The sequence below is a fragment of the Streptomyces sp. NPDC001204 genome, from assembly GCF_053598035.1.
The window spans coordinates 56,955-169,313 of sequence record NZ_JBSFJL010000016.1; the positions used below are offsets into that span (position 1 = coordinate 56,955).

Consider the following 112,359-nt stretch of genomic DNA (forward strand, 5'->3'; position numbering starts at 1 on the left):
GCAGCCATCAGGCGGCCTGGGTTGATCGGCTTGCTTGCCGGGTTGACGGTGCCGGTCGGTGCTGCGGTGCAGATGGTCGTGATGCCGCCCCGGCCTCACCTCACCTTGACCCCGGCAATCGTTCTCGCCGAGGTCATCGTATGGACAGCTGCCGTGCTCGGTGCTGGCTGGGCTGTCTACCGTTTCCGGGCCGCGAGGCGTGTGTCGGGATCCCGGCTCAGTCGCTGCCGAACCTCTTGAAGAATTCGATGCCGCGTCAGGGGCCAGGTGACTTCCGAGCCGCTTTTGCGATGGTCGAGGGTGGTGTGGGCGGTGCGCGTGACCCCGGAGTGCTCCGTGCAAGGACGAACATCACGAGGGTGACCCAGCGGGTCCAGGAGGGGTAGCGGCGGACCTGGGACTCGTCCAGCCCGGCCAGCCCCTTCCCGCTCTGGAAGGTCTCCTCCACCCGCCATCTGGAACCTGCCACCTTGACCAGAGTGCCCTGCCTGCCGGGGACGCGGGGAGCACCGAAAAGTCGCGGGCCGGGCGGGGGCTCGCCGCCGCTCCCCGACCGCGTCACCGTCGGTGCCGTGCATCCTTAGCCGGGACCAGGAGGCACACACGGCTTCGTCGAAGTCGCCGGTGCCCTGGTCCCAATAGCACCAGGTCCGCTCCGGCGGTCGACGGGGCCCCTCCGGTGCCTCCACCACGGTCACGGTGCATGAGCCCGTCGCCGTCAGGTGGTGAGCGAGGCTGAGCCCCGACGCGCCGCCGCCGACGATCACCACGTCGCACGTCTCATCCGGCAGGTCGCGTCGACTCACCTGGCACGCCGTTCGACGACCGGAGTGCCGTCCGGAGTCGTCCGCAGCAGCTCCGCGTCCACTTCCACAGCGTCGGCCCCGGTGGCGACGGGCCGGTCGGCGAAGCCGGTGCCCAGGTGGCTCGGCCGGGGGGCCAGGACCCGGATGCCGGCGGTCCGCGACCCGCGGCGCACCGGTGCCGAGCCAGGCGGCGAGCGCGGCCTTGGAGGCGCTGTAGTCAGCCGTCCCCGCCTTTGGAGACTGAGCGACAGCGCCAGTGAACGCCGCGACGACCGAGCCCGGTGCGATGACGTGGAGTGCCGCGCGGAAGTAGGCGGCGGGCTCGAGGACGTTACCCGTCAGCAGGTGCTCCGCGACCTCGTCACCGAACTCCGCCACCCGGCCGACGGCGACCGCCCCGAAGACCATCACGGCCGCGTCGAGCCCGCCCAGGCCGGGCGCCGCGGCATGCACGGCGCGGGCGCACGACGCGGGGTCGACCGCATCGAAGTGGAGGGTAGGAGCGCCCGGGTACGCCTCGGCGGCCGGGGCAGGGCGCAACGGATCACCTCCGGCGAGCGCCGGGCGCGTCCCCCGCCTGGCCGGTTCGGCAGTGAGCGCACCATCGAGGACACCGGTGGCGTCGGCCCCCAGCATGCGAGCGCCGTTGAGGTCCACGTCCACTCCCGGTCGCAGGGAACGGCCGCCTGTCTTCACCACACTGTCCGTTCCTTGATCCGGCCGCCGGCGTATGCAGCGGACACCGTTGCCGTCACGTCAACAGCGCGTCAGGTCGCTCAGCACCTCGCGCGCCGCCCGCGTACCCGAGGCCAGAGCGCCCTGGACGGAGCCCGTCGCCCGGTGGTCCCCGCAGACGTACCGGCCCCGGGCGAATCGCGTCGTGCGGCTCAGCGGCCAGGGCGGCTCCATCGCGGGCAGGGCTCCCTCGACGGTGTACACGGCGACCTGCTGCCAGCCGCTCGTGTCCGTGCCGTACAGCTCGGCGAGCCGCCGGAGCACCGCTGCGTCCCCTCCGGACCGGTAGGGGCCCAGCACGGAGGTCGAGACCAGCGCAGTGCCGGGCGGCGCATACGTGGAGGCGACCTCGGTCAGAACGCACGTGTTGAGGACGGCTCCGGTGCTGTCCACCAGGAGAGTCGGCTCGGCCAGGGGCGTGCGGGCGGCGGCATGGTAGTACGTGGTGACCGTACGCGTACAGGGCACGCCCAGGCCCGGCAGCAGGCGGGCCGCGCGAGCCGCGTCCGTCGCCACCACGACGGACGCGGCCGGCAGCTCGCGGCCGTCCGTCAGGAGGACCCCCGCATCGGTGACCGCCTCGACGGGTGTCTGCAGGCGCAGCACGCCGTCGGGCAGCCCACGTGCCAGCTGGACAGGTACAGCGCCGATGCCGTCGGCGGGAAGGCAGACCGTGCCTCTGACCATGCTCCGCCACACCAGGTGGAAGAAGCGGGCCGAGGTCTCCAGCCGGTCCTCCAGGAACACGCCCGACAGGAACGGCCGCAGGATCTCGGCGACCGTTTCGGGCGACACCCCCGCGCGGGACAGAGCGTCGGCGGTGGAGCGGTCCGGGGCTCGTTTGAAGGTGCCGGCGGGCAGGAGGGCGTCCCGCGCGGTGAGCACCACCATCGCGGCCAGGTCACGGGCAGGCAGTACCCGCCCGGGCAGCAGCGCCCCCGCTTGTCTCGGCAGCCGGGTCGGGTCGGATAGACGGACGGGACCCGTCGAGGTGTGCGCGACGACGCCCGGGGTGAACGGCCTCAGCCGCAGTATCCGCAGGTCCAGGCGCCGCTTCACCTGCGGGTAGGAGGTGTTGAACACCTGGAAGCCGCGGTCCAGTCGAAACCCGTCCACCTGGTCCGTACGCACGCGGCCACCCACACCATCGGACGCCTCCAGCAACGCCACCCGCCGTCCGGCACGGCACAGGTCCAGGGAACAGGCCAGGCCGGCGAGCCCCGCGCCAACGACGACGATGTCCGGACCCCCACTGTGCCGAGCGGTCATGGTCCTCTTCCTCCGACGTATCGCTTACGCATCCCTCTACACCAAAACCCGGAGCGTCGGCTTCCGGCGCGCTCGTCGCTCCGTGCGGCAAGGGCGGGTGTCACCGTTGTGGATGCTGGTCAAGGCCGAGTGCCTCCGCGGTCGCGTCTTCACGACCAGGGCCCAGGCGAGCCTCGCACTTTTCGAGTACATCAAGGGCTTCCACAACCCCCGTCGCATCCAGAAGTGCCTCCTGGGATGGCGAGCTCCCGTACCCGGGCGGGTGCTCGGTGTCGCTCCGCAGCGCCGCGCCGACTTCCTGGACCGCGCCCCGACGGCTGGGGCAAGCAGCATCAAGGGCGAAACGACCAGCAGCCCGCCCTCGGCGACAGAAGCGCCCGGGCCATGTCGTCCGCCCCGTCCGCCACAGCCGCCGCGCGGTTGCGTCACCCCAACCGCCGGGCGGATCCTGAGGCCATTGGAGGATGAGCGGCCGTGACGAGTCCGAAACCTGAGACCCCTGCCGATGAATTCCTTGGTCCGCTCCACGTGACAAGAGCGGCCGCAGTGGTCCTGGACGCATGCGGCATCGTCATCGGCTGGAGCCCTGCCGCAGAGAGACTCCTCGGCTACACGCCCCAAGAGATACTCAGGCGCCCTGCCACCGCGCTGGTGGCACGCAAGGCCGGTACGCAGCCCGCACCATGGATGAACACGGTCGGCGACCCCGGATCCATCCGCAGTGCGGCACTCAACCTCCGCCATCGGGACGGTCACACCTTGCGCATGGCCACGACCATGTGCACGGTGGCCCACGGCCCTGATGGTCCGGCCCTTGTGCTGCTCGCGGCGGACCTGGAGGAGCTGCGCAGCTGGGAGTCGCATCAGGCGATGCTGCGCGGCCTGGTCACCCAGTCGCCCGTCTGGCTCACCATCTACGACACCGAGCTGCGAATAGTGTGGGCGAACGCCGCTGTCGACCGGGAACTGGGAGGGCCGCTCACACCGTACGCGGGCCGCACTGTGGACGAGCTCTTTCCGCAGGGGCAGGGCCGGATGCTGTCCGAGCATCACCCCCCGACATTGGCGGAGACGATGCGGAAGGTACTCGCCGACGGCATTCCCGTCATCGACCTGCACTACCTCGGGCAGGTACCCGCCGCCCCGGAGTACGAGCGAGTCTGGTCCTGTTCCTACTACCGGCTGCTCGACGCGCGCGGTGAGCCGCTCGGAGTGTGCGAGGAGGCCGTCGACATCACCGAGCGCCACCGGGCGGAGCAGCGGCTGGCGCTGCTCGTGCGGGCCGGGTCCTGTATCGGCACGTCCCTGGATGTGGTCCGTACGACAGCGGAACTCGTCGAGGTGGCTGTACCGCAGTTCGCCGACGCCGTCACCGTCGACCTGCTGCCGGAAGTCCTGGAAGGGACGGAACCCCCCGACGAGATCGCCCCCGGACAACGGTTGGTGCGGGTGTGCGGATCACGGGACCCACAGGACACGGCCGTCGCACCGGGTGACGCAGCCGCGGAAGCCGGGCAGCCGATCGAGTACGCCTTCGCCTCCCCCCAAGCCCGCAGCATGGCCTCGGGGCGGTCGATCACGGAGAACACACCAGGCATGCCGGCTCCGCGGAGCGGAACCGGTGTCCACGCACGCCTGTTCGTGCCGTTGCGGGCCCGCGGCGCGGTGATGGGGCTGGTCACCTTTCTGCGAAGCCGCACGGCGATGCCCTTCGACACGGACGAGCAGGAGCTGGGCGACGAGTTGGTCGCGCGAAGCGCTGTGTGCGTCGACAACGCCCGCCGCTACGCCCGCGAGTACGCGGCGGCCGTGACACTGCAGCGCAGTCTGCTGCCGCGGCGCCTGCCGCCGCAGAGCGCGCTCGAAGCGGCGTACCGCTACTTGCCGGCCGACCGCCACGTCGGCGTGGGCGGCGACTGGTTCGACGTCATCCCTCTGTCGGGTACGCGCGTCGCACTGGTTGTCGGCGACGTGGTGGGCCATGGATTGCCGGCCGCGGCCACCATGGGGCGGCTGCGCACGACCGTACGGGCCCTGGCCCAACTGGACCTCGACCCCGACGAACTGCTGACGCGGCTGGCAGACGTCGCCGGTCAGAACGACTGGCGCCTCCAGGACGACGACACCTCTGAGGATGTTGAGGACAAGGGCATCATCGGCGCTACCTGTCTGTATGCCGTCTACGACCCGATCTCTCGGCGGTGCAACTGGTGCTGCGCGGGGCATCCGCCGCCAGCGGTGGTCGACCCTGACAGCGGCCGCGTCGGCTTCGCCGAGCTGCCTTCGGGCCCGCCGCTGGGACTGGGCGGTCCGACCTACGAGAGTGCGGAGGTCGAGCTCACCCCGGGCAGCGTGCTGGCCTTGTTCACCAACGGCCTCGTGGATTCCCGTACCGGAGGTGTCGACGTCGGGTTGGGTCGGTTGGTTCAGGTTCTCGCACAGCACCGGCTCCCTCTGGAGAAGCTGTGCGACCAGGCGATGGCGGTGCTCCCCATCGGGCCGGTGAACGATGACGCAGCGTTGCTGCTGGTGCGCACCCGCGTGCTGGACGCCCATCAGGTGGCCTGCTGGAACCTGCCGGCCGACCCCAGCGTGGTGTCGCACGCCCGCGCAGTGGCCGCCGCGCAACTGAATGAGTGGGGACTGCCGGAACTGGGGTTCACCACAGAACTGGTCGTGAGCGAGCTGGTCACCAACGCCATCCGGTATGCCTCGGGTCCGATCCGCCTGAGGCTCATCCGGGACCGGGCTCTGCTGTGCGAGGTCTCAGACAGCAGGCACACCTCACCGCACCTGCGGCACGCCGCCAATGACGAGGAGGGCGGCCGCGGCCTGTTCCTGGTGGCACAGACGACTCAGCGGTGGGGCACCCGCTACACCTCCGCCGGCAAGACCATCTGGACCGAGCAGGACCTGACCTGCACCGAGCCACCGCAGCGCGATGCCGCCTGACCGACCTTCTGTCGAAGGAGGAGGCCGCCGCCGGTCGTTGCACTGACCGGTCGAAGCCGGAGGCAGGCTGAGGACCGGGCAGTTCGACGTCTCACCGTCTACCGTGCACCGGCAACGGACGCCAGGTCAGCGCCGTCGACACGGTCCCCTTCACCCTCTGGTGCGCCGCCCGGAATCTGACCGATTACGCGACTGCCCTGTGGGCCACTGCCTCGGCCGGTGGAGACGTCGACACCACGTGCGCGATCGTCGGCGGCATCGTCGCCTCCCGCGTCGGCACCGAAGGCATCCCCGTCCCCTGGCGCAACCGCACCGAGACCCTGCCCGCTTGGCTGCACGGACGCCAGTCCTGGAACACCGCCCACACCACCGCGGTGGCCGACCGCCACCCCTGCCCCTGCTGCGGCCACCTCGTCCACGACGACCCGCGCGGCTCGAACGACATCTGCCCGGTGTGCTTCTGGGAGGACGACCTCTCACAACTGCGTTGGCCGGCCACGACCGGCGCCAACCGCGTCTCACTGATCGAAGCGCAGCGCAACGTGCAGCGCTTCGGAGCCTGCGACCAGCGCGGCCTGCGCTTCACCCGCCGCCCACTCCCCGACGAACCAATCGACTCCCTTTGGCGGCCGATCGACCCGCAGCAGGACTCATTCGAGGACCCCGACGACCCCGCGCCCTGGCCCGACTACCAGCCGGACCTCTACTGGTGGCGGCCGACGTTCTGGCGGCGCGAACCCAGATGACCGGCAGGCCGGCCGGCCCGAAAGCCACTGCTCACTTTGCCCGCCGGCGCAGCAGGTGCTGTTCGGCTGCTTGGCCAGGCTGTCCGCGTCGCCCTTGACGACGTAGATCTCCCAGGGTTCTTGGCCGGGGCCGTGGACCCAGACCTTGTCCTGGAGGGCGTAGCAGCAGGTGGTGTCGTCTTCCACGTCGGTGGCCAGGCCGGCCTGGCTCAGGCGGGTGGTGGCGGCGTGGACGGCCTCGGTGCTCTCGACCTCGACGCCCAGGTGGTCCATGCGCGTTGCCTCACCTGCCGCGCCCTCGACGAGGACGAGCTTGAGAGGGGGCTCTGCGATGGCGAAGTTGGCGTAGCCGTCGCGGAGCTTCGTGGGCTCGGTGCCGAACAGTTTGCTGTAGAAGGCGACGGAGGCGTCCAGATCGGGTACCTGGAGGGCGAGTTGTACGCGGGACATGACGGACCTCCTTGTGTGGGGTTCAGCAGCCGCCGAAGGCAGCCGGGACGCCGATGCCGTTCTGGAGGGTGGCTGGGGCGCCGCAGCAGCAGCCGTCCTCGCTGCTTTGCGCGGCGTCGGGGGCGTCGAACAGGCCCGCGCCTCCGCACACGCCGGTCTCGGGCAGGGTGAGTTCGACGCGGTCGGCGGAGTCGAGGTCGCCCGCGATCGCGGCGGTGACGGAGCGGACCTGCTCGTAGCCGGTCATGGCCAAGAACGTCGGGGCGCGGCCGTAGGACTTCATGCCGACCAGGTAAATGCCCTGTTCGGGGTGGGACAGCTCGCGGTGGCCATGCGGGTAGACAGTGCCGCAGGAGTGCTGGTTGGGGTCGATCAGCGGGGCGAGTTCGACCGGGGCCTGGAGGCGCTCGTCCAGGTTCAGGCGGACCTCGGACAGGAAGGACAGATCGGGCCGGAACCCGGTCAGCACGATCACCTCGTCCACCGGCTGAAGCCGTCGGCCGTCCTCCCCCACCAGCACCAGACGCCCGTCGCTGTCGCGTTCGATCGCCTCGGTGCGAAAGCCCGTGACCGCTTCGGCATAGCCGTCGCCGACGGCGGCCTTCGTCGCCAGGCCCAGGGCTCCGCGGGCGGGCAGTTGGTCGGCTTCTCCGCCGCCGAAGGTGGAGCCGGAGATGCCCCGGCGCAGGATCCACACCGCCTTCGTCCCGGTGCCGTCGTCGGACTTGGCGAGATCGGCGAGGTCGGCGAGCGCGGTGAAGGCGGAGGCTCCAGAGCCGATGACGGCGGTGCGCTTGCCCGCGTACCGGGCGCGGACAGCCGGGTCCTTCAGGTCGGGGACGCGGTAGCTGATGCGGTCGGCGGCGGCCTTCTCGCCGAGCGCGGGCAGTCCGCTGCCGCCCGCCGGGGACGGGGTGGTCCAGGTGCCGGAGGCGTCGATGACCGCGCGGGCGAACAGCCGCTCCTCGCGGCCGTCGGCGTGGGCGACGTGCACGACGAAGGGCTGGGTCTCGCGGTCGGCATCCACGATCCGGTCGCGGCCGGCCCGGGAAACGCCGGTCGCCGTCGCGCCGAAGCGGACCTTGTCGCCGAGGACGTCGGCGAGCGGCTGAAGGTACTGCTCCGCCCAGTCCCCGCCCGAGGGGTAGGTCGCCGGGTCCGGCCTGGTCCAGCCGGTCGGCGCGAGCAGCTTCTCCGCCGCGGGATCGGTGAGCTCCCCCCAGGTGGAGAACAGGCGCACGTGCGACCAGTCGCGCACTGCGGCGCCGGCGGCGGGACCGGCCTCCAGGACCAGGGGCTCGATGCCTCGGTCGACCAGGTGGGCGGCGGCAGCCAGACCGGCGGGTCCGGCCCCGATCACGACGACGGGCAGCTCGGTGGTGGCGGGCTTCACGGCGACTCCTTGCTTGTTTCGACATCTGTCGATGGCTTGCGGGGCAAGCATGGCACCTGTTTCGATAAGCGTCAACATAGACATACGTCGAAATCGGGGCTCTCCCATGGATCGCGCCGACGTGGTGGTCAGTCATCGGAGCAGGGCAGTCGGGGTCGGCTGCCGCCCACGCCTTGCTGCGGGAGGGGCTACAGCCGGTCGTGCGTGTGCGCCAGCCGTCACAGCGAGGCGACGTCCAGGCCGGTGCGCTCCAGCCAGAAGTGCGGGGCGCGGCTGAGTGTGTGCTGCGCTGCGAGCCTCACCGTGTTGCGGGCTGGCGAGCATGCCTGTTGCGGTGCGGGCGAGCACCGCCACAGACGTGCCGGGTATGGGTGTTCGCCCGGCTGGAGTGGCAGCGCAGCCCGTCGTCGAACTCGCTGCGCCGAGTGGCCCGGGACACTGACCGCGTCGCCCGCCGCCTGGCGCCTGCCTCGCGCGCTCGTGACAGCCCTCGCCCACCTGGTTCGATGTATGTCAACATAGATGCATGTCGAATGCCAAGGTGCTGCCGCTGCTCGAGCCCGCCGACGGCCAGGGCGTGGTTCCGTGCTGCCCGCCGCTGACCGAGCGCCCCATGACCGCCGACGAGGCCGAGAGGGCCGCGCGGATGTTCAAGGCGCTCGGCGACCCGGTGCGCCTGCGGTTGTTCTCCGCCGTGGCCTCTCACGAGGACGGCGAGGCGTGCGTGTGCGACATCTCCGACGTCGGCGTCTCCCAGCCGACCGTCTCCCACCACCTGAAGAAGCTCAAGGAGGCCGGGCTGCTCACCTCCGAGCGGCGCGGCACCTGGGTCTACTACCGCGTGGAGCCGTCCGTACTGGCCGCCATGGGCAAGCTGCTGACCAGCGCCGCCACAGCGGCCTGACCGCCGCACGGCGACGGGAGGACTGCACCATGTCCGTGGGCGCCGGTTCGTCCAGCGCGGCAATCGTGCCGCTGACCATTGAGCACGCCGAGCAGGTCTTGGCGATCTACGAGGCCGGTATCGACGAGGGCAACGCCACCTTCGAGACGACCGTCCCCAGCTGGGAGGCGTTCGACGCGGGGAAACTGCCCGAGCACCGCTTCGTCGCGCGGGGCGAAGACGGAGGCGTGCTCGGCTGGGTCGCCGCGACCAAGGTCTCCGACCGCTGTGCCTACGCCGGCGTCGTCGAGCACTCCGTCTATGTCCACCCCGCCGCCCGGGGCCGCGGTGTCGCCTTGGCCCTGCTCAAGGCACTGATCGACTCCACCGAGCAGGCCGGGATCTGGACCATCCAGTCCGGGATCTTCCCGGAGAACACCGCGAGCCTCGCCGTTCACCGGCGAGCCGGGTTCCGAGTCATCGGCACGCGGGAGCGGATCGGACGCCACCACGGCCTGTGGCGCGACGTCGTCCTCGTCGAGCGCCGCAGCCCCGCCATCGACTGACCTGTCTCTGCTCGGGCCGGCCAGCAGATTCAGGTCCGGGCCCCGGCTCCCATTCAGCCCTTCTCGTCGGGGGTCAGCTGGTGGTGAGTGTTGGGTGGGGTAGCGGTAGACGTCCTCGGGGTGGATGATTCCCGCCGCGGCCGGGGGCTGAACCGGCCCCTGGCTGCGGGTCAGTCACGGGCGAGGAGCGGGCCGAAGGTCTGCTCGGCCGACCCGGCCGATCGGACCCAGGACATGATGGTCGCTCCCGCAGCACGCTTCGACGGACGCGGACGCCTCGGTGCCGGCGCACGCCTGCCGCAGGGCTTCGACGCGCAGCGCGCCGCCGGGCCGGCCTTCCTCATCGCGGTACAAGCGGCAGGACGGGCTGGCTCGCAGGAGTTCCGGGCATGGCGAAGGGGGCGATACGCCATCCACGAGGATGGTCGACGAGCCGGTCATCCCCCACCGGCCGGCCTCGGCCTCCTCGCGCACCTCGACCAGCTCGGTCTTGGGTGAGCTGGCCCGCTGGGCCGCCGTGACCGATCCGGACACCTGCGCGGCCGGGACTTCTGCACGTTCCTCGCGCGGCCCTGACGCCCGGTGGGCGGCGTCAGGTGCTCAGCAGCTGCGCAATGTCCCGGGCGGCGTCACGTGCGGGGCGGCCCACGCCGATCAGGGTGGCGGAGGCCGGGCCGGTCCAGTCGCCGTACCCGAGAAGGTGCAGGCGCGGCTCCGCGACGGCCCGTGTGCCGGCCGTCGGGATGTGGCCGCGCGGCCCGCGCAGACCCAGTGGGGCAAGGTGGGCGAGGGCAGGTCGGAAGCCGGTGCACCAGATGATCACATCTGCCTCGGCGCGGCTGCCGTCGGCCCACTGGACGCCGGTGGTGGTGAACCGGGTGAACATCGGCTTCGCGTCGAGGAGTCCGGCGTCGCGGGCGGCACGGACCGGGGGGACGGCGACGATGTCGCCGAGCGCAGCGACACCGCCGGTGTCGCCGCGGCCTGCGTCGAGAGCCCGGCGGCGGGCGGTGGCGGCGTCGAACAGGACGCGGCCGTCGATGGTGTCGGCCAGAAACCGGGGCGGCCGCTGGGTCGCCCACGTCACGTCGACGCGCCCGTCCAGGGCGAGGTCGGCGGCGATCTGAGCGCCCGAGTTCCCGCCGCCGACCACGATGACGTTCTGTCCGGTGAAGTCGGCCGGGGAGCGGTAGTTCACCGTGTGCAGCTGCCGTCCGGTGAAGACCCTGCGGCCGGGGACGGCGGGGAGGAAGGGCCGCGACCAGGTGCCGGTCGCGCTGATGACCGCCTTCGTCCGCCAGGTGCCGGAGTCCGCTTCGACCAGGAGCCGGTCGCCGCCACGGCGTACGGCCTCCACACGGGTGCCGTGCAGCGCGGGCAGGGCGTAGCGCTTCTCGTAGTCGGTGAGGTACTCCACCACGTGCCGGCGTCCGGGTAGGTTTCGCCTGCCTGGGCGGGCATGAGCCGGCCGGGCAGCGAGGAGTGCTCCGCCGGGGAGAACAGGTGCAGCGAGTCCCACATGTGCTGCCAGGCCCCGCCCGGCGCCGCTTCGGCGTCCAGGATGACGAAGTCCGTTTTCTGGCGGCGTAGGTGGTAGCCGGCGGCGAGCCCTGCCTGGCCGCCGCCGACCACCACCACGTCCGCGTGCTGCGTCATGAACCCATCTGCGCCGAGGCGAACTTCCGACGCCAGGCCAGGGAGACGTACACCAGGGCCACGAGGACGGGCACCTCGATGAGTGGGCCGACGACGCCGGACAGAGCCTGGCCGGAGGTGACGCCGAAGGTGGCGATGGCGACCGCGATGGCCAGCTCGAAGTTGTTGCCTGCAGCGGTGAACGCCAGGGTGGCTGTGCGGTCGTAGGCCAGGCCGATCGCCTTGCCCAGGGCGAAGACGCCGAACCACATGACCGCGAAATACACCAGCAGCGGCAGCGCGATACGGGCCACGTCCAGCGGCTGCGAGGTGATCGTCTTTCCTTGCAGGGCGAACAGGATGACGATCGTGAACAGCAGGCCGTACAGCGCCCATGGGCCGATCTTCGGCAGGAAGCCCGTCTCGTACTTCTCGCGGCCGAGCTTCTGTTCGCCGATGCGGCGGGTCAGGAAGCCGGCGAGCAGCGGGATGCCGAGGAAGATGATCACGTTCAGGGCGATCTTCCACATCGAGATGTCCAAGTGCTCGCCGTTCCCCAGACCGAGCCAGCCGGGCAGCAGGTCGAGGTAGAACCAGCCGAGCAGGCCGAACGCGAGGACCTGGAAGACGGAGTTCAGGGCGACGAGGACGGCGGCTGCTTCGCGGTCGCCGCAGGCGAGGTCGTTCCAGATGATGACCATGGCGATGCAGCGGGCCAGGCCGACGATGATCAGGCCGGTGCGGTACTCGGGCAGGTCCGGCAGGAAGATCCACGCCAGCGCGAACATCACCGCTGGGCCGACGATCCAGTTGACGACCAGCGAGGAGACCATCAGCTTCCGGTCGCCGGTGACCGCGTCGAGCTTGTCGTAGCGGACCTTCGCCAGGACCGGATACATCATGACCAGCAGGCCGATCGCGATCGGCAGCGAGATACCGCCGATCTCGACCTTCGCCAGGGCGTCGTTCAGGCCGGGGATCAGGCGCCCGAGCCCGAGGCCGACGGCCATCGCGGCGAGGATCCAGACGGCCAGGTAGCGGTCGAGCGCAGAGAGCTTGGCGACGATCGAGGGCTGCTCGGCCGTCGCGGCGGTCGTGGCGGACTCGGTGGAGGTCACGGGCAGGCCCTCTTGGTCTCGGCGTTGGCGCGGGCGGTTGCGGCGAGGCCGGTGAACTGGCCGGCGAGCGACTCGAGTACCTCGGGCTTGAGCCGGTAGTAGGTGAACCGGCCGCACGGCTCGGTCTCCACCACCCCGGCTTTGCGCAGCACTTTCAGGTGGTTGGACAGGTTCGTCTGGCGGGCGCCGGTCTCTTCCACCAGGTGCGTGGTGCACAGCGTCTCGCGGGCCAGCAGGGTCACGATCTGGAGCCTGAGAGGGTCGGCCAGCACCCGGATCAGGTCAGTGTCGACTGACGTCAGCATGGACTGATACTGTCACATCACCCGAGACTGATACCAGTCGGGGCTGACCTATAGGCCCGTCGAAAGGGTCTTCCATGTCCGCCGTTCCCACCCCTGCCCTGCCGGATGAACGCCTGGCCGCCGGCGCAGCCCGGCTCGCGACCCGGCATGCCGGCCGCTTCGGCGTCGAGACCGTGCGGAGCCTGCTCACCGACTCCTACCGGCGCCTCGCCGAGACCGCCTCGGTCACCACGCACCTGGTGGTGCTGGCCGAGCGGCTCACCACCGAACGCCTTGACGCCCTCGCCCACGCCCACGCCCACGGCGCGCCGGGCTCGAGGCTCCCGGGTGTTGTTCGTGTGCAGCCACAACGCCGGCCGTTCCCAGCTCGCCGCCGCGCTGTTGCAGCACCGGGGCAGGTCGCGGTCTCTTCAGCGGGCACTCACCCGGCGCCGGAGATCGAGCCGCACATCGAGCAGGTCCTGAGCGAGGCCGGCGCCGATCCCACTGCCGCGTTCCCCAAGCCGCTGACCGACGAGGTCGTGAGTGGCGCCGACATCGTGATCACCATGGGCTGCGGCGACGCCTGCCCGATCGTGCCCGGCCGCCGGTACCTGGACTGGCCCGTGCCGGATCCCGACGGCGCCCCGATCAACGTGGTCCGCGAGATCCGCGACGTCATCAATGCCCGTATCACCGAGCTGCTCGCCAGCCTGCCGAGCACCTGAACCCCCACCGCACCACCTGCCACCGCATCTTGTGAAGGAAGAACCGATGTCCGCTCCGCTCGCCTCCGTGCTGTTCGTCTGCGTCCACAACGCCGGCCGTTCGCAGATGGCCGCCGGATTCCTCAACCACCTCGCGGGCGACCGGATCGAGGTCCGCTCCGCCGGTTCCATCCCGGGCGACCAGGTCAACCCGGCCGCCGTCGAGGCCATGAAGGAAGTCGGCGTCGACATCTCCGCGGCCAAGCCGAAGATCCTCACCACCGAGGCCGTTCAGGCCTCCGACTACGTCATCACCATGGGCTGCGGCGACGCCTGCCCCATCTTCCCCGGCAAGAAGTACCTCGACTGGGCCCTGGAAGACCCCGCGGGCAAGGGCGTCGAGGCCGTCCGCCCCATCCGCGACGAGATCAAGACCCGCATCGAGGCCCTCATCGCCGAGATCGACGCCACGCAGGAGGCGTGACAGCCGTGACGCACCCCGACGACGTGCGCGAGGTCATCGTCATCGGCTCCGGCCCCGCCGGGTACACCGCCGCCCTCTACACCGCCCGCGCTCAGCTGCAGCCGCTCCTGTTCGCCAGTTCGAACCGCAGCGTGCATCTGTGCAGTAGCGCCTCCTCGGTGCGGACCTCCAGGGGCACGGTGTCGGTGGTCTGCGGGCGGCCCAGGGTGAGGGTGCCGGTCTTGCCGATCAGCAGGACGTCAGCCTTGGCGAGGGCTTCCAAGTAGCGGCCGCGATGCTCGGCATCGTCCGGCTGCACAACCCCGCCCTTACGAGATGATTCCCGCCCCCTTCGAGACCAGAGAGGCCCAAGGGAGGCGGCTTCCCACCTCGCCGGCTCGGAGGATGTTCAGTCGAGGCAGAACTCGTTGCCCTCGATGTCCTGCATCACGATGCACGAATCGTTGCCGTCATACAGGAGTCGCATGCGTACCGCGCCGAGCGGGACCAGTCGTGTGCATTCGGCCTCGAGCGCGGCCAGGCGCTCTTCCCCCACGAGTCCGGTGCCGACTCTGACGTCGAGATGCAGCCGATTCTTGGCGACCTTGCCTTCGGGGACCCGCTGAAAGTACAGTCGCGGGCCTACACCTGAGGGATCACTGCAGGCGAACCATGAACCCTGATCCTCGGGAGCCTGGGAGCGGTTGAAATCGTCCCACGTGGCGAACCCCGCCGGTGGCGGCGGTACGACGTACCCCAACACCTCGCACCAAAAGCGAGCGAGACGCTCAGGTTCCGCGCAGTCGAAGGTGACTTGGAACTGCTTGATCGATGACACAGGCGCACCATAACAGGGAGGCCCTGTTCCTCATCTCCCTATTAAAAATCTGCACGTTGACAGGAGGACAGCCCTTGCGAGCTGCTGCTGCGTCTTGCAGTCGCAGGGGTTGACCCGATGTCGATGCCTCCAAAGGATCGCCCGTCGTTCCGGACCAGGCCGTCGGCCACGGCCCTCGCCGCGTTTCCCGAGAGCAGCCTGCCGGCCCGGGGCCGCGCCTACGGAGTACTCAAGCGCCCACGGAGCCGGCCCTCGTCGCGTGGCCTGCGCCTCACAGCGCCCCTTCCTCGGCCGGCTGGCCGACGAGTCGTTGCTGCCTCCTGTGGAGCAGTTGTGGCCAGGCGAGTCGGTCCGGCACGCGGCTCGGGACGAACCGGCGAATGCCCAGCTCAGGGGACGCATGGGTGGGGACAACCCCCTGAGATGGAGGGGGCTCGGCCCCCCACGAGCCCTACGGCTGACAGGCTGGTGGCGGTGGGACGGCCGTAGCCAGACTCGCCTGCATGACGATTTCCTCCGACGCCACGGTCACGACCACCCCGGCCGCCGTGCGGCCCCCAAGACTCCGCCCCGATGCCGGCAGCGACTTCGCCCGGCTGTCGCAGCGCATCACCCAGGCGGGTCTCCTGCGGCGGCGCCCCGGTTACTACACGGTGCGGCTCGGTCTCGTGATCGGGCTGCTGGCGGCGGGCTGGGCGGCCTTCGACGCGCTGGGCGACACGTGGTGGCAGTTGGTGGTCGCCGCCTTCATGGCGCTGATGTTCGGTCAGGTCGCCTTGGTGGCACATGACTTGGCGCACCGGCAGGTGTTCCGGAAGCGCCGCGCGAGCGCGATCTGGGGCCGGCTCTTCGGCAACCTCGGCATCGGCATGAGTTACGGCTGGTGGATGAACAAGCACACCCGCCACCACGCCAACCCCAACCACGAGGAACTCGACCCCGATGTCGCCCCGGCCATCCTGGTGTGGTCCACCGAGCAGGCCCGCAACAGCAATGGTCTGGCCCGGTTCATCGGCGGCCACCAGGCGTTCTTGTTCTTCCCCCTGCTGACGCTGGAGGGCTTCAACCTGCATGTGGCGAGCGTGCGGGCGCTGCGCTCGCCGTCGATGAAGGGCCGCCTGCTGGAGGGCACACTGCTTTTCCTGCACATGGCGGCCTACTTGTCCGCGCTGTTCCTGGTGCTCTCCCCCGGCAAGGCCGTGGCGTTCCTCGTCGTGCACCAGTGCCTGTTCGGTGTGTATCTCGGCTGCACGTTCGCCCCGAACCACAAGGGCATGCCCACCTTCACCGGCGACGACCGCCCCGACTTCCTGCGCCGCCAGGTACTCACCTCCCGCAACGTGCGGGGCGGCCGGCTCACCGACGTGATGCTCGGCGGGCTCAACTACCAGATCGAGCACCACCTGTTCCCGAGCATGCCCACGCCTCATCTACGGCGGGCCCAGGTCGTCGTACGCGCGTACTGCGCGGAAAACGACGTGCCGTACCACGAAACCGGCCTGATCCAGTCCTACCGCGAGGCACTCACCCACCTGCACCGAGTGGGCGAGCCCATTCGACGGCAACGCAAAGCGTCATAACGGCAGGACGACACGCGGCGCCGCGGACACGGACACCCGTGTGTCGACCCGGACTGAACCCGCCTACCCGTCGTCAGCACTGCCGCGCCTGCGCCGCCGCAGCGGTGCTGTCACCCACATCGTCAGCCCGACAAGGGACACGATCACCGCCCCTCCGACCACCGTGGGAATAGCCGCCATGAGCAAAAGGGTGAGCAGCACCTCGGCCCACGTCGGATCCTCACCCATCGTGCTCCCACCTTGCGCCATGATCGTCATGACGCCGACGGGCAGCGATCAGTTCCCGAGACCTCCAGCCGTCCGCCGTACGCGGGAGGCCGGAGGCCCTTCATGGGCACGATGCTCTCGGTCAGACGGTTGCCCCCTGGATGGTCCACTCGACGCGAGAGTTCCAGACGACCAGTGGAAGCAACTCACCCACGGCTCCGCAGTAATCGACGTCGTGGTCGCCTGCGATCCGACGGGCAAGGAGGCTGCGCTCGGGGAGGAACGTGGTGGCTGCGGGGTCGTCGCCGAGCACGAGTGCGTGTGCGGGCCGACTTCGATGATGCCGTTGAGCTCCTCGACCAAGCAGGCGCGGCCGTACGCCGCCCTTTCAGCCCCTCTCGCGGCGAGCCAGGAAACGGCGCCGCACCCGGTCACCGACTCGGGCGGACACGGCACTGCCGGCCTCACTCCCATGGGCGGAGCAGGGCACGGGTGATACTCCGTCAGGCACCGGAAAGGTCCACGACGAAGATGAGAGGGTTTATGTCGCCCGCCTGGGTTCGGGGCGTCCGCGGACCCGGCCGGGCCGGGTCCGCGCCGACACAGCGTATGCGTCCCGAGAGAACCGCGCCTACCTGCGACAAGCTCGCGGTCCGCTAGGAGGCCACTGTCCTCGTAGCGGCCATCAACGAGTTGCTGTGACCAGCACCGTCAGGAAAGGCGGGGCGGGGGGGCAGTGGAGTTCAGGTGGTTCAGGGGTTGATGGTGTGTTCGGTGAACTGGCCACAGGAGCGGAACCCCAGGCGGCGGTAGACGGGCTCGCCGTCGGCTGACGCCTGCAAGACCGCGATGCGGTGATCTCGTTCGCGGGCCGTGCGGAGTGCCGCGAGCGTGATAGCACCGCCGTAGCCACGTCGGCGGTGGGCGGCCAGGGTGGAGATGTTGTAGATACCGGCAACCCCCGCGTGATGAAACACCTCAGCCGAACAGACCGGACGGCTCTCCACGTAGCCGACCAGGTACCGGGCCGGGCAATGCGCGGTCAGTGCCTGCGGGGCGGCCTGGGCGAAGAAGCGGCGGACGGTGTCAGCGGGCGGGTCCCAGTTCGCGGCGAGAACCGTGGCGTAGTCGGCGAGCTGTTCGGGCGTGGCCACCGTCTGGATGTCCAGTCCTTGGGCGGCGGACAGTGGCAGGGTGTCGTCCAGCTCGGCCCACATGGCCGTCTCGCGTTCGGACGCCGACAGGCCGGCCGCCGTCAGGCGGGCGGTGAGGTCCAGTGGTGTCGAGGCAGGCCCCACCCACCAGGAGAAACGGCGGCCCGTGCGAGCCAGCGTCCGAGCGGTCTCGGTGATACGTGCCGGGGCGGTGACAGCGGTGAAGCGGGCCGCGGCAACGATGTTGAAAGTGTCGTCGTCCAGGCCACTGTCGGCGACCAGGAGGTCACCAGCCTCTGTGACGGCCGCACCAGTCATGCTCCGATGCAGGTGACAAGCATGTTCCGCCAGATTCCGTTCCATCCTGTCCATCAAGTCGGCTTCATTGAGGGAATGATCATCCATAGCGATTGATCCCAGCATGACCGGGCGAAGACCGCACGCGCCCAGGGCAGCAAGCTGGTGGCGTTGCCCTCGCCCTTCGGGGCCGCCCGCACAATCGCGATTTGCGCATTGATGCCCCTGCGTAGTTGGACGCCCGGACCGACGACGGCGCGGCCATTCTTTGTTCACGCAGAACGATGGAAGTGCCCGCGGAATCGCTGTACGCTCGCCTCCCTGCCGAGCGCCGATGACCGCGCGGCAGTCCGGGGGGCCACACCGCAGGGGGGAAGATGGCGAAGCGCCAGGCCGACGAGCCGGCCGACACACGCATGATGGGAATCATTCACGACGCACTCCGCAGGGACCTGGGACGTACCCGCGCCGCACTCCTCGAGCAGCCGTATCCGGACGGCATCCGGCGGGTCGCGCTCGCCGACCACCTCCGGTGGATGATGGGCTTCCTGCACGACCACCACAGCGGCGAGGACCGCGGCCTGTGGCCGCTGCTGCGGGAGAAGGCCCCAGATGCCGCGGAGTTGCTCGACACCATGGAACAGGACCACGCAGGCATCTCGGATGCCATGACCGCTGTCGTCTCTGCGGCCCAGAGGTATGCCGGGGGCGGAGCCGATGAGACCAGAGTCGACCTGCTGGCGTCACTGACCGCGCTGGAGGATGCGCTCCTCCCCCATCTGCAACGGGAGGAACAGGAGACGATGCCAGTCGCCGCGTCCGCGCTGACGGTGGGCGAGTGGCGGGCGTGGGAGCAGGAATTCCACATCAAGCAGAGGTCGTTCACCGAGCTGGGCGACGAGGGGCACTGGCTGCTCGACGGCCTCGACAGCGCCCGCTACCAGGTCGTCGTCCGCCAGGTGCCGGCGGTGCCGCGGTTCATCCTGCTGCACGGCTTCGCCCGACGCTACCGGCGCCGGGCCGCGCTGCGCTGGGAGCCGGGCTCCCAGCGCTGACGCCTCGTCATCCCAGCTCGTTCATGACAGCGGCGCACGCCGGCGACGAAGATCGGACCCGCTTCTGTGACTGAGCGCTCTGGCCGCCCGACTGGTCAACTGGAGCGCCCGAAGGATGTGCTGACCGGCGCGGTCGACGGAGGAGGGGCCCACCTCGGCGTCCGGTCGATGGAGGAGTGGCCCACCCCGGCGTCCGGCCAGCGGAGGCGGAGCCCACCCTGGCGTCCGGTCAGCGGGCGGCGAGGAACTCGAGGGTGTCGATCACGCGGTTCGAGAAGCCCCACTCGTTGTCGTACCAGGCGACCACCTTGACGTGGCGGCCGTCGACGCGGGTGAGGGCCGAGTCGAAGATGGAAGAGGCGGGGTTTCCCGTGATGTCGGACGACACGAGCGGGTCGTCCGAGTACTCGAGGATGCCGGCGAGCGGCCCCTCCGCCGCGGTGCGGTACGCCGCCAGCACGTCCTCGCGCGTCACGTCGCGGGCGACGGTCGTGTTGAGTTCGACAATCGAGCCCACCGGCACCGGCACGCGGATCGAGTCGCCCGACAGCTTGCCGTCGAGGTTCGGCAGCACCAGGCCGATCGCCTTGGCGGCACCGGTCGTGGTCGGCACGATGTTGACGCCGGCGGCCCGGGCGCGACGGGCGTCGCGGTGCGGACCGTCCTGCAGGTTCTGCTCCTGCGTGTAGGCGTGCACCGTCGTCATGAACCCGTGCTCGATGCCGGCGAGTTCGTCGAGGACCGCGGCCAGCGGCGCGAGCGCGTTGGTGGTGCAGGAGGCGTTCGAGACGATCGTGTGCACGGCCGGGTCGTAGGCGTCGGTGTTGACCCCGAACGCGAGCGTGACGTCGGCACCGTCCGACGGCGCGCTGACGAGCACCTTCTTCGCGCCCGCGTCGAGGTGGGCGCGGGCGGCCTTGGCCGAGGTGAAGCGGCCGGTGGCTTCCAGGACCACGTCGACGCCGAGTTCGGCCCACGGCAGCTGCTCGGGCTCGCGCTCGGCCAGCACCGTGATCCGACGGCCGTCGACGACGAGGGTGTCCCCGTCGACGGTCACGGGACGCCCGAGACGGCCGGCCGTGCTGTCGTAGGCGAGCAGCCGGGCGAGAGTGGCGGGCTCGGTGAGGTCGTTGACGGCGACGATCTCGAGGGCGCTGTCGCGTTCGAGCAGTGCGCGCAGCACATTGCGTCCGATGCGGCCGAATCCGTTGATGGCGATGCGAGTCATGAGTGATGTCCCTTTCCTTCGCCACCAGGCTCGCCCGCGGCTCGCGCCGCCGACAGTGGCGGGATCGCCACGGTTCAAAAGGATCCCGCCACGGTGCCGGGCGGGTTACTCACCCCGGGTGAAGGTGCGCCGGTACTCGCTCGGTGTGGTGCCGAGGATGCGCTGGAAGTGCAGGCGCAGGTTCGCGCCGGTGCCGAGCCCGACGTCGGCGGCGATCTGCTCGACGCTGCGCTGCGAGCGCTCGAGCAGTTCGCGGGCCAGGTCGATGCGGGCGCGCATCACCCACTGCATCGGCGTGTAGCCGGTCTCCTCGACGAAGCGCCGGGAGAACGTGCGTGGCGAGACCCCGGCCTGCCGCGCCAGTATGTCGAGGGTGAGGGGCTCGCCGAGCCGGTGCAGTGCCCACTCACGGGTGGCGCCGAAGCGCTCGCCGAGCGGCTCGGGGACGCTGCGCGGCACGTACTGGGCCTGGCCGCCGCTGCGGTAGGGGGCCGCGACCAGGCGGCGGGCCGCGTGGTTGGACGCGGCCACCCCGAGGTCGCCGCGCAGGATGTGCAGGCAGAGGTCGATGCCGGAGGCGGCGCCGGCCGAGGTGAGCACACTGCCCTCATCGACGAACAGCACGTCCTCGTCGACCTGGACGAGCGGATGCCTGGCCACGAGTGCCCGCGTGTAGTGCCAGTGCGTCGTGGCGCGCCTGCCGTCGAGCAGGCCCGTGGCGGCGAGCGCGAAGGCGCCCGTCGAGATGGCGGCGAGCCGCGCGCCCCGAGCATGGGCGGCGATCAGTGCGTCGACGACGGCCTGCGGCGGGTCGTCGCGGTCCGGAAACCGGTAGCCGGGAACGAAGACGATGTCGGCCCACGCAAGGGCGTCGAGGCCGTGGGCGACGTAGTACGCGAGGCCATCGCCGCCGGTCACGAGACCGGGGGTCGCCCCGCACACCCGCACCTCGTACGGCATGCTCGCGCGGGTCGTGAAAACCTGCGCGGGAATTCCGACATCGAGCGGCTTCGCGCCCTCGAGCACGAGGACGGCGACACGACGCAGGCGGGAGGCTGGCACAGGAAGAGGTTACGCGGGGCGTGACTTCGATGCGCTCACTGCGCGGACCGGACAGACCACACCCCGAACCGGGCACGGTGCGCGGCCGGCGCTTTCACGAACGGTCCCGGCGCCGCATTCGCGGCACTGGTCCAGCCGCTCGCCGGGGTGCGAGGCAGCTTCCTCGCCGGCGGGCTGCCGGCACGGTGACCAACCCGAACTGGATCATCCCGGACCACACCGCCTTCATGCACCCGGACTCGTACGCCACGGATGGTGTGCATCCCCGTCACGGGCCGCCCCTACAGCGACGGGGCGTTCGGCTCACTGCCCTTGGAATGCAAGGCCAACTGCGGCCACGCATGGCCGGCTCCGAGCATCTTTGTCCCCAACGAGGTCCGCGCCGCCGCCGAAGGGCGCTCAAAAATTGGCGAGTACACGCCCATTGTCCTGGGCGCGGCAAAAGGGTTACATGGTCCCAGCACGCGGACGAAAGCGCTTTCTGCCGGTCGGGAGAACCCGGCCGAACGCCCCTTCAGTGCCGCTGGGAGGCTGTATGACACCGCCCCACACCAGACGCTACTCACTCGCCGTCGCCGCGCTCGCCGCGACCGCCTCGCTCGCCGCCGCCACGTTTCCGGCCCAGGCGGCCCACCCCTCAACCGTCCACACTCCGCTGCGCGCCCAGGCTGTGGCGGCGTACGACTTCGGACACCCGGACCCCGCCGACCCCGGTCGCGAGCTGGACATCGGACGCTCCGGCACCACGCTCAGCCTGATCAACGGCGGCTCCGCGATGCGCGTGGCCGACGAAGCGTACCCGGGTGCTTCGCCCGCCCTGCAGGTGCGCCAGCAGAACCCGGCCACCGCGGGCAACGACGACTGGAAGGCCGGGGCCTGGGACGCCGAGGGCATGTCGTCCCTCAGGGCCTTCCGCAGTGCCCGCGGCGCCACCGTCATGGGCTGGTTCAAGATGACGGGCGACAACCCCGCCCTCAACTCCAACACGGCCAACCCGAGCGACCGTTACAACGCGGTCGGACTGGCCGGCGTACTGTCCGGAACCTCTGACGGCCACGCGGTGCGTGCGCTGCTCGAACTCATCCAGGTGAACGGCGAGTTGAAGCTGGTCGCGCTGGGGAGACGCCTGGACGGCGGCGCCTCCCAGACTTTCGCCGCCGAGGCCCCCTGGGAGGAACTGCTGCCCCGCGGTGAATGGGTCCACCTGGCCGCGACATTCGACTTCCGCGACGGCACCCTCGCGCTCTACCGCGACGGCAAGCCCCTGGACGGCTTCTACGTCACGCCGGGCGACCCCTGGGAACTCTCCACCACGCCGGCGCCGCACCGCGCCTCGCCCACAGATCCCCGCGGCATCAAGATCGGCGGCAGCTTCCCCCAGAACACCCAGGAGAACAACGCCTGCGACTGCCGCATGGACGACCTCCTGTTCCTGGACCGCCCGGTGCCGGCCGGAGCGGTGGCGGCGGAGTACCAGCGCATGACGCGGAGCCGCTGACCGTTCCCGTCCCGGATCGTTCTTCCCTACTTCTCGCGCCAGCCCGAAGGGACCCGCATGGCGTCACGACGTACGTATCGAAGGACCTGGGCGGCCGTGGCCGTCAGCGCAGCCCTCGCCCTGGGCGGTCTCGCCGCCCCTGCCCACGCAGACGAGCCCGCCGCGGCGGCAGCCGCCCTGACCGACCCCATTCCGCAGAAGCCCGCACAGTCCACGACGGGCCTCGTCCTGGAGGAGTTCGCGCAATTCCCCAAGTCGGAACCCGTTCCGGCACCAACGGATCCGCGCCTGATGCGCCACGCCCGGATCAACACCATCAATGAACTCCCCGACGGCTCCGGCCGGATGGCGACTCCCGACCTCAACGGCACCCTGTACCTCACCGACCCCGGCGCCGCGACCAGTACCTCCGGCGGCACCCCGCACCCCTACCTGGACGTCAAGGCCGCATTCCCGCACTTCTTCTCGGGCCGCGGCCTCGGCCAGGGCTTCGGGTACGCCGCGTTCCACCCGGAGTTCGGCACGAACGGGCGCTTCTACACGATCCACACCGAGCTCGCGTCGCAGACCACCGAGACCCCCGACTTCCGGCAGGCCGGCACGCTCACCTATCACGGCGTCATCACCGAGTGGACCGCCGACGATCCCTCCGCGGCCGTCTTCCACGGCACCCATCGCGAGGTGCTGCGTATCGCTTTCACCGGCCAGGTCCACGGCGTTCAGCAGATCGACTTCAACCCGACGGCCAAGCCCCACGACGAGGACTACGGCCTCCTCTACCTCGCGGTGGGCGACGGAGGGCAGGGCGTCGGCAACAGCGAACCGCAGAACCTGGCGCTCCCGCACGGCAAACTTCTGCGGATCGATCCCGCCGGCCGCGACAGCGCCAACGGCCGGTACGGCATCCCCGCGTCCAACCCGTTCGTCGGTGAGCCCGGTGCCCTTGGGGAGATCTACGCCATAGGCATGCGGGACCCGCACCGCTTCAGCTGGGACGCGGGCGGCAGCCACCGTATGTATCTCGGCCACATAGGCGAGCACGCCATCGAGTCGGTGTACGAGGTCAAGGCCGGGGACAACTTCGGCTGGAGCGAGCGCGAGGGCCCCTTCGCATTCGACAAGAAGACCACCGACCCGTGCGCCCGCATCCTCCCTCTTCCCGCCGACGACGCCCAGTACGGCTACACCTACCCGGTCGCCGCCTACGACCACGACCCGGAACCCGGCTGGGACTGCCGGTCCGACGTGGGCCGCGCCATCGCCGGAGGCTTCGTCTACCGCGGCAAGGACGCGCCGGCGCTGCGCGGGAAGTACATCTTCGGCGACCTCGTGGACGGCCGGATCCTGGCCGCGGACACCCGCGACATGCGCCGCGGCGCCGACCTCGCGCCGCTCGAGCAGTTGATGCTCTTCGACAAGTCGTCCGGGAAGGCGGTCACCATGCGCGACCTCGCCGGCGACCAACGTGTCGACCTGCGCTTCGGCTCCGACCGCGACGGCGGCCTGTACATCGTCTCGAAGGCCAATGGCAAGGTCTGGAAGGTGACCGGGACCCGCACCTTTGCCGACTGCAAGATCGGCAACACCCCCACCACCCACACCACCGGCCCCGGCAACTGGGCACCGGTCACCCCGGCCAAGTGGGCGTACACCGAACGCGAGACGATCATGACCGAGCCGGGCGTCGCCCGCCCGGGACCGCGGCGCCCCTTCGAGTACGCCGTCCTGACCGCGGGCCCGCGCTACTCCTCCGTCACCGTCGAGGCGGAGGTTCGGATCGACACCCCCGTCGAGATCACCAACCGTGACGTCATTCTCATCTGGGACTATCAGTCGGACACTCGATTCCAGTACGCGCACCTGTCGAGCGACAACACCATCTACCCGCACAACGGTATGTTCACGGTCAACGATGCCGACCGGCTGCGCATCGACGACCAGTGGAACGGAACCGTCGGCGCGCCTCCGGCGATCAAGGACGAGGGGTGGCACAAGGTGCGTCTCACCCATTGCGCCGACACCGGTGAGACCGCCGTCTACCTGGACGGCAGTCCCAATCCGCTGATCACGGCCACCGACCCGGTCTTCGCCTCGGGCCGGGTGGGCTTCGGATCCTTCGACAACGTGGGTCGCGTCCGCCACCTGAAGGTGACGGGCACTCCGGCCGGCGACTGACCTCGCGGGGGCGGGCCGAGACCTCGGCCCGCCCCGCGATTGGGTGCCAGCCGGTCCCCGGCCGCGGTTCTTCCGGGCCGTGAAGCCCTGACGGTCACATCCGGGGCTGTCGCACGACCCGCGCCACCGGTCCGCGCCCACTGTGGCTGCCGGGCCTCGCCTTCGCCGCAGGAGGCGCGGTCGCCGCGGTGGTGGTGGCCGCGGCGGCGGACGCCGCCGGCCTGTCGCTTGAGATTGACGCCGCCACCGCCTCGCCCATCAGTTTCCGACCTGGCTAGGAGTCATCCTCCACCACGGAAGCGAGGTGAGTGAGGAGCCGGTCGAGCTCCGCGGTACTGGTGAACTCGTGATCCTTCTCGGCGTCAGCGAGTTTGTGCCGGACGTCGCGGACCCGTTTGCGTACGTCCTTGGTCTTGTCCTTCCCTTTCTCCCTGCCCTCGGCCAGCTTGTCCCTGGCCTCGGAGAGCTTGCGCTCCAGATCGTGGGCAAGGTGCGGGTCGAGGCGGCCCTGGTTCGCGGCGTCGCTCAGCGCCTGGGACAGCTGGCTGAGCAGCACCCCGGGATCGTCCGACAATGCGGCGAGCGCGTCGACGGTCACGGCGGGGGCGGTGGCTGACCCGTGCTCCGGCGGAGGCGGCACTGAAGCATCAGTGGCGGACGGGAGGACGGGCGAACCGGAGGCGACGTCCGTGGGGTCGGGCTGGAACAGGAAGAAACCCAGGGCCACCAGGGCCGCCGCTGCGATCCCCGAAATCGCGACCGTGCGTGGCCGGCGGTTACGGCTGCGAGATCGTCGTGTCGTGGGCGCCGGCAGCGCGGCTGTGCGGTCCATCGCGGCGACCCGCCCCGGGGCAGGCGGTGGTGTGAGCCCCGCCGACGGGGTCGCACTCCACCTCTCGGGGGCGGACAGCCAGTCGGCAACCCCCTCGGCGTCCGGCCGGTTCTCCGGCTCCTTGGCGAGCAGCGACAAGACGAGTTGTTCGAGCTCCACCGGAAGCTCCACCCCCACGCTGTGCGGAGGCAACGGCGACTCCTGGACATGCTGGTAGAGCAGCGCCGTCGGAGTATCCGCGCGGAACGGGGGGTGCCCGACGAGAAGCTCGTACAGTACGCAGCCGAGCGCGTACATGTCGGAGGCAGGACCGGCGTCCTTTCCGAGGACGCGTTCGGGGGCGAGGCAGGAAACCGTTCCCACGATCATGCCCGCGCTGGTGAGCGCGGCCGCCGTGTCATCGGCGAGACGGGCGATACCGAAGTCGACCACCTTGACCGTGCCGTCCGGAACCAGAAGGAGGTTGGCAGGCTTGATGTCGCGGTGGATGATGCCCTGCCGGTGCGCGGCGGCCAGGCCTGAGGCGGTCTGGCTGCCGATGGCAGCCACCTCGCGGGGCGTGAGAGGTCCCCCCGATGCCAGCTGCTCGGCGAGACTGTGTCCCTGGACCATCTCCATGACCAGGTAGAGGCGGCCGTCGGCCTGGCCGAAGTCGTACACGGCGACGACGTTGGGGTGGCTCAAGCGAGCGGTCGTCTGCGCCTCCTGATGGAAGCGCGCCGCAGCCGTCGGGTCAACGCCACCGGCCAGGAGCAGCTTGACCGCGACCGGGCGGCCGAGGACCTCGTCGCGTGCGCGCCAGACCTCTCCCATTCCACCTCGGCCGAGAAGCTCCTCGAACTGGTACCGACCCGCCAACAACACGCCGAACGCCCTCTCCATGACTGTCGGGAACGAACTCACAGGTACGCACCATGCCGGATCGCAGCTGCCGGCTCACCACGGTATCGGGAGGACATTTCCTGCGCGAGGTGAGACACCGCCTGGGGGCAGGGTCGCTGATAGTGCGGTAGCCGGGTTGCGAGCCGATGCTGATGAGACCCCCTCGCCAAGACCTCGGCAGGCTATCAGGCCTTGATCCACTCGGGTGAAGAGCTGTCAACGCGCCTGGGTGCCCGCCGGGTGGTACGTGCGCCGGCTGCAACGCGCCTTCGGATGGCGGCTTTGCGGGCACCACATCCGACCGGCCGGCAGTGGTACCGGCAGCCGCGGCGGGCGGCCACCACGCTTTGGCCGGAGGCCCGCTGATCAGTCGATCACGGCGGCCCGCCAGGTCTCCTCGTCGGCGTCCAGGAGCGCCGTGACGAGGGCGGGGTCCGGCAACGGGCCGTGGTCGGCGGCGATCCTCAGGGCCGAGGCCGCGGTCAGATGGCCCAACCGCAGGGCGCGGTCCACGGGCAACTGCCGCAAGAGCCCGCTGAGGAATCCGGCGGCGAAGGCATCGCCGGCGCCGACCGGTTCGGCAACGCGCACGGTCAGGGCGGGCACGCTGTGGGCGGTGGTGCCGACGAAGGCCGTGGCGGCGCGGTCCCCGTCCTTCACGACGAGGACGCGCGGGCCGGGCAGGAGGTCGCGGACCCGTACGGCGTCAGTGATCCCGTCCCCCCACAGGGCCTGGGCCTCGTCAAGGCCTACGAGGACTATGTCGGCCCGGTCCGCGAGCGGCCGCAGCACGTCGGCCGCCGAGCGGCCGGCCCATAGGGCGGGCCGGTGGTTGACGTCGAAGCTGACGGGCCACGGACGGTCGGGGCGCAGCGCGCGTTCGACGAGGGCGCGGCAATCGGGCGACAGGGCGGGGGTGATGCCGCTGAGGTGGACGAGCGCGGCGCCCTCCACCGCCGGATCGTCGAGTACGTCGGGGGTGAGGGCCGAGGCGGCGGATCCGGCGCGGTGGTAGTGGACGCGGGTGCCATGCGTGCCCGGGTCCTTGAGCAGTAGTCCGGTGGGCCGCTCCGGGTCGGTGCGGACGCCGCTGACGTCGACGCCGCCCGCGGCGATCCGGGCGCGGACGCGGCGGCCGAAGGGGTCGTCGCCGACGGCGGAGACCCAGCGGGCGGGGATGCCGTGGTCGGCGAGATAGAGGGCGACGTTCGACTCGGCGCCCGCGATGTCGACGCGCAACAGGTCGGCGCCGTCCAACGGTCCGAGGGGGTCGGGGGCGAGGGCGGCCATGGTCTCGCCGACGCAGACCACGGGGCCGGGGCGCAGTGGCCGGTGGGTGCTCATGGTGGGCTTCCTAGAGTGTGTCGGCGCGGGCCGCCGGGTCCGGGGCGGAGGGGATCGCCGGGCGGTACGGGGCGGTCGGGGCGCCGGGCACGTCGACCCGGACAGCGAAGACGGCGCCGTCGAACGCTCCCGGGGCGGGCAGGCCGATGTGCGCGCTGGTGACGAGGAGCGTGCGGCCGTCGGGGCCGCCGAGGCAGAGTCCGGCGGGCTGTTCGGCGGGCAGGTCGACGATCCGGTCGAGACTGCCGTCGGGATGGTAGCGGTGGACCTGCCCGATGCCCCAGACGGCGGTCCACAGCCCGCCATCGATGTCGGTGGTCATCCCGTCGGGGTTGCCGGAGGTGAGCGTGACGAAGGGTTCGGGCGTGCCCGGGTCGCCGCTCGCGGGGTCGACCGGACAGCGCAGGATGACGCCCCGGGCGCTGTCGGCGAGGTACATGACGGTGCCGTCGGCGCTGAAGACCGGACCGTTGGGGATGGTGATGTCCCGCAGGACGCGGGTGACGCGGCCGTCGCGGTCCAGGCGGTAGAGGGAGCCGGCGTCCTCGGTCGTGTCGTAGGCCATGCTGCCGGCCCAGAAGCGGCCGTGGGGGTCGGCGACGCCGTCGTTCATCCGCATCGGCGCCGGGGCGTCGTCCTCGGGTCGCGCGATCCATGCGACCCGGCCCGCGGGGTCGATGCGGCAGATGCCGGTGCCCGCGGCCGCGATCCAGTGGCCGGGGTGGCCCTCGACCGGTGCCACCGCACCCAGCGGGCAGGGCAGTTGAGCGATCAGGGCCAGAGGCGCGGCAGGGTCGTGGGGGGCGGCGAGGAGTCGGCCGCTGAGGATGTCGGTGAGCACGGCGCGGTCGTCCGTCCAGCGGATGCCCTCGCCGAGTTCGAGGCGGTCGGTCCCGAGGACGGCCGGGGGCACGGTCGCGGTCACGGGCGGGCCTCCGCGCGGACGACGTCCAGGAAGATGCGGGCCCGTTGGCGTAGCGCTGTGATGTTGCCGCCCTCGGCGGCGTCGCCGATCAGGGGCGATCCGACGCCGACGGCCGTGGCGCCGCCCCTCAGGTAAGCGGCGGCGGCCTCCGCGTCGACTCCCCCGACAGGCACGAAGGGCAGGTCGGGGAAGGGGCCGCGCAGGTCGCGCAGGTAGCCGGGGCCGCCGGCGCTGCCGGCCGGGAAGAGCTTGAGGGCGTCGGCGCCGAGCCGCAGTGCCTGGAGGATGTCGGTGGGGGTCATCACCCCGGCGAGCACCGGGAGTCCGAGTTCCCGCCCGGTGGCGATGCCGTCGCTGACCGCCGGGGTGACGAGGAAGGCGGCCCCGGCCTTGTGGGCGGCATGTGCGTCTTCGGTGCTGAGGACGGTTCCGGCTCCGAGCGTCGCGTCCGGGCCGAGTGCGGCGCGGGCCCGCGCGATGACGTCCAGCGCGTCGCGTCCGCTGAGGGAGACCTCGATGAGGGTGACACCCTCCTCGGCGAGGGTGAGCACGGTGGTCAGCGCGGCGTCCGGGTCGCTGCCGCGGACGATGGCGAGCAACCGGTGGGCGCGCAGCGCGGCGAGCAGGTCCATCCGACGTCCCTTCTGGTGATGGGGGTTCAGGGGCGGAGGGTCGCGGTGACGGTGAGCCGCCAGGCGACCTCGCCGGAGGGCGGGACGACGGCCGTGTCGCCGTCGGTCGCCCCCGTGCGGTCGAAGACGCGGCCGAGCATCGGCTCGACGCCGGTCGAGCGGTACGGCGCGTCCTGGGGGAAGCCGCCGAGGTTGCGCCACAGGGCGACCGCGACCGGCTGTCCGGCGGCTTCGACGGACAGGTGCAGCGTGTGGGGGCCGTCGTGCACAGCAACCCGTTGGGTGAGGACAACCGCTCCGACGGCCGTCCCGTCGTCCGGGCCGAGCCGGTCGAGCGGGATGCCGTCGACGCGCGGCCAGTGCCCGGTGATCCAGCCCGCGCCCTCGTCCGGGTAGAGCCGGGTCTCCGCGGATGCGTCGATGCCGATCCACGCACCCGGCGAGAGGTCCAGCAGGGCGTGGGCGGCCCACACGAAGCGGTAGCAGGGCTCTGCGGTGAGCGTGTAGTCGGCGACGGCGGCTCCCGCCTCCGTACCGAGGCGTCGGGTCAGTCGGAAGTCGGGGCACTCCACGACGTCCGACTGCCCGTGCCTGCGCCAGCGCCGTGACCAGGCATCCCCGTGGTCGGGCAGCCCGCGCACGGTGGGTACGCACTCCTCCAGTCCGCCGGCGTCGGCAAAGGGGTCGCCGGGCCGGACCAGGGGGCGGCGGGGCTCTTCGCGGTGCCACAGCCATTGGCGGCCGCCCGCGGTCAGCGAGGTCCAGCGTCCGCCGTGGTCCGGATCGGCGACCACGGAGACCGGGAGCCGGGTGCCGGTCACCATTCCGCGAAGGAGCCGTCGGTGTGCCGCCACACGGGGTTGCGCCAGGCGTGTCCGGACCGGTCGGCGGCGCGAACCGCGTCCTCGTCGACGGCGATGCCGAGTCCGGGCAGCGCCAGTGCGGTGCGGTGCGCCTGGCCGTCGACGAAGCGGAAGGGCTCGGTGTCGACCAGGTAGGACAGCAGGTCGGCGTCCTTGTTGTAGTGGATGCCCCGGCTCTGTTCCTGGATGAGGAAGTTGGGTGTGGCGAAGGCGACCTGGAGGCTGGCGGCCAGCGCGATGGGGCCGAGCGGGCAGTGCGGCGCCAGGTGGGCACCGAAGGTCTCGGCGAGCGAGGCGATCCGGGTGACCTCCGATATCCCGCCGGCGTGCGACAGGTCCGGCTGGGCCACGGCGACGCCCGCGGTGAGCACCGGGAGGAAGTCCCCCCGTCCGTACAGCCGTTCGCCGGTGGCCAGCGGTACGGACGAGGCGGCGACCAGTCCGGGCAGCAGGTGTGCCTGGTCGGGCAGAACGGGTTCCTCGACGAACAGCGGGTGCAGCGGGGCTATCTCGTGGAGAACACGGCGCGTGTTGGCGGCGCTGAAGCGGCCGTGGAAGTCGACGGCGACGTCGCGGTGCGGTCCCAGGGCTTCGCGGGCGGCCGCCACACGCTCGACGACGGCAGCCGTCTCGGCGCGGCTGCCGATCGGCGGGGTGCGCCCGGCGGCGTTCATCTTGACGGCGGTGAAGCCGGCCTCCACCTGGGCGGTGACCTCCTCCTTGAGCCGCTCGGGTTCGTCGCCGCCGACCCAGGCGTACACCCGGACGGTGTCGCGGACCGGGCCACCGAGCAAGGTGTGCACCGGCACCCCGAGCGCGCGGCCCGCGATGTCCCACAGGGCCTGGTCGATGCCGGCGACGGCGCTGGAGAGGACCGGGCCGCCCCGGTAGAAGCCGCCCTTGCTCAGCACCTGCCAGTGGTCCTGGATGCGCAGCGGGTCCTGGCCCACCAGGTACTCCGCCAGCACCTCGACGGCTGACCGGACCACCTCGGCCCGGCCCTCCACCACCGGCTCGCCCCAGCCGACGATACCGTCGTCGGTCTCGATGCGGCAGAACAGCCAACGGGGCGGGACGAGGAAGGTCTCGACGCGCTCGATCTTCACTGTGCCTGGCCGTCCTTCTGCTCGGCGGTGTGTTCCGCGCCCTCGGACGCGGACGGGCCGCTGAGCTTGTCGAGGTCGCGCGTCGCCTGGTCGAGCAGGGCGCGCATGGCGTGTTCCGCGGCGTCCGGGTCCCGGTCGCGCACGGCGTCGAGGACGGCTCGGTGGCTGGGGACCGGGTCCTCGCTGTGGGGGGCGCTGTGCACGAGCTGGTCGCGATGGGCCAGGCCCGACTCGATGACCATCTCCATGCGTTCCAGCAGTTCGTTGTGGGTGGCCGCGAGCAGCGCCCGGTGGAAGGTGAGGTCGGCCTTGACGGCGTCGCTCGCTCCTCCCTCCTTGCCCATGGCGGTCAGTGCCGCCTCCATTGCCTCGAGATCGGCGTCGGTGCGGCGGGCCGCGGCCAGTCGCACGGCGGCGGGTTCGATGATGCGGCGGACCTCGCCGAGGTTACGGAGCAGTGCGGCGTCGGCGCCGGTGCCGCTCGGCTCGGAGAACTGCCAACGCAGCACGTCGGCGTCGAGCAGGTTCCAGTCGGAGCGGGGCCGGACGAAAGTGCCGCGCTTCTGCCGGGCGTCGACCATCCCCTTGGCCGCGAGCACCTTGAGCGATTCACGCAGGGCCGTCAGACTGACGTCCAGTTCGCTCTGCAGGGCCGCCATGTCGAGCGTCGCTCCCTCGGGGATCTCGCCGCTGAGCACCCGGCGGGCGAGGGTCTCCACGGTCTGGCCGTGCACTCCGCGGCGCGCGTATGGCGTCATGTGTTTGCCTTTCTTGCTGGTCGGTCGGTGGCGGGAGCGGTCGGTTCCGTCAGGCGGAGTCCTTGGCGACGCTCCAGCCGCCGTCCACGAGCAGGCTCGATCCGGTGATGTAGGAGGCTTCGTCGGCGGCGAGGAAGGCGACGGCGGCGGCGACCTCCTCGGGAGTGCCGAAGCGGCGCGCCGCGGTCCCGGCGACGCTGAGCTCGCGGTCGGCCGGCGGGACCCGGTCCCAGGCGGCGGTCAGGATCGGTCCCGGCAGCACCGCGTTGACGCGGACGGACGGTCCGTACTCGACGGCGAGCTGGCCGCACAGCGACAGCAGTGCGCCCTTGCTCGCCGCGTACGCCGGGTGGCCGGGGATGCCCCGGTGGGCGTGGACGGAGGAGACGAGTACCACGGCCCCACGGTGCTCGCGCAGGTCCGGCAGTGTCGCCTTGACGCCCAGGAAGGCGCCGGTGAGGTTGACCGAGAGCTGCCGTTCCCAGGAGGCGAGGCTCGTCTCGTGGGCCGGGGCGACTGCCACCGTGTACGCGTTGCCGACCAGGACGCCCACGGGCCCGAAGCTGTGGGCGGCGGTGATCACGCGCTGCCAGTCGTCCTCGCTCGCGACGTCGGCGGCGACGAACAGGGCGCGGGCGCCGTCCTGGCGCAGCCGCTCGGCGGTCTCCTCGCCGCGTTCGGCGTCGATGTCGGCGAGGACGACGGCCGCGCCTTCCGCGGCGAGGCGTGCTGCGGTGGCCGCGCCGATGCCCGATGCGGCGCCGGTGACGACGGCGACGCGGTTGGTGAAGCGGGCGGCTGGGTTCATGGGGTGGATCGTCTCCTGTTCGCGGGGGAAGGCGGGGTGCAGATGTTCGAGAGGCGGATGGAGTGCCGATTCTTCCGCTGTCGTCACTGCCGGGCCAGGACGGTCAACTCCGCGTCGTGTCCGGCGGTCCAGGCGAGCGGGAGCCCCGAGTGGATCAGGTACGCGCCGCTGTAGCGGGTGCCGGTGGCGGTGTCGGTGTAGACGGCGTCCGGCCGCAGGCCGCGCAGACGCAGCCGGGCGGGCCGGCCGGGCACCAGGGGCGCGCCGTCGAGCGGGCCGGTGTTCCAGGCGGTCACCACCAGGCGGGCGCCGCTGTGTTTCCCGCGTTCCTCGTACTGGATGCCGCACGTCGGGTCGGCGGGGCTGCCCAGCAGGTGGACTTCGCCGTGGTGGACGACGTCGCGGATCTCCTTGTAGCGGGCGATCCACTCCGCCGCCTCGGCGCGCTGCTCCGTTGTCCAGTGGCGGATGTCGGCGCCGATGCCGAGGACGCCCGCGATGGAGTTGACGAAGCGGAAGGCCAGCGAGCGGGGCCGGGGGTCGAAGACGCCGGGGGCGTCGGTGACCCAGGAGCTCATGGTGTGCGGTGCGTGGGCGTGGAGGTAGCCGTACTGGATGCGCAGCCGGTCGATGGGCGCGGTGTTGTCGCTGGGCCACAGCACGTCGGTGCGGGCGAGGGTGGCGTGCTCGACGCGGGCGCCGCCGCCGGCGCAGCCCTCGACGGTGACGTGCGGGTGGGCGGTGCGCAGGTGGTCCAGGACGCGGAGGTAGCCGGCGACGTGGGCGGCGTCGAGGTCGTGCTGCTCGGGGTCGGGCCCGGCCGGGTGGCCGGGACGGCCGCGCTCGGTGGGCGGCCGGTTCATGTCCCACTTGAGGTAGCTGATGGCGTGGGAGCCCAGCAGGCGGTCGAGGGTGCCGATCACGAAGTCCTGGACGTCCTCGCGGCCGAGGTCGAGCAGGAGCTGGTTGCGCACCAGCGTGGCGGGGCGGCCGTCGATCCGGTACACCCACTCGGGGTGCTCGGCGTAGAGCCTGGAGCGGGGGCTGATGCCCTCGGGCTCCACCCACAGGCCGAAGTCCAGGCCGAGGGCGCGGACGTCCTCGACGAACCGGTCGAAGCCGCCGGGGAACTCGGCCGGGTCCGGGTCCCAGTCGCCGAGGCCTCCGGAGTCGTCGGGACGTCCGGTGAACCAGCCGTCGTCGACGACGAAGAGTTCGGCGCCCAGCTCGGCGGCGGCCTTGGCGAGCTCCAGCTGGCCGGCGGCGTCGACGTCGAATCCGGTGGCCTCCCACGAGTTGTAGAGGACCTTGCGGGGCCGGTCGATGCGGTCGCTGGTGAGGTGCCGCTCGTAGCGGTGCCACACGCGGGCCAGCCCGTCGAGCCCGTCGGGGCTGAAAGCGCAGGCCAGCCGGGGCGTGACGAGGGTGGCGCCGGGGGCGAGGCGGACCGCGCCCTCGTGGGGCACGCGGCCGGCGCGCACCCGTACGGCGCCGCCGGGCTCGGCGTCGGCCGTGATCCGCCAGTTGCCGGACCATTCCAGGGCGATGCCGTAGGTGGGGGTGGCGCCCTCGGCGGGGGCGGCGGCGTCCTGGATCGCGAGCCAGGGGTGGTACGCGTGCCCGGCCGAGCCCTGGGTGCTCTCCATCTCGAAGCGGCCGCGCTCCAGGCGCACGTCCTTGAGCTGGAACTCCTGTGACCACTGTCCGGCCAGGTACGTCAGCCGCGCGCCGCCCTGGACGGGCACGGTGACGGCCGCGGAGTCGAAGCGCTCCAGGCGCGCCTCGGTCTCGCCGGTGCAGGTGAGCTCCGTCCAGCGCAGGACGACGTCGGTGCCGGGTACCGTCTCGTAGTGGAGGGTCGTGCGCAGGCCGAGGAGGTCGTCGGCGAACTCCAGGCGCAGTGCCCGGTCTCCGTCCTGCGTGGCGCCGGTGAAGCGCCACCAGCTGCCGCGGTCGCCGCCGGGGCGGGAGGCGATCAGGTCGGCGCCGGTGAACGGCCGCAGCCCGTAGGGGATGTACTCGGCCGGGGCGGCGTCGGCGGGGGTGATGAAGTGGGTGCGGCGGGACCAGTCCAGGGGTGACGGCCCGTCCTCCACGCCGTGCGGCCCCCAGGCGGCGAGCTCGGCCCAGCGGCCGTCGCCGCCGAGGGTGACGGCATAGGTGGTGGTGTCGGTGCGCAGCAGCCACCGGTCGTCGTGCGCGGTCACTTGACGGCTCCGAGGTTCAGTCCGGCCACGAAGTGGCGCTGGAAGCGGAGGAAGACGGCCACCGTCGGGGCGGCGGCGATCACCGAACCGGCCGCGATGACGTTCCACATGGACACGTACTGGCCCTGCAGTCCGATCAGCGAGGCGGTGATGGGCATCCGGGTGTCGGTGCGCAGCACCGTGATGGCCCACAGCAGGTCGTTGAAGATCCAGGTGAACGACAGCGCGCTCAGCGCGGCCAACGCCGGGCGGGCCAGCGGCAGGATGACCCGCCAGTAGATCTGCCACGGGTTCGCGCCGTCGATGACGGCGGCCTGCTGGATCTCTCCGGGGATCGCCCTCATGAAGCCGTGCAGGACGAAGACGTAGAAGCCGATGCCGAAACCGACCTGCACGCCGATCAGGGCGTACAGCTGGTCGTGGATGCCGAGCAGTTCGCTGAGCTTGGAGACCGGGATCAGCAGGATCTGCGGGGGCAGCAGGTTGCCGCCGAGCATGAGCAGCAGCAGGACGCGCCGGAAGGGCAGGGCGTAGCGGCTGAGCGCGAAGGCGGCCATGGAGGCGAGGCCGAGCGAGAGCAGCACGGTGGGGACGGTGACCAGCATGCTGTTGATGAGGGCGCGCTGCTGGCCGCCGTCCACCCACGCCTGCCGGAAGCTGTCGAAGGTGAACGAGTGCGGCCGGCTGCCGACGCCGTGCGCGGCGATGTCGTCGAACGTCCGGGTGCTCGTGACGAGCACGAGGACGATCGGCAGCAGCCACAGCGCGGACAGCAGGCCGGCGGTCAGGTGGAAACCGGTCGTGCGCAGGGCGCGACCGCGCGGCGCGGGTCGGCGGGGCACCGCGGCCTTGTCGGGTCCGGCCTGGCCTGCAACGCCCCGGGCGTCCTTGACGTGCGCTGTGGTGTGCGTGGCGGTCATCAGTCGGCCTCCCGGAAGGCGCGCACGAGGTAGCTCACGATGACGCCGAAGGCCAGCACGAAGATGACGACGGCGAGCGCGGAGCCGTATCCCAGGCGCAGGGACTGGAACGCGGTGGAGTACATGTAGGTGCTCAGCAGTTCGGAGGAGTGGTACGGGCCGCCGCGGGTGAGGGCCCACACCACGTCGAACGAGCGCAGCGAGTCGATGACGATCACCGACAGGACGACCGCGTTGACGCTGCGCAGCTGCGGCAGCGTGACGTGCCGGAACTGCTGCAGACGGGTGGCGCCGTCGACCTTGGCCGCCTCGTACAGCGCGGGGTCGATGCCCTTGAGTCCGGCCAGGTACAGCACCATCACGTAGCCGACCTGGCGCCACAGCGCCGGCACGATCACCGCGTAGAAGGCGGTGTCCTGGTCGGCGAGCCAGGCGTGCTTCCAGCCGCCGAGGCCGATGGCCTCCAGCACGTTGTTGATCAGGCCGTCCGGCTGGTACATGGCCTGCCACACCAGTGCCGTGGCGACCAGTGAGAAGACCACCGGCAGGAAGAGCGCCGCCCGGTAGAACCCGATGCCGCGCCGTTCCTGCTGGAGCAGCAGCGCGGCACCGAGCCCGAGGGCGGCGGAGAGCCCGCCGAAGAGCAGCAGCCACAGCACCGTGTTGATCGCGGCGGTGCGGAAGACCGCGTCGTGCAGCATCTCGCTGAAGTTGCCGAGGCCGACGAACTTCGGGGCCGCCAGGCCGTCCCAGGAGGTCAGGGAGAGGTAGAAGCCCTGGAGGGCCGGCCAGAAGACCCAGAACACCTCGGCGAGCAGCGGGACGAGGACGAAGGCCAGGACCACCGGGGGCACTCGCGTGGCCCTGGACCGTCGTGCGGAGCCGATCAGTGCCATCGTCACTGGCTCCAGATCTTCTGTGCGCTGCGCTGCCACGTGGTGAGGATCGAGCCGATCTCCTTGGGCTTGGCCAGGTAGTGCACGAGCGCCGTGTCGGCGGTCGGCTGGAGGGCGTCGCTGGAGTCGCGGTTGAAGAACTGCGTCAGGTCGGCGGCGCCCTCGATGAGCTTGCGGCCCTTGAGGACCAACGGGGTGCCGGCGTCCTTGGCGTCGGGGTGCGTGGGCAGCGTCGTGCCGGACGAACTCTTGAGGTAGAGCTCCTGTGCCTCGGCGGTGGCCAGGTAACGCAGCAGTTCCTTGACGCCGTCGGCGCGCTTGGTGCGGGCGCTGGCGAAGTAGCCGTCGGTGGGGGCTTCCTCGGCGACCGGCACCTTCGGGTCGATGATGGGGAACTGGAAGAAGTCCAGGTCGCCCAGGGCGTCCTTGGGGGCTGCGTCGGCGAAGAAGGTGCCGATGAGCATCATGCCGGTGCGGCCCTGGAGGAGGGCGGTGGTGGCGTCCTGGAAGGGGATCGCCGTGCCGTTGGGGTCGAAGTACGGACGGGCCTCGTCCCACTTGTCGAAGACCTTGCGGACCTCGGGGTCGTCGAAGCGGTGCTTGCCCGCGAGGAGTTCGCGGTGGTACGTGGCGCCGTTGACGCGGATGTCGAGGTAGTCGAACCAGGCGGAGGCGACCCATGGGGTGTCGCCGCCGGCGCCGAGGCCGATCGGGGCGACGCCCTTGCTCTTGAGCTTGTCGCACAGGTCGAGGAATTCGTCCCAGGTCCTGGGCTCCTGCACGCCCCACTTCGCGAAGTTGGACTTCCGGTAGAACATGCCCCACCAGTAGTAGCTGGTGGGCACGAAGACCTTCTTGCCGCTGGAGGCCGAGGTGCACAGCTTCTTCAGCGCGTCGGAGTAGCCGGAGAGCTCGGGCTTCTCCCAGATGTCGTCGAGGCCGAGGAGCAGGTCCTTCTTGGCGTACGACTCGGCGACGGAGCCGGGGTACCAGGTGTACACGTCCGGCGGGTTGGCCGAGGTGAGGTAGGTCGGCAGCTGGGTGCGGAAGGTCTCCGAGGCGACGGTGTTGAGCTCCGCCTTGGCGTCGCCGCGCTTGTCGAAGGCGGCGACGATCGCCTGCATCGCGGTCTTCGCCTGCGGGGAGGAGAGGTTGGACTGCAGGGTCACCGGGCCGCCGGACTTTCCTCCGGAGGCGGACGGGCTCTGGGTGACGCAGCCGCTGAGCAGCGCGCCGGCGCCGACTGCGCCCGCTCCTACGAGGAATCTGCGGCGGGTGGCGTTGAAGGCGGTCATCTGTGCACTCCCTATGTGCCCATGGAACGGAGCTGAGGCCCCCTGACGGCCCGGCCCCGGGCGCGGCAGGCACAGCCTGTCGCAGAGATCCGCATACCGTCAAGATTAATTACTAATTTATTTATCGGAGGGTGTGCCTCCGGCCGAACAAGGCCCGGAGGCACACCTGTTGGCGCGGGGTGGTACGGGTTGACGCAGGTGAAGCCGAGCGGAGCGGGGTGATCGCGCGGTGCTCAGAGGCCGGTCTGGTGGACGCGGCCGTCCACCCCGCGGAAGGCGACGAGCACGCCGCCGTCGGACCCTGCGACGCCGCCGAGAGCGCCGTCGAAGACACCGCTGACGAAGGCGTTGTTCTTGCTCCAGCCCGCCCAGCCGCCGGACACGGTCCAGCTGCGCGTCCAGAGCGTGTAGTCACCGGCACGGGCGTACAGGTGCACCGTGCCGCCGGAGGCCACCAGCGTCGGACTGCCACTGATCGTGCCGCCCAGGGCCGTCCAGTCCGACCACCTGCCAGAGGTGTCACGGGACCGCCACCACACCGCGTCGTCGGCGGTACGCACGGCCACGTGCAGCCGCCCGGCGTCGTCCACGACGACCGACGGGCGCCCGTAGAACGGGCGGCTCTGCGGCGCGCCCAGCGAGGTCCAGCCGGTGGCCGGGCCGCGGGACCACAGCTTGCCGTCCGCGCCACGCGCGAACAGCGTCCAGTCGTCCGGCTCGGAGAAGGCCGCGGTCGGCGCGTCCGTCAGCGTGCCGCCCAGGCTCTGCCAGCGGCCCCAGCGCCCGTTCGCGTACACGCGCCGGTAGGCGGTGTCGTCGGCGCCGCGGACGAAGACGTCGATCCGGCCGCCGGCGGAGGCGTACGCGGCGGGCTGGCCGAGGATGCGGCCCCGCGTCGGGCCGCCCAGCTCGGTGGTCCGGGCCTTGGACCAGTCACCGCCGCGCGCGGTCTGCGCGCGCAGGGCCCCGTCCCCGCCGCGAGTGAAGACGGTCAGGGTGTCACCGTCCCGCACCAGCGCCGGGCTCGCCGAGGAGCGGCCGGGCAGCTGCGCGCCCGGGGCGTCGTCCGTGCCGGTCAGCTTGAGGAAGGCGGTGCCGTGCGCGGGGACGCGTACCGTGTACGAGCCGCTGAAGGTGCCGCGCGACGTGCGGGCCCGCAGGTCACGCACCGCGACCTTGCCGGTCAGCCCGGCGTCGGCGAAAGTCACCGTGCGATCCTGCGCCTGGTCGGAGCGGTTGAGCAGGACGACCGCCCGCTTGCCCGCGCCCTTGAGCACCTTGCTGTAGACGTCGCCGACGGAATCCGTCGCCACGCGGACGCCCTGGATGCCCAGCGGGTCCTGGTCGACGGCGATGATCTCGGGGTTGCGCAGGGTGTCGATCATCGATTTCGGCAGGGTGCGCGGGTCACTGCCGAGCACCAGCGGCGAGGCCATCTCGGCCCACATCACGAACTGTGTGGTGGACTCCTCCTCCGTCAGCTCATAGCCACCCTCGGTGAGCTTGCGCATCGGGATGAGGTAGTCCGGGTCGTTCCAGTGCCCGGGGCCCTGGGCCTCGGGGTGCCAGGCGTTGGCGTCCATGTTGCGCAGGACGTTCGGCCACTCCCCCGCCGTCGGGGTGCCCCAGGCGATGTCGGTGCCGGTGCGCCAGGAGTCGGCGGCCGTCGGGCCATGGACGAAAGTGTTGTGCGCGTCCTGCTCGGGGGTGTGCGGCATGCCCCAGTCGTCGGTGAGCGGGTTGCACAGGTTGAGCAGCATCTTCCGCCCCGACTTGGCGACGGCGTCGCTGAAATCCTTGAAAGCCGGGCCCGGGTCGAGCCCGGCGCCGATGCCACACAGGAAGTCCACCTTGATGGCGTCGACCTTCCACCCGGCGAACTGGCGTGCGTCCTCCTCGTAGTGGCCGCGGCTGCCGAGCCCGCACCACGTGCCGCCGTCGTACTCGCCCGCATCGGTGTAGATACCGGCCTTGAGTCCGCGCTGGTGAAGGTACGTGACCAGCGCGGGAATGCCGGAGGGGAAGCGCGTGGGGTTGGCAACGAGCCGGCCCGTCTTCGGATCACGTGGCTGGTCGGCCTGCCAACCTCCGTCCAGCCAGACGATGTCGTATCCGCTGTCGCGCAGCCCGCTGCTGACCAGGTAGTCGGCGACCTTCCTGACCTGGTCCTCCGTCGGGGCGCCGAGCCCGTAGTAGGTGTTCCATCCCATGTACGGCGTAGGGGCGAGGCCGCTGTCGTAGTACTGCGGCGCGCCCTGGTCCTCCGCGGCGTGTGCCGCCGGGACCATCGACCCGACCAGCGCCACGGCGCCGAGCGCCACCGCGGTCCGCCGCAGTCGCGCCATCCCTGCACGATGCGAAGCCACTTAATTCTCCCGAGAGTTGGGGGTGTGGGGCACCCCGCTCCGGTCCGCCGGGCGCCGGTGCCACGGCGGAAACTGTGCCCAGGCCCCCCAAGCCTGTCAATATTAATTGCTAATTAACTTAAAAACGGGATCGCGCGGTGATGCGGCAACGGCGCGTTGCCGTACGACATCAGCGGCCGCGCCGGTCGCCTGCCACCCTGGGGAACACGACGCCCGGCGTCGGCCTGCCCTCGGCCCGGCCCACCCTGCGGACCGGCAGGTAGGACGCCGAGGCCGCATGTGCGGGTAGTGGGGATCGTTCCGCGGAGACGGCCGGTTCGGGTAGGCCAGGCCGCGCCGGCGGCCACCGGCGCCAGGGCGTGTGCAGCCTGTGTGATGAGTCCGGCGGCCTGGACGACGTCGTTGTCGGTGGTGGTGCGTCCGAGACTGAGCCGGAGGGTTCCGCGGGCCTGATCGCGGGTGAGGCCGACCGCGGACGCCGCCCGCACTCGGCGGCTTCACCTTTACCGGCCGAGACGGACACCTGGCCGCCTGAATCAACCAGGACCTCAAGTCCGGGCGGTCATTCTGCGAGCCTGCCTACAAGGAGAACACCGCCTCCCCATCCCGCCAAGCGATCCGCGTCGGCATCGGCTCCCCCACCACCGAGTCCCGCAGGAACAGCGGTGTCGAGCCGGCCATGCTCAGGTAGCCGTTCACACTCCGCGTGAGGGCGAGGCTGTAGCCGTCGGGGGTGTCCGCCCGACCCGTGTGCGTACGGGCAGCCCCTCCGTCCCGCGTCGCCCAGCCCCACTCACTCCACACCCCCGTCACCAGGTCGAAATACCGGTCGCTGGTGTCCGGCGTGGTTCCCAGCACCCAGTACCGGATGTCGAAGGTCGCCCAGCCGTCATCGGGGTGGTTCAGGTCCTCGGACAGGACAACCCCGCGGTGCAGGCCCGCGTGGGGCAGGTCCGGATGCCGTAGTGCCAGCGACAGTCCCGGGGGCAGCGCACGGAGCGTCTCCGTGAAGTGACGTAGCAGCTGGGTACGGGCCTCTGCCTGTGTTCTCACCGTTCTCACCCGCATAGGATGCCCGTGGTCGAGCGGGAGAGGGGGGCTCCGGTGGGAGAAAGGCCAGGTGCGCGTGAGGAGTTGGACCGGCTCGGGCGCGCCCTGCGTGCGCAGCCGGCGTGATCGCCCACGCCATCGCCGAGGCCATCGCTGAACCGTCCCCACCCCCCAGTGCACTGATGCCGAAGTGACTGGGAGTGTGCAGGTCAGACGCGGTGTTGCTGCTCCCATATGGCTCTGGTGACGGCAGAGGGGCGTGGCAACAGGTGGCCGTCGAGGTAGAGGTCCACGCGCTCGTTGTAGAAGGCCACCAGTCCGGCGATGGGCGCTACCTGCCGGGTCGGGAAATCGTATGCCCAGGCGAGGTCGGGGTAGGTGGCCGTGTCCGTTGTGACGGACCAGTAGCCGCTGGTGTTGCCCTTGTAGGGGCAACTGGTGACGGTGTCGGTCGGCTGCATGCGGGTCCAGTCGATGTACACGCGGTCGAGGTAGTAGCGCGTCGGGAGGCCTGTCTCCAGCACCATCACCGAGGAAGGCGCGTCCGCGAGCACGGCTCCGTCGAGCATGACGCGCACACCGCGGCCCGACCTGAGCGCATCGACGCGGGTGTAGGGACTCCTGGGGTGGACGAACACCTGCTCGTCCTCTTCGAACCATGCGTCGATGGCCTCCCAGCGGAAGCTGACACAACCGGCGACACCAGGTACGTCATCGGCCCACTCCCAGGCCGCGCCGGACGGGTCAGCGAGCCCAGTCGGAGGGTGTGGCGACGCGCCCTGCCGACCCGTAGCGCCATGGTCCGGCCCTCGTCGAGGAGAGCACCGTCGCGGATGTCTTCGCGAGGAACGCAGTATTGCGGGTAGCCCGGCCAGAGCCACACGTATCGCGCCCGCACAGTGTCGAAGACGGGACGGTTCCCCGCATAGCCCCGGATTCGACGTGGTACGGGTTCGACATGGCCGACCGGGACGATCATCTCCGGGTAGTCCGGTGTGAAGCGCTCCATGATCTTTTGTCCTCATGGCGTTGGTGCCGAGTGCTGCGGGGGTCGCGCACGCAACCCCACCGGCACCAGGCAACCACGCGGGCGGCCGACCGGCATCTCCTCCCTCAGGCAGGTCCGGGACGGGCATCCAAGGGGACACGCCGATCGGCCGGGAGAGCCTCTTGCGTACTGGCCCGCCTGGTGCGATCCCGTCGCTCCGGCCGCACCGTAGCGGTCGGCCGCCGCCACATGGAGTCACAGTTGGGGAGGTGCGTCGCCACCGAGCAGGGTGACCAACTGGGCGAGGAGGGCGTCGAGTTCGCGGCCGACGTCTGCGATCCGAGGATTGCCGTAGCTGGCGAACAGCAGGCTGGGCTGGTCGACGGCGAGTTTGGTGTCGCCGTCGGGGTCCGCGTAGAGCAGGGTCCTCAGTGGTGCGTGCACCATAATCGACGGGTCGTGGCGGAACATGCGTTCGGCGATGGTGTGGTTGCCCATCAGGTACTGCGTGGCCTTCCAGGAGGACGGCGAGCCGGCCATGACGGCGGTGATGTCGCTGCGGTAGTAGCGCATGAAACCATGCGGGGCGTTGATCTCGGCGAGCTCGAGCGTGGCCTGCCAGGAGGCCATCTGGAAGAAGCGGGGCAGGTCGACCTCGGGGACGAGGGCTTCGTAGTGCTCGCGCGCTGCGTCGTAGGGGTCGGGGAGCGCCACAATGAGCCGCCGGGCGGGGTGGTCGATGAAGGCGGTTTCCGTGGTCATGGCCGTACCTGTTCGTCGTCGGAGTGGACGAGTTCGACGTCGTGGATGTCGAGCGTGATGGAAGGGAGGTTGAGGTTGACGCTGTTGTCGGGGTTCCGGCGAAAGACTCGTCGGCGTGTCGCCACGAGCAGCCCTCCGAAGCTCTGGTAACGGCTGGTGTAGTGGCCGACGAGAGTGCTGCCGTTGACTTCAGCGATGTAGTCCATGCGGCGTTGCATTCCGAGGGCATCGAAGTAGAACACTTGGTCGGGATTGTGCGTGGCGATCTCGGGCGGGAAGCGCACCTGCAGGCGCCGCCAGGTCTGCCCGGCCTCGCCCCACGGTTCGATCTCGCGGACCCGTACTTCCGGATGGGTGAACAGGAACGGGGTGGTGAAGTAGTTCCAGCACGCGTAGCCCAGGAAGTAGCCGAGGTGTAGAGCGTCCCAGGTACTGTCGCGCAGCATTCCCTTGAAGCCGGCGCGTGCGGGGGCGAGGGTCTCGACCGGTTCGCCGTCGAGAGTCTGCATGGTGACGCTTTCAGCGGCGGCGTCGAACACCATCCGCCGGTCGGGGCGGGTGAACGGGTCGAAAACGATGTGCTCTCCGACCGTGTCGAGCGTCAGGATTTGGTCGAACGTCCTGTCCGGCGGCCAGCCCTTATTCGCCCAGATCGGGCCGCCGATGGAGATGTCGACTTTCAAGCCGCGCAGGGTGTCCCAGAGCGCTTGACCGCCGGCGGTGGCGATTGCCAGATCGAGGAGTTCGTCGCTCATGGGCCCGGTACTTTCCGTCGCGATGCGTATGGCGGTCAGCGTGCGGGGAGAGGGAAGACCACGCAACCGCTGGTGGCGTGGTCCAGCAGCCGGTCATCGGAGTCACGGAGTTCTGCCTGGGCGGCCGCGCGTGCGACGGCCGCCGCCGTCACGGCAGCCTCCAGATACTGCGCTGACACGCCCATGCCGAGGTACACCGTCCGCAACCGTCCAGGGCGTCGACGACGTCGCCCGCGCACGTCACGTCTCCGACGACGGCCTCGGCGCCCGCCGCGCGCAGCGCCTGGACCCGCTCGTCATCACGACGCAGCACCATGGCTCGGACGGGCAGGTCCCGTTTACCGAAGGCCTTCGACCACGGATCGTCCGACGACACCGACGCTGCGGCGCCCGCCTCGCGGAACTCCTGCGCGGGGAACGGCGGCACAGCCGATGAGTCTCACCACCGCCGAACTCGACGCCGTGATCGCGGAGGCGACCGTCGACGCCTACGACGAGTACGAGCAGCTCGCCGCCTTCCGGGCGGTCATCGAGGACCGGCTGGCCCTGCCGTTCAACAAAGCCGTGCTGGGTGTCACAGTGACCGTCACCGCATCGCGTCGTCGGCATCCGGCAGATTCCACTGATGGGGTGCGATCAGTTCGCTGACGGCCGGGTCCGGGCCCCATGAGCCGACGGCGTACGGCTGGGGCGGCGGTGGGTTCTCGAGCAGGGGGGTCGATGCCGCCCAGATGTGCTCAATTTCGTCGGCTCGCGTGAACAGCGACTGGTCGCCGAGCATGGCGTCCAGGAGCAACCGTTCGTAGCCTTCGAGTTCGTACTTCTGGCAGAAGGAGTCAGCGTAGCGGAAGGTCATCGTTGCCGGTCCGAGTCGCATGGTGGGGCCGGGTTCCTTCGCGAGGAAGCGGGTGGCGATCCACCCGGGGTCCCCGAAGTCGATCACTATCTTGTTGCCTGTGTTCTTCTCGTGGTGGGAAAGATCGGTACGGAACATCCTCAGGGGCGGCTCTCGCAGGCCGAGGGTGATCACCTCTCGGTGCTGTGCCAGGTTCTTGCCGGAGCGCAGGTGGAACGGGACTCCGGCCCACCGCCAGTTGTCCACTTCCAGTCGTAGCGCGGCGAACGTCTCGGTCTGCGAATCCTGCGTGACACCCGGCTCGTCACGGTAGCCCTCGTACTGTCCGCGTACGGCGTGGGCGGGTTCGATGGGGCGCAGTGCCTCGAAGACCTTGGCCTTCTCGTCACGCAATGGCTGGGCGCCGAGCGAGACAGGTGGTTCCATGGCCACGATGCCGAGCACCTGGATCAGATGCGTGACGATCATGTCCCGGAAGGCTCCAGTGCGTTCGTAGAAGCCGGCTCGACCCTCGAGGCCGAGCGTCTCGGGTACGTCGATCTGCACATGGCTGATGTGGTCTCGGTTCCAGATGGGCTCGAACAGGCCGTTGGCGAAGCGGAGGGCGAGGATGTTGTCCACCGACTCCTTGCCCAGAAAGTGGTCGATGCGGAAGATGCGGGATTCGTCGAAGACGGCATGGATCGTCTCGTTGAGTGCGCGCGCGGAGGCGAGATCGGTACCGAAGGGCTTCTCCACGATCACCTTCGCGTTTTCTGCCAAGTTGGTGCCGCCAAGCATTCCGATCATGGATTCGAACGCGGAGGGAGGGACGGCCAGGTGGAACAGTCGGCGTGGCTGCCCGCCGAGGGACTCCTCGGCCGACCGTACGGCCGCGAGCAGCGGGCCGGGATCCTCGGGCTCGGCGGCGCCGAAGGACAATGACTCCTCGAAGGACTGCCACTCCGGCCCGGACGGCTCGGACGGGCCGAAGGTGGCGATGGCATCGTGCGCGTGTGCGCGGAACGCGTCGTCGCTCAGCGCGGACCGGGAGGTACTCGAGCCCACAATGCGGTAGCCGTCCGGGAGGAGGCCTGCCCTGGCGAGGTGGAACAGGCCAGGGAGCAGTTTGCGCTTGGCGAGGTCGCCGGTGGCGCCGAAGAGCACGATCAGGTGGTTGTCTGGGCGTGTCACGATCGGCTCCTCTTCTCGGCGTGTCCGCCGACTCACTGCGCATGACGGACAGAACCCGGTCGGCGAACTCGCCGAGGCCCCGGGACCGGAATCGCTCGGTGAGCGCCGTGGTGATCACGGCTGCTGGTACGCCTTCGTCGACCGCCGCGAGTACGGTCCACCGCCCCGCAAGGAGGCAGGGTCCTTCCGGAAGGACCGCCTACTCGGCCACATGGTTGAAGGCTTGGCCGAACCCAGGTCATTCGACTCACCCACTCTGATCAGCCTAGGATCGCCCATGCCCACCCTCAACTTGAGCCGTTTTGCCCGCCGGGCAAGGCCGCTCAACAGGGGCACTCGACGCGGATCATCACCATCTGCATGCAAGGCGACACGCACGGTTCGACCCGGCCGCGGGGCAGCGACAGATCCACGAGGGCTACCTGGCTCCTCGGCGCCTGCTGGGCCTTCTCCCACGAGACCGGCACCCACGCACTGCGCCTGATGGAAAGGCGCCTACCTCAGACGACACCCGGGAACTCTGAGCCTGGCCAGGGCTGCCCCGCCGCCGCAGGCGACGGACGCGAACCATCACCGGGAAACTGATGCCATCGAGCAATTCACGTCACAACCTCGATGGCCTCGATCTGGCGGGCGCAGCATAGGGCCACGCCACTGCGCCGGTAACGCCTACCGGGCCTGATCGGTGGTCAGCTTCATGAGTTGCCTTCGTTTCCTTGCCGATGGCGCCCAGTACGTTGAGGCCACGGTGGGTGACGTAGGGCCCGGACTCGGGGTCCGGGAACGACATGCCGCGCCGTGTCGGCCGCCCCGGTCGGAACCACGGCGGCGGTTCGCCGGGACGAGCCATGTCCGGGCGGCGGCTGCCTACCGGGGGCGTTCGCGGTGCAGCGGACGGACCTCGTGCAGTGCGTCGTCCAGGCTACTGCCGGCGCTGCCGCGCCTGATCCACTGGAAGTCGAGGGCGAGGCCGTTGACCGCGTCGAGGATCATGTCGAGCTGGTTGCGGGTCAGTTTGCGATGCCGTTCCCTGCTGACCTTCGTCATCGCGGCCAGGCGATGCCGGCGAGCCGGACTCGGCTTCGCTCCGGCTGAAATGTGGTCATTCGAGTGGCGGAGTGCGACGCGCGTCGGCTTGTGTGAACAGGCCGCGCCCGATTGTCTGCGTCACGTCAGCCAGCATGTCCGCTGTCAGCCAGGATGTCCGCTGGCGGGCGGCTACTTCGGGAGTTATCGTGCGCGCACGAAGCCTATCTGTCGCGGCCGCAGCCGCTGCTCTCGTCCTGGTCCAGCCGGGCCACGCCGTCGCGGCGGCCGACCCCAGCACCACAGTCACGTACGCCGTCACGTCCGGCGCATTGACGCTGTCGGTACCGGCCAGCGCCGACCTCGGCGCGGGAGCGCCCGGCACCCGGATCAGCGCGCCTATCGGTCCCGTGACCGTCACCGACGCTCGCGCCCTCGCCTCGGCCTCCTGGACGGTAACCGCGACGGAGACGGATTTCACGAGCGGTGCGTCGACGGTACCCGCCACCAGCGCTACCTACGCGGCCGGGACGGTAACGACGACCGGTACCATTACCGCCACCACAACGGACGTGACGCTGAGCAACTCCGTGCAGACGGTAGTCACCGGGACCGCCGGTGTCGGAGACAACACCGCGACCTGGAACCCGACTGTCGCCGTCAACCTGCCCGCCGGCACCATCAGCGGGGTCTACACCGGAACGCTGACCCAATCCGTTGCCTGACGGAATGAAGGGTGCGCGCCGGTACTGGGTTCCACTGCTGTTGCTGGCCTTCGTACAGGCGGCCGGGGTGATGCCGGCGGCGGGGCAGGGGGCGCCCGGGGTGTCCTCCCCCCACGCCCCTGCTGCGGGCAGGACCATCGGTATCAAGCTGCTCGACGCTCCGGAAAGCCGCCGTGCCGATCCCAGGGCGCGGGCCTACATCGTCGACCACGTCGCGCCCGGCTCGACCATCGAGCGGCGGGTGGAGGTCACCAACGAGTCCTCCACACCGATGCACGTCAACGTCTACGCCGCGGCGGCCACCATCGCGAAGGGCCAGTTCACCTTCGCGCCGGAGCGCACCCCCAACGAGCTGACCGGCTGGACGTCACTCGATACGGCGGACCTTGAGCTGGCGGCCTCCGAAACGGCGCGGGTGCGCACCACCATCCGGGTGCCCAAGGACGCCGCCGCCGGGGAGCGATACGGCGTCATCTGGGCGCAGACGGGCACCCCCACGGACCGCTCGCACACTATGACGATGCTGGGCCGGGTGGGCGTCCGCATGTACATCGATGTCGGTCCCGGTGGTGAGCCACCCTCGGACTTCAAGATCGAGCGGCTCTATTCGACCCGAGCCCGCGACGGGCGGGGGGAGGTTCGCGCCCGGATCCACAACACAGGGGGCCGTGCCCTGGACATCGGCGGGGCACTCTCCGTCTCCGACGGGCCGGGCGGACTGCGCGCTGGTCCGTTCTCGGCCAAGACGGGCACCACACTGGCTCCGGGCGACCTCGCGGAGGCGGTCGTCCCGCTGGACGCACGGCTGCCTGACGGCCCGTGGACCGCGGCGCTCACACTCAAAAGCGGCCTGGTCGAGCACACCTCCCGCGCCACCATCACCTTCCCGACGACTCCCGGTAGCACCGGAGCGGTCGCCGCGTCGGCCGCCCGGCAAGGGCGCTTCCCCACCCCTGTGGTCGCCGGGCTCTCAGCCCTCGTCCTCACCGCTCTGTGCCTTCTGCTCTCCAAGTCCCTCCGGCGCCGCCGGTGACCGCTCCGACCGAGCCCCGCCCCCACAGCCGGCTGATCTGCTCCGCGGGCGACGCATGACGGTCGCCATCGAGCGCGTCACCGCTCCGCGCACCACTCGCGCACCCGCTGTGTTCGTCGACTCTCGTGCGCTCGCCGCGGTCACCGTCGTGTCTTATGCGCGAGCACTCACGGAAGCGTAAAGTGATCTTCATGTCACGATGAGTATCCACGGCTTGTTGTCGACGGTTTGGATGCGGAGATGTCGGTGTTCAGGCATGGGAGAGGGCGGGCTGGAGCAAGCCGCGGCACGGAAGGCATGGGCGGCATGTTTCGCTTGCGGCTGAGGGCGCGGGCCCGCAAGACGGGGGCGGTCATGATGGCCAGGCTGGTCGTCCTGGCGATCGTCCTGGCCACAGTCTGGACCGCCACGGTTCAGCGCGCCTACGTCGCCCAGGTCAACGACGGGGAGGTGCCGATGATCGGCACCTTCACCACCACCGGCCTCACCGAACCCAGTGGCACCGCCACCACTGGCCCCAGCGGCACCGACAACACCGGCAGTACCGGCCTCACATTTACGGTCACCCCAGTCAACAAACCCTCCCTGACCATCAGCAAGAGGCACGCGGACGCCTTCACCCGGGGCACGGACGGCGTTTACACCATCACTGTGGGTAACGCCACCGCGGTCGGCCCGACCAATGGCTCCAAGGTCACCGTCCACGACATCCTGCCCGCAGGTCTTCGGGCCGACAGGATCACCGGCGGGGGCTGGCACTGCATTCTGGCCACCCTCACCTGCACACGCAGTGACGTCTTGCCTGCCGGGCACAGCTACCCGCCCGTCACCGTGAAGGTCGACGTCTCCTGCAACGCCCGTGCACGGGTCACCAACTCCGCTACCGTCACTGGAGGCGGTGACACCACCACCCACACCGCCACCGACACCACCACGATCAAGCGCCGCGAGCACCACGGGCACGACGGCGACAGGCACGACGGGCGTCACGACCACTGCGATCGCCACGACCGCTGACAACACTCGGCCCGGGTGGACGTAGCGGAAAGCGTGCAGAGGTACAGGCGCTTAAGGGGCGGCCTGTTCCGAGGGGAAGTGGCCGCAGGCGGTGACGGCCCTGCGTTAGGCCTGGTCCGCGTCGGCCGCGGTGTAGACGGGCGTGAAGTCGGCGGCGATCTCGGCCCAGTCCCGCCGCGAGCAGTAGCGCGGGCTCGATCCGGCGGTGTCAGCAATGGCGACGTAGATCGGTCGATTCGCCACCTGGCCGTCGCGGATCCTCTCGTCAACGGCGCCCCCGGTCGCGGCGCCGACACCGCGGTGCTTTTCGGCGAGCCGTCGCACCCGGTCCCTGCCGCCAGTGAGAGGCAGCGGACGCATCGCCGCCGATCACCGAGCCGGACGCCAACTACCACCGGGTAATTGTCGCCATCAAGCAACTCACGTCACAGAACAAGGGCGTCGCTGCCTCAACGCTTCGGCCAGGCACGCTGACGCCGGCGGCGACGGCCCCGGTTCGAACGCCACGTTCCCCGGCGGAGCTTGGCTGAAGCTCACTTACTTCATGCCTTGACTTAATGCCAATGAAATTGCTTGGATCCAACCCGTCGGTGAGGCGGGAGGGGGCAATGCGGTGGCTGTCGCCACGCCAGGACACCTGGCTGTCAGACCCTTTCCGTGCGCCCGTACTGCGGGCAGCAGTCTCAATCCCCTTATGAACGCGTGTAGTTGCCGCCAAAACCGGCAGCGAGCCGAGCCACCGCCCTGGCCCGGCGACGAACCCCGATACTCCCCCAGACTCCAGGAGAAGCTGTGAGACGTCCTCGCACCGCGATCGCCGCCGTCGCGGTCACGGCACTGACCGCGCTTGTCGGCACGATTCCCACCGCGCACGCGGACCGGGCAGGGCGCGAACCGACCGGGCGGGGCCGAGTCGTGACCGGCACCTACTCCACCGGCGGCGCGCAGGCATGGCGGCCGCTGCCGAGTGTCCGGATGGGTGACGACAAGGGCTCCCCTGCCGATGCCACCGTGGTCGTCGATCCGAGCACCACCCGGCAGAAATACTCAGGCATCGGCTTCTCCGTGGACGAGACGAGCGTCTCCAACCTGTGGAAGCTCACCCCCGCCCAGCGTGATGCGGCCATCCGGCTTCTGGTCGACCCCAAGAACGGCGCGGGTCTCGACCGGTTCCGGTTGACGATCGGCAGCCCCGACCTCATCGAACATCTCCCGTTCTGGTCGGAGGACGACCTCCCCGCCGGCGTCACGGAGGACTTCGGCCTCAAGCACTTCTCCATCCAGCGGGACATCGACCTTCACATCGTCGACACCATCAAGCTCATTCAGCGCTACAACCCGAAGGCCACGTTCTTCGCCTCCGCGTGGAGCGCACCGGCGTGGATGAAGACGAACAACCGGTTCACCGGCGAGGTCGCGCTGAAGCCCGGGAGCACCACGGACTACTACCAGGTCGGCAAGTTGCGCGACGACTGCATCGATGTGTTCGCGCGCTACTACGTCAAGTTCGTCCAGGCCTACGCGAAGCACGGAATCCGCGTCGACGCCCTGACACTGCTGAACGAGCCGGGCATGGACGTGGTCTACCCGGCCATGGACATCAGCGTCGCCCAGCAGCAGAAGCTGGCCCTGGCGATCAAACGTGAAGTCCGGGCCGCGCGGCTGAACACCCAGCTCTACGTCCACGACTTCAACTTCTGGGACTGGCGTGATCCCAACAGCACGGCCACCAAGAACTACCACCGCATCTTCGACGACGCCCCCGACGGCTCGGTGACCGGCAAGCAGGTCCGGAACGCGGCGGACGCCATCGCCTTCCACCCCTACTGGGGGGACCCGCGTGTGATGCGCGACGCTTACGAACAGACTGGGAAGCCGGTCCACCTCACGGAGACGAGCGACCTCTCACCCTCGACGCTCCTCAGCGACTTCCGCCTGGATGCCGGGTCATACATCCTGTGGGCCCAAACCACGGATCAGGACGGCGGAACGCTGCACTGGACACCCGCGCGGGACAACAACATCGACTGGGAGAAGGTCGGCGCCACCACCAAGTGGCCGAACCGGCTGGTCACGGTGAACACGACGACCAAGGATTTCACCGTCCGCGACGAGTTGTACGACATGGGGCAGTTCGCCAAGTACCTTTCCCCCGGTGACGTGCGCGTCGAGTCCAGCGCCGCAGAACACGGCGTCAGCAACGTGGTCTTCCGCTCCGGTGCCGACAAGTTCGTCGCCGTCCTCGGCAACAGGAACAGCACCGACAGCAGGGTCCGCATCGTCGTCGCCGGACAGTCGTTCGTGGTGACCGTCCCGGCCGGCTCCTTTGCCACCTACCGGTGGCAGGGCAGCGCTCCCTCGGGCCGCCACAACCACGCCCCCGACCTCGGCCCGACCGCCGATGTGGTCGTCGACCAGTACAGCACCGTGCGTCTGCAGTTGCGGGCCACCGACCGCGACGGGGACCGGCTGGCCTACTACGCCACCGAACTGCCCGACGGCGTCACCATCGACCCGGTCACCGGCCTGGTCACCATCCACCCGACCACAGCCGGTGAGCAGGACATGACCTTCTACGCCACCGACGGCAGGGCGCGCGACCAGGTGAGCGTCCACCTGACTGTGCGGCCTCACGCGGTCCCGATGGGCGAGAAGATCGAGGCGGAAGGCTACATCGAACAGCACGGCTGGTCCGCAGACGGCAGCAACTTCATCGAGAGCAACGCCGCGGCCAGCGGAGGCAAGAACGTGGGCTGGACGGCCGCCGGCAACTGGCTCAAGTACCGCATCGACGTGGCGCAGGCAGGAACCTACGATCTCGAGTCGCGCGTCGCCAACGGCACCGGGACCACCGCACCGAACGCCCTGTCCTTGCGTGACCAGAGCGGAGCCACGCTGGCAACCGTGTCGGTGCCTGCCACGGATGGCTGGGCGAGTTACCAGTCCGTGCACGTGCCCGTGACGCTCGCAGCCGGGGAACAGACGATCACCGTCTACTGCGAAACGGGCGGCTTCAACCTGGACTTCCTACGGTTCACCGAGTAGCCGTCCGTCTTCCGACAGCCAGGGTGCCCTGCGATGGTCCCACGCCCGCTGCACCCGCCCACTTCCGCGGGTGGGACCATCGCAGCACCCCACGCCGTGAGGAGGATGCTTCGCGTTGCCGACGGCGATCGTCACGACGGTGCCAAGCCCGGTACAGCCCCGGGTTCCGGCCGGTCCGGGATGTATGGCAATTTCCGCGGCAGGGCAGTTCGGGCACACCGGCTGGAATCCTGCGACCGGCTCGTCGGGCTCGTGCTCGTGCTCGTGCTCGTGCTCGACCAGATCGCCATCGACGACGGCTCCATCGCCAAGGGCCTGAAACGCTCGGGCATGACGGATGGTTACGGGATCAGCCCTGACGGAGACTCATGACGTCGGGCCGGTGCCGTCGGCCGCCATGTCGTCCACCCTGATCAGGTGCAGGGAGGTAGTGGACCAGTCCCCGGCCGGCAGCTCGGGTGTGATCCCGTACCCGGTCAGTGCGGACGCGTGGTGCACGGCGCCGGTGACGGCATCCCGGTAGCGCGCGGCGGGATCCAGGCCGGCGAGCCTGAGGACGGGGCGCGGCGTGCCGTGGCGGGGTGCCCTCTGCCACACCAGCACGAAGACCTCCCGGCGGTCCGGGGTGGTGTACTGCACCGCTGTCGGTCCGTCGTCGACGGGGCCGCGCAGCCGGTGCTGGATGCCGTGCTGCACGATGTGACGGACCCTCTTGTACTGCGCCACCAGTTCCGCGCCTTGGGCGAATTCCCCGGGGGTCCAGTGCGCGAGGTCGCCGCCCACCGCCAGGACCCCCGCCATCGCGACATGGAAGCGGTACCGCAGCGGCACCGATCGGCTGGTGAGCTGGTTGGGCACATCCGTCACCCACGCCGCCATCACCCGTGCCGGGTAGATCTGGCTGAAGCCGTGCTGGATGGAGACCCGGTCCACCGCGTCGGTGTTGTCGGACGGCCACGCCTGGTCCGTACGGGAGAGGATGCCGAGGTCGACGCGGCCGCCGCCACCGCTGCAGGTTTCGATCCGCAGCCCGGGGTGGTCCGCTCGCAGGCGGTCGATGACGTCGTAGAGGTTGTGCACGTACCGCGTCCACAGGAGGTCTTGGCCGTCTTCACGGGCGGGCCAGCCGGCCTCGCTGAAGGCTCGGTTCATGTCCCACTTGAGGAAGTCGATTCCGTTGTCCGCGACCAACCGGGTCAGCCATCCGTACGCCCACTCGGCGATGTCGTCACGCGCGAAGTTGAGCACCAGTTGGTTGCGCAGTTCCGTGCGAGTGCGGTGCGGGAAGTGCAACACCCAGTCGGGGTGCGCGCGGTAGAGGTCGCTGTCCGGGTTGACCATCTCGGGCTCCACCCACAGGCCGAAACGCATTCCCAGCCGGTGGACCTCCTCGACCAGCGGCCTCAGCCCCCGGGGGAGCCGCTTGGGGTCCGGTGCCCAGTCGCCGAGACCGGCGGTGTCGTCGCGGCGGCCTCGGAACCAGCCGTCGTCGACGACGTAGAGCTCCACGCCCAGCTTCGCCGCCTGGGCCGCAAGCGCCTTCTGACTGGCTTCGTCGACATCGAAGCCGGTGGCCTCCCAGGAGTTGAACAGCACGGGGCGCGTCTCGTCCGGGTGCGGGAGCACGTGGGCCAGGACGTACGCGTGCCAGGCGCGGCTCGCCGCGCCGAAGCCGCGGTCGGTGTACATGGCCGCGAAGCGCGGTGTCGCGTACTCCTCGCCCGGGCCGAGTGGCAGTTCTGCTCCGTCATGCCCGGCCCCGCCCGTGAAGGACGCACGTCCGTCGGGCGTGCGCTGCACGATGAGGTGCCAGCTTCCGCTCCAGGCCAGGGCAGCGCTCCACACCTCGCCCCGGTCCTCGGTGGCATCGCCGGCGTCCAGCATCAGCCACGGGTTCGCGTGGTGGCTGGTGATGCCGCGCCGACTGGTGAGCACGGTCTCGCCGTGCGGCACCGGCTCCCGGTGCAGCAGGCCCTCCGCCGACCACTGGCCCGTGACATGACTGATCCGGTAGTCGTCGCGCGGCGACAGCGTCCAAGCGGCCGAATCCGCGCGCAGCACGGCGATCGGTTGCTGTCCGGTGTTGCGCAGCACGGTCCAACGCTCGATGACATCCGTGTCGTCGTGGACACGGTAGTGGAGGGTGACCGCCAGCGGGTGGTGGCGGTCGCGGAACTCCAGGGCGAGTTCCGTCGTACCGGGCGCCGATTCGCTGATCCGGTGGCCCAGGTGCGCCCACTCGAAGGCACGGGTGCCGTCGGCGAACCGCACTCGGAGGGACGGCGCTCCGTACCGGGCCCCACCGTCGACCGGCAACTCCTCGCCGGCCGGTGAGCGGCCCTCGAAGCTGCTGATCTCCGCGGCCTGAGGAGGCACGAGTTGACTCGCCGCCGCAAGGGGTAGCCGAGGTCCCCAAGCGAGGTGACAGGGGGCTCCCGTGTGATCGATCCGCATCGCGTACGACGTGCGCGCGGTGGAGAGCAGCCAGACGCCGGAGGCCGGGTCGAAGGAGATCGCAGACATGGGTCCTCACGTTCGGAGAGTGCCGCACAGGAGCAGTGCGCAGCCAACTCCGCCTTGGATCACGTGTCAACACCCGCTCGGCATCTATGTTTTCCAGGCTGACAGTGGGTAACTCGCATGCTTCAAAAGAGGCGTGCTTTTTTCATTGACAGCGAAAAAGAACCAACCTAGGTTTCCGGCCATGCGCTCGACCCCCTCCCCCGAGGCGACCCCGCCGATGACGCCGGCCGCTTCCCTCGTCTTCACCACCCTGCTGTCCCACGGTCCGCTCACCCGGGCCGAGACGGGGCGGCGGACCGGGCTCTCCCCGGCCGCCGTCACCAAGGCGGTCCGTCCGCTGATGGAGCTCGGCTATCTGGCCGAGGGCGCCGACGAAGGGGCGCGACCCGCTGTGGGGCGTCCGGCCGGCCTGGTGCGGGTGGAGGCAGGGAGGGCGATGTTCATCGGGATCAAGGTGACAGGCGACGAGATCATCGCCGTCCTGGCCGATCTGTGCTGCCGTATCCGGATCGCCCGGTGCGTACCGCTCACGGGCCGCGAACCTGAGACAGTGCTCCCCGCCATCACCTCCGTCGTGCAGGAGTTGCTCACAGAGGCCGACGGATTCGGCGTGCGGGTGCGGGGGTTGGGCCTCGCGATCTCGGGAGACGTGGACCGCGCGAACGGAGTCGTCCGCTACTCGCCCTTCCTGGAGTGGCGGGACGTACCACTCGCCGAGATCGTCGGGACCGCGACCGGGCTGCCGGTCACGGTCGACAACGACGTGCGGGCGCTCACGGTCGCCGAGCACTGGTTCGGGGCCGGAGTCGGACTCTTGAACTTCGCCTTGGTGACCGTGGGCGCCGGCATCGGCTGTGGCCTTGTGGTGCACGGACGGGTGGTGTCGGGCGCGCACGGCGTGGCCGGCGAGATCGGGCATCTGTCCCTCGACCCGCTCGGCCCGCTCTGCCACTGCGGCAACCGGGGGTGTGTGGAGGCGATCGCGGCGGACCCCGCGATACTCCGCGCAGTGCGCGAGGCCACGGGCAAGGACGTGACCGCCGCGACGGAGGCGCTGGACCTGGCCCACAGCGGAGACCTCGATGTCCGAGCGGTCTACGCACGAGCCGGCGAGGCCATCGGCAAGGCCATCGGCTCCTTGGTGAACATCCTCGGTTCCGAGCGGGTGATCATCTCCGGGGAGGGCCTGGCCGCCTACGACCTTTTCGCCGAGGGCATCCGGGACGCGTTCGCCGCGTCCGCCTTCGGTACTGCTTCGCAGTGCGACGTGATGACACGTCCCCTGCCCTTCGAGGAGTGGGCGCGCGGGGCCGCGGCAACCGCGATCCAGTCCTTCATCGGATCAGACACGTACGAGGAGTAGCCATGACGTTGCAGATCCGCAGCTCTCGGACCGCCGCAGGACCCAGCCGCAGAACGGTGCTCCAGGGGCTGTTCGGTGCCGGGGCGGCCGCCCTGGCCGTGCCCGCTCTTGCCGCCTGCGGCTCGGGGGCCGGGTCCGACCCTAAGACGGTGACCTTCGGATCGAACGGCGGGGACGCCACCCCGAAGAAGGCCTACGCCGCGGTGACGGACGCCTTCCAGAAGGACAGCGGCCTCACGGTCAAGACGAACGTCGTCGACCACGACACCTTCCAGAAGAGCATCTCCACCTACCTCCAGGGCACCCCGGACGACGTCTTCACCTGGTTCGCCGGCTACCGCATGCAGTACTTCGCCAAAAAGGGCCTGGCCAGCCCCATTGACGACGTATGGGCCAGGATAGGCGCCGGCTACAGCGACGCCACCAAGCAGCTGTCCAAGGGCGAGGACGGGAAGTACTACTTCGTACCGCTCTACAACTACCCATGGGCCGTCTTCTACCGCAAGAGCGTCTTCCAGCAGCACGGCTACCAGGTCCCCACCAACTGGAGCCAGTTCATCGCGTTGGCCAAGCAGATGAAGAAGGACGGCCTCTCGCCGATCGCCTCGGGCTACGGCGGCGGCGACAGCTGGAGCATTCTCGGCGCCTTCGACTACCTCAATCTCCGCGCCAACGGCTACGACTTCCACATGTCCCTGATGAGGGGCCAGGTCGCCTGGACGGACGCTCGCGCGGCCAAGACCATCGACCTGTGGCGCGAGCTCACCCCCTACTACCAGACCAACGGCGGCGGCCGCTCCTGGCAGGACGCCGCGCAGTCACTGCTCGACAAGAAGTCCGGAATGGCGATCATCGGTCTCTTCGTCGGCCAGCAGATCACCGACGACTCCCTCCGCTCCGACATCGACTTCTTCCCCTTCCCGGAGATCGACCCGGCCTACGGTCAGGACACCGTCGAGGCGCCGACCGACGGTTTCATGCTCAGCCGCAGGCCGAAGAACCTCGACGGCGCCACCAAGTTCCTCGAGTTCCTCGGCGGCGCGAAGGCCGAAGGCGTCTACATGGGCATCGACCCGAGCAACGTGGCCGTCAACTCCGGTGCCGGAACAGGTTCGTACAACGCCCTGCAGAAGAAGGCCGCCGAACTCATCGCGAGCGCCAAGCACATCACCCAGTTCGGTGACCGCGACAGCGATCCGGGATTCATCTCCACCGTGGTCGAGCCCGGCTTCACCGAATGGCTGAACCACCCCGACAACGGCTCAGCCCTGCTCAAGAAGATCGAGTCGCAGCGCTCTCGCTTCTTCACGGCCTGACCCTACCGGAGGGGGTTCACCATGTCCTCCGTGCGCACCGTGCGCCGGTCTCCGTCGCTCGCACACCCTCGTCCTCGCCGGCTCGGTCCTGGTGACCGCCTCTTTCTGACCTTTGCCGTCGGCATCCCGCTGCTCGCCCTGCTGGCCTTCGTGTGGCTGCCGGCGCTCGCCTCCGTCGGTCTGTCCCTCACCAGCTGGGACGGCCTCACCCTGTCCGACATCCAGTGGGTCGGGCTGGGCAACTACCAAGAGATCTTCACCAACTACCCGCCGTTCTGGCCGGCTGTCCAGCACAACCTGATCTGGCTGCTCTTCACAGCGCTGCTCCCCACTCCGTTCGGGGTCTTCCTGGCCTACCAGCTCGACCACAAGATCCGCTTCACCCGCCTCTACCAGACCGCGATCTTCATGCCGATGGTGCTGTCCCTGGCGGTCGTCGGCTTCATCTGGGAGATCATCTACAACCCCGACACCGGCCTGCTCGACGGTGTGATCGGCCACCACATCAACTGGCTGGGCAATCCCCACCTCAATCTGTGGGCCGTCCTGGTCGCCTCCGGCTGGCGGCACACCGGGTACATCATGATCCTCTACCTGGCCGGGCTGAAGGGCTTCGACCCCGCCCTGAAGGAGGCGGCCGCTCTCGACGGCGCCAACGGACGCCAGACCTTCATGAGAGTGGTGCTGCCGGCCCTGAAGCCGGTCAACATCATCGTCCTGGTCGTCACCCTCATGGAGTCACTGCGCGCCTTCGACGTCGTCTACGTCCTCGGCGGCGGCACCGGAAGCAAGCCCGGCATGGAACTGCTGTCGCTGCTCATCACCGACAACATCATCGGCGAGTCCAGCCACATCGGATACGGGTCCGCGCTCGCGGTCATCCTGCTCATCGTCTCCCTCGCCGCAATCGGGACGTTCCTCGTCCAGACATTCCGCAAGGAGGACCAGTGACCACGACCGCCGCACCACCGGCCCGCCGGTCACGCCCCTCGCGGACCTATCACGCCGCGGGCTCCGCAAGGCCGAAGCGGCAGACCGCACGCCACATCATGCTCGGCGGCACAGCGCTGCTGTGGCTCGTCCCGCTGCTCTGGGCCGTGTACACCTCCCTGCGTCCCTATTCCGACACCGCCCGGCACGGGTATCTGTCCTGGCCGCACAGCATCGGCCTGCGGAACTTCTCAGACGCGTGGAACCAGTCCGGGATGCCGCACTTCTTCTGGAACTCCGTACTCATCACGGTTCCGGCAGTGCTCGGCACCCTGCTTTTCGCCGCAGCCGTGGCCTTCTTCGTCGCGCGGTTCGACTTCCGCTGGAACGTCGCACTGCTGATGCTCTTCACCGCGGGAAACCTGCTCCCCGCACAGGTCCTGATCACGCCCCTGTACCGGCTGTACCTTCTCGTGCCGCTGCCCGCGTGGATGAGCGATTCCCTGCTCGTCTACAACTCCCTGTGGGGCATCATCTTCATCCACATCGCCTACCAGTGCGGCTTCTGCACCTTCGTGCTGAGCAACTACATGAAGACGGTCCCGAAAGAGATCTTCGAAGCCGCTCTCGTGGACGGTGCCCCGGTGTGGCGGCAATTCTTCCAGATCGTGCTGCCGTTGTGCCGGCCGGCGTTCGCGGCGCTGGCGACCCTGGAATCCATCTGGATCTACAACGACTTCTTCTGGTCGCTCGCGCTGATCCAGGCGGGTGACAAGCGTCCCATCACCTCCGCACTGGCCAATCTCCAGGGCGCTTACTTCACCAATCCCAACCTCATCGCGGCAGGTGCTCTCATGACCGCGATCCCCACGCTGCTGGTGTACTTCGCGCTCCAGCGACAGTTCATCAGCGGCCTCACCATCGGCTCGGGCAAGGGCTGAGCCGCCGACCCGACGCCCCGGCCGTCGGTTGCCCGACCACTTCCCCCGGCGTCCTGTCCGGAACACGCCCCTGACCGGCACAACGCCCGTTCCTCACGGGTGCAACCGCGCGATTCCGCTCATTGCATCCCCAGGAGGCAGACCCATGCGGTCACCCTCGTACAGAGCTCTGCGCGGAGCCCTCGCCGGCTCCCCACGCCACACCATGAGAGTCATGCTGGTCCTGGCCGTCACGGCCGCGCTCGCTACAGCGGTCCCCACCGCCACCCGGGCCACCGCCGCCTCCAGGTCCACGACCGCAGCCGCCGCCCCGGCTGCGACCACGGCGGACGTCACTTCCGGCATTGCGGCCAAGCCGTTCATGGGCTGGTCCAGCTGGAGCATGCAGTCCTCCCAGTACCCGGGCCTGAACCCGAACGGCAACTACAGCTACCTCACCGAGGCGAATGTCCTGAAGCAGACGGACGCCCTCGCCGCCACGCTGAAGAAGTACGGCTACAACCACGTCAACATCGACGCCGGCTGGTGGATGGACAACAACTGGACGACCGAGTTCGACCAGTACGGCCGGCAGACGCCCGACCCGGTCCGGTTCCCCCACGGCATGAAGTCGGTCGCCGACCACATCCACTCCAAGGGCCTCAAGGCGGGTATCTACCTGCCCGTCGGCCTGGAGAAGGGCGCGTACGGCGACGGCAGGGTGCCGATCCGGAACGCCCCCGGCTGCACCACCGCGGACATCGTCTACCCGGACCTGCGCACCACCAACGGCTGGGACAGCGCCTACAAGCTGGACTTCGACAACCCCTGCGCGCAGAGGTACATCGACTCGCAGGCGCGGATGCTCGCGGACTGGGGCTACGACTTCCTGAAGTTGGACGGGGTGGGTCCGGGCTCGTTCAAGTCCGGTGACAACTACAACAACGTCGCGGACGTCGCCGCCTGGCACAAGGCCATAGCCGACACCGGGCGCCCGATCCACCTCGAGCTCTCCTGGTCACTCGACATCGGTCACGCCGCCGACTGGAAGAAGTACTCCAACGGCTGGCGCATCGACACCGACGTCGAGTGCTACTGCAACACCCTGGTCACCTGGGACAACTCGGTCAAGGGCCGGTGGGACGACGCCCCCGCGTGGAGCGGCAAGGCCGGCCCGGGCGGCTGGAACGACCTCGACGCGATCGATGTCGGCAACGGGGCGATGGACGGCCTCACCAACGCCGAACGGCAGAGCTACATGACCCTGTGGGCCATCAACAAGTCGCCCCTGTTCACTGGTGACGACCTCACCCAGCTGGACAGCTACGGTCTTTCCCTGCTGACCAACCAGGAAGTCATCGCCGTCGACCAGAACAACTCGCCCGTCGCACGTCCCGTCACCCCGATGGGCGACGAGCAGGTCTGGGGAACCAAGAACTCCGACGGCAGCTACACCGTCGCCCTGTTCAACCTCGGCGAATCGCCGGCATCCGTCACCGCCAACTGGGCGTCCCTCGGGTTCACCGGCGCGGCCTCCGTGCGTGACCTGTGGAACCACAAGGACCTCGGGACGTACAAGAACAAGATCACCGCGACGCTGCCCGCACACGGCTCCCGGCTGTTCACCGTCAAGCCCGGCGGCGCGCCACTGGCGACCACCAGCTACGAGGCGGAGTCCGCGAACAACACCCGAACCGGCAACGCCTCCGTCGCCGCATGCGACTCCTGCTCCGGCGGCAAGAAGGTCGGCAACCTCTACCTCGACAGCAGGCTGCAGTTCAACGACATCACGGTGAAGAAGGACGGCATCTACCCCGTCAACGTCTCCTATGTCAGCGGCGACCCCCGCTCGGTGACCGTCTACTCCAACAGCGGCAACGGCACCAGCCTCAAGTTCCCCTCCACGGGCGACTGGGGCACGGTCGGGACCATCAGCGTCGAGTTGGCGCTGAAAGCGGGTTCCAACACCGTCACGTTCGACAGCGGCTGGGACTACTCGCCCGACATCGACAGGATCGACGTACCCAAGTCCGCCTGACCGCTCCGCGGGCCCGGAAGTGACACGACCGGGCCCCGCACCCGGCAACTGCCCCGGGCCTCCGCACAGTCCCGCGGCATCCGGGCTTCACGCCCGGCGTATTCCCCGCACACAACGCCCGACGACATACATGTGTCGTTCCCGCACGCGCCGTTCCCCGGACATGGAGTGCACAACGTGGACACCCAGCACACCGAAACGCGCGACAACCACCCGAGCCGAAGGGGCTTCCTGGCCTTCGCCGCCGCAGCCGGCACGGCCGCCGCCCTCGGCGGCCTGCCCGCCTTCACCGCCTCGGCCGCCCCCCAGCGCCCGACCACCTCACCCCTGCTGTCCGCGGCCGCCGCCGCGAAGAACCAGTTGTGGTGGCAGGCTCCCGGCTCATCCAACTCGATGATCCAGCAGGGTCTGCCGGTCGGGAACGGGCGCCTCGGAGCGCTCGCGAGCAACGATCCCTCCAGCGAACTGCTGACGATCACCGACGCCACCCTGTGGTCCGGTGGCCTCAACGACACCCTGCAGAGCGACGGCCAGTTCCCCTACGGCCGCGACGACTTCGGCTCGCTGACCCTGCTGGCCGAGCTGACCGTCGACATCCCCGGCCACGACCTGGGCTCCGTCGACAACTACCGTCGCACACTCGACCTGGCCCAAGGCCTCGTCAGCGCCTCGTACGACCTGTCCGGCGTCACCTACCACCGACAGATCTTCGCCAGTCGCCCCGACGACGTCATCGTCCTGTACTTCTCCCGGCAGGGCAGCGGCACCTACACCGGTACCGTCTCCCTCACCGGCACGCACGGCGAGTCCACCACCGCCGACAGCGCCCGGCGTTACGCCTCGTTCAGCGCCTCCCTCGCCAACGGGCTGAAGTACGGCGCCGCCGTCACCGCGTACAGCAACGGCGGCACGGTGGCCGTCAACGGTACGTCGATCTCCTTCAGCGACTGCAAGGACCTCACCGTCGTGGTCAGCGGCGGTACCAACTACGCGCCCGAAGCGGCCGCCGGGTTCCGTGACCCGTCCGTGGACCCGGAGCGCCTGGCGCGGACCAAGGTCCTCGACGCGGCCGGCCACTCCGCGAGCACCCTGCTGCACACACATGTCGCCGACTTCCGCCCGATGTTCGAGCAGCTGGACGTCAACCTCGGCACGTCGTCCGCCGCACAGCGCAAGCTGGACACCTGGCACCGGGTGCAGGCACGCCACCGGGACGACGTCCCCGACCCGGAACTTGAGGCCGCCTACCTGCAGTTCGGCCGCTACCTGATGATCTCCGGGTCGCGGGGCAGCCTGCCGATGGGCCTTCAGGGGCCGTGGCTGGACGGCAACGACCCGGACTGGATGGGCGACTACCACACCGACATCAACATCCAGATGAATTACTGGATGGCCGACCGCGCGGGCCTGTCCGGCTGCTTCGACGCCTTCACGGACTACTGCCTCGCGCAGCTGCCTTCCTGGACGGACGTCACCCAGCGGCTGTTCAACAACCCGACCAACCGGTACCGCAATTCCAGTGGCAGGATCGCCGGCTGGACCGTGGCCATCTCCACCAACCCCTACGGCGGAGGCGGCTGGTGGTGGCACCCGGCCGGCAACGCCTGGCTCTGCCAGAACCTGTTCGAGCACTACGAGTACACGCAGGACGGCGCCTACCTCGAAAAGATCTACCCCCTCATCAAGGGTGCGGTGGAGTTCTGGGAGGCACGCCTCATCACCACGACCGTCACCGACGCCTCCGGGGCCTCGCGCGAGGTCCTCATCGCCGACAGCGACTGGTCGCCCGAGCAGGGCCCGCTCGACGCCAAGGGCATCACCTACGCCCAGGAACTGGTCTGGAACCTCTTCGGCAACTACCGCACCGCAACCCAGGTACTCGGCAAGGACACCTCCTACGGCGCGACGATCGACGGTCTTCGCCGGCACCTGTACCTGCCCGTGGTCAGCCCCACGACCGGCTGGCTGGAGGAGTGGATGTCGCCCGACAACCTCGGCGAGACCACACACCGGCACCTCTCCCCGCTCGTCGGCCTCTTCCCCGGCGACCGTATCCGCCCGGACGACTCCACGCCGAAGGACATCCTCGCCGGCGCGACGGCCCTGCTGACCGCCCGCGGCATGAACAGTTTCGGCTGGTCCAACGCCTGGCGCAGTCTGTGCTGGTCACGGCTGAAGAACGCGGAGAAGGCCTACCAGCTCGTCGTCAACAACCTGAAGCCGTCGGCGGGCGGCAGCAACGGCACCGCGCCGAACCTCTTCGACATCATGGACATGGGGCAAGGCCGCGGCATCTTCCAGATCGACGCGAACTTCGGCACCCCCTCCGCGATGATCGAGATGCTGGTCTACTCCCGGCCGGGCCACGTCGAGCTGCTGCCCGCACTGCCCGCCGCGTGGGCGGCATCGGGCTCGATATCCGGCGTCGGCGTCCGCGGCGGCTTCGTCGCCGGCCTCAGCTGGAAGAACGGCAAGGTCACCCGGGTGACGCTGAAGAGCGTCGGCGGCCGTGACACGACCGTCTACGCGGGCAGCGCCTCACGGAAGATCAGCCTCAAACCCGGTGAATCCGTCACGCTGGGCACCCTCGGCTGAGGCCGGCTCGTCACACGTGACCGGACGGCCGTCCGGCCCGCGTAACGACGCCCTGCGGCAAGGGTGTCGCGACGCTGCTCGTAACGGTCGGGTCCAAGCCCTTGGTGATGCCGCCTCCTGCGCCCCCACAGCACCTCACCCAGAGCCGGTGAGCCCAGCCCGCCGCGGACGAGAGAAGAGTGGAGATCGACGATGTCCCCCAACAACAAGGGAAGCGTGGCGGCCGGTTGCCGACCACGCCGCAGATCCTGGCTGACCGTGGTCGGCGCGCTGACCGGCTTTGCCCTCACGGTCGTTCCGCTGAGCACCGCGAACGTGGCGAGCGCCGCCACGTTCGCGGTGCAAGGCAAGGGCACACGGGTCAGCGCCTGGTCACCCAGCATGACGACCGGCGGCCCGTCCTTCAGCAACCAGAGCATCCGGATGGTGGTCCACAGCAGCGTCGCGGGCTCGGGCGCTCGCATCACCTTGTCCAACCGGTACAGCACCTCCCCGCTCGAGGTCAGCGCCGTGGACGTGGCCGTCCAGGCGAGCGGCGGAGAGGCCGCACGCGGCACCACCCGGAACGTCACCTTCGGAAACTCCGGTCACGTCACGATCCCCGCCGGCCAAGAGGCGGTCAGCGACGTCATCCCGATCTCGGTCAGCGCCGGGGAGAACCTGCTCGTCAGCCTCTACGTGCCCGGCACGACGGGCACGTCGACCTGGCACTCCGACGCATTCGACACGACCTACATCGCCTCCGGCGATCACATCGGTGACGACAGCGCTGCCGCGTTCGGCACCACCACGACCTCGTGGTACTACCTGGCAGGGATGGACGTCGTCTCGCCGACAGCGAAGGGCACCGTCGTCGCCTTCGGCGACTCCATCACCGACGGCTACCACTCCTCCACGGGCACCTACACCCGGTGGCCGGACTTCCTCGGGCGCCGGCTGGGCGCCGACCGGGGCCCGCAGAAGCTGAGCGTCGTCGACGCCGGCATCGGTGGCAACCGGGTCCTCACCGACGTGCCCAACCTGTGGCAGGGGGTCAGCGCCCTCAAGCGCTTCGGGCACGACGCCCTCGGCCAGCCAGGCGTCAAGGACGTGATCCTCTTCGAAGGCATCAACGACATCGGCAACAACGCCGGACCCAACAGCGGGCCCCTGACCGCCCAGGACCTCATCAACGGCTACCGGACCCTGATCGACGAGGCTCATGCCGCCCGCGTCAATGTCATCGGTGCAACGCTGATGCCCGACGAGGGCAACGGGTACTACACGCCTGCCGCCGAGGCGATCCGCCAGGACGTCAACCAGTGGATCCGTACCAGCGGAGCCTTCGACGGCGTCATCGACTTCGACCGGTTCATGCGCGACCCCGCGAACCCGGCCGCCCTCAAACCCGCCTACGACTCAGGTGACCACATCCACCCCAACGACGCGGGCATGAAGGCGATGGCCGACGCCATCGACCTGCGGCTACTGCGCACCTGACACACGCAGGCACCGGCCCCCTCCGAGGTGGCGCCCCCGAGGCTCGTGCGACCCGTCGGGCCGTGCGGAGCGCCGGTTCGACCGTTCGGCTGGCGACGGACACCCGCATGCACGACAGAAAGGGAAAGCCGATCCGATCTGTGGAAGTTTGGAGCGGACGCCTGACAGGCAATGACGGCGCGGGGGCGATCCCCGTTCCGAGAGTCGGCCCGGGGACAGTGGAGGTAGCCGATGGACAGCGGCGGACGGTCGCCGGCCCCGGGCTCCGGCGAGCCGCAGCGCCCGAGTTCGGACGAGGGGCACAAACAGGGACGCCTCGATCGCGCTCGCGCTGTCGCGGCGGCGCAGGCCGCCAAGTGGGCCGCTCGCACCCGGGCCCTCGTGCGGCGGGTCGAGCGGACTCCTCCGCCCCCGGGGCCGTTCCGTCCCGGCTTCTGGCGCAGTCCCCTCCGCGGGCCCTGGATGACGTCCGTGTTCGGACTGGTGCTGCTGATCGGAATCCCGCTGCTCTTCGTCACCGGGATGCTCTCCTACGCCGCCTACAACCCGGGACTCGACCGCATCAACGACCAGACCCCGCACAAGGGCCTGCTGGGTTTCTACCTCTTCGCCTGGCCCACCCATCCGTACTGGCTGTACCGGCTGACCCAGGGCGTGCACGTGACGCTCGGCGTGGTCCTCGTGCCGGTGCTGCTGGCCAAGTTGTGGTCAGTGATCCCGAAGCTGTTCGAGTGGCTGCCGGTCCGCTCCGTCGCCCACGGACTGGAGCGGTTGTCCCTGCTCATGCTGGTCGGCGGGGTGATCTTTGAGTTCGTCACCGGCATCATCAACATCCAGCTCTTCTACGTCTTCCCCGGCTCCTTCTACACCCTGCACTTCTACGGCGCCTGGGTGTTCATCGCCGCGTTCGTCGTCCACGTGTGTCTCAAACTCGGCCGGATGACCCGCGCCCTGCGCTCCCGCAGCCTGGCCGCCGAACTGCGCACTGACCTCGCGAACACACGGCCCGAGCCCCCCGACCCCGACGGCCTGGTCCCGATCGCTCCCGCGCCGCCGACGATGACCCGGCGCGGCGCGCTCGCCATGGTGGGGGGCGGATCGCTCCTCCTCCTGGTGGTCACCGCGGGACAGAGCATTGGCGGCCTGCTGCGCAACACCGCCCTTCTCGCGCCCCACAACCGCACCCCGGGCGGCGGCCCGAACGGCTTCCAGATCAACAAGACCGCGGCGGCCGTCGGTGTCACCCCCGCGCACGTCGGCCCCGACTGGCGCCTGGAGATCCACGGCCCCGGTCCGACGCTCGTCTTCACCCGCGCACAGCTCCTCGCGATGCCCCAGCATGCCGCCGCGCTGCCTATCGCCTGCGTGGAAGGATGGTCCACCCACGACCAGCAATGGAGCGGCCTTCGGCTGGCCGACCTCGCCGCCATGGCAGGCCTCCCCGACGCCGGAAGCGTCCTGGTGCAATCCGTCCAACCACCCGGCCCCTACAGCTCGGTGGTCCTGCGGGGCAACCAGATCCACGACCCTCGATCGCTGCTCGCCCTGCACGTCAACGGCGCGGACCTCTCACTCGACCACGGCTACCCGGCCCGCGTCATCGTCCCGGCCAACCCCGGCGTGAACAACACCAAGTGGGTGCACCGGCTCACCTTCAGGACGTGACCAATGGCACGCTTCGTCCGCTGGTACGGCTCCGGCCCCCTCCACCTGCTCGTCCTGATCGCCTCGTTCGCAATCACCGGCTATGCCCTGGTACGCCTGTTCGCCGTCCGCCCGCTCGAGGTCGCGATCTGGTTCGTCGGCGCGGCGATCCTCCATGACCTCATCCTGCTGCCCCTGTACTCGCTCGCCGACCTGTCGACACAGGCTGTCCTACGGCATCGCGCCACCCGCATGCCACAACCGCCGTGGATCAACTACCTGCGCGTGCCCACCTTTCTCTCCGGTGTGCTCCTGCTTGTCTGGTTCCCCCTCATCTTCGCCCTCTCGACCCCCTACCCGGGTGCCACCCGGTTGACCATGGACGTCTACATCGGCCGGTGGCTGGCCATCACCGCCGTACTCTTCGCCGCCTCCGCCGTGGCCTTCGCTCTCAAGCTCCGCCGCGTCCGGCGGGCCGCGCGCGCCGACGAGGAACGACCTGCGCCAGGTCACGGCGCTGCATCGTGACGACCGACGAGGACGGCTCGCCCTGCGCAGCGGGAGACCCCTATGCGCTCGCCCTGCGAACCGGCCACGGACCGGTGTATCTACGCTTGGGGAACGGGGGCCGGATCCGGATGCCTGTGCATCGCTGGTACGCGCAGCCCACCCTGGCCGACGAATCCGTACTCAATCGCTGCGTCGGCCCCGTTCTCGACGTCGGCTGCGGACCGGGCCGGCTGTGCGGGGCACTCCTGAGTCGCGGGGTCTTCGCGCTCGGCGTCGATGTGGCTCCCCGCGCGGTGGCCCATACCATCGCTCTCGGCGGAATCGCACTGTGCCGATCGGTGTTCGACCGGCTACCGGCCGAGGGAGGCTGGCAGACCGTCCTGCTCATCGACGCCAACATCGGTATCGGCGGTGACCCGCATGCCCTGCTGTACCGCTGTATCCAGCTCACCGCCCCGACGGGTGTTCTCCTCGTCGAGGTCGACCCCGACGATGTCGAGGAGCTCTGCAGCGCCCGGTTCGAAGACATCCATGGCCACGAAGGGCCGCCGTTCCCCTGGGCGCGTCTGGGAGCACCAGCGCTCCACAGGGTCGCCGAGGACCTTGCCCTCAGCGTCACCGACCAGTGGAGATGCGGCCACCGATGCTTCCTCGCCCTCGGCCGCCAGGACCCGACCTCGGGACGTCGTTACTGAGCGGGGCTGACGACGCGGTGGCGGGACACGACGTAGGCCGCCCAGACACCAGGCGCCGGGTGCGACACCAGGCCGTCTCGCCACCCGCTCGGGGCAACCGCCGACGGCCAGCGCATGCGATCCACCGATCGTGCTGATTGGGTGGGGGCGAATCCGCTGTGCAGGGAGGCTGGGATCAATGACACTCGTCGGGCACCCGGAGAGACCTGCGGCGCAGGCGACTGCTCACGTCGTCCTGGCCGGGCCACCTCCGGCCCAAGGTGGACGGGCTGCGAGACATGAGTGCGCGACCGATCGGTGACCACGCTCTGCTGTCCGACTGCCGCTCGGCCGCGCTGGTGACCTCCGACGGCTCGGTGGACTGGCTGTGTCTGCCCCGGTTCGACAGCCCGGCGATCTTCGCTCGACTCCTCGACGAGGACGCCGGCCACTGGTCCATCCGCCCTGTCACCGACCCGATCGACATCAGCCGCCGTTACGTCGAGGACACCCTTGTTCTGGAGACGGTCTTCCGCACAACCGGGGGTACGGCGGTCCTGCGGGATGCCCTCGCCCTGGGGCGGCGCGAACGCGGGCACGCGCTCGGCACCGCTTCCCCCGGAACGCTCCTGCGGCAGTTCACCTGCACCGAAGGACGGGTAACCATCGAGATCGCCTACGCGCCGCGCCCGGAGTTCGGACTCGTCCACCCCTTGCTCTCAGCCGTGCGAGGCGGGCTCGCGGCGCACGGGGGAGCCCACGTTCTGCTGCTGTCGAGCCCCGTCGACCTGCAAGTGAGCGGCTCCACAGCACACGGCCGAATCCCGCTCTCGGCGGGGCACCGCCTCGGATTCGCCCTGCAGGTCAGGCCGGCGTGGGAAAGGGAGCCGGTGGGCTGGCGGGCAGGGCGGATCCGGCGCCGCATGTCCGACACCATCGCGGGCTGGCGTTCCTGGTCGAAGCTCCACCGCGGCTACGTCGGCCCCTGGCAGGACGAGGTGAGCCACAGCGGACGCGTGCTGCGAGCCCTGACCTTCGCTCCCAGCGGAGCCATTGTCGCCGCTGCCACTACCTCCCTGCCCGAGACAGCGGGCGGGAAGCGCAACTGGGATTACCGCTACACCTGGGTCCGCGACGCGAGCTTCACCCTTCAGGCGCTTGGCACGGCCGCCTGCGAGAAGGAGAAGAACCGGTTCTTCGACTTCCTCGCCCGCACCGGGGCAACCCAACTCGACCGCGGCGTCGACCTGCAGATCATGTACGGCATCGGCGGCGAACACGACCTGAGCGAGCGGCTCCTGCCGCACCTGACCGGCTGGCGCAACAGCAGCCCCGTGAGGATCGGCAACGACGCCTGGCGCCAGCGCCAACTCGACGTCTACGGTGAACTCCTCGATGCCGCTCACCAGACCCTTCCGCCCGGTGAGCCTCTCGACCCGGCCACCCGGACCTTCCTGTTCCAGACGGCCGAGGCAGCCGCCCAGCGGTGGACCCAACGGGATCAGGGCATCTGGGAAAGGCGCGGACCCAGCAGACACTTCCTCCACTCGAAACTGATGTGCTGGGTCGCCCTGGACCGCGCCATCGCCATGGCCCCCGCCCTCCAAGCCGACGAACGCCTGCCCCACTGGCAGCACGAGCGCGACCAGATCCGCCAAGCCATCGAACAACGCGGCTGGAACTCCGGCCTGCGCGCCTTCACCCAGGCATTCGACAGTGACGACCTCGACGCCTCCGCGCTGATGCTGCCCATCGTCGGCTTCTTGCCACCGCACGACCCCCGTGTACAGTCCACCGTGCTGGCCATCGCCACCCAACTGACCGACCGCAACGGCCTGGTCCGCCGCTATCTCACCGACGAGCTGCAGGAAGAAGAAGGCGCCTTCTTGCTGTGTTCCTTCTGGCTTGCCCAAGCCCTCGCCCTCACCGGCCACACCACCCGTGCACGGCACGTCTTCCAAGCCACCCTCGCACACGCCAACGACCTCGGCCTGCTGGCCGAGGAGACCGACTCCACCACAGCTGAGGCCCTCGGCAACTTCCCCCAAGCCTTCAGCCACATCGGGCTCATCAATGCCGCTCGCGCCATCCGCGATGCCGAGCGACAAACAAGGCACGCCCAGTAGGCGAACCCCTGGTGCGCTCCAACTGCCTTACCGATCAGTACACTCACGCAGGCACACAGTGAACGGTCGCCGACCGTGGCGAAGTCGGCACATCCAGGAGCAGCTCGACCGGCTCGGCCCGATCGAGTACGAAAAGAAGTGCTACGCCGACCAGGCAACGGCTGAACGAGCGAACCTGACGGTCCTTCAACCTGCTCCGACCAGCTGATCAGCACCAGCTGCACAGCCGGGGACCGCACGTCACGAAGCCGTAAGCCGGTACGGGCGGTGAGGGGCGTCCGCCTGGCATACGGTTCCAGCATGATGCGTCGATTCCTTGTCTCAGACGCGATTGCCGCGGCCGCACTGCTGACGACGGCCGGGTGCTCGTCATCCGCCGGACACACCCAAGCAACGTCAACCCCGTCCACCGCGGTCTCCCGGGCGACGACGGTACCTACAGGTCCCTTCACCCTCGGCAGAGGCCAGGGTTTCGACGCGTCAGGCGCGTTCCTCCCCCTGATGACCTGCGATAGTCCCCACGACTACTCCCCCGGGCTTACGTTCGAGAATGTCCCGGCCGGTACCGCCGAACTCGGCCTGTCCATGGTCGACCTGGCGAACCAGAAGATCCACTGGCTGCAGGTCGGCCTTCCCGCGACAGCGCCGGGAACGCAGCCGCACACCCTTACGCCCGGTGCCCGGGAACTCCTGAACGACTTCGGCGAAGCGACGTACGACGGTCCCTGCCCGCCCGCCGGCCACACACACAAGTACCAGCTGACGCTGTACGCGCTCCGCAACCCCCTGCCCGCGTCCTTCGGCCAGAACACCTCGCCGAGCCAGACCCTGAAGGAACTGCGGAGTCAGGCCGCCGCCACCGCGGCGCTGGTCGCCCCCTACAGGCGGCACTGACGCAGCGGAGCCGCGGGGCCGGGAGCACCCCGGGCACGCTCGATCACCGCCGCCGCCTCGGCGCTGCACGTCGAACTCTGCCGTCACAGCCAGCCCCGGTTCACCAAACCCGGACCTGGTCGCCTACGCCGAGAGCTTTGGCGCCCGCGGGTACGCGGTCAAAACCGACCATCTGCTGCCCGCGCACGCGCCGTTTTGATCGCCCTCTCCTCCGACGGCAGGGGCCGGACCATGTCCTTCTTGGCGGAGCGCCCCGGCACTCCCAGTGCTGCTGGCAGAACAGATGCCCCACCCACCCCCGCCTGGAGTGGCCAACGGCCAATCCACGTACCTATGAGGATTGCGGCTGCCGAGGCTTCGGCGTCTACGTGCGCAGACGCTACATCACCCACGCCACCGGCGAGCGGCTGCCGCCACAGCAGGTCGCCCCAAGACCTGGATGTCCCTGTTCCGTAAGGGGTCCGGGCGTTCCGCGACGGCCTTGCGACAGCTGTGATGGGGGTATGCGATCGCGATTGTTTCCGCCGGCGTTCAAGGGCAGGTTGCACGATGCCCGCACGGCGACCTCGATCGGACGGTGGCTCGGCCTCGCCTTCGTGGTCTGCTTCGTCACCGGTCTGATCAGCCATGTGCTGCAGCATCCGCCCGGGTGGCTGGCCGATGACCTGCCGAGCCGCCCGGTGTGGGGCTACCGGTTCACGCAGGGGCTGCACGTCGCCTCGGGTATCGCGGCGATTCCACTGCTGCTGGCGAAATTGTGGACGGTGTACCCGCGGCTGTTCGCCTGGCCGCCGGTGCAGTCGGTGCGGCACGCACTGGAGCGGTTGTCGGCGGCCGTGCTGGTGGCGGCGGCCGTCTTCGAAGTGGCCACGGGATTGCTGAACACCGCACAGTGGTATCCGTGGCCGTTCTCCTTCGTGCCGGTGCACTACGCCGTGGCCTGGCTGGTGGCCGGAGTGCTGGTGCTGCACGTCGCGGTCAAGGCCCCCGAGATCCGGGCCCACTGGAGCCGGCGATCGCCGGGGACCCTGGCTCTGCCGGAGGAGGACGGGCCCGACCGGCGTTCGCTGCTGGTTGCGGTGGCAGCGGCGGTCGGTGCGGTCACCGTGACCACCGTGGGCCAGTCCTTCACGCCCCTGAAGGACCTCGTCCTGCTCGCACCCCGCCATCCCGATCACGGCCCCCAGGGCCTGCCGGTCAACCGCACCGCCGCCGCGGCCGGAGTCGGCCTGATACCCGCCGAGCGCTACCGTTTGACGGTCGCCGGACCGCGGCCCTGCACACTGACGCTGGATGAGCTGCGGGACCTGCCGCAGCACGAGGTGGAACTGCCGATCGCCTGCGTGGAGGGATGGAGCAAGTCCGCCCGCTGGACGGGCGTTCGGGTCATCGACCTCCTTGAGCTTGCCGGCGCTCATCCGCACGCCCGCGTTCGCGTGGTGTCACTGCAGAGTCGGGGCGGATACCGGGTCTCCGAAATGGGGCACGAGCACGCCCGCGACCCGCTGACTCTGCTCGCTCTGCGTCTCAACGGCGAGGAACTCTCCCCCGACCACGGCTACCCGGTGCGTTTGATCGCTCCGAACCGGCCCGGTGTGCTGCAGACCAAGTGGGTCGGCCGACTGGAGGTGCTGTCATGAGGATGAGCGTGGCGCGGCTCCTCACGGGTCTGATCGGCCTGTCGCTGATGGGCGTCGGCGTCTCCCTGCTGCTGGACGTGCGTGACCTGCCGGGTGTCCTGGTCTGGCTGGGCGGGGCGGTGGTGCTGCACGACGTGCTGATCGCACCTCTGGTGCTGTTCATCGGGTGGGTGCTGGTCCGCGGCGGTGTGCGCGGGCCGGTCCGCGGGTCACTGCTGGTGGCGGGCGCTCTGACGGCGGTGGCCCTGCCGGTGCTCCTCCGCCCGGGGAAGCCCGCCAACTCCTCGGTCCTGCCGCTGGACTACCCGCGCGACTGGCTGCTCGCGATGGTGGCGGTGGCGACGGTCACGGCCCTCCTGTCGGCCGCGTGGGGAATCCACCGCAGCCGACGGCGGCCGCCTTCGTAGGTCTGCGTCCACGCTCCGGCGCCGGGCCGTCTCACGGGTGTCCTACGCACCTGCGGAAGTGAACGGTGTCGGGCTTAGCGGGTTCGTGGCCCTCGGACTGCTGGTGTCGCTGTGGGGCAGGCCGCGCCGCGACGCCGAAGGTGCCCTGACCGTACTCGCCTGGGCGGGCCGCTTCTGCTACGCCATCTATGACACCGGGCTGGACGCGGTGGCGGGCATTTCCGCCGGGACGGCGGTGGGCGGCGATGTGCACGAGGTGGTGGGGCGGCTGTTCGCGGCCGGCGACGAGCTGGGCCGGGCCGCGGGGCCGGTCGACCATGCTCGGCTTCGCCGTGGGCCACGGCCTGCCGGCGCCGACTGCCTCACAACCCGACGATGCTCGGTTTGCGGCGGGAAGGCTTACGAACCCCTGACGATCCGGCGTCGTGCGGTCGCCCGGAGGGCCCGTGGCCGTACGGTCGGTGGCATGTTGATCCTGGTCACCGGAGGCGCGGGCTTCATCGGCTCGCACGTCGTCACCGCCCTTACCGGCGCCGGGCACGGCGTGCGCGTGCTCGACGCGCTGTTGCCCGCCGCACACCGCACGTCCCCGCCCATCCCCGACGGAGTGGACTTCAAACACGCGGACGTGCGCGACGCGGCGGCTGTGGCCGAGGCCCTGCAGGGTGTGGACGTCGTCTGCCATCAGGCGGCGATGGTCGGGCTCGGCAAGGACTTCGGTGACGCTCCCGCTTACGTGGGCTGCAACGACCTGGGCACCGCGGTGGTGCTGGCCGGCATGGCCGAGGCCGGGGTGCGTCGTCTGGTGCTGGCGAGTTCGATGGTGGTCTACGGAGAGGGCCGCTACGAGTGTCCGTCGCATGGCGTCGTACGGCCGGGGCCGCGCAAGGTGGCGGACCTCGAAGCGGGCCGCTTCGATCCGCCCTGCCCGAGGTGCGGTGAGCCGCTCGCCCCCGGTCTGGTGACCGAGGACGCCCCGCTTGATCCGCGCAACGTCTACGCCGCCACCAAGCTCGCGCAAGAGCACCTGGCCTGCGCGTGGGCGCGTGCCGTCGGCGGGCGGGTGGCCGCGCTGCGCTACCACAACGTGTACGGGCCCGGGATGCCGCGTGACACCCCGTACGCGGGCGTCGCGTCACTGTTCCGGTCCGCGCTGGAGCGCGGCGAGGCACCGCGCGTGTTCGAGGACGGCGGCCAGCGGCGGGACTTCGTCCATGTACGGGACGTGTCCGGTGCCAACCTCACGGCCCTGGACGGTCTGTCCGGTCTGCCGGAGGGGACCGCGCGGGCGTACAACGTCGGCAGCGGCGAGCCGCACACAGTGGGAGAGACGGCCGCCGTCCTGGCCGAGGCGCATGGCGGGCGGGCGCCGGTGGTCACGGGTGAGTACCGGCTCGGCGACGTCCGCCACATCACCGCCTCGTCACGCAGGCTGCGCGACGAACTGGGCTGGAAGCCGCAGGTCGCCTTCGTGGACGGAATGACGGAGTTCGCGACGGCCCCGCTGAGAGCGGGCTGACGTTTCTCACCGGCCGGCGTCGGCCCCCGACGAAGGCGGAAGGGCCGGCCCCGCTTCTCCCGCAGGGCGGGTCCTGCTCCTGGTGGGCTCCTCAGACAGCGGCGGGCAGGCGGACCTCGAAACGGCAGCCGCCGGGGACGTTGCTCACCGCCGTGCGCCCCTGGTGTGCCTCGACGATGCCGGAAAGTACTCGAGCAGGTCGAACTCTCTGCTGATCAGGGGGAGTTCGGTGCCGTGGTGGGTGGTGCGGCGAGCGTTGGGGTCCAGGGCGAGGAGTCCAGCGCGCCGTCAGCATGATCACAGGAACGGGGCCGTTCTCGCGGATGCGGCGGCAGACCTCAAGCCCGTCCATGCCGGGCAGCACCAGGTCCGGCACCACAACGTCGGGTGGCTGGGCGGCTGAGTGGGCCATGGCGGCGGGTCCGTCACCGGCATCGTCGACGGCGAAGCCCGCCCGGTCCAGGTAGCCGGCGACGACATCGGAGACGGTGGGGGCGTCGTCCACGACGAGTACGCGTTTCACGCCACCGAGTCTCGCACCGGCTTTCGGCCGTCGGCGGGGGCGGCGGTGGACGTCAGCGATCCGTAAGATCGTCAAATCCCTTTTGCCCCTTCTGTTCTCGTAGGGTGAGTGGGGTGACCGAGACATCCCCCTCTTCGCCTGCTCCTGTGGACGTGGTGCTTCCCTGCCTCGACGAGGCGGAGGCCCTGCCATGGGTCCTGGACCGCGTCCCGTCCCACTGGCGCGCGATCGTCGTCGACAACGGCTCCACCGATGGCTCGGCGGACATTGCCCGCGACCTCGGGGCGCACGTGGTCCACGAACCGCGCCGCGGCTTCGGCGCCGCCTGCCACGCCGGCCTCGCAGCCGCCACGGCCGACGTCGTCTGCTTCTGCGACTGCGACGCCTCCCTCGACCCGGCGCTTCTGTCCGCCGTCGCGGGGCCCGTTCTCGACGGTTCCGCCGACCTCGTGCTGGGTCGCCGCCGGCCTGCCACGCGCCGCGCCTGGCCCCTGCATGCCCGTCTGGCCAATGTGGAGCTGGCCCGCCTGATCCGCCGGCGCACCGGACTGCGGCTGCACGACCTGGGCCCGATGCGCGCCGCCCGCCGCGAGTCCCTGCTCGCCCTGGGCCTGACCGACCGGCGCTCCGGCTACCCGCTGCAGATGGTGGTTCGCGCCGCCGACGCAGGCTGGCGGGTGGAGGAGACGGATGTGCCGTACCGGCCCCGTACGGGCCGCTCGAAGGTCACCGGCACCTGGCGCGGTACCTGGCAGGCCGTACGGGACATGCGAGCCGTCCTCGCCGAGCGTCCCGCCGCCGATCCGGTGTCCTCGGTGACCACCCGGGGAACCGGACGATGAGCGCCCGGCTCCCGGTCACGGGGCCGGCCACGCTGCTGGTCATCGCCAAGGAACCCGTCCCGGGGCGGGTCAAGACGCGGCTCACCCCGCCCTACACGCCCCAGGAGGCGGCCGCTCTGGCCGAGGCCGCCCTCGCCGACACCCTGCACACGGTGCTGGAGGCCCCCGCACGGCGCCGTGTCCTCGTTCTCGACGGTGCACCCGGCCCCTGGTTGCCGCCCGGCTTCGACATCGTGCCCCAAGAGGCCGGCGGCCTGGACGAGCGGATCGCGGCCGCCTTCGGCCACTGCGACCGCGGACCGGCCCTCCTTGTCGGCATGGACACCCCCCAAGTGACCACGGATCTTCTCGGGCGCATCGGACGCGAGGGCCACGACGCCTGGTTCGGTCCGGCTGCGGACGGTGGGTTCTGGGCGCTGGGTTTCGCGGTCCCAGCGCGCGCCGCGGCTCTCGTACGAGGCGTGCCGATGTCCACCGACCGCACTGGGGCGATGCAGCGGTGCCGACTCGTCGAGGCGGGGCTGAGCGTGAGCGACCTGCCGAAACTGCGCGATGTGGACACCGCCGCCGACGCCGTCGCGGTCGCCGCTTGCTGCCCACCCGGCTCGCGCTTCGCCTCCACGATGAACTCGCTCGCGGAGGCCGGTCGGTGAGCGGCACCACGAGCGGTACGGAACCTGCCCGCACCGAGTGGACGACGCAGATCGCGGCCCGACGGCATCCGCAGACCGTGGTGGCGTGGCCTGCCCGGCTTCCTGCGCGGTCGTATCCCGCGGATCGGCTCGGTTCAGCAAATCCGGGCGAGCCGTGGACGGACGACCCCTACGCCGACGCCCTGCGCACCGGACGCGGCCCGCTCTTCCTACGCCGCCTGTCGCCACCGGTCCTTGCGGACGGCCCCGGAGGAGAAGGGGAACTGCTGCCGCTGGACGTCGAGCGCTGGTGCGCCGCCCCCGACGCCGCCGACACCGGCGTTCTGCGCCGTTGCACCGACTCCGTCCTCGACGTCGGCTGCGGGCCGGGACGTCTCGTGGCGGCGCTGGCTGCCAGGGGCATACGGGCGCTCGGCGTGGACGTCAGCCCGTCCGCCGTGGCCCGTACCCTCCAGCGCGGGGGTGCCGCCGTGCGCCGGTCCGTGTTCGACCGCCTGCCGGGGGAAGGCCACTGGGGCACCGTCCTGTTGATGGACGGCAACGCCGGCATCGGCGGCGACCCAGCCGCCCTCCTGGTCCGCCTCCGTGCCGTGGTCCCGCCCGGCGGGCGCCTGCTCGCGGAGGCCGCACCGCACGACGTGGACGAGCGCCTCACCGTCCGGGTCGAGGACGCCCACGGCCGGCACGGCCGCCCCTTCCCCTGGGCCCGCGTCGGCACCACCGCCCTGCTGCGTGCAGCCGAGGCCGCGGGTTGGATCCTGACCGGCCGGTGGACGGCCGAGGGCCGCCCGTTCGTGGAACTGCACCGCCCGCCGCCGGGGCATCACGGCGGGCACGACACGGCCACCGGAAGGCCCGAACGCCCATGAGTGACACCGCCGCCTCCCAGCATCAGCCTCCCGAACCGATGCCCAGTCAGCCCGCCGCACCCATGAACCGCACCTCGGCCCGTATCAGCATCATCGTCACCGCGGTCCTCCTGGCCGCGCTCACCGCCGTCGTCTTCGACACCGTTCGCGCGGGCGACAACCAGAGCAACCCCGGCCGGGTGCTGGCCGGATACGCCGTCGCCTGGACGCTGTTCGCCGCCGCGGTATGGGCCGTGCGCAAGGCCCCGGAGCGAGCCGCGACGGGACTGGTCCTGGCCGGTGCGGCCGCCGTGGCGCTGGCCGCGCTCGCCGCACCGCCCCGCACCAGCAACGACATGTACCGCTACGCCTGGGACGGCCGCGTCCAGGCCGCCGGGATCTCCCCGTACGCCCACCCGCCCGCCGCACCTGAACTCGCCAAGCTGCGCGACCAGTGGCTGTTCCCCACCAAAGGCTCCTGTCAGGGCTGGGGACTGACCCGTACGGACAGCGGCCTGTGCGTCCGCATCAACCGCCCCACCGTCCCCACCATCTACCCGCCTGTCGCCGAGGGCTGGTTCTTCGCCGTCCATGTCCTCTCACCACCTGACAGCCGCCACAAACCACTTCAAGCAGGCGGCGCCGTCCTGGCGTTCGGCACCACCGCCGCCCTGCTCACCGTGGGCCGCCGACGCGGCGACCCGCGCCGGGCCGCGGCCCGCACCGCTCTGTGGGGGTGGTGTCCGGCCGTCCCCTTCGAAGCGGTCAACAACGCGCACATCGACACCCTCGGCGTCCTGCTCACCGTGCTCGCCCTCGGCACCGCCACCGCCGGGGCCCGCCGCGGCGCACTCCTCGGCGCCGCGATCGCCGTGAAACTGCTGCCTGTTCTGGCGTTGCCCGGCGCTCTGTCCGGGCAGCGCAGCCCGGCGCGGGTGCTGCGCCTGGTGTTGGCGGTGCTCGCTGTGGTCGCGCTCGCCTACCTGCCCTACGTCATCGCCTCCGGCGCGGGCGTCCTGGGCTACCTGCCGGGCTACCTCCAGGAGGAGGGCTACGAACCCGGGGACGTGCACCGTTTCGCCTTGCTGCGGGTGCTGCTGCCGGACGCCGCCGCAGAAGTGACCGTCATCGTGCTGCTCGCGCTGACGGCCCTCCATGTGTGGTGGCGCGGCGACCCTGCTCGCCCCTGGCGCGGTGCCCTGTTACTGACCGGCACGGCCTTGCTGCTGGTCTCACCCAACTACCCGTGGTACTCACTGATCGTCGTCGGTCTCGTCGCCCTCGACGGCCGCTGGGAGTGGCTGACCATCACCGTCGCCGGCACCGTCCTCTACCTCGGCGGCCGGCTGCTGCCCGACTTCCCCCTCCAGGCGTGGGCGTACGGCACGGCCGCCGTGTGCGTCGCGCTCGGGGCCTGCCTGCGCGCCGCTCCGGCCCGGCACTTCCTGGACCGACGCCACGGCCGGTGCCGGCCCCGCACCTGACACTGATCAAGGACGTCGGCCGGGCGCCCCTGAGGCACTCGCCACCGCCGCGGGCCCGGGCGCCGCACGTGCTCAAGCACTTCCACCGCGCCCGGCTCGCCGGGCGCGGTGGAGCGGATGACCCAATCGTGCACGACCTGTGCAACGCAATCACGACAGGCGACACCGACTGGCTACAGAAAGCGGGTCGGCGGCGTCCGATTCAGTCGAGCCGGGCGGCGGCTTCCTCGGCAAGAGCTTGTGCCAGTTTGCCGAGCCGGGCCGGGTCCCGCTGCGGCTGAAGCCCAAGTCTGTTCTGACCCACTCCCCCAAGCAGCCCGCCCACGGACGGCCGCCGGTGACCCCGCACCCACCGCCGACGCCCACCGACAGGAGCGACGGCGATACGACTGGCCCCGGCGCGTCCGTTCGAAGACGTGCCGGGGCCGGTTCGATTGGTCGCACCCGCCCTCATTGCTTCCGCCGTGCTGCGTGTGCGACGCCTTCCCCGAGGGCGATGCGTTTCTCGCGCTGGGCGGCTACCACCCAAATCGCGGCCCGGCTCCCAACATCGCCTATCAAGCTCCGCCCCAATCCCTTACTCGTTCTCCAACCGGCATGGGAGAAGTGGCAGCGCAAGCAGATGTGCAGGAGATCTAGCGATCGACGCCCGGGGCGAGGGCTCAGTGGCCGCGGCGTATCCATTCATCCAGGTGGGGTGCTTCGTTCTGGATGGTCGTGGTGTCTCCGTGTCCGGTGTGGACGAGGGTGTTCTCGGCCAGGGGGAACAGCAGGTCGCGGATGGACGTGATGATCGTCGGGAAGTCCGAGAACGATCGGCCTGTTGCACCTGGTCCACCGGCGAACAGGGTGTCGCCGGAGAACAGAGCGTGGGCCTCGGGCAGGTGGAGGCAGACCGAGCCGGGCGAGTGTCCGGGGGTGTGGATCACTTCCAGCGTCGTCCCCGCCACGGCGATCCGTTCGCCGTCGACCGTCTCCTGGAACGTTCGGCTCGGGTGGGTCATCTCCCACAGTTGGCGGTCTGCCGGGTGCAGCAGGACCGGGGCGTCGAGGCGGTCACCAAGTCGGGGCGCGACCGAGATGTGGTCGTTGTGTCCGTGGGTACACACGATCGCTGCTACGCGGCGGTTGCCCACCGCTTCCACGATCGGGTCGTCATCGTGGGCCGCGTCCACGACGACGACGTCGTGGTCGTCGCCGACGAGCCAGACGTTGTTGTCGACGTTCCACGTGCCCCCGTCGAGTTCGAAGACCCCGCTGGTGACAACGCGTTCAATACGCAGTGCGCCGCTCACCAGACCACCACCGAGCGCAGCACGCTGCCGGTGTGCATGGTGTGGAAGGCTTCCTCGACGGCGTCGAGGCCGATGCGTTCGGTGACAAATTTGTCCAGCGGCAGTCGGCCTTGCTGATAGAGGTCGACGAGCATGGGGAAGTCCCGTTCGGGCAGACAGTCGCCGTACCAGGACGACTTGAGACTGCCGCCGCGGGAGAAGAAGTCGAGAAGCGGCATGTCCAGGCGCATGTCCGGGGTTGGGACGCCGACGAGGACGACGGTCCCTGCGAGGTCGCGCGCGTAGAACGCCTGCTTCCACGTTTCGGGACGGCCCACGGCGTCGATGACGACGTCGGCGCCGTAGCCACCGGTCAATTCCGTGACGGCGGTGATGATGTTCTGGTCGGTGGCGTTGACCGTGTGGGTGGCGCCGAGCTCTCGGGCCCATGTCAGCTTCTGGTCGTCTCGATCGACAGCGATGATCTTCGAGGCGCCGGCCAGGCGGGCCCCGACGATCGCGGCGTCGCCCACGCCGCCGCAGCCGATCACCGCCACCGAGTCGCCCCGGCTCACGGCTCCGGTGTTGACCGCCGCCCCGAGCCCGGCCATGACACCGCACCCCAGGAGACCGACGACCGCCGGGTCCGCAGAGGGGTCCACCTTGGTGCACTGCCCCGCGTGGACGAGGGTCTTGTCGGCGAACGCACCAATGCCCAGAGCGGGGTTGAGTTCTGTGCCGTCGAGCAGAGTCATCTTCTGGGCGGCGTTGAACGTGTCGAAGCAGTACTGCGGGCGGCCGCGCTTGCAGGCGCGGCACTGCCCGCACACCGCCCGCCAGTTCAGGACGACGAAGTCGCCGGGTTTGATGGAGTCGACGCCTGCTCCGACGCTCTCGACGGTGCCGGCCGCCTCGTGGCCGAGCAGGAAGGGATAGTCGTCGCTGATCCCCCCGTCCCGGTAGGTGAGGTCGGTGTGGCAGACCCCGCAGGCCGCCACGGCAACGACGACCTCGCCGGGACCCGGGTCCGGGATCACGATGTCGGTGAGCTCGGCCGGAGCTCCCTTCGAGCGGGCGATCACGCCGCGGACCTGCTGAGGCATCGGACTGTTCCTTCGTCGTTCGTGGATACAAGCGCATGCGATCCGGTGCATGCCTCAGCGAACCTAACCCTGTGGAGATCATCGAGAGCCTGGCCTTGTGGATAGGAAATCCTCGACCTTCGAACAGTGGGGTGGAGAGTGTAAGGTCGGCGGAATGCCAGATCCGCAGGCCGCAACCGATGGTCTTCTCATGCTGCGGGAAGTCGTCGACGGCCCGTTGCACGACATCGCTCCCCGTTTCTCCCGGCTCCTGTCCCACCGGTGGCCGCACGCAGCGCTCGTGATCTTCACTCGCGAGTGCACGGGACGTCCACGCAAGGTCGCCGGAGCCGCCGATCTGATCCACAAGGTCACCATCGATGAGCTCGAAGACCTCAAGCGGGTCGTCGAGCCCGGCCGGGCCCTGAGCACCACCGCCAGGATCGGTGGTGCTCAGCGCCCGGTGTGGACGGTGCGGGACCGGGGCGACACGCTGCTCCTGCTCGTTCCGCAGAGTCCTCAGAGGCCGGTCCCGTACCCCGCCGAGTTGTCGGCGGTCTTCGGCATCGTGGCGACATCGATCCGGCAGCAGGTCGCCCAGGCCAGTCCCGACTACCTGGCAGAGTCCCGTGCCGCGTCCAGCGAACGGGCACGCACCATCACGGAGATGGTGGCTGCACACGAAACCTCGCTCGTGGCCATTCTGTCCACGCTGCGCTCGTCCGGACTCGACGACGCCAGGGCGCGGCTGGCTGCCACCGATACGGCGTCCGCCGCGTTGATCGCGTTGCGTTCCACGCAGAGGTCCGACCAGGAGTTGTCGCAGGAGACTGCCCATGCGGCCTTCGCGACGCTGCGCAAGGACCTCCGGCAGATGCTGCGCCATCACGAGGCGCACATCGAGTTTGTGGCCCCGCCGAAGGACGGGCGCCCGCTGCCGGGCGAGATCGCCTACGCGGCACGCGCGATGACGCGCGCCACCGTGCTGGCCTTCATCGCCCAGCCCGACCTGACTCGCCTGCGCATCGCCTGGAGCTGCCCGGGCGCCTCGCTGGTGGTCGACGTACGCGACCAGGAATCCGGGAAACTCGACGTGCCGGCCCTGCAACGGCAACTCGACGGCCGTGCACAGACGTTGGGTGCCGCGGTCACCCTGGACGCGGTCCCAGGATGGGGCAGCCACGCGACCATCGGCCTCCCTCTCGAGCCTCCCGCCAATCGGAGCGATGAGACACGTCTGGCAGCCCTCAACCGCCGCGAGCGCGAGGTGCTCCACCTGGTCGCCCAGGGCAGGCGCAACAAGGCGATCGCGGCCGAGCTCGGCATCACGGAAAGCACCGTCAAGTTCCACGTCGCAGGCCTGCTACGAAAACTGGACGTGACCTCGCGCGGAGAAGCAGCCGCGTTCGCCGCCGGCACCAACCTGGGAGCACCGCAGTAGACCGGGCCGGACGCCGCACAGCCCCGGCCGACACGCGACCACGACGAGTGCACTCCCGGTCCCGGGCTGCTTCCGCGCCGCCCATCCCGCCCGCCCCTCTCCCCCAGCTCCAGCCAGTGCATGGGAGAAAGCGGCCACAACAGGGATGTCTGGGGCCAGGCACAACCCAGGCGCAACCCATACCCGCAACAGACGGCGCAATCGTAGGCGCAACGCGTGCCTCGACGCTGCTCCTGGTCGGGCGAGGGCACCCGCCCGTTCGTCATGCGGCCCGGACGGCTCCCCGGGTGCGGGCCAGCTGCCGGAGCCCGGTGCGCGCCGCCGGCACCGAGGGGACGGTCTTCCAGTAGGGGTGCCACCACAGACGTACGGACAGGCGCAGCAGGCGGCAGCGCAGGGCCGTGGTGTCACGTGACCGGGACGCGGCGAGGGCATCGTAGGTGGCGTTCCAGGCGTACTGCACCTGGACGAGGTCGTCGGGGAAGTCGGTCGCATGCATACCGGCATTAGATCGCGTGTTCGATTTTGCTGTCACTTCGGACACGCTGCCGCCCAGGCCGACCGCCCATGGCCGGGGCTGCACACGGCGCGGGCGGAGGCATGGTCAGGTTCGTGGCCATCTCCCGGACCGTAGTCGGGTCGACCGGAGAGAATGGCGATGCAGTGACGGTGTGCATCGGATCGCGGAGGTGTCTGTGGGGCTGAGGACCCGGATCGCCGGGGAACTGAAGGCGACCGTGCATGGTGGGGACCTCAAACTGGAACGGTACGAGGGTCCGGCCGGTGATCCCGGCCTGCTCGGGATCGTCCCGGGCGATCCTGCCTGGCAGGTGCACGGACATCCGACCGGCATGCTCATCGGCGGGTTCGCGGCGCTGATGCTCCAGTCACTGCACCCTCTGGCCATGGCCGGGGTCGACCAGCACTCGGATTTCCGGTCCGACCCGGTCGGCCGTCTCATCGGCACCGCGCGGTTCGTCACCACGACGACCTTCGGCTCCGCGCCGGCCGCACACGAGTCGATCGCCTTGGTGCGCCGGATTCACACCCGGGTGCGCGGCACCGCCCCGGACGGCCGGCCCTACCGCGCGGACGACCCCGAACTGCTGACCTGGGTGCACATCGCGGAGGTGCGCAGCTTCCTGGCGGGTTACCAGACGTACGCGCCGCAGCGGTTGCGGCTGACGCCTGCCGAGTGCGACGCGTACTACCGCCAGGTCGCCCCGGTCGCCGAGATGCTGGGCGCGGAGAAGGTGCCATGCAACACTCGGGAAGTCGAGCGCTACCTGGACCTAATACGCCCCCAACTCCGTGCAACCCGAGCGGCGTCGGATTCCGTGCGGTTTCTCCGTGGCTTCGGCCGGACGGGACGTGAGCGGCTGGTCGTGCGTCTGTTGATGAATGCCGCTGTCGGGCTCCTTCCGGACTGGGCGCGGACCGAACTCGGCATACGCCGTCCGGCGGCGGTCCGCTCCTGCTGGGACCGGCCGGTGGCGACGGTGGCCGGTCGCACGATCGAATGGGCACGCGGTCCTTCCGAGATCCAAGCCGCTGCGCAGCGCCGTTTGGCCTCGGTGCCGCCGGTGGATGTCTAGTGCTGTGATCGCATGGTTCGCCGTGTTGCAGAGACGATCGCTCCTGGGTTCTCGTGGCCTGCCAGCGAGCGTGGATAATGCCCGGTGTGACTCCTGAGATAGATCGCCCCAGGTGGTGGTTCGGGCTTCGCGGCTTTGCGTTCTGCCTGGTGGCCGGCGGCCTCGGCTGCTTAGCGTACGTGGTGATGGTTTCGCATCGGCTCCGGGCGGCGTCATGGGGATGGCTGCTATTCGCAGCGATTCTCAGCGGGACGTTCAGCGCACTGTTTCCAGGCCGTGGTTCTCAGTAGTCGTCCGCCCCACCGGATGAGTCGGAACAAACGTCACCACTCATCCAACCGCCAACCCGGCGAACGTATGCGGCCACGGCACTAGATCCCGCCTGCGGCGTCAGCGAGCCGAGTACACCCGTTACATGAACGGCGCCGCCAAGGCAGTGGGCGGTTCGGCGAACGGCTGCGGAGAATAAGCGGAAGGGCGATCCTTACGTCAGTGGCTTTCTGCGACGGCCACGCGACCCGACCGCAAGGATGTCCGCCCACGTGCCGGGCTGCCGAGGGTATGTGCGAGGGTGAGGAGGTTGTCGTCCGACACCACCCGCAGGCCGTACTCCGCGAGCAGCGCAGCCATCCGCTGCGGCCTCCACAGCGAGCGCCACGGCTCGCCCGATGTGACGGAACTGCCGAGCACGCGTGTCAGCAGCCGCCCTGCGGCCGCCCTCGCCGACGGCGCCTGGTAGTTGACGACGAGTGCACTGCCCGGGACCGTCCGGGCGGCGAGTGCGGCCACCGTGGCGCGCACCTCGTCGCGCGTGAGGTATGGGACGACACCCTCCCACAACCATGTCGTCGGCGCGGCTGGGTCGTGCCCGGCGGCATCCAACGCAGCACCGAGATCATCGACGGCGAAATCGACCGGCGTGAACCGCACGGTACGGGCGATGGCCGGTAGCTCGGCGGCGAGGAGATCGCCCTCATCCGGTCCTCGGAGCACTGGCGCGGCCTCGGCGAGGCGGGCGCGCTTGTCTTGCTGGGAGGCCGGATGGTCGACTTCCCAAACATCTGTCTGCGCGAGTTCGGGCATACGCCACGCGCGCGTATCCAGGCCGGCGCCGAGGATCACGAGCTGGCCGGTCACGTGGGCGCGCAGTGCCTCGTCGATCGCGACCGTCCGTGGCACGACCACCTCGGCGCATGCCCGCACGCTCTCGTACGCGGTGCGCTCCTGCCAGCCGTTGGGCGGAGTGTTCGCGCGTACCTGGTCCACGGGCGTACGTTCCGCGACGCGCAGCAGCGCTACCGCCACTGGATCCGCGAACTGGCCTGCACCAGCCCTCCCGTTCGCGGCCGCCCGCCCCTGGCAGACCAGCACCGCCGTCCGGCTCGCCGCACGCCCACTCTCGCTCATGGAGCCATATTCAACACCACCCCCGCCCTGTCTCAACCTCAACGAGAAGCAGGCACAAGTTCGCGACTTCAGCCACGCCGATATCGCCGAGGCGGTGGAGCGTTCCGAAGCCGCGGTGCGTCAGGCCGCGCACCGGGCCCGCGAGCATGTGCGGGTCCGGCGACCCCGCTTCGCCACCGACCGATCGCGGCAGCGCGAGGCAACCGAGCGGTTCTTCTCCGCCGCGACCGGCGGGGACGTCAACGCTCTGATGGAGCTGCTCTCCCCGGACGTCACCCTGTGGACCGACGGCGGCGGCAAGGTCCGTCAGGCCCTGCGCCCTGTGGTGGGCGCGGCCACGGTGGCCGCCTGGTTCGCGGCCATCGGCACCGTCACCTACCAGGGCGTCGAGCCTGCCGACATGAAAGCCGAACTCGTCGAGATCAATGGCGGGCCGGGTCTCGTGTTCAGCGGACTGGGGCGCGTAATCGCCACCGTCACCTTCGACTTCGACGCCGACGGCCGCATCGCCGCCATCCACAATGTGGCCAACCCGGACAAACTCCAGGCCGTCGCCGGCGGCACCGCTTACGACATCGGCACGCAGTGAGCGTGGTCACCGCGTGCCGTCGCCGGGCGCAAGCAGGCTGGTCAGCTCGAGGGACGGCGCGAAGTCGCGGCGGATCCGCCCGCCCAGGGCGCGGTGGTGTACCGGCCGCCGCCGGCTCCGTCAGTCATCCAGCGGAGCCGGCGGAGGTTTCGTTCCCGTGTTCCTCAAATCGCAGTTCGCCGACGTTGAGGAAGCACCATGTGCTGGCCACCGGTTCTGTGAATCTTGGATCGAGCTGAGAACGCTCTGCTCGCGCTTCTCAGGGCACCTGGCTTCTGCGAACCGCACCGGTGCGCATCCGCCGAGACGGCACGAGAGCTTTGACTTGTGTCAACGCCCGATGTCTGCGGCGACAGATTCGATGACACCCCGCCACGCCCTGCGATAGCCCTCGCGAAGCGGCCCACCAAGGAGGTCGAGGATCCGCTCTGCCGCCTTGATCAACAGCGTCGGGTCACCCGTCTCGCACAGATGCCGGTGCCCTTGCAGAAGGGCACCGCCGCGCTCCGCGTCAGCCTCCAGGAGCCGCCGGGGCAGCCACTTCCCTCCGCCCACCCAGGCACGGCGGTGGTCGAACAACAGGTCAGCAGCGACGTTGAGGACGACCCCGGCCACCGCCAGGCTCTCGAAGGCATCGTCCGCGTCCGCCAGGTCATCCAGAGCGTCCGTCAGCCCGTACCTCTTGGTCTCGACAGTCTCGGGCTCCAACGCCGGCGGACCGTTGCGTAGGTCGGCCTCGGCCCGGGCACGGGCACGCCCGGCCTCTCCACCGACGTCGACCAGGACCAGACCAGTGGCGTACATGCTCTGCAGCACCCCACGACGCGAGGCGACGTCTGCGGCGAAGAGTTCCCCGAGACCGGCACGGGTGTGGATGAAGAGCTCCGCAAGGCGTCCCTCGAACCGGAGCGTCTCCCGGCAGGTCTCGCCGCCATCCCCCACAAGCACCGCGATATCCAGGTCACTGCTGGTGGTCACCCGTCCCGCGACGGTGGATCCAGCCAGGACCACGGCGAGCGCCTCGGGAAAACGGCCCTGCACAAGACGTCGAGCCAGGTCTATCGGGTCCGGATGCATGTCCGTCAGCGTGCCACGAACCTTGAACGGCGCCGACGGACTTTCCCGCACTTCAGGCCCGGACTACTACAGCCCGTGACAGACCTACCGCCCGCAGGAGGGATACAGACCAGTTGGACAAGGACGCCCACCGATCACCCCCTACTCACCCTTGGGGATCTCGATGGCTGACGCGCGATTCCGCCGGTCGGCGCGCTCCTCAGCTGCCTGGCGATGATCCTCCGCGATGCTGTGGCGCTCCTGGCCTTCCTGCCGGCCGTGCTGGGCTTCGGTCTGGGCCTGCAGCTCCTGCGCCATGGCGGCCAGGGCCCGCATGGAGTCCTCGGCGGCTGCGGCTGGGCGGCGGCCGCGACCTCGGCCACGTCTCTTCCTGCTGTTCGACGGCCTCGCGCAGTCGGACGGTGCAAGCGTGGGCATCCTCGATCAAGCCGCCGAGATACATACGATCAAGGCCGCCGGAAGGCAGGATCTTTGGGGGCCGAGGGGGGATGCGTGACGGGCTGCTTCGTGGACATCATGGAAGCTGCGAAGGACCAGGGTCTCGGGCCCAGGACGGCGCCCGGAGGCAGCTGGAGTGGCGGTTGCAAGAGGGGATGGCCGGGATGAACACATCCGAATCCTTTCGGGCCGAAGACGAAGTCTCCAGGACGTCTCAGCCCCGCAGACTGCTGAACGAGCTGTCCGGGACGCTGGTCTCGCAGTCCCCAGTCGGGCTGGCTGTCATGGACACAGATCTGCGGTACGTGGCCGTGAATCCGGCGCTGGAGCGCATCAATGGGCTGTCGGCCGAAGAGCATGTCGGCCGCCATGTCTCAGAGGTCCTGCCGCGTGTCGACACCGCGGCGATCGAGTCCGCGCAGTGGCGGGTTCTGGAGACGGGAGTCCCGCTGCTGGACCAGAACGTCGTCGGCCGCACCTGGGCCGATGCGGATCACGACCATGCATGGTCGGTTTCCCTCTATCGGCTGCAGGACCCCTTCGGTCGGGCGCGAGGGGTGGCCGCCTCGATCGCGGACGTCACCGAGCGTTACCGCCTGGCGACCGAAGCCGCCCGGGCCCGACGGCGCCTGACTCTGATCGCTGATGCCTCGGCTCTCATCGGCACCGTGCTGGACGTGGACCAGACCGCCCGCGAGCTGGCTGGGGTCACCGTGCCCGAGCTCGCAGACATCGCGGCGGTGGACGTCCTCGACACGGTCTTGGCCTGCCACCGCACCGTCAGGCCGGGCAACGGCCCGGAACTCTTCCGCGCCCTCGCCCTGGCCGCCGCCTACCCCACCGAGGCCACCCGTGCCGCCGACCAGGTGGGCGACTTGGCCGCCTACGCCGCCGACCGCCTGGTCACCCAGTGCGTCCGCACCGGCAAACCGGTCCTGGTACCCCACGTGAACGACCGCGACCTTTCCCGTATAGCGCGCGATCCCGAGGCCGCCACGCTCCTGGCCCGCGCCGGCATCCACTCCTACCTGGCGGTGCCGCTGAGCGCCCGCGGCATTGTGCTCGGCGCCCTGGACCTCAAACGCGCACGCAACCCCCTGCCCTTCAACCATGACGACGCCATACTGGCCGGCGAGCTGGCCAACCGTGCCGCGGTGAGCATCGACAACGCCCGCTGGTACCAGAGCGTGCGCAACGCCGCGGTGACCCTCCAGCGCAGCCTGCTGCCGGAGCACCCCTCGCACCTGGTAGGCCTGGAGATCGCCTCCCGCTACCAGCCCGCCCAGGCCACCAGCGAAGTCGGCGGAGACTGGTTCGACATCATCCCCCTGAGCGGCGACAAGACCGCCCTGGTCGTGGGGGACGTGATGGGCAGCGGCATCGACGCCGCCGCCACCATGGGCCGCCTGCGCACCGCCACCTGCACCCTGGCCGAACTCGACTTCGACCCCGCCCAGGTGCTCCAGCACCTGGACAGGATCACCAGCGGCCTGGAGCATTACATCGCCACCTGCCTCTACGCCGTCTACGACCCCCACCACGGCGAGTGTCACATCGCCAACGCCGGACACATGCCCCCCGTCCTGGTCCACACCGGCCGGCCCCCCGAACTGCTCGACCTGTGCCCCGGCGCACCGCTGGGTGTCGGCGGCATCACCTTCCACAGCAGCACGCTCGATCTCGGTCCCGGCGACGATCTCGTCCTCTACACCGACGGCCTGGTCGAAACGCGCCACCATCCCATCGACGACCGCCTCGACACCCTCCTCGACCTGCTGGACGGCTCCGAGGGCCGCCCCGTGGGAGAAACCTGTGACCTGCTCCTGCACACCCTGCGGGACCCCGGTGACCACGACGACGTCGCCCTGCTCATCGCCCGCATCTGCCCGCCCAGTTCTGACCACGAGATCATCGGGACCCCTCCCACGGAGGGCTTTGGCCTCTGATCCACGCCATGCCCACCGCTCAATGATCAGGGAGGTTCAGATGGCGGTGCGGCCGCCGTCGACGGCGATGGTCGCGCCGGTGATGTAGCCGGCCTTCGGCGAGACGAGGAATGCGACGGCCTCGGCGATCTCGGCGGGCTGGGCGGCGCGCTTCATCGCGGTGGTCTCGGCGAGGGCGTCGAACAGGTCGCGGGCCTCGGGCCGGGTGTGGACCGGACCAGGGGCAACGGTGTTGAAGCGGACGCCGCGGCCGCTGTACTCAGCCGTCCAGCCTCGCGTCAGTGCCGCCAGCGCAGCCTTGGTCGCGCCGTAGGCGGCGGCGTTGGCCAGGCCGAGGCTGCCGGCCATGCTGCCGATGTTGATCACGCTGCCCGATCCCTTCGCCGCCATCGCCGGGGCGAACGCGGCCACGAGGAAGAACGGTGCGCGAACGTTGCTGGCGAACATCGCGTCGTAGTCGGAGACCTTCATCTCCTCGGTCGGTGCCCAGACGGCTCGCCCGGCGTTGTTGACCAGGACGTCGATCTCGCCGACCTCCGCGGCGAGCCGGTCGATGCCGGCCGGGTCCTCCAGGTCCGCCTCGACGAACCGGGCCTGGCCGCCGGCCTCGGTGATCTCGTTGACGGTCTCAGCGCCGCGCTGGGCGTTGCGGCCGGTCACGACGACGGACATCCCGTCGGCGGCGAGCCGCTTGGCGACCGCCCGGCCGATGCCGGACGTGGCCCCGGTGACGAGTGCGGTCATGCGATGCAGGTCGAAATCGTCTTCGCGCTCCACAGACATGGGACGAACCTTCCGGAATTGCTGTCCAGACTGGTCTGTCTGACAACATACGACGTCGAACAGGTCGCGAACGGCACCGCACCTGGCTGCACGAACTCTTCTTCGGCCTCGCCCAGCAGGCAGGCGCCAAGGGCGCCAAAACGCTACCAGGGGCGGACCAGGACGAGGCCGACCTTGCCGGGCCGCACCGCGTGCTCCACTGCGTTGGCCAGTTCGCCAAGGCCGTACGTGGCGGCCACGTCGAACTGGTCCTTGAGCTTCAGCGCGATCTGCTTCGCGGTGGCGACGTCGGACGCCCGTCCCTCGGCGGAGACCTCGGACAGCCACCGGCCGATGTTCTTGCCCCGCAACGTCAGCGACTTGTTCAGCAGCGTCGACGCATGCACCGAGAGCGGCTCTTCGGCGATCAATCCGTAACTGACCAGCTTCCCGCCCGGCGCCAACAGGTCCAGAAGACGCTCCGCCAGCTTCCCGCCGATCGGGTCGAAGGCTACATTCACCGGACGGCCACCGGCTGCCTCGCGGACCTCGTCGGCCCAGGCCGGATTCTCCGTCGACACGACCGGCACGTCCGGGAACCGCTTGCGCAGCTCAGCGGCACCACGATCGCTGCGGACGACGTTGACGAGCGCCAAGTTGTGGAACTGGGACACGCCCGTCACCAGCCGCCCGACCGACGAGCCCGCGGCGGTCTGCACCAGAAAGCCGTCATATCCGAAGGCCAGGTGCTCCTGTGCCTCACGGCGCAGCATCACCGCGGTCAACGGGTTCGCCAGCATCTGCGCGGCGACCTCATCCGACAGTTCATCAGGTACGGCGACGACCACCTCGGCCTCCGCCACGATCCATTGCGACCACGCCCCCGGCTGGGGGAAGACCGTCACACGGCCGCCGACCTCGACCCCCGGCGCCACGCGCGTGCCGGGGCCGATCGCCTCCACCACGCCGGTGGCCTCCGCGCCGGCCGGGACCGGCTGGGCAGCTCTGCCGGGGTACGCCTCGATGGCCTGGAGATCACCAGGGTGCACCGTGAAGGCCGTGGTGCGGATGAGGACCTGGCCGCGCTCGGGCGCCGTCGGCTCCGGCTCCTCGATGACGGTCAGAACATCGGCGGGCGACCCTCCGCGGGTCTGGACGACACGACGGTTCATGATTCTCCTCATGCGCCGATATGTGCGGGGCTTGACCGGGGCGTCGGCCGACGTCCCGCAGCAGCGGGTTCCTTCCGCTGAGTACACCGTCAAGCCGCACCAGCCGCCCGCCCTGACACAGTCACCTGGTCACGCTCGCACGGCGACCAATCGGCAGCACAGCCGACCAGGCCAATCGGGTTGCACGCCTCGTAAGCGCCGTACGCACCGGGCGCGGCGGTGCGGCTGAGAACTCGTAACGAAATGATCCTCGAGAGCGCGGCCGGCCCCGGCGCCGCCCGGACGTGGTGCTGGCCGACCAGGCTACGACCACGACAAGTACCCCCGGCTGGTCCGAGCGTGAAACCGCTGATCGTCCGCCCGCCGCGGCATCGAACGCGGCTCGGCCTCGGCACCCAGCGCGGGGGTGCCGAGCGCGCGTTCGCCCACCTGCGCTGGTTCCCCCGTCTGCGGATCGGCTGGGAGATCCGCGACGACATCCACGAAGCCATAATTGGACCTGCACCTCTGGCCTGAGACGCTGCGCCGGCCCCTGGACCGGTGCCCGCTCCTGCCCGCGTCGGACCGCGGCGCCCGTGCGGCCGTCGGTCCCTGAGCGCGGCCGGCCGGGGTGAATTCCGGGGCCGCTACCGTTCCAGCTGCGCCCTCATCCACTCCTCCACTTCGCCCACGTGCGCGGCCGCGGCCGCCCGTGCGGCCTCCGGGTCCCGGGCGGTCAGTGCCCGGAAGATGGCGGCGTGTTCGCGGCGGGTTCGGGAGAAGGCCCCCTCTTCCTGGTAGCCGCGCCAGACACGGGCGCGGAAGGTGCGTGAGGACAGGCCGTCCAGGATCGCGGCCATCGTCTCGTTGCCCGCGGCCACCGCGATCTCCCGGTGGAAGGCGAGGTCGTGGGCGAGGATCTCCTCCGGATCGTCCGTGGTGTTCATCGCCGTCAGGTGTTTCTCCACCTCGGCGAGCTGGTCCGGGGTGATCCTGGCCGCCGCCAGCGCGGTCGCCGTCGACTCCAGAATGCGGCGCACCTCGAGCAGTTCCACCAGGCGCGGGCCTCGGGAGAGGTCGGCGACCACGCCGAACGTCTCCAGCAGGTCACCGGCCTCCAGCCGGGTGACGTAGATGCCCGAGCCGTGCCGGGCCTCCAGCACGCCGAGCACGGTCAGCGCGCGGATCGCCTCACGCATCGAACTGCGGGAGATGCCCAGTTGGGCCGCGAGGTCCCGCTCGGTGGGCAGGCGCTGCCCGGGCTCCAGCAGGCCCTCGGCGATCATCGCCTTGATCCGCTCAATGGCGCGCTGCGTCACTGTGCCCTTCTGCGGAGCGGCCGCGGCGGTCTCCGGTTCCTTCTCCCCCGTAGCGGTTTCGTCCACGCCACTCCTCCTGTCACCGTGCGCCGCAGTCTAGCCATCGAGGTGGTCCGACCACTACGGCCGGAACGCGGGAAATCTTGACGCAGCAGGGTGTTGTGGACGCCAAGTGGTCTGATAAGTATGCGGCCAACTGCTCGATTTCGCTCGATGAGGAGCCGACAGATGGCCGGCAGCACAGCGCGGAACGAACGGCAAGGCAGGCGGCGGCAAGGCAGGCGATTCTCCTCGTGGACGGTGCGCGCGACGGCCGCGGCCGTCTGCGGCACCCTGGCACTCACGGCATGCGGCAGCACCAAGGACAGCGGCGCGACGGGCGCCAAGGGGGACGGCAACGGCAAGGTCGGGGTGATCCTTCCCCTGCTGACCTCGCCTTTCTGGCAGTCGTACAACGACTACGTGCCCAAGATGGCCACGTCCCAGGGCGTCGACGCACTGAAGACGGTCAACTCCAACAGTGACCCCTCGCAGCAGATCACCGACATCAACAACGAGCTCAACCAGGGCGTAGAGGGCCTCGTGGTCGCCCCGTTGGACAGCGCCGCCATCCAGGCCGGACTCGACCAGGCCGAGCGCAAGGGCGTCCCCGTGGTCGCCGTCGACGTGGCACCCGACAAGGGCAAGGTCGCCATGGTCGTGCGGGCGGACAACGTCGCCTACGGCGAGAAGGCCTGCCAGTATCTGGGCGCGCACATCAGCTCGGGCAAGGTCGTGCAGGTCATGGGCGACCTGGCCTCGGTCAACGGCCGCGAACGGTCGGAGGCGTTCCGCTCCTGCGTGCGGAAGAACTTCCCCACCTTGAAGGTGCTGGAGATCCCCGCCAAATGGGAGTCCGACACCGCCGCCTCCAAACTCGACACGCTCCTCAACGCCAACCCCGACATCAAGGGCATCTATATGCAGGCGGGCGGTGTCTACCTCGCGCCCACGCTGCAGACCCTGAAGTCCAAGAAGATGCTGAAGAAAGCGGGCACTGCCGGGCACATCGTCATCGTCTCCAACGACGGCATCCCGCAGGAGTACGAGGCCATCCGCAAGGGCGAGATCGACGCCACCGTCTCGCAGCCCGCCGACGACTACGCCAAGTACGGCATGTACTACATCAAGGCGGCGATGCAGGGCAGGACGTTCAAGCCGGGCCCCACCGACCACGGTTCCACGATCGTCAAGCTGCCCAGCGGCATCCTCGAGGACCAACTGCCCGCGCCACTCGTCACCAAGGACAACGTCGACGACCCCAACCTCTGGGGCAACACGGTCCGATGAGCAGCCCCGACACCACCCCGCTGGTTCAGGCGCGGGGCATCGTCAAGCGCTACGGACCCACCGTCGCCCTCGCCGACGGCCGGCTCACCGTCCTGCCCGGCGAGTCCCACGCCCTCGTCGGCCGCAACGGCGCCGGCAAGTCCACCCTCGTCGCCGTGCTCACCGGCCTCCAGGCGCCCGACGAGGGCGAGATCCGCTTCGACGGCGAGCCCGCGCCCGCGCTCACCGACCGCGACGCCTGGCGCCGCAAGGTCGCCTGTGTGTACCAGAAACCGACCGTCATTCCCGAACTGACGGTCGCGGAGAACCTGTTCATCAACCGTCAGCCCACAGGCCGCGGACGCCTCATCAGCTGGCGCCGGCTGCGGAAGCAGGCCGCCGACCTCCTCGACACCTGGGACGTGCACGTCGACCCGGAGGCCCGTACCTGCGAACTCAGGATCGAAGACCGGCAGATGGTCGAGATAGCGCGGGCGCTGAGCTTCGGCGCGCGGTTCATCGTCCTCGACGAGCCCACCGCACAACTCGACAACCGCGAGATCGAGCGGCTGTTCACGCGGATGCGCGCCCTGCAGGACTCCGGCGTCACCTTCCTGTTCATCTCACACCACCTCCAGGAGGTGTACGAGGTCTGCCAGACCGTCACCGTGCTGCGCGACGCCCGCTGGATCACGACCGCACCGGTCGCCGACCTGTCGCGCGCGGCCCTGGTGGAGGCGATGGCGGGAGAGCCGGTCGCGGAGCACGAACGCGGATACGTACGCGAAGCGGACGCCGTCGGCACTCCCGTGGTGCTCGACGCGCGCGGGCTCACCTCCGAGGCGTACGCGGACGTCGACCTCACCGTCCGCGGCGGCGAGGTCGTCGGACTCGCCGGCTCCAGCGGCAGCGGCAAGATCGAGCTGGCCGAGACCTTCGCCGGACTGCACACTCCGACCGGCGGGACCGCCGACCTCGACGGCAGAAAACTCCCGTTCGGCGATGTGCGGGCCGCGCTCAGGGCGGGCGTCGGCTGCGTGCCCCGCGATCGGCACGAGCAGGGTCTCGTGGCCGGCATGACGGTCGGCGACAACGCCACCATGAGTGTGCTGGACCGGCTCGGCCGCTTCGGCTTCGTCTCCACCGACACCAAACGCGGTGTCGCCGGCGAGCTGATCGAACGCCTCGGCATCCACACCGAGGGCCCCGAACAGCCTGTGACGGACCTGTCCGGCGGCAACGCGCAGAAAGTCGTCATGGCCCGCGCCCTCGCCTCCGACCCGCACCTGCTCGTGCTCATCAACCCCACCGCCGGCGTCGACGTGAAGTCCAAGGAGTCACTGCTGGCGCGGATGGACAACGCCCGCGAGGACGGCACCGCCGTCCTCGTCGTCTCCGACGAACTCGACGACCTGCGCCGCTGCGACCGCGTCCTCGTCCTCTTCCACGGCCACGTCGTCGCCGAGCACCCGGCGGGCTGGCGCGACCACGAGCTGATCGCCTCCATCGAAGGAGTGGACCATGGCTGACACCAAGGCGGCCCTGCCGCTCGCGCCGCCACGCGCCGCCACGGGATCGGCCAGAACGGTCCTGCTGCGCCGGGCCCGCGAACTCGCCCTGTTGCCCGCACTGTTGATGCTGATGGTGCTCGGCACGGTCGTCAACGACTCGTTCCTCACCGAGCGCAACCTGATCTCGATCCTCGGTGCCTCCGCCGCCCTCGCCATGGTCGTGCTCGCCGAATCGCTGGTGCTGATCACGGGCAAGTTCGACCTGTCCCTGGAGTCGGTCGTCGGTATCGCACCGGCCGTGGGCGCCCTCCTCGTGCTCTCCTCGGACCAGTCCGGATGGGGCGTGAAGCTCCCGGCGCCGCTCGCCGTGCTCGCGATCCTGGTGGTGGGCGCGGTCGTCGGCCTCTTCAACGGCGTCCTCGTCGTCAGGTTCAAACTCAACGCCTTCATCGTGACCCTGGCGATGCTGATCGTGCTGCGGGGTCTGCTGGTCGGTGCCACCAAGGGCAAGACGCTGTTCGGCATGCCCGACAGCTTCTATTCCCTGGCCACCACCACCTTCCTGGCCATGCCGTTGTCGGTGTGGCTGGCCGCCGTCGCCTTCGCGGTCGCCGGGCTGTTGCTGAAGTACCACCGCGTCGGACGGTCCCTGTACGCCATCGGCGGCAACACGGAGGCGGCTCGCGCGGCCGGCATCCGCGTCGAGCGGGTCATGCTCGGCGTGTTCGTCGTCGCGGGCGTCCTGGCCTCGGCCGGAGGGATCATGCAGACCGGCTACGTCGGCGCGATCAGCGCCAACCAGGGCCAGAACATGATCTTCACGGTGTTCGCGGCGGCGGTGATCGGCGGCATCAGCCTGGACGGCGGCAAGGGCACCATGTTCGGCGCCCTGACGGGGGTACTTCTGCTCGGCGTCGTGCAGAACCTGCTCACCCTCGCCCAGGTGCCGTCGTTCTGGATCCAGGCGATCTACGGCGGAATCATCCTGGTCGCGCTCATGATCGCCCGTGTGACGACGGGCCGTGCCCAGGACTGACCCGCCGGTTCTCCCGTCACCGACCGAAAGGCCATCAGTGTCTGCGACGCCCGCCCGCATCATCGCGGTCGACACCCACGACATCCGCTTCCCCACATCGCGCGAACTCGACGGCTCCGACGCCATGAACCCGGACCCCGACTACTCGGCGGCCTATGTCGTACTGCGCACGGATGAGGACGGCGGAGCGGAGGGACACGGCTTCACCTTCACCATCGGACGGGGCAACGACGTCCAGGTCGCCGCGATCCACGCGCTGCGCCACCACGTGGTCGGACGCCTGGTCGACGACGTGTGCGGCGACCCCGGCTCGCTCTTCCGGGACCTGATCGGCGACAGTCAACTGCGCTGGCTGGGACCGGAGAAGGGCGTGATGCACATGGCGATCGGGGCGGTCGTCAACGCCGTGTGGGACCTCGCCGCCAAGCGCGCGCAGCAGCCCCTGTGGCGGCTGCTCGCCGAAGCCGACCCCGAGTGGCTGGTGAGCCAGATCGACTTCCGCTACATCACCGACGCGCTCACCCCCGAGGAGGCGCTCCAGATCCTGCGTCGTGGCCGGCAGGGCGCGACGGAGCGCACGACGCACCTGCTCCAGCGCGGCTACCCCGCCTACACGACCTCGGCGGGCTGGCTCGGCTACGACGACGACAAGCTCAGCCGGCTCGCCGCCCAGGCCGTTGCCGACGGATTCACCCAGATCAAGCTGAAGGTCGGTGCGGACCTTGACGACGACGTGCGCCGCTGCCGGGTGGCCCGCACGGTCGTCGGGCCGGACATCCGCATCGCCATCGACGCCAACCAGCGCTGGGGCGTGGCCGAGGCGATCCGCTGGACCCGGGCGCTCGCCGCGTTCGACCCGTACTGGATCGAGGAACCCACCAGCCCCGACGACATCCTCGCCCACGCGGCGGTCCGCGAGGCCGTGGCCCCCGTGAAGGTCGCCACCGGCGAGCACGTGCACAACCGCATCGTCTTCAAACAGATGCTCCAGGCAGGCGCCCTCGACGTGCTCCAGATCGACGCGGCCCGCGTCGCCGGCGTCAACGAGAACCTCGCGATCCTGCTGCTGGCCGCCAAGTACGGAGTCCCCGTCTGCCCGCACGCGGGCGGGGTCGGCCTGTGCGAACTCGTGCAGCACCTGGCGATGTTCGACTACGTCGCGGTCTCCGGCACCACCGAGGACCGGGTCATCGAGTACGTCGACCACCTCCACGAGCACTTCCTGAACCCGGTGGTGATCCAGAACGGTCACTACGCGGCCCCCACCGCCCCGGGCTTCTCGGCCGCCATGCGGACGGAGTCCATCGCGCGGTACACCTTCCCCGGCGGCACCTTCTGGGCCGCCGACCCCGACTTGCAGAAGGGACATGCGGCATGAGCGACTTCCAGGGACTCACGGCGCTGGTGACGGGAGGCGCCTCCGGTATCGGCAGGGCGAGTGCCGAACTCCTCGCCGAGCGCGGCGCGCAGGTCGCCGTCCTGGACCTGGACCCGTCGTCCGTGGTGAAGCCGCTGCTCGCCTTCCGCGCCGACGTCACCGACGACGCCTCGGTGCGCAGGGCCGTCGAGCAGGCCGCCGAAGCCCTCGGGGGACTCGACGTCCTGGTGAACAACGCCGGCATCGGCGCCCAGGGCACCGTCGAGGACAACGACGACGAGGAGTGGCACCGCGTCTTCGACGTCAACGTCCTCGGCATGGTCCGCATCACCCGCGCCGCCCTGCCGCACCTGCGCGCCTCCTCGCACGCGGCGATCGTCAACACCTGCTCCATCGCGGCCACCGCCGGCCTGCCCCAGCGCGCCCTGTACAGCGCGACCAAGGGCGCCGTGTACTCCCTCACCCTCGCCATGGCCGCCGACCACGTCCGCGAGGGCATCCGCGTCAACTGCGTCAATCCCGGCACGGTGGACACACCGTGGGTCGGCCGCCTGCTGGACGCCGCCCCCGACCCGGCCGCCGAACGCGCCGCACTTCAGGCCCGGCAGCCCACCGGCCGCCTCGTCACCGCCGCCGAAGTCGCCGGCGCCATCGCCTATTTGGCCGGTCCCCTGTCCGGCGCCACGACCGGAACCGCACTCGCCGTCGACGGCGGCATGCAGGGCCTGCGGCTACGCCCGGCGGACCGGTGACCGCCCCGGTCCGCACCGTCGTCAAGGTCGCCACGCTGAGCTTCGGCGCCGCCTGGATCGGCAACCTCCACCGGCACGCTGGTGACGAGGAGGCGCACGAGGCGGTGGGCCGCCGCCTGCAGCCCGCCGACCGTACGGACGACGACCTGACCAACCACTACGCGGTACCCCGCCGTGGCCAGCGTTCTGGTGGGTGTCGGCTCGGCCGCCGAAGTCCGCGACTGCGCAGAGCAGTTCGCAATCCACTTTCCCACCGCCTTCTGGCGGGAACTGCGCGAGACGGGTCTGCTGCCCACGGAGGAGTCTTCATGAAAGTCGCCCTTCACACCAAGGTCCGGCCCGACCGGATCGCCGACTACGAGGCCGCGCACCGGGAGGTCCCGGCCGAGCTGACCGCCGCCATCCGCGCCGCCGGGGCCACCTCCTGGACGATCTGGCGCAGCGGCACCGACCTCTTCCACCTGCTGGAGTGCGAGGACTACCCTCGCCTCCTCGCCCAGCTGGAGCGGCTGCCGGTCAACGTCGCCTGGCAGGCCCGCATGGCCGAACTGCTCGACGTCGTGCACGACTACTCCCGCGGGGGAGCCGAGGCAGGGCTGCCCGTCGTATGGGAGCTGCGGTGACCGTGGACGCCCACCATCACGTCTGGGACCTGTCGATCCGCGACCAGGACTGGATCACGGGCCCCCGACTCCGGCCGATCAGAAGAAACTTCACCGTGGACGACCTGGAACCCAGTGCCGCGGCGGCCGGAGTGGCCCGCACGGTACTCGTCCAGACGGTCACCGTGCTGGAGGAGACCCCCGAACTGCTGGCTCTCGCCGCCGGGCACGATCTGATCGCCGGTGTCGTCGGCTGGACCGACCTCACCCGCCCCGACGTCGTCGACGAACTCGCCCGCCTGCGCACACTCCCCGGCGGCCGCTTCCTGAAGGGCATCCGCCACCAGGTGCAGGACGAGCCCGACCCGGAATGGCTGCTGCGGGCCGACGTACGGCGGGGCCTGGCCGCCGTGGCCGACGCGGGCCTCGCCTACGACCTGGTCGTCCTGCCCCACCAGCTTCCGGCCTGCGTGGAGGCGGCCGCGCTCCTCCCGGGGCTCACCTTCGTCCTCGACCACCTGGGCAAGCCACCCATCGTCTCCGGAGAACTGGAGCCCTGGGCGAGCGCCGTACGTGCGCTCGCCGGGCGACCCAACACCGTCTGCAAGCTGTCGGGCATGGTCACGGAGGCCGACCTCACCTCCTGGATGCCGGCCGACCTGCGCCCCTACGCGGACGTGGTGCTGGAGGCCTTCGGCCCGGACCGCCTGATGTACGGCTCGGACTGGCCGGTGTGCACCCTCGCGGCATCCTACGAGGAAGTCCTGGCCACGGCCCGTGACCTGTCCTCCGCGCTCACCGAGCACGAACGCACCGTGGTCTTCGAGGGGACGGCCACACGCGTCTACGGGCTGGCTCAGTCGAGCTCGTAGTCGAACCAGATCCGGTGCGTGCCGCTCGGCGTCGTTCGTCAGACCCTCGCTGCCGGTGATCCCGGCCGGCTCGCCGGTGCCGCTGGCGGGGACGACGGTGAAGAACTCGGCCGCGCGGTCGGTGCCGGGAGTGCGCATCCGATCGCGCGAGCCGGTTGGGGCCGACCAGGCCGGAGTCTGCTCCCCGCCGGCGGCCACACGGCAAGTGGGACGGCGGCCCCTGCCCAGGGCGCTGCGTGCAAGGGCCGCCCGAGCCTTGCGGTCCTGTCACAGCGCAAGGCATTACGACGCTAAAACGCCGGCACCCGACCGCGCCCGCCCAGCGCATCGGCCGGGTGAATGCGGATGAACCTGAGCAAGGTTTCGAGAGACGGGGCTGAGGGTCTCCTCGAACCTGCGGTTGAGGTTGAGCGGCCCCGACCATGATCCCGACCACGGCAGGTCAGCACGCCGCGGCGGCACGAGCCGAGTCCGGCGGCACGAGCAGCAAGGACGTGGAGCCGTCAAGCCCGGCTCCACGTCCCCATCGACCAGGTCCAGACGTCAACCAGTCGAGGTACTGCGAAGGCTCATCGACTGGACACGCACCTGCGTTCGAAGTCCGTAGCTCAAGCGCACTGAGGAGGCCCGGACGCGGGCGCACTCCTGCGCCACGAACCCCCGCGGTCTCCACCGAGCAGCATGAGGCCGACCGGGTGACGATGGACGTGTACGGACGTGACCACGCTGCTCCCAGGAGGAGGTAGGTGTCATGACATCTCCTTCCGATTCCCCGGGCCCCGTTGCCCCGCACGGCACCGAGCCACAAGAGAGTCCCCTGGCCGAAGGCATGGCTGCCCTGGCGAACAAGGGCTGGCAGATCCTGTTCACCATGGGCCTCGCCAGCATCGCCCTGGGCGTCATCGCCTTGGTCTGGCCAGGCGCGACACTGCGGGTCGTCGGCCTGCTCTTCGGCATCTATCTGCTGGTCACCGGTGTCTTCGCGCTGGCCGGCGCCTTCGGCACGCATGTGCCCCGGCATCTTCGCGTACTGCATTTCATCACCGGTGCGGCCTCCATCCTGCTGGGGCTGATCTCCTTCCGGGGCACCCTGGAGTCGATTCTGCTGCTCGCCCTGTGGATCGGCTTCAGCTGGCTGCTGCGCGGCACCACTGAAACGGCTGCGGCGGCCTCCGCTCAGGAGATGCCGGCGCGCGGCTGGCACGTGGCCTTCGGCATCATCGGGGCTCTGGCAGGTGTCGTGATGATCATCATGCCGTTCGCCTCGATCGCGACACTGACCCTGGTCGTGGGCGTCATGGCCATAATCCTGGGCCTGACCGAGGTGATCCGCGCCATCAGGACGCGCGTCGAGATCGGCCATCTCGCTGCGGGCACGGCCACCCAGCGGCGGCCCCTGTTCCACGCCCGCCCGCACCCCCAGCACTGACCGGCGGAGCCGGATCGGGCGGCTGAGGCGAGCGGCGGGCCACACCTTGTCCGTCCCCTCCCCCACTCACTCTCTGTTTCTCCTGTTGCACCCGATGTGCGCGGTGCGACTCCGTACACGGATGGCACGGCGCTGACCGCGCCGGCTGCTTGGGCGGGGAGTCTCCGCATTCGGCCTGCGCGGCGCCAGGCCCATCGGCGGCCGACGGCTGACGGAAGGGCGCGGCGCCCTTGGCCCGTGGCCAGTGACCCGCGACGAGGCCAGCGACAGCGTTCCGGGGTGAGTCCGACGGCGCCCGCCATGCCTGCCTTTCAGCCCGCCGAGGCGCATCCGTTGGCCGGGGACCTTGGCGTGCTGGTGGCTGGGCACCATGTCGGGACGATCTCCGGGCCACGGACGTGGTCTACACGGCGGGGGCAGCGTCAACGCGGCACTTCGTCGGTCAGCGGGTCTCGATGACGACCTTCTCGATCACCACGTCCTGGACCGGACGGTCGTTGCGGGGGTTGGTCTCCGTCGTGGCGATGGTGTCGACGACACGTTGGCCGGCCTCGTCGGCGACCTCGCCGAAGATGGTGTGCTTGCCGGTGAGCCAGGCGGTCGGCCCGACGGTGATGAAGAACTGGGAGCCGTTGGTGCCCGGTCCGCTGTTGGCCATGGCCAACAGGTAGGGCTTGGTGAACGCCAGGTCCGGGTGGAACTCGTCCGCGAACTTGTACCCGGGGCCGCCGGTGCCGTTGCCCAGGGGGTCACCGCCCTGGATCATGAAGCCCTCGATGACCCGGTGGAAGATCGTGCCGTCGTACAGCGGTTCCGTGCTCGGCTGGCCCGTGTTGGGATCGACCCACTGCCGGTCGCCCCTGGCGAGCTCCACAAAGTTCCGGACGGTGTTGGGTGCGTGATTCGGCAGCAGCCGGACCATGATGTCGCCCCTGTTGGTCTTCAGCGTCGCGTACAGATCTTCCGCCGCCATCACAATCCTTCGCTACATCCGACTGGTCCGGCCAGTCTCCTGGCCTGACGGAGGGCACCGAAGCGACGCCACGGCATGTCACCCGCATGGGTGACACCGAGCGAACGAACACCCACCCCGGGGCAGCGTGCGGGCACCCGACCCGGATCACCGAGGACGACATGACGCAGAGCAGCGTCCATTTCCGACCATGCAAGTGAAAGCGCTGCACAGCCCGGGAGTCGGCCCGGCACGGCACAGCGAAGCCGGATCCCCGCCTACCGCAGCCTTCAAACGGCGCGGCAGGCGGGAATCGCCCCGTTCACGGGGGAGAGGACGAGGACGTCAAAGCTGGGCCGCCACTGTCAGTCCCTCCAGGACCGCTTCTTCCACGGTGCGGGGGGTGACACAGTCCCCGGCGGCAAAGACACGGTCGGCCGGAACGCCGAGGGCGACGGGGTCCAGGTCGTTGACCGGGTCGTGACCCTGTGCGAGGACGGTGCCTGCGACCCCTTCGAGCAGCACCGGCTCCTCGGTGAGGGTGTGCTGGAGGTACACGGTGTCGCTGTCGGCGCCGTAGAGCCGCACGTTGGGCAGGATCTCGATCCGTGCCCGTGCCGCCTGGGCCAACATGGCGGCTCGTACGTACTGCTGCAGGTGCTCGCCGGCCGCGAAGCCCGTGACGCACAGCGTCACCTTCCGCCGCTGGCTTGCGAGTTGAAGTGCGACGCCCAGGCCGATCCAGTCGCCGCGCCAGTCCGCCACCACGATCCGTCCGCGCGGTACCTCGCCGCCACGGATCACCGACCACGCATCGAGCACCACGGGATCGTCGATCAGCTCCAGCCGTGGGTGGCGAGGCCGTGCGCCGGTCGCGAGCACCACGGCGTCCGGCGCGGCGGCGGCAAGGGCTGAGCCGTCCATTCGTGAGCCCACGAGGATGCGGGCTCCCGCTCGTCGCGCCTCGCCCTCGAGATTGGTGACCGCGCCGCCGAACTCGGCACGGCCAGGCAGCAGTTGAGCGAGGAGCACCTGACCGCCGACGCGTCGTCCTGCCTCGTGGAGTTCCACCTCGTGGCCGCGTGCCGCGGCCACGGCCGCGGCCTTCAGGCCCGCGGGTCCGCCGCCGACCACCAGTACCTTCTTGCGCCGTGTGATCGCCGGCAGTACTCCGAAGCGGCGCTCCCGGCCGGTCTCCGGGTGCTGGATGCAGGAGATCGGGTAGCCGAGCTGGAAGTGGCCGATGCAGGCCTGGTTGCAGCCGATGCAGGCGCGGATCTCCTCGGCGCGGTCGTCCGCGGCCTTGGCCGGCAGATCCGGGTCGCAGATCAGGGCCCTGGTCATCGCACACATGTCCGCCTGACCGCCTGCGACGATCTGCTCTGCTTCCTGCGGCTGGTTGATCCGCCCGGCCACCATCACGGGGACGCCGACGACGGCGCGCACCTTGGCGGCGAGCGGCGCGGTGTAGCCGGCGGGCTGGAACATGGGCGGGGCGATGTGCTGGGCCCCGGACAGGCTGGACGAGCTACCCGCACACACCGAGATGTAGTCGACGAGTCCCTCGGCGTCGAGTTCGGTGACGGCCTGAAGCACCAGCTCGCTGCTGAGGCCGTCGTGACTCAGTTCGTCGCCGGAGATGCGCAGGCCGACCACGAAGCCGTCTCCTGCCCCCTCCCGCGCGCGGCGCAGCGCCGCGCGCAGGAAGCGGATCCGGCCCTGCCGGTCGCCACCCCAGCCGTCGTTGCGGGTGTTCACCTCAGGGTTGAGGAACTGCGCCGGCAGGTAGCCGTGGCTGGCGACGATCTCCACGCCGTCGAGCCCGGCCTCGCGCAGTCGGCGGGCTGCCCGGCCGTAGCCGTCGAGGACTTCGCGGATCTCGGCCTCGGTCATGCGCGCGGCATGACATGGAAGCGCTCGCTCGGTGTTGCGGAGGGCGCCCAGGCGACCGGTGCGCTGCCGTCCTTGGACTCCAGGATCTCCCGGCCGGGATGGAAGAGCTGGCCGAAGACTTTCGCTCCGTTCCGGTGCACCGCCTGCGCGAGCCTGGCGTAGCCGGGGACACACTCGTCGTCAGTGGCCATGAGCACGTGGGTGGTGTAGCGGGCGGATTCGTGCACGCCCGAGACCTGGAGCACGATCAGGCCGACGCCGCCTTTCGCGCGGGCTTCGTGGTAGGCGATCAGTTCCTCGGTGACCTCGCCGTCCCTGACCAGGACCGTGTCGTGGCCCGAGGACAGGATCCGGTTGCGCACTGTCACCTGGCCTATCCGCAGCGGGCTGAACAGGTGCGGGAACCTCACTCCCATGGAATGTCCTCTCCGAAGCCTAGGCGCATACGCCGAGCAGGACGCGCGCGGTGCCGAGCATCAGCTCGGCGTAACGTTCAGCGGTGAGCCCGGATCCGGATGCCACTGCCATTTCGCAGCCGTCGACCAGGGCCACCAGCGACCCGACGGCCTGGTCGGCCGGGACGGCCGGATCGAACTCCTTGCTCTGCAGGCCCTGGTGGACAATCTCGCGGACCAGCGCCTGCCACTCGGCATGGACCCGGTACACGCCTTCGCGCAGTTCCTCACGACGGGAGGCGCTCGCACAGAACTCGGTCCAAGTGGCGCAGCGCCGGGTAAGGGTGGGATCCGTGGTGAGTGCCGTGACAAGCAGTTCGAAGCGGCGCCAGGCACTGGCCGCGTCGGCGGCCGCCGCCCGCCAGCGTTCGATCAGATCGTCGATCGACCAGGCGAAGGCTTCGCGGAAGAGCGCGTCACGGGTCTCGAAGTAGTGCTGCAGCGCACCGATGGACACACCGGACGTCGTGGCGACGTCACGCAACCGGCCTGCGTCAAAGCCCCGTTCAGCCAGCACCTCGGCCGCCGCCCGCAGAATGCGTTCCCTCTGCTCGTCCATTGCCGCTCCCGCCGCTTCAAGCTCTCGCCGCCCCGTCCCGCGTTAATAATAACGCATTATTGTGAGGGGCAACACAATGCCGCCCCTTCCCGACACCCGGCGGACTCTCCTCGGCCTCACCCTGCGGCATCCGCATGCCGGCATCCACGCCACGAAGGTCTGCTCCACTCAGAACGAGTGCGAGCGGTCATGCCCAGATGAAGTCAAACGGCGACCTGCCAATGCCTCCTGCCCTGGTGACACCGCACCGAGGTGGACGGCGAGCCCCGTCCAGGCTGTCGATGTGTCACCGGCACCTGGGCACGGACTCGCCAGCTGGATGGCGGCGTGACCTGCGCCGATACCGCCGGCTGGACGGATCGCACGAGCAGGGCCCGACCGGGTGAGGGGGCGTCATGAGGCCCCACCCTTGGGGCTCTCACCTTCTTGACCACGGGACGGTCGCCCGGTCCACATCGGACGGCGGCCGGACTGGGCACAAGGCCACGACAGGGGTTGGCGTGATCCGGTGCACGCCCTGTCCGTCCCGGGATCTGATGAGTCGTCCGGGGCGGCATTTCCAGGCGACCCGCTGCCGCACGGGTGAGCAGGCGTCAGAGATCACCTTGAAGGCCTAATGCCTCATCAATCCATCCAGAATTTTCAGAAGATTGACGAGTCGTCAGCCATCAGCGAGTCGAGCCTGGGGGTGCCCTGGGTACCCCGTTCGGCTCCCTCGCACCAGCTCTTCCGATCTGCCCGAAATGACAGCTTTGGGGGTGGTCATTACGTTCATCACACGTCGGCTTTCACAGCCGGCGCCTCAGAGAGAGGAGCAAGGCATCATGATCATGACCCGTTCCACCGCCGTCACCGCGGCCATCTCCGCCGCTTCCGCACTCGCCGCGACCGGCATCACCTACGCCGCCGCCACTCCCGCATCGGTCCCCCAGACGGTCCCGGCCGTCGCCCAGCAGGCACCCGCCCCGGACTACGCCCCGATGGGCGGCAAGGGCAACGAGGGCGGCGGCCGCGGCGGCGAAGGCGGCGAGCGCGGTGAGCGCGGTGAGCGCGGTGAGCGCGGTGAGCGTGGCGAGCACGGCAAGCGCCGCCACCACGAGTTCGGCAGGATCTTCATCAACGAGCGGACGTACTCCGCCGCTCCGGACGGCTGCATCACCGTGGTCAGCGGCCTGGGCTCCAAGAGCCTCAACATCCGCAACGAGAGCAAGCGGACCGTCGAGGTCTTCCGCGGCGCTACCTGCGACAACGGCGCCCCCGTCGCCACCGTCGGCCCCCGCAGCGAGGCCAACGGCGTCAAGCCCGGACACTCAGGAGGCGTGTTCGTCAAGGACGGAGTCGTGGCCAGCATCCGAGTGGTCGGTCACCACAAGGGCGACTTCGACTTCGACGACTTCGGCTTCGGCTTCGGCTTCGACGACTTCTAAACCAGCCCCATCAAGCGAACCATCGAGAACCCCGGCCCGCCGCAATCGGGCCGGGGTTCTGGTCTCAGCCCCCGGGCACCGGCACGTGGCGCCCACACCCGACCGCCGCTTCGCGGTCCACGCGCCTTTCACGCCATACTAAAACCGGCCCGAAGGCACTGCGAGGTTGTCCGCGCCGACCACCTCCCGCTTCGCCGGTTCACCCCCAAGCAGACTCCCGCTGGAACACACCCAGTTGGCGGTGTTCTCCGACAGCATCCACTGCTCTTCCCCGCGGCGCCCAAGTGAGTCCGAACGGGTGACGATAGGCGAAAGTCCCACACCCGGTGCCCCTCCCCCGACCCGGCTCGCAACGACAAGCACCAGTCCCAGGGCGGAGTGACCAGCCACGCGACCACAGGCGCTTTCCCTTTCCGCACGCAAGACACCAGGGGATGCGCGAGACGAGCAATCGCCTGGTGGAAGACACGAGCGACGACAACCACGTCATGGACATCGCCCAGGATGAGGGCGGCAACTCGGGCCTTCATCGGCGGTGCGCCAGCGCAGGCGGCCGGCCGCGTCGCGGTAGTAGTTCTGCACCATGATCCGCCGCAGCGCCTGGGCCCGGGGCAGGACGAGTAGTTCGGCCCGTGCCGCCGGAGATGTTCCAGCAGCCGTAGGGCGTCGTCGCCAGTGGTATTGATCCTGGTCCGGGGCCCGGTCGAGTACGCGCGGTCGGCGAGCACGTGGACCGGGCGGGTACGCCTACCTCCGGCAAGTCCCGAACAGTGACCCCCGTGTGGCTGGTCGTCGACTGCCCTGGCCGGGTCGGTAGGGCTGTCAGGTGTGGATGCCAGAATCGGCGGCATGACGCTGTGCGACTACTTCTCTGCCGCTGACGACCAGGCTGCCGTCGCGGTCCTCCAGACTCCGGGAGGGCCGGGGCAGGCGGAACTCGACGTGGTCTTCCTCAAGAACATCGATCCGGTCGTCGCAATCGCCCAGCTCGAAGCCGTCATGACGCGCTGCAGCCACGAGGAGGCCGGCGAACGCTCGCGATCCGGACAACTGCTGTCAGAGCCGGAGGACGGCCCGCCGTTCGTAGTCAGCGTGTCGGACACCCTGATCGATGCCCTCATCACGGCGACGCAGAACGACCTCGTTCGCTTTGCCGAGCTGTGGTCGATGACCGATGAACTCCAACAGCTTGGGATCAGCGTCGAGGTCACGGCCAGCCTTCTGAAGAACCTGGCCGGACTGGCTCATCGCGCTCGGTCGAACGGCCAAAGCTTGTATTGCTGGTGGACGCTATGACTCACCGGCGCCCGGCGCCGGTGTCCTACGATGAGCCGTCAGCTCGATTGTGCCTCAATGCTGTTCGCGCCAAACGGAAGGCGAAAGGCCGGGAAGAGGGTGCGATGAGTGACGATACGGGGTCTGCCGGGCCGGGTGGCCGGCGAAGCGGTACCCGTCCCTGCCGACCCCGGCAGGCTGATGCCGTGCCCGTGGCCACGTTGGTGGGCCTCCGGGCCACCGCGCCGCAGGGGAAGGGGCAGGAGCTGGCCGGGCGGGTGCGCGACGAGGTATCGCGGTCCTCGTTCGGCAGCTCCGCCACCGGCAAGACCCGCGCCTTGTGGGAAACGTGCGGGAGGAGCTCTTGGCCTCTTGGCCAGCATCAGCACCGGGGCATGGGTCGTGGGGACAGGCTGGGCAGACCCGCTGCAACCTCCCTCCCCGCGGGTGTGGGACCTCGTTCCCATCTTGTGGCCCGAGCGCCGGCGGAGCTGACGATCCGTGCCCCGGACCGGCACGCTCACGCCCGGCAGCTGCTGCACGGCCACCAAATCGACATGCCGGACCGGTTCGCCAGCACGGACCGCCGCACTCACCGGCACCGCTGACGCCGATTCCCGGCCGGTAGAAGCCGCCGGTCCATGAACGCGTGCCAGCAGGCAAGGATCGTGACGTCGAGCAGCGATGCCCCGGCTTCACCTGCCGCCTTGATTGCACGGACAAGGGGCTTCTGCCTGCACTATCGCGGAGGTCAAAACTCTCGATACGCCCGATCGGCACGAGCAACCCGGTCAAGGGATCCCACCCCTTGGGCTACGGCCCTGACGGAATGCCGGACCCCCACCGGCGGACTGCCGAACGCCGACGCCTGCCGGGTGAGGGGGCGTCATCGGGGCAGGGCCTACGTGATCCGGTCCGTGCCCCGCCCGTTCCGGAATCTGATGAGTCTTTCGCGCCGGTAATTCCAGGCGACTCGCTGCCGCACGGGTGATCAGGCATCAGAGATCACCTTTAAGGCCTAATCCCTCATCAATCTACCCTGAACCTTTTGAGGGTTGACGTGTCGTCAGCATCTGGAGAGCCGTGCCGCCGGGTGCTCTGGGTACCCCATTCGGCTCCCTCACACCAGCCATTCCGATATGCCCGAAATGACAGCTTTGGGAGCGATCAGTACGTTCAATCACACGCCGGCCGCAAAAGCCGGCCTCTCTGAGACAGGAGCAACACACCATGATCATGACCCGTTCCACCGCCGTCACCGCGGCCGTCTGCGCCGCTGCGGCACTCGCCGCGACCGGCATCACCTACGCCACCGCCGCCCCCGCGCCGGCGCCCCAGGCGGCCCCGGCGGCTCCGGCCGTCGTCCAGCAGGCTCCCGCCCAGGCGCCGATGGGCGGCGAGTCCGGACAGGGCAAGGGCAACGAGGGCGGCGGCCGCGGCGGCGAGGGCGGCCAGGGTGGCCAGGGTGGCCAGGGTGGCGAGCACGGCAAGCGTCGCCACCACGAGATCGGAAGGATCTTCATCAACGAGCGGTCGTTCTCCGCCCACCCCGACGGCTGCATCACCGTGGTGAGCGGCCTGGGCTCCAAGAGCTTCAACATCCGCAACGACAGCAAGCGGACCGTCGAGTTCTTCCGCGGCGTCACCTGCGACAACGGCGCCCCCGTCGCCACCGTCGGCCCCCACAGCGAGGCCAACGGCGTCAAGGTGCACCGCACCGAGGGCATCCACGTAAAGGACGGGGTGGTGGGCAGCTTCCGGGTGGTCAAGCGCCACCACGGTGAAGACTTCGACTTCGACGACTTCTAAACCCACCCGCACCATGAGCACCATATAGAACCCCGGCCCGCCGTAATCGGGCCGGGGTTCTGGTCTCAGACCCCTCGGGGCACCCGGCACGTGGCGCCCACCTGCCCCTTTTCCCGACGGTCCACGCACCTTGCACGCCATGCTAAACCGACCAGAAGGCGCTGCGAGGGTGTCCGGGCCGACTTCCTTCCGCTTCACCGGTTCACCCTCAAGGGGATTCCTGCTGAAACATCCCCAGTTGGCGGTGTTTCCCACCAAGGGCCGCCGACCCTGCTGCGGCGGCCGGGTGAGCCCGAACGGGTGACGAAGGCAAAAAGCCGCATGCCTGGTGCAACTCCCCCCGACCCGGCGTGACCACACCCACACGGAGGCAGGGCGGCACGGAAAGCCACGCGACGACAGGGCACATTCCGCACCCAAGACACGACGGGGTGAATCCTATGAACAACCGCCTGGTGGAGGACTCGAGCGACGACAGCTACGTCATGGACATCCTCGACATCACATGCACCCCGGCACTGCCACGCCTCGGAGACCAAGTCCGCTGGGACATGGAGTGCTACCTCAAAGAGACGGTCGACCTGACCCAGGTCACCTGCCGGGTCATCATGAAGATCGGCCCCATGAAAATGCTGGACAAAAGCTACAAGCTGCCCGACCTGCTGGCAGCCATGGGCACAAGCCTGTCGGGTGACGCCCAACCACCCGCCGGACCGTGGAAACAGAC

At 69.9% G+C, this 112,359-nt stretch carries 98 protein-coding genes and 12 pseudogenes (1 of these 110 cut by a window edge); 57 read left to right on the forward strand and 53 right to left on the reverse strand.

All coding sequences use genetic code 11. The features are described from left to right. Nucleotides 1–240 carry the end of a hypothetical protein gene (locus ACWC91_RS22200; RefSeq protein ID WP_450642209.1) on the forward strand. The gene continues 378 nt to the left of window position 1, outside the view, so 240 of the gene's 618 nt are visible here — the last part of the coding sequence; its start codon lies beyond the left edge, outside the window; its stop codon occupies nt 238–240. Nucleotides 241–337: 97 nt separating this feature from the next. Here ACWC91_RS22200 and ACWC91_RS22205 read toward each other — a convergent pair. From ACWC91_RS22205 to ACWC91_RS22225, 5 genes and pseudogenes are all read right to left on the reverse strand, one after another. Beyond that, a pseudogene (locus ACWC91_RS22205) lies at nt 338–481 on the reverse strand (IS701 family transposase); the annotation flags it as partial. Between the two features lie 85 nt (nt 482–566). Next, nucleotides 567–806: pseudogene (locus ACWC91_RS22210) on the reverse strand (FAD-dependent oxidoreductase); the annotation flags it as partial. Then, on the reverse strand, nt 803–979 hold the full coding sequence (locus ACWC91_RS22215; protein ID WP_225077353.1) for a hypothetical protein: 177 nt from the start codon (nt 977–979) through the stop codon (nt 803–805). The pseudogene ACWC91_RS22210 and the gene ACWC91_RS22215, both read right to left, overlap by 4 nt. 19 nt (nt 980–998) lie before the next feature. Next, nucleotides 999–1,442 (reverse strand): annotated as a pseudogene (locus ACWC91_RS22220) (SDR family oxidoreductase); the annotation flags it as partial. A gap of 120 nt (nt 1,443–1,562) precedes the next feature. Next, the gene (locus tag ACWC91_RS22225; RefSeq protein ID WP_450642207.1) at nt 1,563–2,810 is read right to left on the reverse strand and encodes an NAD(P)/FAD-dependent oxidoreductase; all 1,248 of its coding nucleotides are present in this window, start codon (nt 2,808–2,810) and stop codon (nt 1,563–1,565) included. A 112-nt stretch (nt 2,811–2,922) separates the two neighbouring features. Here ACWC91_RS22225 and ACWC91_RS22230 point away from each other — a divergent pair, with 112 nt between their 5' ends. From ACWC91_RS22230 to ACWC91_RS22245, 4 genes and pseudogenes are all read left to right on the forward strand, one after another. Beyond that, nucleotides 2,923–3,288, forward strand: a complete 366-nt coding sequence (locus ACWC91_RS22230; protein WP_450726010.1) for an IS3 family transposase — start codon at nt 2,923–2,925, stop codon at nt 3,286–3,288. Beyond that, nucleotides 3,285–5,762: a SpoIIE family protein phosphatase gene (locus ACWC91_RS22235; RefSeq protein ID WP_450642204.1), complete on the forward strand. Its 2,478-nt coding sequence runs from the start codon at nt 3,285–3,287 to the stop codon at nt 5,760–5,762. The genes ACWC91_RS22230 and ACWC91_RS22235 overlap by 4 nt, the downstream gene beginning before the upstream one ends. Before the next feature lie 104 nt (nt 5,763–5,866). Beyond that, nucleotides 5,867–6,043 (forward strand): annotated as a pseudogene (locus tag ACWC91_RS22240) (ADP-ribosylglycohydrolase family protein); the annotation flags it as partial. Nucleotides 6,044–6,136: 93 nt separating this feature from the next. Further along, nucleotides 6,137–6,508 carry a CPCC family cysteine-rich protein gene (locus ACWC91_RS22245; protein WP_225077358.1) on the forward strand — a complete coding sequence of 124 codons (372 nt, stop codon included), beginning with the start codon at nt 6,137–6,139 and terminating at the stop codon, nt 6,506–6,508. On the opposite strand, the gene ACWC91_RS22250 is transcribed toward ACWC91_RS22245, so the two are convergent. Together ACWC91_RS22250 and ACWC91_RS22255 are read right to left on the reverse strand one after the other, a co-directional pair. Beyond that, a complete protein-coding gene (locus ACWC91_RS22250; protein ID WP_450642202.1) occupies nt 6,413–6,958 on the reverse strand; it encodes an ArsI/CadI family heavy metal resistance metalloenzyme in 546 nt (181 codons plus the stop codon). The genes ACWC91_RS22245 and ACWC91_RS22250 overlap by 96 nt on opposite strands. Before the next feature lie 22 nt (nt 6,959–6,980). After that, nucleotides 6,981–8,402, reverse strand: coding sequence for an NAD(P)-binding domain-containing protein (locus ACWC91_RS22255; protein WP_450642201.1), 1,422 nt, complete (start codon nt 8,400–8,402; stop codon nt 6,981–6,983). Nucleotides 8,403–8,877: 475 nt separating this feature from the next. Between ACWC91_RS22255 and ACWC91_RS22260 the strand changes: the two genes are divergently transcribed. Together ACWC91_RS22260 and ACWC91_RS22265 are read left to right on the forward strand one after the other, a co-directional pair. After that, nucleotides 8,878–9,255, forward strand: a complete 378-nt coding sequence (locus ACWC91_RS22260; RefSeq protein WP_141365443.1) for an ArsR/SmtB family transcription factor — start codon at nt 8,878–8,880, stop codon at nt 9,253–9,255. A 29-nt stretch (nt 9,256–9,284) separates the two neighbouring features. Beyond that, a complete protein-coding gene (locus ACWC91_RS22265; RefSeq protein ID WP_450642199.1) occupies nt 9,285–9,800 on the forward strand; it encodes an N-acetyltransferase family protein in 516 nt (171 codons plus the stop codon). Nucleotides 9,801–10,392: 592 nt separating this feature from the next. Here ACWC91_RS22265 and ACWC91_RS22270 read toward each other — a convergent pair. The 3 genes and pseudogenes from ACWC91_RS22270 to ACWC91_RS22280 all read right to left on the reverse strand — a co-directional run bounded on the left by ACWC91_RS22270 (nt 10,393) and on the right by ACWC91_RS22280 (nt 12,858). Continuing rightward, nucleotides 10,393–11,456: pseudogene (locus ACWC91_RS22270) on the reverse strand (ArsO family NAD(P)H-dependent flavin-containing monooxygenase). Further along, nucleotides 11,453–12,559 carry an ACR3 family arsenite efflux transporter gene (gene arsB, locus ACWC91_RS22275; RefSeq protein WP_450642221.1) on the reverse strand — a complete coding sequence of 369 codons (1,107 nt, stop codon included), beginning with the start codon at nt 12,557–12,559 and terminating at the stop codon, nt 11,453–11,455. Before arsB ends, ACWC91_RS22270 begins: the two are co-directional and overlap by 4 nt. After that, nucleotides 12,550–12,858: an ArsR/SmtB family transcription factor gene (locus ACWC91_RS22280; protein ID WP_450642197.1), complete on the reverse strand. Its 309-nt coding sequence runs from the start codon at nt 12,856–12,858 to the stop codon at nt 12,550–12,552. Before ACWC91_RS22280 ends, arsB begins: the two co-directional genes overlap by 10 nt. Before the next feature lie 74 nt (nt 12,859–12,932). On the opposite strand from ACWC91_RS22280, the gene ACWC91_RS22285 reads away from it, so the two are divergent. From ACWC91_RS22285 to ACWC91_RS22295, 3 genes and pseudogenes are all read left to right on the forward strand, one after another. Next, the gene (locus ACWC91_RS22285) at nt 12,933–13,565 is read left to right on the forward strand and encodes an arsenate-mycothiol transferase ArsC (protein WP_450642196.1); all 633 of its coding nucleotides are present in this window, start codon (nt 12,933–12,935) and stop codon (nt 13,563–13,565) included. 46 nt (nt 13,566–13,611) lie between these two features. Further along, on the forward strand, nt 13,612–14,028 hold the full coding sequence (locus ACWC91_RS22290) for an arsenate reductase ArsC (protein WP_141365431.1): 417 nt from the start codon (nt 13,612–13,614) through the stop codon (nt 14,026–14,028). Nucleotides 14,029–14,033: 5 nt separating this feature from the next. After that, nucleotides 14,034–14,141: pseudogene (locus ACWC91_RS22295) on the forward strand (FAD-binding protein); the annotation flags it as partial. Here the strand turns inward: ACWC91_RS22295 and ACWC91_RS22300 are convergent. Next, entirely contained in the window at nt 14,120–14,326 is a 207-nt protein-coding gene (locus tag ACWC91_RS22300) for a hypothetical protein (RefSeq protein WP_450642224.1), read from the reverse strand. The pseudogene ACWC91_RS22295 and the gene ACWC91_RS22300 sit on opposite strands and share 22 nt — an antisense overlap. Nucleotides 14,327–14,416: 90 nt before the next feature. Continuing rightward, nucleotides 14,417–14,845 carry a VOC family protein gene (locus ACWC91_RS22305; RefSeq protein ID WP_141365427.1) on the reverse strand — a complete coding sequence of 143 codons (429 nt, stop codon included), beginning with the start codon at nt 14,843–14,845 and terminating at the stop codon, nt 14,417–14,419. A gap of 503 nt (nt 14,846–15,348) precedes the next feature. Between ACWC91_RS22305 and ACWC91_RS22310 the strand changes: the two genes are divergently transcribed. Continuing rightward, nucleotides 15,349–16,425, forward strand: coding sequence for a fatty acid desaturase family protein (locus tag ACWC91_RS22310; protein WP_450642193.1), 1,077 nt, complete (start codon nt 15,349–15,351; stop codon nt 16,423–16,425). A 63-nt stretch (nt 16,426–16,488) separates the two neighbouring features. Here the strand turns inward: ACWC91_RS22310 and ACWC91_RS22315 are convergent, their stop codons facing one another. From ACWC91_RS22315 to ACWC91_RS22325, 3 genes are all read right to left on the reverse strand, one after another. Then, nucleotides 16,489–16,683 (reverse strand): hypothetical protein, encoded by a 195-nt coding sequence (locus ACWC91_RS22315; protein ID WP_141365423.1) that lies wholly within the window; start codon nt 16,681–16,683, stop codon nt 16,489–16,491. 91 nt (nt 16,684–16,774) lie between these two features. Continuing rightward, complete coding sequence (locus tag ACWC91_RS22320; protein ID WP_376503002.1) at nt 16,775–16,999, reverse strand: Imm21 family immunity protein; 225 nt, start codon at nt 16,997–16,999, stop codon at nt 16,775–16,777. 385 nt (nt 17,000–17,384) lie between these two features. Continuing rightward, nucleotides 17,385–18,149 carry a GNAT family N-acetyltransferase gene (locus ACWC91_RS22325; protein ID WP_281153973.1) on the reverse strand — a complete coding sequence of 255 codons (765 nt, stop codon included), beginning with the start codon at nt 18,147–18,149 and terminating at the stop codon, nt 17,385–17,387. 311 nt (nt 18,150–18,460) lie between these two features. Between ACWC91_RS22325 and ACWC91_RS22330 the strand changes: the two genes are divergently transcribed. Further along, nucleotides 18,461–19,138 (forward strand): hemerythrin domain-containing protein, encoded by a 678-nt coding sequence (locus ACWC91_RS22330; RefSeq protein ID WP_450643502.1) that lies wholly within the window; start codon nt 18,461–18,463, stop codon nt 19,136–19,138. 229 nt (nt 19,139–19,367) lie between these two features. Here ACWC91_RS22330 and gap read toward each other — a convergent pair whose 3' ends face one another. Together gap and ACWC91_RS22340 are read right to left on the reverse strand one after the other, a co-directional pair. Continuing rightward, nucleotides 19,368–20,366: a type I glyceraldehyde-3-phosphate dehydrogenase gene (gene gap, locus ACWC91_RS22335; protein ID WP_225077369.1), complete on the reverse strand. Its 999-nt coding sequence runs from the start codon at nt 20,364–20,366 to the stop codon at nt 19,368–19,370. Between the two features lie 105 nt (nt 20,367–20,471). Further along, on the reverse strand, nt 20,472–21,428 hold the full coding sequence (locus tag ACWC91_RS22340) for a GlxA family transcriptional regulator (RefSeq protein ID WP_141365416.1): 957 nt from the start codon (nt 21,426–21,428) through the stop codon (nt 20,472–20,474). 535 nt (nt 21,429–21,963) lie between these two features. Between ACWC91_RS22340 and ACWC91_RS22345 the strand changes: the two genes are divergently transcribed. Together ACWC91_RS22345 and ACWC91_RS22350 are read left to right on the forward strand one after the other, a co-directional pair. After that, the gene (locus ACWC91_RS22345) at nt 21,964–22,926 is read left to right on the forward strand and encodes a LamG-like jellyroll fold domain-containing protein (protein ID WP_450643503.1); all 963 of its coding nucleotides are present in this window, start codon (nt 21,964–21,966) and stop codon (nt 22,924–22,926) included. Nucleotides 22,927–23,022: 96 nt separating this feature from the next. Next, nucleotides 23,023–25,101 (forward strand): PQQ-dependent sugar dehydrogenase, encoded by a 2,079-nt coding sequence (locus tag ACWC91_RS22350; protein ID WP_450643504.1) that lies wholly within the window; start codon nt 23,023–23,025, stop codon nt 25,099–25,101. 274 nt (nt 25,102–25,375) lie between these two features. On the opposite strand, the gene ACWC91_RS22355 is transcribed toward ACWC91_RS22350, so the two are convergent. The 18 genes and pseudogenes from ACWC91_RS22355 to ACWC91_RS22440 form a co-directional block, all read right to left on the reverse strand. Next, nucleotides 25,376–26,746 (reverse strand): serine/threonine-protein kinase, encoded by a 1,371-nt coding sequence (locus tag ACWC91_RS22355; RefSeq protein WP_450643505.1) that lies wholly within the window; start codon nt 26,744–26,746, stop codon nt 25,376–25,378. A gap of 435 nt (nt 26,747–27,181) precedes the next feature. After that, nucleotides 27,182–28,159 (reverse strand): sugar kinase, encoded by a 978-nt coding sequence (locus ACWC91_RS22360; protein WP_450643506.1) that lies wholly within the window; start codon nt 28,157–28,159, stop codon nt 27,182–27,184. A 10-nt stretch (nt 28,160–28,169) separates the two neighbouring features. Next, nucleotides 28,170–29,084, reverse strand: coding sequence for an SMP-30/gluconolactonase/LRE family protein (locus ACWC91_RS22365; protein WP_376502902.1), 915 nt, complete (start codon nt 29,082–29,084; stop codon nt 28,170–28,172). Continuing rightward, complete coding sequence (locus ACWC91_RS22370; protein ID WP_225077375.1) at nt 29,081–29,716, reverse strand: bifunctional 4-hydroxy-2-oxoglutarate aldolase/2-dehydro-3-deoxy-phosphogluconate aldolase; 636 nt, start codon at nt 29,714–29,716, stop codon at nt 29,081–29,083. The genes ACWC91_RS22365 and ACWC91_RS22370 overlap by 4 nt, the downstream gene beginning before the upstream one ends. Nucleotides 29,717–29,742: 26 nt before the next feature. Next, nucleotides 29,743–30,540 (reverse strand): hypothetical protein, encoded by a 798-nt coding sequence (locus tag ACWC91_RS22375; RefSeq protein WP_450643507.1) that lies wholly within the window; start codon nt 30,538–30,540, stop codon nt 29,743–29,745. After that, nucleotides 30,534–31,685 (reverse strand): galactonate dehydratase, encoded by a 1,152-nt coding sequence (dgoD, locus tag ACWC91_RS22380; protein WP_450643508.1) that lies wholly within the window; start codon nt 31,683–31,685, stop codon nt 30,534–30,536. Before dgoD ends, ACWC91_RS22375 begins: the two co-directional genes overlap by 7 nt. Continuing rightward, the gene (locus tag ACWC91_RS22385) at nt 31,682–32,443 is read right to left on the reverse strand and encodes a FadR/GntR family transcriptional regulator (RefSeq protein WP_376502907.1); all 762 of its coding nucleotides are present in this window, start codon (nt 32,441–32,443) and stop codon (nt 31,682–31,684) included. Before ACWC91_RS22385 ends, dgoD begins: the two co-directional genes overlap by 4 nt. Before the next feature lie 49 nt (nt 32,444–32,492). Then, on the reverse strand, nt 32,493–33,251 hold the full coding sequence (locus ACWC91_RS22390) for an SDR family NAD(P)-dependent oxidoreductase (RefSeq protein ID WP_281153930.1): 759 nt from the start codon (nt 33,249–33,251) through the stop codon (nt 32,493–32,495). Nucleotides 33,252–33,334: 83 nt separating this feature from the next. After that, nucleotides 33,335–35,458 carry an alpha-galactosidase gene (locus tag ACWC91_RS22395; RefSeq protein ID WP_450643509.1) on the reverse strand — a complete coding sequence of 708 codons (2,124 nt, stop codon included), beginning with the start codon at nt 35,456–35,458 and terminating at the stop codon, nt 33,335–33,337. Beyond that, a complete protein-coding gene (locus tag ACWC91_RS22400; protein ID WP_450643510.1) occupies nt 35,455–36,378 on the reverse strand; it encodes a carbohydrate ABC transporter permease in 924 nt (307 codons plus the stop codon). Before ACWC91_RS22400 ends, ACWC91_RS22395 begins: the two co-directional genes overlap by 4 nt. Next, nucleotides 36,378–37,274: a carbohydrate ABC transporter permease gene (locus ACWC91_RS22405; protein WP_225077382.1), complete on the reverse strand. Its 897-nt coding sequence runs from the start codon at nt 37,272–37,274 to the stop codon at nt 36,378–36,380. Before ACWC91_RS22405 ends, ACWC91_RS22400 begins: the two co-directional genes overlap by 1 nt. A gap of 2 nt (nt 37,275–37,276) precedes the next feature. Continuing rightward, a complete protein-coding gene (locus tag ACWC91_RS22410) occupies nt 37,277–38,569 on the reverse strand; it encodes an ABC transporter substrate-binding protein (protein ID WP_225077383.1) in 1,293 nt (430 codons plus the stop codon). 233 nt (nt 38,570–38,802) lie between these two features. Then, nucleotides 38,803–40,914 carry a glycoside hydrolase family 27 protein gene (locus tag ACWC91_RS22415; protein WP_450643511.1) on the reverse strand — a complete coding sequence of 704 codons (2,112 nt, stop codon included), beginning with the start codon at nt 40,912–40,914 and terminating at the stop codon, nt 38,803–38,805. Between the two features lie 600 nt (nt 40,915–41,514). Continuing rightward, nucleotides 41,515–41,988 carry a hypothetical protein gene (locus tag ACWC91_RS22420; RefSeq protein WP_450641572.1) on the reverse strand — a complete coding sequence of 158 codons (474 nt, stop codon included), beginning with the start codon at nt 41,986–41,988 and terminating at the stop codon, nt 41,515–41,517. Nucleotides 41,989–42,194: 206 nt separating this feature from the next. After that, nucleotides 42,195–42,994 (reverse strand): annotated as a pseudogene (locus ACWC91_RS22425) (DUF427 domain-containing protein). A gap of 234 nt (nt 42,995–43,228) precedes the next feature. Further along, complete coding sequence (locus ACWC91_RS22430) at nt 43,229–43,735, reverse strand: DUF302 domain-containing protein (protein ID WP_281153926.1); 507 nt, start codon at nt 43,733–43,735, stop codon at nt 43,229–43,231. Beyond that, nucleotides 43,732–44,490 carry a hypothetical protein gene (locus tag ACWC91_RS22435; RefSeq protein ID WP_225077388.1) on the reverse strand — a complete coding sequence of 253 codons (759 nt, stop codon included), beginning with the start codon at nt 44,488–44,490 and terminating at the stop codon, nt 43,732–43,734. Before ACWC91_RS22435 ends, ACWC91_RS22430 begins: the two co-directional genes overlap by 4 nt. A gap of 148 nt (nt 44,491–44,638) precedes the next feature. After that, on the reverse strand, nt 44,639–44,917 hold the full coding sequence (locus ACWC91_RS22440) for a hypothetical protein (RefSeq protein ID WP_450641570.1): 279 nt from the start codon (nt 44,915–44,917) through the stop codon (nt 44,639–44,641). Nucleotides 44,918–44,922: 5 nt separating this feature from the next. Between ACWC91_RS22440 and ACWC91_RS22445 the strand changes: the two genes are divergently transcribed. Next, nucleotides 44,923–45,138, forward strand: a complete 216-nt coding sequence (locus ACWC91_RS22445) for a hypothetical protein (protein WP_376502923.1) — start codon at nt 44,923–44,925, stop codon at nt 45,136–45,138. Here the strand turns inward: ACWC91_RS22445 and zwf are convergent. Then, on the reverse strand, nt 45,077–46,519 hold the full coding sequence (zwf, locus tag ACWC91_RS22450; protein ID WP_376502925.1) for a glucose-6-phosphate dehydrogenase: 1,443 nt from the start codon (nt 46,517–46,519) through the stop codon (nt 45,077–45,079). The genes ACWC91_RS22445 and zwf overlap by 62 nt on opposite strands. Before the next feature lie 867 nt (nt 46,520–47,386). Beyond that, nucleotides 47,387–47,566, reverse strand: a complete 180-nt coding sequence (locus ACWC91_RS22455) for a hypothetical protein (protein WP_225077391.1) — start codon at nt 47,564–47,566, stop codon at nt 47,387–47,389. A gap of 134 nt (nt 47,567–47,700) precedes the next feature. On the opposite strand from ACWC91_RS22455, the gene ACWC91_RS22460 reads away from it, so the two are divergent. The 3 genes from ACWC91_RS22460 to ACWC91_RS22470 all read left to right on the forward strand — a co-directional run bounded on the left by ACWC91_RS22460 (nt 47,701) and on the right by ACWC91_RS22470 (nt 50,320). Continuing rightward, nucleotides 47,701–48,270 (forward strand): hypothetical protein, encoded by a 570-nt coding sequence (locus tag ACWC91_RS22460; protein WP_225077392.1) that lies wholly within the window; start codon nt 47,701–47,703, stop codon nt 48,268–48,270. Between the two features lie 4 nt (nt 48,271–48,274). Further along, nucleotides 48,275–49,303 carry a DUF916 domain-containing protein gene (locus tag ACWC91_RS22465; protein WP_225077393.1) on the forward strand — a complete coding sequence of 343 codons (1,029 nt, stop codon included), beginning with the start codon at nt 48,275–48,277 and terminating at the stop codon, nt 49,301–49,303. 306 nt (nt 49,304–49,609) lie between these two features. After that, the gene (locus tag ACWC91_RS22470) at nt 49,610–50,320 is read left to right on the forward strand and encodes a hypothetical protein (RefSeq protein WP_450641567.1); all 711 of its coding nucleotides are present in this window, start codon (nt 49,610–49,612) and stop codon (nt 50,318–50,320) included. A 105-nt stretch (nt 50,321–50,425) separates the two neighbouring features. On the opposite strand, the gene ACWC91_RS22475 is transcribed toward ACWC91_RS22470, so the two are convergent. Next, entirely contained in the window at nt 50,426–50,563 is a 138-nt protein-coding gene (locus ACWC91_RS22475) for a hypothetical protein (protein ID WP_450641566.1), read from the reverse strand. Between the two features lie 549 nt (nt 50,564–51,112). Here ACWC91_RS22475 and ACWC91_RS22480 point away from each other — a divergent pair. Then, nucleotides 51,113–53,365, forward strand: coding sequence for a carbohydrate-binding protein (locus ACWC91_RS22480; protein ID WP_225077396.1), 2,253 nt, complete (start codon nt 51,113–51,115; stop codon nt 53,363–53,365). Nucleotides 53,366–53,470: 105 nt separating this feature from the next. Beyond that, a complete protein-coding gene (locus ACWC91_RS22485; protein ID WP_225077397.1) occupies nt 53,471–53,737 on the forward strand; it encodes a hypothetical protein in 267 nt (88 codons plus the stop codon). Here ACWC91_RS22485 and ACWC91_RS22490 read toward each other — a convergent pair. Then, a complete protein-coding gene (locus tag ACWC91_RS22490; RefSeq protein WP_450641563.1) occupies nt 53,732–55,888 on the reverse strand; it encodes an alpha-galactosidase in 2,157 nt (718 codons plus the stop codon). The genes ACWC91_RS22485 and ACWC91_RS22490 overlap by 6 nt on opposite strands. A 181-nt stretch (nt 55,889–56,069) precedes the next feature. On the opposite strand from ACWC91_RS22490, the gene ACWC91_RS22495 reads away from it, so the two are divergent. The 15 genes from ACWC91_RS22495 (at nt 56,070) to ACWC91_RS22565 (ending at nt 75,943) form a co-directional block, all read left to right on the forward strand. After that, nucleotides 56,070–57,251, forward strand: a complete 1,182-nt coding sequence (locus tag ACWC91_RS22495) for an ROK family transcriptional regulator (RefSeq protein WP_225077399.1) — start codon at nt 56,070–56,072, stop codon at nt 57,249–57,251. Between the two features lie 2 nt (nt 57,252–57,253). Beyond that, the gene (locus ACWC91_RS22500; protein WP_225077400.1) at nt 57,254–58,567 is read left to right on the forward strand and encodes an ABC transporter substrate-binding protein; all 1,314 of its coding nucleotides are present in this window, start codon (nt 57,254–57,256) and stop codon (nt 58,565–58,567) included. A gap of 21 nt (nt 58,568–58,588) precedes the next feature. Continuing rightward, nucleotides 58,589–59,518, forward strand: coding sequence for a carbohydrate ABC transporter permease (locus tag ACWC91_RS22505; protein ID WP_225077401.1), 930 nt, complete (start codon nt 58,589–58,591; stop codon nt 59,516–59,518). Then, on the forward strand, nt 59,515–60,438 hold the full coding sequence (locus ACWC91_RS22510; protein WP_374113978.1) for a carbohydrate ABC transporter permease: 924 nt from the start codon (nt 59,515–59,517) through the stop codon (nt 60,436–60,438). Before ACWC91_RS22505 ends, ACWC91_RS22510 begins: the two co-directional genes overlap by 4 nt. A gap of 145 nt (nt 60,439–60,583) precedes the next feature. Further along, nucleotides 60,584–62,455 carry an alpha-galactosidase D gene (locus ACWC91_RS22515; RefSeq protein WP_450641562.1) on the forward strand — a complete coding sequence of 624 codons (1,872 nt, stop codon included), beginning with the start codon at nt 60,584–60,586 and terminating at the stop codon, nt 62,453–62,455. Between the two features lie 177 nt (nt 62,456–62,632). Then, entirely contained in the window at nt 62,633–65,050 is a 2,418-nt protein-coding gene (locus tag ACWC91_RS22520; RefSeq protein ID WP_450641560.1) for a glycosyl hydrolase family 95 catalytic domain-containing protein, read from the forward strand. Nucleotides 65,051–65,242: 192 nt separating this feature from the next. Then, entirely contained in the window at nt 65,243–66,529 is a 1,287-nt protein-coding gene (locus ACWC91_RS22525; RefSeq protein WP_450726012.1) for an SGNH/GDSL hydrolase family protein, read from the forward strand. Between the two features lie 462 nt (nt 66,530–66,991). Further along, complete coding sequence (locus ACWC91_RS22530) at nt 66,992–68,194, forward strand: molybdopterin-dependent oxidoreductase (RefSeq protein ID WP_225077404.1); 1,203 nt, start codon at nt 66,992–66,994, stop codon at nt 68,192–68,194. A gap of 3 nt (nt 68,195–68,197) precedes the next feature. Beyond that, the gene (locus tag ACWC91_RS22535) at nt 68,198–68,701 is read left to right on the forward strand and encodes a hypothetical protein (RefSeq protein ID WP_225077405.1); all 504 of its coding nucleotides are present in this window, start codon (nt 68,198–68,200) and stop codon (nt 68,699–68,701) included. Beyond that, complete coding sequence (locus ACWC91_RS22540) at nt 68,698–69,378, forward strand: class I SAM-dependent methyltransferase (protein WP_225077406.1); 681 nt, start codon at nt 68,698–68,700, stop codon at nt 69,376–69,378. The genes ACWC91_RS22535 and ACWC91_RS22540 overlap by 4 nt, the downstream gene beginning before the upstream one ends. A 278-nt stretch (nt 69,379–69,656) precedes the next feature. Then, nucleotides 69,657–71,483, forward strand: a complete 1,827-nt coding sequence (locus ACWC91_RS22545; RefSeq protein WP_450641899.1) for a glycoside hydrolase family 15 protein — start codon at nt 69,657–69,659, stop codon at nt 71,481–71,483. Nucleotides 71,484–71,984: 501 nt separating this feature from the next. Further along, on the forward strand, nt 71,985–72,377 hold the full coding sequence (locus ACWC91_RS22550; RefSeq protein WP_225077408.1) for a YbhB/YbcL family Raf kinase inhibitor-like protein: 393 nt from the start codon (nt 71,985–71,987) through the stop codon (nt 72,375–72,377). Between the two features lie 503 nt (nt 72,378–72,880). Then, on the forward strand, nt 72,881–74,017 hold the full coding sequence (locus ACWC91_RS22555) for a molybdopterin-dependent oxidoreductase (RefSeq protein WP_281153914.1): 1,137 nt from the start codon (nt 72,881–72,883) through the stop codon (nt 74,015–74,017). A gap of 2 nt (nt 74,018–74,019) precedes the next feature. Continuing rightward, on the forward strand, nt 74,020–74,424 hold the full coding sequence (locus ACWC91_RS22560; RefSeq protein WP_281153971.1) for a hypothetical protein: 405 nt from the start codon (nt 74,020–74,022) through the stop codon (nt 74,422–74,424). Nucleotides 74,425–74,890: 466 nt separating this feature from the next. After that, nucleotides 74,891–75,943, forward strand: coding sequence for an NAD-dependent epimerase/dehydratase family protein (locus ACWC91_RS22565; RefSeq protein ID WP_225077410.1), 1,053 nt, complete (start codon nt 74,891–74,893; stop codon nt 75,941–75,943). A gap of 183 nt (nt 75,944–76,126) precedes the next feature. Here the strand turns inward: ACWC91_RS22565 and ACWC91_RS22570 are convergent. Then, nucleotides 76,127–76,466: pseudogene (locus ACWC91_RS22570) on the reverse strand (response regulator transcription factor); the annotation flags it as partial. A 113-nt stretch (nt 76,467–76,579) separates the two neighbouring features. Between ACWC91_RS22570 and ACWC91_RS22575 the strand changes: the two are divergent. Genes ACWC91_RS22575 through ACWC91_RS22590 form a run of 4 tightly spaced genes read left to right on the forward strand, consistent with a single transcriptional unit; the run spans nt 76,580 to nt 80,293 of the window. After that, nucleotides 76,580–77,308, forward strand: a complete 729-nt coding sequence (locus ACWC91_RS22575) for a glycosyltransferase family 2 protein (RefSeq protein WP_450641896.1) — start codon at nt 76,580–76,582, stop codon at nt 77,306–77,308. Then, nucleotides 77,305–77,961, forward strand: coding sequence for a TIGR04282 family arsenosugar biosynthesis glycosyltransferase (locus tag ACWC91_RS22580; protein ID WP_376502957.1), 657 nt, complete (start codon nt 77,305–77,307; stop codon nt 77,959–77,961). The genes ACWC91_RS22575 and ACWC91_RS22580 overlap by 4 nt, the downstream gene beginning before the upstream one ends. Continuing rightward, a complete protein-coding gene (locus ACWC91_RS22585; protein ID WP_450641893.1) occupies nt 77,958–78,830 on the forward strand; it encodes a methyltransferase domain-containing protein in 873 nt (290 codons plus the stop codon). The genes ACWC91_RS22580 and ACWC91_RS22585 overlap by 4 nt, the downstream gene beginning before the upstream one ends. After that, on the forward strand, nt 78,827–80,293 hold the full coding sequence (locus ACWC91_RS22590; protein ID WP_450641891.1) for a glycosyltransferase 87 family protein: 1,467 nt from the start codon (nt 78,827–78,829) through the stop codon (nt 80,291–80,293). The genes ACWC91_RS22585 and ACWC91_RS22590 overlap by 4 nt, the downstream gene beginning before the upstream one ends. Nucleotides 80,294–80,955: 662 nt before the next feature. Here ACWC91_RS22590 and ACWC91_RS22595 read toward each other — a convergent pair. Beyond that, entirely contained in the window at nt 80,956–81,591 is a 636-nt protein-coding gene (locus ACWC91_RS22595; RefSeq protein ID WP_450641904.1) for an MBL fold metallo-hydrolase, read from the reverse strand. Further along, nucleotides 81,585–82,670, reverse strand: coding sequence for an S-(hydroxymethyl)mycothiol dehydrogenase (locus tag ACWC91_RS22600; protein ID WP_376502966.1), 1,086 nt, complete (start codon nt 82,668–82,670; stop codon nt 81,585–81,587). Before ACWC91_RS22600 ends, ACWC91_RS22595 begins: the two co-directional genes overlap by 7 nt. A 190-nt stretch (nt 82,671–82,860) precedes the next feature. Between ACWC91_RS22600 and ACWC91_RS22605 the strand changes: the two genes are divergently transcribed. Beyond that, the gene (locus ACWC91_RS22605) at nt 82,861–84,090 is read left to right on the forward strand and encodes a helix-turn-helix transcriptional regulator (RefSeq protein WP_450641888.1); all 1,230 of its coding nucleotides are present in this window, start codon (nt 82,861–82,863) and stop codon (nt 84,088–84,090) included. Between the two features lie 262 nt (nt 84,091–84,352). Here the strand turns inward: ACWC91_RS22605 and ACWC91_RS22610 are convergent, their stop codons facing one another. Then, nucleotides 84,353–84,589, reverse strand: a complete 237-nt coding sequence (locus tag ACWC91_RS22610) for a hypothetical protein (protein WP_376502969.1) — start codon at nt 84,587–84,589, stop codon at nt 84,353–84,355. Nucleotides 84,590–84,785: 196 nt separating this feature from the next. Between ACWC91_RS22610 and ACWC91_RS22615 the strand changes: the two genes are divergently transcribed. Further along, nucleotides 84,786–85,685: an oxygenase MpaB family protein gene (locus ACWC91_RS22615; RefSeq protein WP_450641886.1), complete on the forward strand. Its 900-nt coding sequence runs from the start codon at nt 84,786–84,788 to the stop codon at nt 85,683–85,685. 489 nt (nt 85,686–86,174) lie between these two features. Here ACWC91_RS22615 and ACWC91_RS22620 read toward each other — a convergent pair whose 3' ends face one another. Beyond that, nucleotides 86,175–87,092, reverse strand: a complete 918-nt coding sequence (locus ACWC91_RS22620) for a class I SAM-dependent methyltransferase (protein ID WP_376502972.1) — start codon at nt 87,090–87,092, stop codon at nt 86,175–86,177. A gap of 55 nt (nt 87,093–87,147) precedes the next feature. On the opposite strand from ACWC91_RS22620, the pseudogene ACWC91_RS22625 reads away from it, so the two are divergent. Continuing rightward, nucleotides 87,148–87,681, forward strand: a pseudogene (locus ACWC91_RS22625) (sigma factor-like helix-turn-helix DNA-binding protein); the annotation flags it as partial. Between the two features lie 330 nt (nt 87,682–88,011). Here the strand turns inward: ACWC91_RS22625 and ACWC91_RS22630 are convergent. Both ACWC91_RS22630 and ACWC91_RS22635 read right to left on the reverse strand, forming a co-directional pair. After that, nucleotides 88,012–88,758 carry a nucleotidyltransferase domain-containing protein gene (locus ACWC91_RS22630; protein WP_450641884.1) on the reverse strand — a complete coding sequence of 249 codons (747 nt, stop codon included), beginning with the start codon at nt 88,756–88,758 and terminating at the stop codon, nt 88,012–88,014. A 141-nt stretch (nt 88,759–88,899) separates the two neighbouring features. Next, complete coding sequence (locus ACWC91_RS22635; RefSeq protein ID WP_225077422.1) at nt 88,900–89,055, reverse strand: hypothetical protein; 156 nt, start codon at nt 89,053–89,055, stop codon at nt 88,900–88,902. Between the two features lie 380 nt (nt 89,056–89,435). On the opposite strand from ACWC91_RS22635, the pseudogene ACWC91_RS22640 reads away from it, so the two are divergent. Beyond that, a pseudogene (locus ACWC91_RS22640) lies at nt 89,436–91,142 on the forward strand (SpoIIE family protein phosphatase); the annotation flags it as partial. 36 nt (nt 91,143–91,178) lie between these two features. Here the strand turns inward: ACWC91_RS22640 and ACWC91_RS22645 are convergent. Together ACWC91_RS22645 and ACWC91_RS22650 are read right to left on the reverse strand one after the other, a co-directional pair. Beyond that, nucleotides 91,179–91,925, reverse strand: a complete 747-nt coding sequence (locus tag ACWC91_RS22645) for an SDR family NAD(P)-dependent oxidoreductase (RefSeq protein ID WP_450641881.1) — start codon at nt 91,923–91,925, stop codon at nt 91,179–91,181. Nucleotides 91,926–92,068: 143 nt separating this feature from the next. Further along, on the reverse strand, nt 92,069–93,076 hold the full coding sequence (locus tag ACWC91_RS22650) for a zinc-binding dehydrogenase (RefSeq protein ID WP_376502976.1): 1,008 nt from the start codon (nt 93,074–93,076) through the stop codon (nt 92,069–92,071). A gap of 339 nt (nt 93,077–93,415) precedes the next feature. Between ACWC91_RS22650 and ACWC91_RS22655 the strand changes: the two genes are divergently transcribed. After that, nucleotides 93,416–93,592 carry a hypothetical protein gene (locus ACWC91_RS22655; protein WP_225077425.1) on the forward strand — a complete coding sequence of 59 codons (177 nt, stop codon included), beginning with the start codon at nt 93,416–93,418 and terminating at the stop codon, nt 93,590–93,592. A 110-nt stretch (nt 93,593–93,702) separates the two neighbouring features. On the opposite strand, the gene ACWC91_RS22660 is transcribed toward ACWC91_RS22655, so the two are convergent. Further along, nucleotides 93,703–94,440, reverse strand: coding sequence for a FadR/GntR family transcriptional regulator (locus ACWC91_RS22660; RefSeq protein WP_225077426.1), 738 nt, complete (start codon nt 94,438–94,440; stop codon nt 93,703–93,705). Between the two features lie 162 nt (nt 94,441–94,602). On the opposite strand from ACWC91_RS22660, the gene ACWC91_RS22665 reads away from it, so the two are divergent. From ACWC91_RS22665 to ACWC91_RS22705, 9 genes and pseudogenes are all read left to right on the forward strand, one after another. Next, the gene (locus tag ACWC91_RS22665) at nt 94,603–95,703 is read left to right on the forward strand and encodes a sugar ABC transporter substrate-binding protein (protein ID WP_225077427.1); all 1,101 of its coding nucleotides are present in this window, start codon (nt 94,603–94,605) and stop codon (nt 95,701–95,703) included. Next, nucleotides 95,700–97,211, forward strand: a complete 1,512-nt coding sequence (locus ACWC91_RS22670; protein ID WP_450641878.1) for a sugar ABC transporter ATP-binding protein — start codon at nt 95,700–95,702, stop codon at nt 97,209–97,211. Before ACWC91_RS22665 ends, ACWC91_RS22670 begins: the two co-directional genes overlap by 4 nt. Next, nucleotides 97,204–98,229, forward strand: coding sequence for an ABC transporter permease (locus tag ACWC91_RS22675; RefSeq protein ID WP_450641876.1), 1,026 nt, complete (start codon nt 97,204–97,206; stop codon nt 98,227–98,229). The genes ACWC91_RS22670 and ACWC91_RS22675 overlap by 8 nt, the downstream gene beginning before the upstream one ends. Before the next feature lie 37 nt (nt 98,230–98,266). After that, a complete protein-coding gene (locus ACWC91_RS22680) occupies nt 98,267–99,607 on the forward strand; it encodes an L-fuconate dehydratase (RefSeq protein WP_450641874.1) in 1,341 nt (446 codons plus the stop codon). Further along, on the forward strand, nt 99,604–100,359 hold the full coding sequence (locus ACWC91_RS22685) for an SDR family NAD(P)-dependent oxidoreductase (RefSeq protein WP_225077431.1): 756 nt from the start codon (nt 99,604–99,606) through the stop codon (nt 100,357–100,359). Before ACWC91_RS22680 ends, ACWC91_RS22685 begins: the two co-directional genes overlap by 4 nt. Before the next feature lie 165 nt (nt 100,360–100,524). Beyond that, a pseudogene (locus ACWC91_RS22690) lies at nt 100,525–100,671 on the forward strand (aldo/keto reductase); the annotation flags it as partial. Further along, a complete protein-coding gene (locus ACWC91_RS22695) occupies nt 100,668–100,982 on the forward strand; it encodes an L-rhamnose mutarotase (protein ID WP_225077432.1) in 315 nt (104 codons plus the stop codon). The pseudogene ACWC91_RS22690 and the gene ACWC91_RS22695, both read left to right, overlap by 4 nt. After that, entirely contained in the window at nt 100,967–101,833 is an 867-nt protein-coding gene (locus ACWC91_RS22700) for an amidohydrolase family protein (protein WP_450641871.1), read from the forward strand. Before ACWC91_RS22695 ends, ACWC91_RS22700 begins: the two co-directional genes overlap by 16 nt. 751 nt (nt 101,834–102,584) lie before the next feature. Beyond that, the gene (locus tag ACWC91_RS22705; RefSeq protein WP_225077434.1) at nt 102,585–103,262 is read left to right on the forward strand and encodes an HdeD family acid-resistance protein; all 678 of its coding nucleotides are present in this window, start codon (nt 102,585–102,587) and stop codon (nt 103,260–103,262) included. A 442-nt stretch (nt 103,263–103,704) separates the two neighbouring features. On the opposite strand, the gene ACWC91_RS22710 is transcribed toward ACWC91_RS22705, so the two are convergent. The 4 genes from ACWC91_RS22710 to ACWC91_RS22725 form a co-directional block, all read right to left on the reverse strand. Beyond that, nucleotides 103,705–104,235: a peptidylprolyl isomerase gene (locus ACWC91_RS22710; protein WP_376502987.1), complete on the reverse strand. Its 531-nt coding sequence runs from the start codon at nt 104,233–104,235 to the stop codon at nt 103,705–103,707. 324 nt (nt 104,236–104,559) lie between these two features. Next, the gene (locus tag ACWC91_RS22715; protein ID WP_450641869.1) at nt 104,560–106,107 is read right to left on the reverse strand and encodes an oxidoreductase; all 1,548 of its coding nucleotides are present in this window, start codon (nt 106,105–106,107) and stop codon (nt 104,560–104,562) included. Further along, nucleotides 106,104–106,523, reverse strand: a complete 420-nt coding sequence (locus ACWC91_RS22720; RefSeq protein ID WP_450641867.1) for an oxidoreductase — start codon at nt 106,521–106,523, stop codon at nt 106,104–106,106. The genes ACWC91_RS22715 and ACWC91_RS22720 overlap by 4 nt, the downstream gene beginning before the upstream one ends. A 19-nt stretch (nt 106,524–106,542) precedes the next feature. After that, nucleotides 106,543–107,121: a TetR/AcrR family transcriptional regulator gene (locus ACWC91_RS22725; RefSeq protein WP_450641865.1), complete on the reverse strand. Its 579-nt coding sequence runs from the start codon at nt 107,119–107,121 to the stop codon at nt 106,543–106,545. Between the two features lie 824 nt (nt 107,122–107,945). Between ACWC91_RS22725 and ACWC91_RS22730 the strand changes: the two genes are divergently transcribed. The 4 genes and pseudogenes from ACWC91_RS22730 to ACWC91_RS22745 all read left to right on the forward strand — a co-directional run. Next, the gene (locus ACWC91_RS22730) at nt 107,946–108,548 is read left to right on the forward strand and encodes a hypothetical protein (protein ID WP_450641863.1); all 603 of its coding nucleotides are present in this window, start codon (nt 107,946–107,948) and stop codon (nt 108,546–108,548) included. A gap of 849 nt (nt 108,549–109,397) precedes the next feature. After that, complete coding sequence (locus ACWC91_RS22735; protein ID WP_450641861.1) at nt 109,398–109,844, forward strand: hypothetical protein; 447 nt, start codon at nt 109,398–109,400, stop codon at nt 109,842–109,844. A 1,209-nt stretch (nt 109,845–111,053) separates the two neighbouring features. After that, on the forward strand, nt 111,054–111,632 hold the full coding sequence (locus tag ACWC91_RS22740; RefSeq protein WP_225077441.1) for a hypothetical protein: 579 nt from the start codon (nt 111,054–111,056) through the stop codon (nt 111,630–111,632). 440 nt (nt 111,633–112,072) lie between these two features. Next, nucleotides 112,073–112,359 (forward strand): annotated as a pseudogene (locus ACWC91_RS22745) (hypothetical protein); the annotation flags it as partial.

Bases quoted from the DNA above. Each gene is read 5' to 3' on its own strand.
- ACWC91_RS22225 (WP_450642207.1), bottom strand. From the start codon at position 2,810: ATGACCGCTCGGCACAGTGGGGGTCCGGACATCGTCGTCGTTGGCGCG.
- ACWC91_RS22230 (WP_450726010.1), top strand. From the start codon at position 2,923: ATGCTGGTCAAGGCCGAGTGCCTCCGCGGTCGCGTCTTCACGACCAGG.
- ACWC91_RS22250 (WP_450642202.1), bottom strand. From the start codon at position 6,958: ATGTCCCGCGTACAACTCGCCCTCCAGGTACCCGATCTGGACGCCTCC.
- ACWC91_RS22255 (WP_450642201.1), bottom strand. From the start codon at position 8,402: ATGCTTGCCCCGCAAGCCATCGACAGATGTCGAAACAAGCAAGGAGTC.
- ACWC91_RS22260 (WP_141365443.1), top strand. From the start codon at position 8,878: ATGTCGAATGCCAAGGTGCTGCCGCTGCTCGAGCCCGCCGACGGCCAG.
- ACWC91_RS22265 (WP_450642199.1), top strand. From the start codon at position 9,285: ATGTCCGTGGGCGCCGGTTCGTCCAGCGCGGCAATCGTGCCGCTGACC.
- ACWC91_RS22280 (WP_450642197.1), bottom strand. From the start codon at position 12,858: ATGCTGACGTCAGTCGACACTGACCTGATCCGGGTGCTGGCCGACCCT.
- ACWC91_RS22285 (WP_450642196.1), top strand. From the start codon at position 12,933: ATGTCCGCCGTTCCCACCCCTGCCCTGCCGGATGAACGCCTGGCCGCC.
- ACWC91_RS22290 (WP_141365431.1), top strand. From the start codon at position 13,612: ATGTCCGCTCCGCTCGCCTCCGTGCTGTTCGTCTGCGTCCACAACGCC.
- ACWC91_RS22310 (WP_450642193.1), top strand. From the start codon at position 15,349: ATGACGATTTCCTCCGACGCCACGGTCACGACCACCCCGGCCGCCGTG.
- ACWC91_RS22315 (WP_141365423.1), bottom strand. From the start codon at position 16,683: ATGACGATCATGGCGCAAGGTGGGAGCACGATGGGTGAGGATCCGACG.
- ACWC91_RS22325 (WP_281153973.1), bottom strand. From the start codon at position 18,149: ATGGAACGGAATCTGGCGGAACATGCTTGTCACCTGCATCGGAGCATG.
- ACWC91_RS22330 (WP_450643502.1), top strand. From the start codon at position 18,461: ATGGCGAAGCGCCAGGCCGACGAGCCGGCCGACACACGCATGATGGGA.
- gap (WP_225077369.1), bottom strand. From the start codon at position 20,366: ATGACTCGCATCGCCATCAACGGATTCGGCCGCATCGGACGCAATGTG.
- ACWC91_RS22345 (WP_450643503.1), top strand. From the start codon at position 21,964: ATGACACCGCCCCACACCAGACGCTACTCACTCGCCGTCGCCGCGCTC.
- ACWC91_RS22355 (WP_450643505.1), bottom strand. From the start codon at position 26,746: ATGGGAGAGGTCTGGCGCGCACGCGACGAGGTCCTCGGCCGCCCGGTC.
- ACWC91_RS22360 (WP_450643506.1), bottom strand. From the start codon at position 28,159: ATGAGCACCCACCGGCCACTGCGCCCCGGCCCCGTGGTCTGCGTCGGC.
- ACWC91_RS22370 (WP_225077375.1), bottom strand. From the start codon at position 29,716: ATGGACCTGCTCGCCGCGCTGCGCGCCCACCGGTTGCTCGCCATCGTC.
- ACWC91_RS22375 (WP_450643507.1), bottom strand. From the start codon at position 30,540: ATGGTGACCGGCACCCGGCTCCCGGTCTCCGTGGTCGCCGATCCGGAC.
- ACWC91_RS22385 (WP_376502907.1), bottom strand. From the start codon at position 32,443: ATGACGCCATACGCGCGCCGCGGAGTGCACGGCCAGACCGTGGAGACC.
- ACWC91_RS22390 (WP_281153930.1), bottom strand. From the start codon at position 33,251: ATGAACCCAGCCGCCCGCTTCACCAACCGCGTCGCCGTCGTCACCGGC.
- ACWC91_RS22400 (WP_450643510.1), bottom strand. From the start codon at position 36,378: ATGACCGCCACGCACACCACAGCGCACGTCAAGGACGCCCGGGGCGTT.
- ACWC91_RS22405 (WP_225077382.1), bottom strand. From the start codon at position 37,274: ATGGCACTGATCGGCTCCGCACGACGGTCCAGGGCCACGCGAGTGCCC.
- ACWC91_RS22410 (WP_225077383.1), bottom strand. From the start codon at position 38,569: ATGACCGCCTTCAACGCCACCCGCCGCAGATTCCTCGTAGGAGCGGGC.
- ACWC91_RS22415 (WP_450643511.1), bottom strand. From the start codon at position 40,914: ATGGCGCGACTGCGGCGGACCGCGGTGGCGCTCGGCGCCGTGGCGCTG.
- ACWC91_RS22430 (WP_281153926.1), bottom strand. From the start codon at position 43,735: ATGACCACGGAAACCGCCTTCATCGACCACCCCGCCCGGCGGCTCATT.
- ACWC91_RS22435 (WP_225077388.1), bottom strand. From the start codon at position 44,490: ATGAGCGACGAACTCCTCGATCTGGCAATCGCCACCGCCGGCGGTCAA.
- ACWC91_RS22445 (WP_376502923.1), top strand. From the start codon at position 44,923: ATGAGTCTCACCACCGCCGAACTCGACGCCGTGATCGCGGAGGCGACC.
- ACWC91_RS22455 (WP_225077391.1), bottom strand. From the start codon at position 47,566: ATGACGAAGGTCAGCAGGGAACGGCATCGCAAACTGACCCGCAACCAG.
- ACWC91_RS22460 (WP_225077392.1), top strand. From the start codon at position 47,701: ATGTCCGCTGTCAGCCAGGATGTCCGCTGGCGGGCGGCTACTTCGGGA.
- ACWC91_RS22465 (WP_225077393.1), top strand. From the start codon at position 48,275: ATGAAGGGTGCGCGCCGGTACTGGGTTCCACTGCTGTTGCTGGCCTTC.
- ACWC91_RS22470 (WP_450641567.1), top strand. From the start codon at position 49,610: ATGTTTCGCTTGCGGCTGAGGGCGCGGGCCCGCAAGACGGGGGCGGTC.
- ACWC91_RS22485 (WP_225077397.1), top strand. From the start codon at position 53,471: ATGCTTCGCGTTGCCGACGGCGATCGTCACGACGGTGCCAAGCCCGGT.
- ACWC91_RS22490 (WP_450641563.1), bottom strand. From the start codon at position 55,888: ATGTCTGCGATCTCCTTCGACCCGGCCTCCGGCGTCTGGCTGCTCTCC.
- ACWC91_RS22495 (WP_225077399.1), top strand. From the start codon at position 56,070: ATGCGCTCGACCCCCTCCCCCGAGGCGACCCCGCCGATGACGCCGGCC.
- ACWC91_RS22500 (WP_225077400.1), top strand. From the start codon at position 57,254: ATGACGTTGCAGATCCGCAGCTCTCGGACCGCCGCAGGACCCAGCCGC.
- ACWC91_RS22505 (WP_225077401.1), top strand. From the start codon at position 58,589: ATGTCCTCCGTGCGCACCGTGCGCCGGTCTCCGTCGCTCGCACACCCT.
- ACWC91_RS22515 (WP_450641562.1), top strand. From the start codon at position 60,584: ATGCGGTCACCCTCGTACAGAGCTCTGCGCGGAGCCCTCGCCGGCTCC.
- ACWC91_RS22525 (WP_450726012.1), top strand. From the start codon at position 65,243: ATGTCCCCCAACAACAAGGGAAGCGTGGCGGCCGGTTGCCGACCACGC.
- ACWC91_RS22530 (WP_225077404.1), top strand. From the start codon at position 66,992: ATGACGTCCGTGTTCGGACTGGTGCTGCTGATCGGAATCCCGCTGCTC.
- ACWC91_RS22535 (WP_225077405.1), top strand. From the start codon at position 68,198: ATGGCACGCTTCGTCCGCTGGTACGGCTCCGGCCCCCTCCACCTGCTC.
- ACWC91_RS22545 (WP_450641899.1), top strand. From the start codon at position 69,657: ATGAGTGCGCGACCGATCGGTGACCACGCTCTGCTGTCCGACTGCCGC.
- ACWC91_RS22550 (WP_225077408.1), top strand. From the start codon at position 71,985: ATGACCTGCGATAGTCCCCACGACTACTCCCCCGGGCTTACGTTCGAG.
- ACWC91_RS22555 (WP_281153914.1), top strand. From the start codon at position 72,881: ATGCGATCGCGATTGTTTCCGCCGGCGTTCAAGGGCAGGTTGCACGAT.
- ACWC91_RS22560 (WP_281153971.1), top strand. From the start codon at position 74,020: ATGAGCGTGGCGCGGCTCCTCACGGGTCTGATCGGCCTGTCGCTGATG.
- ACWC91_RS22565 (WP_225077410.1), top strand. From the start codon at position 74,891: ATGTTGATCCTGGTCACCGGAGGCGCGGGCTTCATCGGCTCGCACGTC.
- ACWC91_RS22580 (WP_376502957.1), top strand. From the start codon at position 77,305: ATGAGCGCCCGGCTCCCGGTCACGGGGCCGGCCACGCTGCTGGTCATC.
- ACWC91_RS22590 (WP_450641891.1), top strand. From the start codon at position 78,827: ATGAGTGACACCGCCGCCTCCCAGCATCAGCCTCCCGAACCGATGCCC.
- ACWC91_RS22600 (WP_376502966.1), bottom strand. From the start codon at position 82,670: ATGCCTCAGCAGGTCCGCGGCGTGATCGCCCGCTCGAAGGGAGCTCCG.
- ACWC91_RS22605 (WP_450641888.1), top strand. From the start codon at position 82,861: ATGCTGCGGGAAGTCGTCGACGGCCCGTTGCACGACATCGCTCCCCGT.
- ACWC91_RS22610 (WP_376502969.1), bottom strand. From the start codon at position 84,589: ATGCATGCGACCGACTTCCCCGACGACCTCGTCCAGGTGCAGTACGCC.
- ACWC91_RS22620 (WP_376502972.1), bottom strand. From the start codon at position 87,092: ATGAGCGAGAGTGGGCGTGCGGCGAGCCGGACGGCGGTGCTGGTCTGC.
- ACWC91_RS22630 (WP_450641884.1), bottom strand. From the start codon at position 88,758: ATGCATCCGGACCCGATAGACCTGGCTCGACGTCTTGTGCAGGGCCGT.
- ACWC91_RS22635 (WP_225077422.1), bottom strand. From the start codon at position 89,055: ATGGCGCAGGAGCTGCAGGCCCAGACCGAAGCCCAGCACGGCCGGCAG.
- ACWC91_RS22645 (WP_450641881.1), bottom strand. From the start codon at position 91,925: ATGTCTGTGGAGCGCGAAGACGATTTCGACCTGCATCGCATGACCGCA.
- ACWC91_RS22650 (WP_376502976.1), bottom strand. From the start codon at position 93,076: ATGAACCGTCGTGTCGTCCAGACCCGCGGAGGGTCGCCCGCCGATGTT.
- ACWC91_RS22665 (WP_225077427.1), top strand. From the start codon at position 94,603: ATGGCCGGCAGCACAGCGCGGAACGAACGGCAAGGCAGGCGGCGGCAA.
- ACWC91_RS22670 (WP_450641878.1), top strand. From the start codon at position 95,700: ATGAGCAGCCCCGACACCACCCCGCTGGTTCAGGCGCGGGGCATCGTC.
- ACWC91_RS22675 (WP_450641876.1), top strand. From the start codon at position 97,204: ATGGCTGACACCAAGGCGGCCCTGCCGCTCGCGCCGCCACGCGCCGCC.
- ACWC91_RS22685 (WP_225077431.1), top strand. From the start codon at position 99,604: ATGAGCGACTTCCAGGGACTCACGGCGCTGGTGACGGGAGGCGCCTCC.
- ACWC91_RS22695 (WP_225077432.1), top strand. From the start codon at position 100,668: ATGAAAGTCGCCCTTCACACCAAGGTCCGGCCCGACCGGATCGCCGAC.
- ACWC91_RS22700 (WP_450641871.1), top strand. From the start codon at position 100,967: ATGGGAGCTGCGGTGACCGTGGACGCCCACCATCACGTCTGGGACCTG.
- ACWC91_RS22705 (WP_225077434.1), top strand. From the start codon at position 102,585: ATGACATCTCCTTCCGATTCCCCGGGCCCCGTTGCCCCGCACGGCACC.
- ACWC91_RS22710 (WP_376502987.1), bottom strand. From the start codon at position 104,235: ATGGCGGCGGAAGATCTGTACGCGACGCTGAAGACCAACAGGGGCGAC.
- ACWC91_RS22715 (WP_450641869.1), bottom strand. From the start codon at position 106,107: ATGACCGAGGCCGAGATCCGCGAAGTCCTCGACGGCTACGGCCGGGCA.
- ACWC91_RS22720 (WP_450641867.1), bottom strand. From the start codon at position 106,523: ATGGGAGTGAGGTTCCCGCACCTGTTCAGCCCGCTGCGGATAGGCCAG.
- ACWC91_RS22725 (WP_450641865.1), bottom strand. From the start codon at position 107,121: ATGGACGAGCAGAGGGAACGCATTCTGCGGGCGGCGGCCGAGGTGCTG.
- ACWC91_RS22730 (WP_450641863.1), top strand. From the start codon at position 107,946: ATGATCATGACCCGTTCCACCGCCGTCACCGCGGCCATCTCCGCCGCT.
- ACWC91_RS22735 (WP_450641861.1), top strand. From the start codon at position 109,398: ATGACGCTGTGCGACTACTTCTCTGCCGCTGACGACCAGGCTGCCGTC.
- ACWC91_RS22740 (WP_225077441.1), top strand. From the start codon at position 111,054: ATGATCATGACCCGTTCCACCGCCGTCACCGCGGCCGTCTGCGCCGCT.